Below are 115343 nucleotides of genomic sequence, written 5' to 3' on the forward strand. Positions count from 1 at the left end.
TCGGCGACTCGGTGCGCGTGGTCGACCCGCTCGGCTTCCCGATCGAGTTCTTCCACCAGTCCGACCACGTCGAGCGGATGTCGTGGCGCTACGACCTGCACATCCCCGGCGAGCTGGTGCGTCTCGACCACTTCAACCAGATCACTCCGGACGTGCCACGGGCCGTCAAGTTCATGCAGGACCTCGGCTTCCGCGTCACGGAGGACATCCAGGACGAGGAGGGCACCGTGTACGCCGCGTGGATGCGGCGCAAGCCCACCGTGCACGACACGGCGATGACCGGCGGCGACGGCCCCCGCATGCACCACGTGTGCTTCGCCACCCACGAGAAGCACAACATCCTGGCCATCTGCGACAAGCTGGGCGCGCTCCGCCGCTCCGACGCGATCGAGCGCGGACCCGGTCGGCACGGCGTGAGCAACGCGTTCTACCTGTACCTGCGCGATCCCGACGGCCACCGCGTCGAGGTCTACACGCAGGACTACTACACGGGCGATCCCGACAACCCCGTCATCACCTGGGACGTGCACGACAATCAGCGGCGCGACTGGTGGGGCAACCCCGTCGTGCCCTCCTGGTACACCGACGGCTCGCTCGTGCTCGACCTCGACGGCACCCCGCAGCCCGTCGTCGCCCGCACCGACAGCTCGGAGATGGCCGTCACGATCGGTGCCGACGGCTTCTCGTACACACGCCCCGAAGAGGGCGAGAAGAAGCTCGGGAACCAGCTCTAACACCCCGCGTCCCGCTTCGCCACCCCCGAGCGCCCTTCGTCTCGCTCCGCTCGCTCAGGGACCGGAGCACCGACTGAACGACGCTCGCTCAGGGGCCGGAGCGCAGCGACGGGACCCACACCGACCTGAGGAGGAACGGATGCTGTCAGCAGACACGATCGAGACCATCGCCGCAGAACTGGCCGAGGCAGACCGCACGCACACGGTCATCCCGCGCATCACCGCGCGCCACCCCGACGCGACCGTCGAGGACTCCTACGCGATCCAGGGGGTCTGGCGAGACGCGCAGATCGCCGCGGGACGCCGCCTCGTCGGCCGGAAGATCGGGCTCACGTCCAAGGCGATGCAGCAGGCGACGGGCATCACCGAGCCGGACTACGGGGTGATGTTCGACGACACCGTCTACGAGTCGGGCGCCGAGATCCCGACCGCGCACTTCTCGAACGTGCGCATCGAGGTCGAGCTCGCGTTCGTGCTCGCGCGCCCTCTCGAGGGCCCGGACTGCACGCTCGAGGATGCGCTCGCGGCGATCGACTACGCGGTGCCCGCGCTCGAGGTGCTCAACTCGCACATCGAGCTCGAGGGGCGCACCATCGTCGACACCATCAGCGACAACGCCGCGTACGGCGCGATGGTGCTCGGCAGCGAGCGCCGTCGTCCCGACGAGATCGACCTGCGCTGGGTGCCCGGCGTGCTCTCCCGCAACGGCGAGATCGAGGAGACCGGCGTGGCCGCCGGCGTGCTCGGACACCCCGCCACCGGGGTCGCCTGGCTCGCGAACAAGTTCCACCAGCACGGCGCGCGACTGGAGGCCGGGGAGATCATCCTGGCAGGATCGTTCACACGCCCGATGTGGGTGTCGCGCGGCGATCAGGTGCTGTGCGACTACGGACCGATGGGAACGATCGAATGCCGCTTCATCTGAGCCGGTCCTTCCGCGAGCGGCTCGCCGCCGCCGACCGCTCCCTGATCGGCATGTGGGCGTGCTCCGGCAGCCCGCTCGTGACCGAGGTCGCTGCCGGATCCGGACTCGACTGGCTGCTCATCGACATGGAGCACTCGGCCAACTCCCTCGAATCCACCCTCGTGCAGCTGCAGGTGGTCGCGGCGTATCCGATCGCGCCCGTGGTGCGGGTGCCGTCGAACGACGCGGTCGCCATCAAGCAGGTGCTCGACCTCGGCGCGCAGGACATCATCGTCCCGATGGTGTCGTCGGTCGAGGAGGCCAGGGCCGCCGTCGCCGCGACTCGGTATCCGCCGCAGGGCGTGCGCGGGGTGGGCAGTGCGCTCGCCCGCAGCGCGCGATGGAATCGGGTCGACGACTACCTGCAGGACTCCGCGTCGCACACCTCGCTCACGGTGCAGATCGAGACGACGGCGGGGGTCGAGGCCGCCGCCGCGATCGCGGCCGTCGACGGCGTCGACGGCGTCTTCGTCGGCCCCTCCGACCTGTCGGCCTCGATGGGGCTGCTGGGCCAGCAGACCCACCCCGACGTCGTGGCCGCGGTGCATCGCGTCTTCGCCGCGGTGGCGGGCACGGGCACCCCGGTCGGCGTGAACGCCTTCGACCCGGCCGCCGCCGACGCCTACATCGCCGCGGGTGCGGACTTCGTGGCTGTCGGGGCCGACGTGGCGCTGCTGGCTCGCGCCTCGGAAGCTCTGGCCGCGCGCTTCATCCCGGCGTCCGACGACGTGACCCGCGCCAGCTACTGACCCGCGCCCCGCAGCGCGAAAAGTGGCGTATTCATAGCAATCCGGGTGAGACTGGGGGCATGACCTTCGCCGCGCTCCAGCCGCTCGCAGACCGTGCCGCACTGTTCACCGCCCTCCGCCAGGATTCGCTGGTCACCGCGCTCGAGGACCTGGGCGAGAACCGCTGGGATGCCGACATGGCCGCCGGCACGCTGACGTTCACCTCGAACGATGATCCGTCGCGCCGGCTGACGACCCGCGCCCACCTCATCGCCACCATCGCTCCCGGACCCCGCTCGCTGCTCTGGGCGTGGGCCCACCCGCAGGGCGACCCCGACGGCGTCGCCGGCCAGTTGAGGGACTACGGCACCGCCCACGGCATCGCCGAGCTCAGCCAGAGCGAGCTGCCGTTCCCCGACGATGCCAGCGGCGACTCCGAGTGGATCACCGCGGCCGCGCACACCGTCGGCGGCGTCGCCGTCGAACTGACCGGCCGCGCGCCCTACTACTCCGCCCCGGTCGGCGGCGGCACGTCGGCCGTGTTCCTGCTCGACGCGCCGATCCCCCCGCTCACGGTGTCCGTCGCGGCGATCGCGCTCCCCCGCATCCTCGCCGGCACCGCGCTCACGGATGCCCGCACCGCGGTGTGGGATGCCGCCCGCCTCGCCGGCTGGAACCTCACGTGGGCCGACGAGGCGTTCTCGGGGGCGACCGTCGCCGACGAGACCGGATCTGCCACCTTCCGCTTCGACGAACAGGCCCGCATCACGAACATCGAGAGCAGCCTGCACCCGCAGAACTGATCGCACGCGTCACGCCGCGAGTCGGCCCGTCACCGCCCCAGGCGCTGGCGGGCCGTCTTCGTGCCGGCGCCCACCGGCGCATGAGCGGTCGCCGCCGCCAGCCCGAACAGCGGCATGTCGACGTACACGGTCTCGAGATCCGCAGCGGGCACCTGATACGTCTCGTGCCAGACTCCGACACTGCCGGTGCCCTGCAGCGTGCGCATGAAGTCGCGCCACGGCTGCAGGTGCGGGGCGTCGCGGTCGGCGGCGAAGCGCTGCAGGTGCTCAGGGCTCTCCCAGTACGACAGCAGGATCGTCGTCCTGCCGAACCAGCTGTGCACACCGAGCATCCCCGAGTCGGGATGGGTGGCGAGGTGCTGCAGCATCGGCGGCATCTTGCTGGCGGTCCACCACACGCGGCGGAGATCCCACCATCGGTTGGCGCGCATCCCGATCAGGAAGACCGTCACGTCCGCCCTGTCGGGGGCCGCGGTGTAGCGCCCGGGGAACACCTGCTGGGTCATTTCCACTCCTCATGCGATTCCGTAACCGCGTTATGAAACGACGTTACGGTATGCTGGGCCGCATGGCAAGACCCGCACTGTACGACGACGCCCTGCGTTGCCGACTCCTCGACGCCACGGCGCGGATGGTCGACGAGCGCGGAGTGGAGGGGATCAGCCTGCGCGAGATCGCCCAGGGCGCCGGCACCTCCACATCCGCCGTGTACGCGCTGTTCGGCGGCAGGGCGGAGCTGCTCGTCGCCGTGATCGATCACGGCTTCGCGTCGTTCGGGCAGTCGCAGGCGTCCACCGAACCCGACGGCCTTCGCGCGCTCGGCCTCGCCTATCGAGCCTGGGCCACCGCGAACCCCGCGCTGTACCGGCTCATGTTCGGCGGAGCGGTCACGAGCGAGAACTGCCACCCCGACGAGGCCACCACGGGCGCGGCGATGATGCCGCTCGTGCGCACGCTCGCCGAGCGCGTCGACGAGCCCGAGGTGATGCCCGCCGCCCTCACCGTGTGGGCGCAGGTGCACGGCGCCGTGAGCCTGGAGCTCGCGAGCGTCGCTCCGGTGGCCGTCGACTGGGATGCCGTCTACGACCGCGTGGTCGACGCGGTCGAGCGCGCCTTCCCGGCGCGCTGACCCTCACCGCGCCGGGCCCCCGACCCGCCGACCGCCCCTGAGGACTCAGACCAGGCGCTCGGCCGCCTCCACCACATTGGTCATGAGCAGCGCGACCGTCATCGGGCCGACACCGCCCGGGTTCGGCGAGATCCAGCCCGCGACCTCGGCGACATCGGGATGCACGTCTCCGAAGACCGCGCTCTTGCCCGTCTCCGGATCGCTCTCGCGCGTGACCCCGACGTCGAGCACGGCCGCACCGGGCTTCACGTCTTCGGCGCGGATCAGATGCTTGACGCCCGCTGCGGCCACGATGACGTCGGCCTCGCGCAGGTATCGCGGCATGTCGACCGTGCCGGTGTGCGTGAGCGTGACCGTGGCGTTCAGGTCTCGACGGGTGAGCAGCAGTCCGATGGAGCGGCCGATCGTGACACCTCGCCCGACGACGACCACATGCCTGCCCGTGAAGTCGTAGCCGTTGCGCAGCAGCAGCTCGATCACACCGCGCGGCGTGCAGGGCAGCGGCGTGTGGATGGGCTTGTTGACGTTGAGCACGAGACGGCCGAGGTTCGTCGGATGCAGCCCATCCGCGTCCTTCGCCGGGTCGATGCGCTCGAGGATCGCATCGGTGTCGATGTGCGCGGGAAGAGGCAGCTGCACGATGTAGCCGTGGCAGTCCTGGTCGGCGTTGAGCTCGTCGATCAGCGCCTCGACGTCGGCCTGCGTGGCATCGGCCGGCAGCTCGCGCTGGATCGAGTTCATCCCGATCGCCTCGGACTGGCGATGCTTCATCCCGACGTAGAGCTGGGACGCCGGGTCGGCACCCACCAGCACGGTCGCGATGCCGGGCACGATGCCCTTCTCCTTCAGAGCGGCGACACGCTCGGTCAGCTCGACCTTGATGGCGGCTGCTGCCACCTTGCCGTCGAGGACCTGGGCGGTCACTGCTGCAGGTCCGGGTAGAGCGGGAAGGCGACGGCGAGCGCGTCGACGCGCGCACGGAGTGCCTCGACATCGGCGCCGGGCAGCAGCGCGAGGGCGATCACGTCGGCCACTTCGGTGAACTCCGCATCTCCGAAGCCGCGGGTCGCGAGCGCCGGAGTCCCGATGCGCAGACCCGACGTCACCATCGGCGGACGCGGGTCGTTGGGCACCGCGTTGCGGTTGACGGTGATGTGGATGTCGTGCAGCAGGTCTTCGGCCTGCTTGCCGTCGACCTGGGCGTCGCGCAGGTCGACGAGTACGAGGTGCACGTCGGTGCCGCCGGAGCGCACGCCGATGCCGGCATCCTTCACGTCCTGCTGCGAGAGACGATCGGCGAGGATCGAGGCGCCGCGCAGGGTGCGCTTCTGGCGCTCGGCGAACTCGGGGGTGCCCGCGAGCTTGAACGCGGTCGCCTTGGCGGCGATCACGTGCATGAGGGGTCCGCCCTGCTGCCCCGGGAAGACGGCCGTGTTGATCTTCTTCGCGATGTCGGCGTCGTTCGTCAGGATGAAGCCCGAGCGAGGGCCGCCGATCGTCTTGTGCACGGTCGACGAGACGACGTGCGCGTGCGGCACCGGGTTCGGGTGCAGGCCCGCGGCGACGAGTCCGGCGAAGTGCGCCATGTCGACCCAGAGCAGCGCGCCGACCTCGTCGGCGATCGCGCGGAAGGCCGCGAAGTCGAGGGTGCGGGGGTACGCGGACCATCCGGCGATGATGACCTTGGGCTTGTGCTCGATCGCGAGGCGACGCACCTCGTCCATGTCGATGATCGAGGTCTCGGGGTCGACGCCGTAGGCGACGATGTCGTAGAGCCGGCCCGAGAAGTTGATCTTCATGCCGTGCGTCAGGTGGCCGCCCTGGTCGAGGGCGAGGCCGAGGAGGGTGTCGCCGGGGCGGGCGATCGCGTGCAGCACGGCAGCGTTGGCCGATGCGCCCGAATGCGGCTGGACGTTCGCGAACTCGGCGCCGAACAGGTCCTTGGCCCGCTGGATCGCGAGTTCCTCGGCGACGTCGACCTCTTCGCAGCCGCCGTAGTAGCGGCGCCCGGGGTAGCCTTCGGCGTACTTGTTGGTCAGGACGGAGCCCTGCGACTGCAGGACCGCGACGGGCACGAAGTTCTCGGATGCGATCATCTCGAGGAACGTCTGCTGGCGGGCGAGTTCGCGGTCGAGGACCTGTGCGATCTCGGGGTCCACCTCGGACAGCGGTGCGTTGAAGTAACGGTCGGTCATGATGACGTGCTCCTCTGACGACGGATTCGAAGGGTGTTCCTATCGGCCCAGGCGCGCGGTCGAATTCCGTGGTCAGTCGCTCCCCGGTGGTAGTCCACCCAGACGCCAGTCGCGACGAGTACGAGCATAGCGGATTTCCCTGCGCCCACGACCCCGAGCCGGGTAGGTTTTGTTCATGGTCCTTCCTGATTACCTGCCGCTGGTGCCGCTGCCCGCATCGGTCACGATCGGAGCCGGGCGCCTGCCTCTCTCCCCCGACGTGCGCGTGACCGGGGGCTCCCCCGCCGTCGCACAGCTGATCGATGCGGTCGAGAGCCGCAGCGGCATCCGTCTCGTCCACTCCGCCGACTCGACCGGCGACTCGACCGGCGAGATCGCGCTGCGTGTCGACGCGTCGACCGCGGGGCCCGAGGGTTACACGCTCTCGATCGCGGAGGGGGTCGAGATCGTCGGCGCCGATGAGGCTGGACTCTTCTACGGGGTTCAGACCCTGCTGCAGCTGCTGCGCGAGGACGCGCACGGCTGGGTGCTCCTGCGCGCCGAGATCGCCGACGAGCCGCGCTTCGTCCGCCGCGGGGTCATGCTCGACGTGGCGCGCCACTTCTTCGGAGTCGCCGAGGTGAAGCGACTGATCGACAGCGTCAGCGCGCTGAAGTTCAATCACCTGCACCTCCACCTCACCGACGATCAGGCGTGGCGCATCGAGATCGAGTCCTGGCCGCGACTCACCGAGCTCGCCTCCACGACCGCGGCCCTCGGCGACGCGGGCGGCTTCTTCACCAAGGACGACTATCGCGAGATCGTCGCCTACGCGGCAGCACGGCACATGATCGTGATCCCGGAGATCGATCTGCCCGGGCACACGCACGCCGTCGGCGTCGCCTACCCCGAGCTCGTCGAGGACCCGGTGATGAACGACGCACTGATCGCCGATGCGAAGCGCCTGGGGCAGGACCTCCCGGTCGCCGGCGAGCCCTACCTCGGGTGGGGCGTCGGGCACTCCAGCGTCCGCATCCACGAGGAGCGCACCTACGAGTTCGTGCGCGACGTCGTGCGAGAGCTCGCCGAGATGACACCCGGTCCGTACATCCACATCGGCGGAGACGAATCGCTCGGGACGCCGCAGGCGGATTTCGACTTCTTCGTCGAGCGCGCGACCGCGATCGTCGTCGACGAGGGGAAGACGCCGGTGGCCTGGCACGAGGTGGGCGCGGCGGCCGACATCGCCGAGGGCACGGTCGGCCAGTACTGGGGCAAGCGGACCCCGGAGGGGTCGCATGCGGCCGAGGCGAGGCACTTCGTGGAGCGCGGGGGCGCGCTGATCATGTCGGCCGCCGACGCCGCCTACCTCGACATGAAGTACACGACCGACTTCGCCCTCGGACTCACCTGGGCCGGCACCATCGACGTCCGCTCCGCCTACGAGTGGGAGCCGACGTCGGCGCTGGACGTACCCGACACCGCGATCCTCGGCATCGAGGCGCCGCTGTGGAGCGAGACCACGCGCACCTGGAACGACGTGGAGCAGCTCGTCTTCCCGCGCGCCGCCGCCCTGGCCGAGGTCGCGTGGTCGCCGCGCAGCGGTTCGGGCCGGGCGTGGGAGTCGTTCCGAGCACGCCTGGGCGCACTGGCGCCGATGTGGAATGCTCGGGGCATCGACTTCCACCCTGCACCCGAGATCCCCTGGACCGAGCGATGACCGCCGAGCGCCCGACGACGGGGTCGCTCGTCATCCACTCCGCGCGACTCGTCGACGGCGGGTCCGTGCTGGCCGACGCGTGGGTGCGGTTCGACGACGGCAAGGTCTCGGGGCGAGGGGTCGGCGATTCCTGGACCGCGGCAGACGAGGTCGTCGACGCCGTGGCATCCGCCGGAGAGGGCGCAGTGCTCACACCGGGGTTCATCGACATCCACGGGCACGGCGGCGCAGGCGCGTCCTTCGACGACGGCATCGACGCGATCCGCACCGCTCGGGCCCTGCACCGCGCCCACGGCACGACGCGCGCCGTGATCTCCCTGGTGACGGCCCCCCTCGACGCACTCGCACGGCGGGTCCAGGACATCGCCGACCTCATGACGACGGATGCCGACATCCTCGGCTCCCACCTCGAGGGGCCGTTCCTCGACCCGGCGCACCACGGAGCTCACGAGCCCACCCTGCTGCGCGAGCCCCGCGCCGCCGATGTGGCCCGGCTGCTGGAGGCCGGGCGAGGGACGATCCGCCAGGTGACGATCGCCCCCGAGCGCCCCGGCGGCCTCGACGCGATCCGCTCGATCGTGGAGGCGGGCGCGGCCGCCGCGGTCGGACACACGAGCGCGGATGCCGCGATGGCGATCGCCGCCTTCGACGCCGGCGCGTCGATCCTGACCCACGCGTTCAACGCGATGCCCGGCATCCATCACCGCGCCCCCGGGCCGGTGCTGGCCGCCGCCGCCGATCACCGGGTGGTGCTCGAGGCGATCGCCGACGGCGTGCACCTCGACCCGCACGTGATCAAGCTGGTGTTCGATTCCGCGCCCGGCCGCGTGGCGCTGATCACCGATGCGATGGCCGCGGCCGGGAGCGCCGACGGGCACTACGACCTCGGTGCGGTGAGCGTCACGGTGCGGGACGGGATCGCGCGCGCGGACGACACGGGATCGATCGCCGGCTCGACCCTCACGCAGGATGTCGCGCTGCGCCGAGCGATCGCCGCGGGGGTCGGACTGTCCGATGCCGTGCAAGCGCTCACCGAGACGCCGGCACGGGCGATCGGATGCGGCCACGACCTCGGCAGCCTCGACGCCGGCTTCACGGCTGATGCCGTTCTGCTGGACGCGCAGCTTCGTGTCGTGCGCGTGTGGGTCGGCGACCGGAGCTGATCCGGTACGCGGCCGGAAGGGTGCGGGGCCGCCTTTCCCCAGATCGGCGGCCCCGTCATGTCCCCTCTTCGCGAGTCGGCGGGCCGGGAACTCCTCCCCCGAGGTGTCCGGCCCGCCATATCGATGCATATCCCCCTGCATCGATGCCTGAGCTCCGCCCCCCGGTGGAGCTCCTTGGCTTCTCTCTGTGATGAGACGACGACCACCGCGATTCATTACGCGAGTTCTCAGTTTTTTTTCACGCGAATCACGCGCAGTTCGGACTTATCCGTCATCACCTGGGCTTTTGTCAAGGAGCGCGCCAGCGGATCTTTTTTCGGATGTGGGGTGACATGCCCGGGGGTTTGGCGAGAGAATGGAGAAGGCGCGTGATGAAAACGGGGTTCACGCGTCTCTTCATGTGGGGACGACTTCACGTGCTCCACGACAGATGGATGACATGGATCAGGACAACACTTCGCACGACGAGGGGATCGCTGACGCGGATCTCGTGCTGCGCACGCGGTCGGGCGATGCAGAGGCGTTCGCCGAGCTGTGGCGACGCCACTATCCCTCGGGCATGTCCGTCGCGCGGTCGATCACCTCGTCGATCGATCCCGACGACCTCGTGCAGGAGTCCTACACCCGCATCTACCAGGCCATCATCAGAGGCGGCGGACCGAACGGCTCCTTCCGCGCCTATCTCTTCACCAGCATCCGCAACACCGCCGCCGCCTGGGGGCGCGCACGCCGCGATCACGCGATCGACGAGCTCGATGCGGTGGCCGATCCCGACAGCACCGATCAGGCGGCCAACGAGGCCCTCGACCGCAGCCTGACCGCCCAGGCCTTCCGCAGCCTCCCCTCCCGCTGGCAGGAGGTGCTCTGGTACACGGAGATCGAGCAGATGAAGCCGCAGGAGACCGCGGCCCTGCTGGGCATGAAGGCCGGCGCCGTCTCCCAGCTCGCATTCCGTGCCCGTGAAGGACTCCGCGAGGCCTGGATCCAGGCGCACCTGCGCAGCGCCGCGGCCGGCTCCGACTGCCAGTGGACCATCGAGCACCTGGGCGCCTATTCCCGGGGCAATCTGAGCATTCGCGATCGCAAGCGCCTCGAGCTGCACCTCGACGAGTGCGCCCGCTGCATGATCGTCGCCGCCGAGGCGAAGGATGTGTCGAAGCGCCTCGCGCTCGTCCTCCTGCCGCTCGTGCTCGGCATCGCGGGATCAGCCGGCTACCTCGCCTCGCTCCAGGGTGCAGGCACCCCCATCGTCGCGCTGGCGGCCATGCCGTCGACGGTGACCGAAGGCGCCGTCGTCGTCGCCGCGGGTGGCGCGGCCGCCGCCGGAGCGGGCGCCGGCACTGCGGGAGGCGCAGGGCACGCGGGAGCGTCGGGAGCGGGAGCGTCCGGCGGATCTGCGGGCACAGCGACCAGCGGAGGACTGCTCAGCGGAGTGGGTGCCCTGGTCGGAGCCGCCTCAGCGGCCCTGGTGGTCGCGGGCGTCGTCGTCGCCGCGACCATCATCCCCGGCCTCGCCGGAGCGAATCCCACAGCGTCCCTGCCCTACGCGGGCGACGGCGACTCGTCCATCAGCGCCGATGTCGGCCCCGACGACGCCATGGCCGAGGATCGCACGCTGCTCGTCGAAGAAGAGGAAGCGCCCGAGACACCGCCGGTCGAAGCGCCGGTGACGCCCGATCCCGGTGAGGCGACCACTCCTGAGACACCCGCCGCACCCTCGACGCCCGAGCCGCCGGTGGTCACTCCCCCGACGCTCGATCCCGATCCGCCCACGGATCCGCACCCCCCCACGGATCCCGAGGACCCGACCGGCCCTGAAGACCCGACCGACCCGGAGCCCCCGACGACTCCGGAGAACCCGGAGAATCCGACCAACCCGGAGAATCCGACCAACCCGGAGAACCCCGAACCGGAGAACCCCGAACCGGAGAACCCCGACCCGCAGCTGCCCGCGGGTGCTCCGGAGGTCTCCGATGTGGGAGTCACGCTCGACCTCGAACTGGTCACGCACTTCGCGGTCTCGCTCACCGGCGCGCCGGGTGCGACCGTTGACGCACTCATCGACGGGAGCACTGGCGGGAGCGGATCGACGGTGCTCGCGGCCGGCGAGGCCGATCTCGGCTACGGCGTCATCGATCTCCGTCCGACCATGGATCAGCTCTGCGCCGAAGAGACAAGCGTCGACTTCTTCTACACCACCGGGACGGAGACCGGTCCGCCCGTCCGCACCACGCTGTGGGACCTCTACGAGCTCTCCGACCGCTACCAGGGTGTCGCCCCCCGCGAGGATCCGCTGTTCGCCTTCGCGTGCTTGCTCGCGACCGACCCGGACACCGAGCAGCCCGCCACCGATGGCACCGGCACCCAGGCGCCCGACACCGGCACTGGAACGGGCACTGGCGCTGGCACCGAAACGGGCACCGAGGGACCCGACGCTGGCACTGAAACCGGCACCGGGGAGCCGAACACCGACACCGACACCGACACCGAGACGGAACCGGCGGGAGACACGGAACCCGGCACCGACACCAGCCCCGCTACAAACCCCGCGCCGACCGACACCACCCCGGAGGATACGACCACCCCGGACCCCGTCACCGAGCCGACCCCCGACACCGCCGACGACGCTGCGGACGGGGTCGTCGTCCCCGCACTCTGAGGCTCGTCGGCGGCGAATAGACTGGGGTCATGCCTCAGGATTCGGCCTCCGTGCCCGGCGTCGACCGCCCGAACATCGCCCCTCTCGACATCGTTCGCTCGATCGTCCTGGTCGTCTCCGTCGGCACCCTCGCGCTGTGGGGTTTCGCCACGTGGCCGCTGCCGTGGAACGTCATCCTCGGCATCGGCGCCCCGCTCGTCGTCCTGCTGGTGTGGGCGCTGTTCCTGTCTCCGCGCCCCCTGCTGCGCCTGCACCCGTTCCTCCGCGCCGCCGTGGAACTGCTCATCTACGTCGGCGTGACCATCGCCTGGTGGCTGATGGACCAGCCGGTGGTCGGCATCGCGTTCGCGGTCGTCGCCATCGGTGCGGGGCTCGTGAGCGGCCGGCGCCGCATCGCATGAACGTCGTCGATCAGCTCACCGCCGAGCTCGGCATCCTCGTCGACACGGATCCCGACGTCCTCGATCAGGCCCGCGCCGACCATTCGGGCCATGCCGCACCCGGCACACCGCTCGCGGTCGTCCACGCCGAGACCGTCGCGCACGTGCAGGCCGTCCTGCGCATCGCGACCGCGACGCGCACCCCTGTCGTCGTGCGCGGCGCAGGCACCGGACTCGCCGGTGCCGCCAACGGAGGCGACGGCGAGATCGTGCTCTCCACCCGCCGGATGACCGCGATCCGCGAGATCCGGGCGGACGACCTGCTCGCGGTGGTCGAACCGGGCATCCTCAACGCCGACCTCAACGACGTCCTCGCCGAGCACGGACTGTGGTGGGCGCCCGATCCTGCGAGCCGTGCGATCTCGACCGTCGGCGGCAACATCGCGACCGGTGCGGGCGGCCTGCTCTGCGCCAAGTACGGTGTCGTGCGCGACGCCGTGCTCGCGCTCGACCTCGTGCTCGCCGACGGCCGTCTGCTGCACCTCGGGCACCGGAGCGTGAAGGGGGTCACCGGTCTCGACCTGACCTCTCTCGTGATCGGCTCCGAGGGCACGCTCGGTGTCGTCGTCGGAGCGACGCTCAAGCTCCGTCGCCTGGTCGAAGGCACCACGTGCACGGTCACGGCGACCTTCCCCGACGTGCGCTCCGCCGCCGCGGCCTCGGCCGCCGTCACCGCCTCCGGCATCCAGCCGGCGATCATGGAGCTGATGGATGCCGGGAGCCTCGCCGCGGTCGCCGCGCTGCTCGATCTGCCCCTGCCGGCCCCGGGCAGCGCCCAGCTGACGATTCAGACCGACGGACCCGCATCCGTGGTCGAGGCGACGACGATCGCCGCGATCCTCGAGTCGCACGACGGCGTGACCCTGGTCTCGCACGACCGCGAAGAGGGCGAGAAGCTGCTGGCGATACGCCGCGCCATGCATCCCGCGATGTCCGCCCTCGGCACGACCCTCATCGAGGACGTCTCCGTGCCCCGCAGCGCGATGCCGGCGATGTTCGACGAGATCGCGCGCATCGAGCAGAAGTACGGCATGTCGATCCCGACCGTGGCCCACGCGGGAGACGGCAACCTGCACCCGAACTTCATCTTCGACGGCGCCGAGCCCCCGGCGGAGGTGTGGGCTGCGGCCGACGAGCTGTTCCGTGCGGCCATCGCACTCGGCGGCACCCTCACCGGCGAGCACGGCATCGGAACGCTGAAGAGTCGGTGGCTCGCCGACGAGCTCGGTGACGACCAGTGGGAGCTGCAGCGTCGCATCACGCAGGTGTTCGACCCCCTCGGCATCCTCAACCCCGGCAAGGTGTTCACCCCTCGTGCCTGACATCAGGGTCAGTGCCGCGGTGATCGTCGACGACGCCGGACGGGTGCTCGTCGTCCGCAAGCACGGCACCACTCGCTTCATGCAGCCGGGCGGCAAGCCGGAGCACGGCGAGACCGCCGCGCAGACCCTGATCCGCGAACTGCACGAAGAGCTCGGGATCGAGCTCGTCGAAGCCGACCTCTCCCCCCTCGGCACCTTCGTGTCCGAGGCGGCCAACGAGCCGGGTCACCGGGTGATCGCGGATGCCTTCGCCGTGACCGCGTCGATCACCGACGTCGTCGTGCAGGCCGAGCTCGCCGAGCTCCGCTGGATCACCCCGGCCGACGCCGAGTCCCTGCCGCTCGCGCCCCTGAGCACCGAGCACCTGCTGCCGCTCGCGTGGCCGGCTGCCGGGCGCTGAGCCCTCGACGGGTCAGATGCCCTGCCAGCTCGGCTTGTTCGCGAAGGTGTAACGGTAGTAGTCCGAGAGCGTGAGACGCGAAGCCGCGGCCTCGTCGACCACGACGGTGGCGTGCGGATGCAGCTGGATCGCCGACCCGGGGAGGATGGCCGAGAGCGGCCCCTCGACGGCATCCGCCACCGCCTGCGCCTTGCCCTCGCCGAAGGCGAGGAGCACCAGGTGCCGGGCGCGGAGGATCGTGCCGAGCCCCTGCGTGATGCAGTGCATGGGCACGTCGTCGATCGAGTCGAAGAAGCGGGCGTTGTCCTCGCGCGTCTGCGCGGTCAGCGTCTTCACGCGGGTCCGTGACGCGAACGACGAACCGGGTTCGTTGAAACCGATGTGTCCGTCGGTGCCGATCCCGAGGATCTGCAGGTCGACACCGCCCGCGGCATCGATGGCCGCCTCGTAGTCCGCCCCCGCGTGCCGGATGGTCGCCTGCGCGCCGTCGGGCACGTGGATGCGACGCGGATCGAGCCCGAGGGGCTCCACGACGTCGCGGGTGATCACCGACCGGTAGCTCTCGGGATGCGCGGGGTCGAGCCCGACGTACTCGTCGAGGGCGAAGCCACGCACCCGGGAGACGTCACGGCCGGCGAGCCTGGAGCGCAGCGCCTGGTAGACCGGCAGCGGGGTCGACCCCGTCGCGAGTCCGAGCACGGCATCGGGACGCGCGTCGATGAGGTCGACGATCTCGGCGGCGACCAGCGCGCCGGCAGCCTCGGGGTTCTCGACGATGACGACTTCAGCCATGGGTCACGATCTCCTTGAGGGGGGTGGACGCGCCGACGAGCGCCGCGCCGAAGGCCGCCGCGGGAGACCCCGCGGGGAGCAGTTCGATCCTGTCGTCCAGGTGCAGGGAGCGCATGAACGACGACGCCTCCGCTCCGGCCTGCAGCGCGGTGCGGACACCCGACAGGAGTCGGTCGCCGAGTGCGGTGAGCCCGCCCCCGATGATCACCCGCTCCACATCGGCCGAGAGCACCAGCGCCCGCACGGCTGCGGCAGCGCCGTTGAACAGATCCGCGCGCAGCGCACGCGCTCTGACGTCGCCGCGTTCCGCCGCGTCAATGATGTCGAGCACGGGCAGCGCACCGGGCATCGCCCAGGCGCGCGCCAGGGCACCGCCGCCGCACAGCGTCTCGATGCATCCGCGCTGGCCGCAACTGCAGAGCCGTCCGTTCGGATCGACGGACAGGTGACCGACCTCGCCGGCGGTCCCCCGCGAGCCGCGCCAGATCACGCCGTCGACGACGATGCCTGCCGCGACACCGGTGCCGAGGTTCAGGAAGGCCATGGACCCGTCGATCTGCCGGAGCGCGGCAGCGCCCAACGCCGCGGCCTTCACGTCGTTCTCGACGCGCACCGGCACCCGCATGCGGTCGGCGACGCGGTCGGCGAGGTCGAGCGACTCCACACCGAGGTTCACGGCGTGCAGTACTCGCCCGGTGGCGACGTCGACGAGACCGGGGATGCCGATGCCCACCGACGAGACCGCAGCGGTGTCGATGCCCACCTCGGCGGCGAGCGCGGTCACCGCGGCCGCGATGTTCTCGACCACGGCCTCCGCGCCCCATCCGGTCGGCCGTCGGAGGCGTGCGCGGACGTCGCCGGCGGGTGCCACGGCGACCGCGTCGATCTTCGTCCCGCCGACATCCAGGCCCACTCGAAGACGCCGACCCTCGAGGTCGACGGCGATCGCCTCCGTCATCGGATGGCGCTCCGGCGCGCAGTCGTGTCTCCTGCACCGCTCACGAGACGCCCAGCTGACTGGAGAGCACCATGACGGCCGCGCCGCGGAGCACGATGTCGTCCTGCGCCGTGCGGCGGATGAGCGCGTCCTCGAAGACGCCCTCGAGCGTGCGAGCGTGCAGGGTCTCGACCGCGGCATCGATCAGCACGCCGTCGAGGAGGTCTTCAGGGCCCGAGAGCACGACCTCCGAGAGGTCCAGCACGGCGACGATCGGAGCGATCGCGATGCCCATGCGGGTTCCCGCGTCGCGCAGGATCTCGTCCCGTGACTGCGGCTCGGCAGCGATCGCCGGACGCAGCCTGGTCTCGCTGAGCCAGGCCTCGAGGCATCCGTCCTTGCCGCACGCGCACCGGGGGCCCCCATCGGTGCCGACCACGACGTGGCCGATCTCGCCCGCCGCGAAGCGGCTGCCCAGGAGCGGCTGGCTGCCGGTGATCACGCCGGCGCCGACGCCTCGACCGATCTTGATCAGCATGAAGTCGGCCTTCGCCTCACCGAACGTGTACTCGGCGAGCACGGCCGCATTGGCATCGTTGCGCACGAGCACGGGCAGGCCGAGATCGATGCCGAGCTTGCCCTCGAGCGGAAGATCGGTCCAGCCCAGGTTGGGCGAGCTGAGCACCACACCGTCCGGTCGCACGACGCCGGGGGTGCCGATGCCGACACCGAGGATGGGGTGGGTGGCGGTCTCGGCGAGTGCCCTGGCGAGCTGGAGCGTCGCGGCGTAGGCGGCCTCGCCGTCGGCGCTCTCCGGCCGCGGCACCTCGCGGCGTTCCAGGATGTCGCCGTCGAGACTCAGCAGTGCGCCGACGAACGCCTGGGGACCTGACAGATCGATTCCGATGATCTGATGCCCGACCCGGTCGATGTCGATGAGGATCGGCGGCTTGCCGGGACCGACGGTCTCTCGGACGCCCATCTCGATCACGATGCCGTCGGCGATGAACTCGGCGACCAGGTCGGAGATGGTGACCCTGGTCAGCCCGGTCTCGCGCGAGAGGTCGGCGCGGCTCATCGCACCGGAGTGGTACAGGGTCTGCAGCACCAACGCGCGGTTGTGCCCTCGCGCGTGCTCCGGGAGCACTTTCGCCCGCGAGCGCAGATGGCGCCCCGGGCCGAAGGCGTGGAGGCTTGCACCGACGTAGTCTGGTGACGTCGATGGCGGCGTGGCATCCGATACGGACATGTTTGTTAGTAGACCTTACGAACAAAAATTGTGCAAGTCCTGCCCCGAATAGCACAGGCAGGGTTACGGAAACGTTACATTATGCCGAGAGCGATGTCCCGGACCCCGCGGACGACTCCGACAACCGGGCCACGAGCGCCTCGACGATCTCCTCCCGCGCCTGTCGTGTGAGCGGCTTGCCCGGCACGCCCGGACGCCGCTGTGACGGCGCCGGACCGTCGAGAGGACGATACCCCACCCCCGCATGCGCGAGCCGCCTCAGGTGCACCGGCAGGCGGCGCGCGAAGTCCTCGAAGGGCGGGGGCTCACCCCCGTCCCACAGTCGCTCGGCGATCGCGCTGAGACGCGGGAACATCGCGAAGTCGAGCCGGTCGCTCGTCGGCAGATGCTCGGTCCAGACGTTGGCCTGCCCGCCGATCGCCCCCTCGTCGATGCGGAGCGCGTACGTCTGCTCGATCGGCAGCGGCGGTCCGACCCGGATCGGCTCCTCGGGCGACTCCGACTGCGGGTAGTCGAGGTACATCTGCAGATCCGGACACGCGATGACCGGCAGTCCGCGGCGCACAGCCTCGCGCAGGGCGACGGGACCGCGCCAGGCCAGGATCGCCACCTCCTCGGGCACATCACCCTCGAGCACCTCGTCCCAGGCCAGCGCGGTGCGCCCGCGACGTCGCACGTGCTCGACGACGTGCGAGGTGAACCACGGCTGCACCTCCCGCACCGTCGCGAGCCCGAGCTCGCGCATCCGCTCCGCCGCGGCCGCACTCGCCGCCCACTCGGTCACCGGGACCTCGTCGCCACCGATTCCGATCCAGGGCGAGTCGAAGAGATCGCAGAGCGCATCGATCGCCGCTCGCCCGAAGGCGAGTGCCTCGTCGGTCGGCGCGAGGGTGCGCGGATTCACCCCGAACCGCTGCCAGGGCCCGGTCGCGACCTCGGCGGCGTCGGTGTTGCCGAGCTGCGGGTACGCGGCGAGCGCCGCCTGAACATGACCCGGCAGCTCGACCTCGGGCACGATCGTCACGAAGCGCTCGGCGGCGTAGGCGACGAGGCCGCGCAGCTCGGCATCCGTGTAGTGCCCCTCGTGCACTCCTGCCTCGACCGTGGCCAGCGGACCGTGGCCCCGCTGCGTCCCGTCACGGCGCGCCCCCACCCGAGTCAGCCGGGGGTAGCCCGGCACCTCGAAGCGCCAGCCCTGGTCGTCGGTGAGATGCAGGTGCAGGACCGAGAGGTGGTGGTCGGCGAGCAGGTCGATCAGGCGCCGCACGTCCTCGGGAGGACGGAAGTGCCTGGCGACGTCGAGCATCACGCCTCTCCAGGCATGGGCGGGGGCGCCCTGCCAGATGCCGGCGGGGATGCGTGCGCGCTCCACACCCGGCTCGCGCAGCTGGAGCAGGGCGGTCACACCGCGGAACACGCCTTGCGGGCTCGCGCCTCGCACGTCGATCGTCGTCGCCGACACCGCGATCCGGAAGGCCTCCACACCGATACGCCCGTGCGCGAAGGGCTCGGCGGCGAGCGATTCGTCGATGCTCAGGACGATCGCGGGGTCCGCTCCCGACGCGGACGCGGGGTCGGCACCGGAGCGATCGCTCCGACTCTCCGGCGACCCGAGCCGCGACGCGCTCGCGGCGAGGTCCTGCGGCGCGAGCACGAAGGTGCGAGCCGTCCACTCGAACGGCGGGGCGGCGGGATCCACCGACACGAGCACCTCCGGCACCGTGGCGCGATGCGGCGGCGGCGTGCGGCGCAGCGCACGGCCGGGGGTCGCGCCCGTCACGGCACCCCGGAGCACGACGGGAACGCCCGCGACCAGCACCTCGACGATCCCGACCGGCGGCTCGAGAGGCGCGTCGAACGTCGCGCCGGCGCCGATGGCGGCGGGGTCGAACAGCACCAGGTCCGCGGTGGCCCCCTCGCGCACCGCTCCGCGGGGAGCGTCGCCGCGGTCGAGGCCCAGCCGTGCGGCCGGGGTGCCGGCCAGATGCCGCACCGCCTCCTCGAGGGTGAGCACGCCGAGCTCGCGGACGTAGTGCCCGAGGTAGCGCGCGAACGTCCCCCGGCCGCGCGGGTGCGGCCTCGCTCCGACGAGGATCCCGTCGGAGCCGCCGCAGTGGCGCGGATGGCGCATGATCGTCCGGACGTTCTCCTCGTCTCCCACGTGCATCAGGATTCCCGTGGCGCCGCGGTCGGCGAGGATCGTGTCGAGCACGACGTCGATGGCGGGCCTTCCCGACGAGGCCGCGATCTCGGCGATGGAGCGGCCGACGAGGCCGGTCAGGTGCGGATCCGAGACGCCGGATATCTGGATCGCGTCCCAGTCGGCCCGTTCGCCGTGGAAGCCGTCGGAGCCGACGTCCTCGAGCTCGATGCGCACGGCCTCGCGGCCTGCGCCGTCGAGCGCGGCGATGGCGCCGAGCAGGTCGCCGCTCTCGGCGAGTCGGCTGGGAAGGAGCGCCGCCAGGGTCGTGGCACCCGGGAGGTAGGGGTACGTGTCGAGGGTGACATCGACGCCGTCGCCGGATGCCGCGTCGACCAGCGCGAGCAGTTCCGCCGCACGTCCCCTGTTCGGTGCGAAGTTCATCGTCGCGTGCGTCAAGTGGATCGGGCATCCGGTGCGGCGGCCGATGTCGAGCACCTCCCGGTAGGCGTCGAGGGCCGCTCCCCCGTAGCTGCGGGTATGGGGCGCCCAGTATCCGCCGCGCTCGGCGACCACCCGACAGAGTGCCTCGAGTTCCGCGGTGTCGGCGTACATGCCCGGAGTGTAGGTCAGGCCGCTCGACATCCCGAAGGCGCCGGCGTCCATCGCCGCCCCCAGGATCGTGGACATCTCGTCGATCTCGGCATCCGTGGCCGGCCGGTTCTCGTGACCGACGACCATCATCCGCAGGTTGCCCTGCGGCACGAGCACGGCCGCGTTCGCGACGGCTGCCCGGTCGATCGCCGTGAGGAGGTCCTCCATCGAGCGCCACGGCGCCTCGTCCGGCATCCCGTTCCATCCGGCGATCTGCGCGGGGATGACCGCCGCCGTCGCGTCATCGAGCGGCGCGTAGCCCAACCCGTCCTGGCCGAGCACCTCGGTGGTGACTCCCTGCAGGATCTTCGCGTCGTGGGTCGCCCCCTGCAGCACCGCGAGCTCGCTGTGCGCGTGCATGTCGATGAATCCGGGAGCGAGCACGAGCCCCGCGGCCTCGACCTCGACGGCGTCATCCGGCAGCTGCAGCCGCCGGGGGTCGCCTGCTCCGATGACGGCGACGATGCGGGATCCCTCGACGGCCACGTCGGCGACGAACCGGTCGTCCCCGGTGCCGTCGACGACCGTCGCCGCCCGGTACACCCTGACCGGCTTCTCGCTGCTCAGAAGCACGTCGCCACCGCCCCGACGACGCGCGGGTCGTCGGCATCGGGGTCGTCGATGACCGCCACGACGCGCCACTTGTCGAAGGCGGTGCACGGGTGCGACAGTCCGAGACGCACGACGTCTCCGGGGGCCGCCGACGCGGTCTCCGCGAGGCGGAGGAAGGCGTGCTGATCGTTGAGGGCCGTGATCTCGCCGCCGATGGACTGCGGGATCGGCAGACCGAGATCGAACGGCACATCGCGACGCCCCGCATCGAGGAGCGCGAGGCCCGGCTCCGGCTGCGAGACGACGCGCGACCAGGCGTGCATCGCCGACCGCAGCGGAGCGGTCGAGGTGAGCGGCCCACCGAACGGTGACATCCGCGAGTAGAAGCCGTCGTCGTGGATCTGGAACGCCCCGGACCTCAGCACGATGTCGGCATCGGCCCGATGCGGAGCGAGGATCGCGGCGGCACGATCGGGGAAGGCGCTGCCACCGGCGCTCAGCACCGGACGGACGCCCTCCGGGTACGCGAGACGCCGGTGCAGGGTCACGAGGGTCTCGAGGTACACGTCGACCGCCTCGACCGACGCCACGCTGCGATCGGGTCCGAACGGCCCCTCGTATCCGGTCACCCCGGCGAGGCGCAGGCCCGGAGCATCGAGGATCGCCTCGGCTATGCGTTCGCCGTCGGCGAGGCTGCGCGCGCCTGTGCGCCCACCCGCACCGCCGAGTTCGACGAGCACGTCGAGAGGCCGGGCGGCGTCGGAGAGAGCCTCGGCCAGGATGCCCACGGTCGTCGGCGAGTCGGCCCAGCAGAGGATGCGCAGGCCGGGGTCCTCGGCGAGCAGCTCGCCGAGGTGGCGGGCCGCCGCACCATCGGTCACGGCGTTCGCGATGAGCACAGTGCGCACTCCGGCCGCGATCGCGACCTCGGCCTGCCACGCCGTCGCGACCGAGATCCCCCACGCGCCCACATCGAGCAGACGCTGCCAGAGAGCCGGCGCCATCGTTGTCTTCCCGTGCGGCGCCAGCAGCACCCCCTGCTCGGCCGCCCAGCCGAACACCGTCGTCTCGTTGTGCGCGAGCGCGGCCTCGTGCACCGTCAGGATCGGAGTGGTCAGATCGGAGAGGTGCAGATCCGCAGCCGCGATCTCGGAGAGACGGAGGCCCGCGGTTCGCGCGGAGAAGCCCTTCGCCCACGTGCCGAGAAGAGGATCCGGAATTTGTAGAGGCATCTAACAAGGCTACTAGGGTGGAGGTATGACCGCGAAGATCCGCATCTCGACCGACGCCGCCCCCGCTCCCGCCCACACGTTCTCGCAGGGCGTGCGGAAGGGGCCGATCGTGCAGGTCTCGGGACAGGGTCCCGTCGATCCGCAGACCGGCGACTACCTGTTCCCCGGCGACGTGGCCGCACAGACCACTCGCACCCTCGAGAACGTCAAGGCGATCGTCGAGGCATCGGGAGCGACCTTCGACGATGTCGTGATGCTGCGCGTGTATCTCACCGCGCGCGAGGACTTCCCGATCATGAACGAGGCGTACGGCGCGTTCGTCAGCGCCCACACCACCGGCGACGTCCTCCCCGCGCGCACGACGGTGTTCACCGGACTCCCCCGCGAGGAGATGCTCGTCGAGATCGACGGACTCGCGGTCGTCTCCGACTGAGAGAGTCCCGGCCGGCCCCACGGACCGTTGCCTCCCCGTTACCTGCGATCGCGTAGCATATCAGTGAGGACACACGAGAAAACCGGGGGGTGATGTTCGTGACCGATCTGATCTCAGCTCAGGATGCGAAGACCGAGAAGCTGAACGAGACGACGGATGCCGTCGTCGCACAGGATTCCGACGCGCCCACCGCCGCCCTTCCGCCGCAGAGCGGTGATCCCGAGGTCGCCTGGGCCCCCATCGAGCCCGCGCCCAAGAAGAAGCGTCTCGGTCTGTGGATCGGGCTGGGCGCAGGAGCGGTCGTCCTCGCCGCGGGCGCCGCATCGATGATCCTCATCGCTCCGGGAACCACCGTCGCCGGCATCCCCGTCGGCTGGCTCACGCCCGGCGCCGCCGCCGACGCGATCGACGCGCACGTCGCCGAGACCGAGGTCACGCTCACCGGAGCAGGCGACGATGTCGTGCTCACCGGGGCCGACCTCGGCGCCTCGATCGATGCCGGAGCACTCGCCGACAAGGCGTTCGCGGAGCATCCGCTCTGGAATCTCGGCGCATGGATGGGCGACCCCATCGCGGGCGAGATCACCCTCGACCCCTCGGCCGCGGACTCCGCGTTGCGCTCGGCCGTCCCCGCCAGCTACGAGGATCCGACCGATGCCGGCGTGGTCTTCGACGCGGCCACCGCCGCCTACACGGTCACCCCGTCGGTCTCCGGAACGGCCGTCGACATCGACGGTCTCACCGCGGCCATCGTCGACACCGTCGCCGACGGCGGCAAGAGCCTCGAGTTCTCCGGCGCGCCCGTCGAGGCGGCGGCCGCCGTCACCGATGACGACGCGACGACGCTGATGACCTCGTTGAACGGGATGCTCGGCACGATCGGCTTCTACGTCGGCGAAGAGCGCACGGTCCCCGTCGACCCCGCCACCGCCGCGAGCTGGTTCTCGGTCGTCGACGACGACGGATCCCTCCGTGTGGTCGCCGACGAGGCGGTCATCCAGACCACGATCGACTCCCTCGCCGGCGCCGTCGACCGCGCGCCCGTCAACGCGACCAACATCGTGAACTCCTCGGGTGAGGTGCTCCGCACCGAGACCGCGGGCGTCAACGGCCGTGCGCTGGGTGACACCTCGAACCTCGCGTCCGAGGTCGCCGACAAGCTGGAAGCCGCCGACGGCGTCGTCCCGCTCGCGGTCACCGAGACTCCGTTCGAGTCGGTCAACCTCGTTCGCAAGATCGACGTCGACCTCGGATCCCAGACCGCGACCCTCATCGAGAACGGCGCGGTCGTGCGCTCCTGGGCGATCTCGTCCGGCAAGGCCGCCACGCCCACCGACACCGGCAACTTCACGGTCTACGCGCACGTGCGCATGCAGACGATGAAGAGCCGCGAGCCCGACGGCTCGATCACCGAGACGCCGAACGTGCCGTGGGTCACATACTTCAACGGCGACGAGGGCTTCCACGGCACCTACTGGCACAACGCCTTCGGCTCGCCCCGCAGCCACGGCTGCGTGAACATGCCGATCGATGTCGCCAAGTTCGTCTACGAGTGGTCGCCCGTCGGCCTCGAGGTGTCGGTCCACAACTGATCACCGCCGCCTCCTCGGTTCCGCCTGCGGCCCGAGAAGGAAAGGCGAAGGGGGCCGGATGCTCGCGCATCCGGCCCCCTCTTCCGTGTCGTCTGTCAGTTCAGCGCGTCGACGATCCCGTTCAGCGTCGCGGACGGGCGCATCACGGCCTGGACGAGCGCGTCGTCCGGACGGTAGTAGCCGCCGATCTCCACGGCCGTGCCCTGCACCGCGTTGAGCTCGGAGACGATCGTCTCCTCGTTCTCGGCGAGGGTGGCGGCGATCGGCGCGAATGCGGCGGCGAGCTCGGCATCCGTCGTCTGCGCCGCCAGCTCCTGCGCCCAGTACAGCCCCAGGTAGAAGTGGCTGCCGCGGTTGTCGATCGTGCCCAGCGCACGCCCGGGTGAGCGGTCCTCTTCGAGGAACGTGCCCGTCGCGGCATCGAGGGTCTGCGCGAGCACGCGAGCCTTCTCGTTGCCGGTGCGGTCGGCGAAATGCTCGAGCGAGGCGGCCAGCGCGAAGAACTCGCCCAGCGAGTCCCAGCGGAGGTAGTTCTGCTCGACGAGCTGCTGCACGTGCTTCGGAGCGGAGCCACCGGCACCGGTCTCGAACAGGCCGCCACCGGCGAGCAGCGGCACGATCGAGAGCATCTTGGCGCTGGTGCCGACCTCGAGGATCGGGAACAGGTCCGTGAGGTAGTCGCGCAGCACGTTGCCGGTCACCGAGATGGTGTCGAGACCGTGACGCATGCGGGCGAGCGTGTAACGCGTCGCCTCCTCCGGAGCCAGGATCGTGATGGTCAGCCCCTTGGTGTCGAGCGTCGCGAGTCCCTGGTGCACCTTCGCGATGATCTGCGCGTCGTGCGAGCGGTTCGCGTCGAGCCAGAACACCGCGGGGTCACCGGTCGCACGCGCCCGGGTCACGGCCAGCTTCACCCAGTCCATGACCGGGATGTGCTTGGTCTGCGTGGCACGCCAGATGTCGCCGGGCTCGACCTCGTGCTCGATCAGCACGGTGCCCTCGCTGTCGACCACCTGGACGGTGCCGGCGGTCTCGATCTCGAAGGTCTTGTCGTGGCTGCCGTACTCCTCGGCCGCCTGCGCCATCAGGCCCACGTTCGGCACGGTGCCGATCGTGGCCGGGTCGAGCGGGCCGTTCGCGATCACATCGTCGATCACGGCCTGGTAGACGCCTGCATAGGAGGAATCGGGGATGACCGCGAGCGTGTCGGCCTCGCCGCCGTCCGCGCCCCACAGCTTGCCGCCGTTGCGCACCAGGGCGGGCATCGAGGCGTCCACGATCACGTCGCTGGGGACGTGCAGGTTCGTGATGCCCTTGTCCGAGTTCGTGTACGACAGGCGGGGCCCCTCGGCGATCGCGCGGTCGAACGCCGCGGCGATCTCGTCACCGCCGGCGACGCCGCCCAGACCCGCGAGGATCGAGCCGAGTCCGTCGTTCGCGGTGAGCCCTGCGGCGGCGAGCGCGTCGCCGTGCTGTGCGAAGACATCGTGGAAGAACGCGCGCACCACGTGGCCGAAGATGATCGGGTCGCTGACCTTCATCATCGTCGCCTTGAGGTGCACCGAGTAGAGGATGTCGTCGTTCTTCGCCGTCTCGAGCGTCTCGGCGAGGAAGGCGTCGAGGTTGGCGGCGGAGAGGAACGTGGCGTCGATGATCTCGCGCGGCAGGACCTTCAGCCCCTCCTTGAGGATCGTGACGGTGCCGTCCGCGGCGGTGTGGCGGAAGCTCAGGACGTCGTCCTTCGCCGCCACCCACGAGCGCTCGTTGTGCTTGAAGTCGTCGTGACCGAGCGTCGCCACACGGGTCTTCGACCCCTGCGCGAACGCCTTGTTGCGGTGCGGGTGCTTCTTGGCGTAGTTCTTCACCGCGAGCGGGGCCCGGCGGTCGCTGTTGCCTTCGCGCAGCACCGGGTTGACGGCCGATCCCTTGATCCGGTCGTAGCGCGCCCGCACATCCTTCTCTTCGAGGGAGGTGGGCTCGTCCGGGAACGAGGGGATGTCGTATCCCTGCGACTGGAGCTCGGCGATCGCCGCCTTGAGCTGCGGGATCGAGGCCGAGATGTTCGGCAGCTTGATGATGTTCGCCTCGGGGAGGGTGGCGAGCCCCCCGAGCTCGGCCAGCGCGTCGCCGACCTGCTGCTCGGGAGCGAGCTTCTGCGGGAAGGCGGCGAGGATGCGGCCGCCGAGCGAGATGTCGCGGGTCTCGACCTCGATGTCGGCCTGTCCCGTATAGGCCTTGATGATCGGCAGGAAGGAGGCGGTGGCGAGTGCCGGTGCCTCGTCCGTGTACGTGTAGATGATGGCGTCGTCGGTCACCAGGAGGTTCTCCGTTCGCGAGGGCATATTTGTCTCGATACCAAGATACCTGAGCGGCCCATCCGGCGTGGGCGCGGAGCCGCCCGCACCGCCTCGCGCGGGGGCTCGCACCCAGGGTCGTGACCAAAACTCGGGGTTTGCGGGCACGATGTCGCCCGAGGCGTTAGCCTGTGACTATGTCCGAACTGCGCATGGTCGAACTCTCCGCCGCGACGATCGTCGCCGTGAACAACCTGTCGCTCAAGCCCGGGCAGGAGCAGTTCCTCGCTCCGGTGTCCTACGGCATCGCGGCGACCGTCATCGATCCGCAGACCTCCTGGCAGCGAGTCGTCCTCGAAGACGATCACGTCGTCGGGTTCGTCAGCGCCAACTTCGACGCCGAGGCGCCCGAGGAGCACTTCCGCTCCGTGCTGTGGCGCATCAACGTCGATGCAGAGGGCCAGGGCAAGGGCGTCGGCCGCTTCGCCGTCGAGAGCCTGCTCGACGAGGCCAGGACGCGCGGATTCGATCACGTCAACGTCATCTACGAAGCCGGCGAAGACGGCCCGGAGGCATTCTTCCTCCGCGTCGGGTTCACCCCGGTCGGTGAGACCGAGTACTCCGAGGTCATCGCCCAGATCCGCATCGCCTCGTAGGCGGGCGTCGGGGACTCGGGTCTCCTCCCCCTCGAGGGTCGGTCATCCGCCCCTCGGTCCGTCGTGCCCTCCCGCCCCTCGGCGGCACAGGCATTTGTTGCGATTGCCCACAAAAGCCTTGCGCGCCGGCGAGGTGCGTGTCATCATCGATCCCGAGGCCTCTGGCGAAGCGCTTCGACGATGTGACCTGACGATGATGACGGAGTCCCGATGACGACGATCCACGACGTGGCCGAGGCCGCCGGGGTGTCCATCAGCACCGTCTCCTACGCCCTCAGCGGCAAGCGGCCCGTCTCCGAGAAGACCCGTCGGCGCATCGAGGACACGGTGCGGTCCCTCGGCTACGAGCCGGATGCCGGCGCCAGGATGCTGGCGGGGCGCCGGACCCACATCTTCGCGCTCACCGAACCGCTGCGTGCCGACACGCACGCGCCCACCCACATGGCGTTCGTGCTGGCGACCACGGTCGCCGCCCGCCGACGGGGCTACGACATCCTCCTCCTGACCGACGAGCAGGCATCCGAGGGGATGAACAGGGTCGCCGCCAGCAACCTGGTCGATGCCATCCTCGTGCTCGACGTCGCGCCCGACGACGCACGGGCCGACATCGCCCGCTCGCTGCGCTCCCCCACCGTCTTCATCGGCATCCCGGACGACGCGGACGGGCTGACCTGCGTCGACCTCGACTTCGAGGCCGCAGGGCACCTCGCGATCGACCGCCTCGCGGATGCCGGTCACACCGCCGCCGTGCTGCTCGGTCAGACCGAGGTCTCGTACGTGAAGTCGAACTTCCCGCGCCGGCTGCTCCGCGGGGTGCAGGCCCAGGCGACGCGGCGGGGCGTCGCCGTCGAGTGGGCGACCACCGGTGTCACGACGACGGATGCGTCGGCCGTGCGCGCGGCGGTCGAGGCCGCCCTCGATCGCGGGATCCGCGCTTTCGTGGTGCACGCGGTCGGCGACGTGCACGAGGCGCTGCTCGCCGTCATGACCGAGCGCGGGCTGACCGTCGGCACGGACGTGTCGGTGATCTCTGCCGCGGCGTCCTTCGACACCGCGACGCTCCCCGTGCCCGTGGACACGATCCCCCTGGTGCCGCAGCAGTCGTGCGAGCTCGCGATCGATCTCGCCGTGCAGCGCCTCGAAGACCCGCACGCCCCCGCGCGCATCCACCTCATCCCTCCCGAATACCTCTCCGCCGGATCGGTCGCTCCCGCCCGGGAGTGACCCCCTCCGGAGAATCGCGGTCGCGTCGATTTTGTCGAAACGCTTCGACGATGCGATCTCGAGTCGATCACCCACAACTGAACACCCGACCCGATGAAGTGTCCGGCCCTCCGGGGCCACCGAGAAAGGAGTGCCGACGATGGCACGCAACACCCGCAGGACGAAGACGTTGGCGGCTCTCGCCGCACTCACCGCGACCGGCATCGCACTGAGCGGCTGCACCGCGGGATCCGGCGACGAGGGCGGTGACGGACAGACCCTCACGCTCTGGCACTACGAGGGTGCGGACAGCGCGATGGGCAAGGCGTGGGCCGAGGCGATCGCGATCTTCGAGGAGGAGACCGGAGCCACGGTCGAGTTCGAGGAGAAGTCGTTCGAGCAGATCCAGAAGACGGCCAGCCAGGTGCTCGACACCGACGCCGCGCCCGATCTGATGGAGTTCAACAAGGGCAACGCGACCGCCGGGTTCCTGGCCTCCACCGGCCTGATCGCCGACATCTCGGACGCCGTCGACGAGTACGGCTGGGACGACAAGCTCGCCCCCTCGCTGCAGACCACCGCGAAGTACTCCGACGACGGCGTCATGGGAGGCGACACCTGGTTCGGCATCCCGAACTACGGCGAGTTCGTCGGCGTCTACTACAACGAGGATGCCTTCGCCGCCGCCGGCCTCGAGATCCCCACCACCTACGACGAGTTCGTCGACGTCCTCGACGCGTTCGTCGCACAGGGCGTCACGCCGCTCGCCGAGGCGGGTGCCGAATACCCCCTCGGCCAGCTCTGGTACCAGCTCGCGTTGAACGCCGGCGATCGCGGCTTCGTCGACGACTACCAGCTGTACAAGGATCCCGTCGACTGGCAGGGTCCCGAGGTCACCGCGGCGACGGAGACCCTGCAGGAGTACATGGACAAGGGCTACATCGCCTCCGACGTCTCGTCGGTCAAAGCCGAGGACGCGGGTGTCTCGTTCATCAACGGCACCTCGCCGATCTTCGTGTCGGGGTCATGGTGGTTCGGACGCTTCGTCTCGGAGGCGACCGGCTTCGACTGGACGATGACCGCCTTCCCCGGCGCCGACCTGTCGCTCGGATCCTCCGGCAACCTGTGGGTCGTCCCCGAGAACGCATCGAACAAGGAGCTCGCCTACGAGTTCATCGACATCACGATGCGCCCCGAGATCCAGGCGATCATCGGCAACAACGGCGGCCTCCCGGTCGCGGCCGAACCCGCCGACATCACCGACGAGAAGAGCGCGGCCCTGATCGAGACGTTCAACGGCGTGCTGGATGCGGACGGGCTGTCCTTCTACCCGGACTGGCCCGCCCCCGGCTTCTACGACGTGATCGTGCAGGAACTGCAGGGCCTGATCACCGGAGCACAGGATGCCGAGACCACGAACACGAAGCTCGGTGAGCAGTACGACGAAGGCACCTCGGAATTCCGTTGATCCGCTCGTGGGGGCGGCGTCCGCGCGGCGTCGCCCCCACACCCTCCTGGAGATGAACATGTCACTCGCCACCCGTCGCGAGGGCCGCACGAAGCTGCCGCCCGAGGAGCCGTCGATCCCGCAGCGCCGCGGAGGGACCGGGGCCTACTGGATCTACCTGCTCCCCGGCTTCGCTCTGCTGCTCGTCGTCGTCATCGTCCCGCTGGTCTGGAACCTCTACCTGACCTTCACGAAGTGGAAGGGAGTGCGCACCCCGGAGTTCATCGGGCTCGAGAACTGGCAGAAGATCCTCACCGACGGCGATTTCTGGACCTCTTTCACGAACTCGGTGTGGATGATCATCGCGATGGTCGTCGTTCCGACGATCGTGGGCCTGATCGTCGCCGCGCTGCTGTTCGACGTCGTCGGTCGCAAGTTCGGCGGCAGGGTCGGCAGCTTCCTGCGTGCCACGTACTACCTCCCCCAGATCCTGCCGATCGCCGTCGCGGGCATCGTGATCGGCTGGATCGTGCGACCGGGCGGTGACGGCGCGCTCAACCAGATCCTGGGGGCGCTCGGCCTCCCGGCCTACGACTGGCTCGGTCAGATGCCCTCCGCCCTGATCGTGCTGATGGTCGTGATGGTGTGGGTGCAGCTCGGCTACCCCGTCGTGGTCTTCATGGCCGCCCTGCAGCGCGTCGATCCCGAACTGTACGAGGCGGCGGAGCTCGACGGCGCCAACTGGCTGCAGCGCTTCACCTCGATCACCGCCAGCATCATCCGCCCGGAGATCTTCGTGGTCACCCTGACCTGCACCATCGCCGCGCTGAAGGTCTTCGGTCCGGTCTACATCATCACGAGAGGCGGACCCGCGGGTGCGACCCTCGTGCCCGCGTACTACGCGTACCAGGAGTTCTTCACCAAGCGGAACGTGGGCTACGGAGCGACCATCGCCACCGTTCTCACCATCGTCGTGGTCATCGTGTCGATCATCTTCATCCGCGTGCAGAACTCCCTCGAGCGCAAGGAAAGGGCGGGTCTGTGATGCACGCCACCACTGCCATCGTCACCGGGACGCCGGGCAAGGCCCGCCCCCGCGGGGGCATGACGAAGAAGCGTCCGGTCGACTGGCTGCTGCTCGCCCTCGTCGTCGTGGGAGCGGTGCTGGTCATCGCGCCGTTCTACCTCGTGCTCGTCAACTCGTTCAAGTCGCCCGTCGACTACGCGACCTCCGGTCCGCTCGCCCTCCCCGAGGCCCTCGACTTCGGCGGCATCATCAAGTTCTGGGAGCGGGTGAACTTTCCCGAGAAGGTGTGGAACTCGATCCTCATCGCCGGCGTCGTCTCGGTGCTCGCGGTGGTGATCTCGATGCTGAACGCGTTCGCGATCGGCATCGGCCGCATCCGCGGCCGCAGCTGGATCGTGCTGCTGTTCCTGATGGCCAACCTCCTGCCGCAGGAGGCGCTGCTCTACCCGCTCTACTTCATGTTCAAATCGGTCGGGCTGTACGACAACGTGTGGGCGGTGATCATCGTCTTCACCGTCATCCAGGCGGCGTTCGGCACGTATCTGCTCTCGTCCGTCTACGGCACGTTCCCGAAGGAGATCCTCGAGGCCGCGTCGCTCGACGGCGCCAGCCGCTGGCAGATCCTCTGGCGCGTGGTCTTCCCGATCAGCCGGCCGACCCTGTCGGTGCTGCTCATCTTCTTCTTCATCTGGACGTGGAACGAGTTCCTCATCCCGCTGACCTTCCTCGCCTCGAATGCGAACCAGACGGTCCCGGTCGCGATCAGCGTGCTGCAGGGCGACCGGCTGATGGACGTGACCACCACGAGCGCCTCGGCGCTGCTGGGCATCATCCCCACGCTCATCTTCTTCCTCATCTTCCAGCGCACCCTCACGCGCGGCATCACGGCAGGAGCAGTCAAGTAATGAAGTTCACCGACGGGTTCTGGCAGCTGCGACCGGGTGTCACGGCGCTCTACGCCCAGCAGGCCTACGACATCGCCGAGACGGAGGACACGCCGGACGGCGCCGGCCTCGTCATCACCGCCCCCACCAGGGTGATCGCCGGCCGTGGCGACACGCTCAACCGCCCGGTGCTGACGACCACGCTCTCCTCTCCGGCGGAGGGCGTGATCCGGGTGCGGATCGCTCACCACGAGGGCGGCCTGCGACACGAGGGCTTCCGGCTCCCCGGCGCCGGATCGGGGCACGCGACGCGCGACATCACCGCCGAGGGCGGCGTGCTCGATGCCGGCGCCCTCATCGCCCGGGTCTCTGCCGGCGCCCCCTGGGATCTCTCGTTCGAGGTCGAGGGCCGTCGGGTCACCGGCAGTGGCCACAAGTCGCAGGGATACATCCGGCTCGCGCACGACGCCCAGGTCGATCCCGGCATCGTCGACAACGCGCGTCAGGGCGGGTCCGCCCCCCGAGACTCGGTGTTCGTGCACGAACAGCTCGACCTGGGGGTCGGCGAGCTCGTCTACGGCCTCGGCGAGCGGTTCGGGCCGCTGGTCAAGAACGGCCAGTCCGTCGACGTCTGGAACGCCGACGGCGGGACCTCCAGCGAGCAGGCCTACAAGAGCATCCCGTTCCACCTGTCGAACCGCGGATACGGGGTGCTGGTGAACGACTCCGGCCACGTCTCGTACGAGATCGGCTCGGAGTCGGTCGAGCGGGTGCAGTTCTCGGTCCCCGGCGAGGTGCTCGAGTACTTCGTGATCGCCGGCCCCACCCCGAAGGCCGTGATCGCCAGGTACACGGCGCTGACCGGCAGACCTCCCGTGGTGCCCGCCTGGTCGTACGGTCTGTGGCTCTCGACGAGCTTCACCACCGACTACGACGAGCAGACCGTCAGCGCATTCATCGATGAGATGTCCGCGCGCGACCTGCCGGTGTCGGTGTTCCACTTCGACTGCTTCTGGATGCGCGAGTTCAACTGGACCGACTTCGTCTGGGACACCAGGGTGTTCCCCGACCCCGAGGGGATGCTGTCGCGACTGCACGCCAAGGACCTCCGGGTGTGCGTGTGGATCAATCCGTACATCGCCCAGCGCTCACCGCTGTTCCGCGAGGCGGCGGATCAGGGATTCCTTGTCCGCCGCCCGGACGGCTCCGTGTGGCAGTGGGATCTGTGGCAGGCGGGCATGGGTCTCGTCGACTTCACGAACCCCTCCGCCACCGCCTGGTATCAGGCGCATCTGCGCCGGCTGATCGACCAAGGGGTGGACTGCTTCAAGACCGACTTCGGCGAGCGCATCCCCACCGAGGTGGTCTGGGCCGACGGCGCGGATCCGTCACGCATGCACAACCTCTACACCGACCTCTACAACCGCGCGGTGCACGATGTGCTCGTCGATGCCCGCGGATCGGGCGACGCCGTGCTGTTCGCCCGGTCCGCCACGGCGGGGGGTCAGAGCATGCCGGTGCACTGGGGCGGCGATTCCACCTCGACGTATGCCTCGATGGCCGAGACCCTGCGGGGCGGCCTGTCGCTGGCACTGAGCGGGTTCGCGTACTGGAGCCACGACATCGGCGGATTCGAGGGCACGCCGGATGCCGGCGTCTTCAAGAGATGGACCGCTTTCGGCCTGCTCGGCTCGCACTCGCGATTCCACGGCTCCAGCTCCTACCGGGTGCCGTGGGCGTTCGACGAGGAGGCCGTCGACGTCACCCGGCGCTTCACCCACCTCAAGATGCAACTCATGCCCTACCTGTATCAGCAGGGCATCGACGCCTCGCGGACCGGCCTGCCCGTGATGCGTCCGATGCAGCTGGAGTTCCCCGAGGATCCGGCGGTCGGCTACCTGGACCGGCAGTACATGCTCGGCTCGAGCCTGCTCGTCGCACCGGTCTTCTCCGCAGACGGCTCGGTCGAGTTCTACCTGCCGGACGGCGCCTGGACGTCATTGCTGACCGGCGAGACCGTGCAGGGCGGCGGCTGGCGCCGCGAGGTCCACGGCTTCGACTCGCTGCCGCTGTACGTGCGCCCCGGCACCGTGCTCCCCTGGGGTGCGCGCGTCGACCGGCCGGACTACGACTACCACGAGGGACTGCGGATGCGGGTGTTCCCCGGCGGGACCGGCACGGCGTCCGTCACGGTCACCTCTCCCGACGGCGTCGAGGTGACGTACCCGGTGGACCTCGCAGAGGTGACCGGGTGACCCGGTGACCCGGTGACCGGGTGACCGGGTGACCCGCACGGGGCGGCGGCGTCAGCGCGTGTGGGGGCGACGGCGTCAGCGCTTGTCGGGGCGACGGCGTTCATTCCAGGCGGCGAGCGCGGATGCCGCCGCACCGGCCGCGCGATCGATCGCCTCCGTCGAGCGGTTCAGCATGTCCTGCGCGGTCTCCTGCCAGGCGGAGGCCGGTGACGCGGTCTCTTCGCCGGCGCGCACCCTCGCCGCGTGCTCGGCGGCTTCGAAGGCGCGCTCCAGGTCGGCGACCGCGTCGCGATAAGCGGCGAACTCGGCGGGTCCCGCCTTGCCGTCGGCCGCGCGTCGCGCATCGACCGCGCGTCCCGCGGCGCGCAGGTACTCGGCCGTCGCGGGCTGCTTGACGTCGGTCATCGCGGGATAGGCGATCTGCAGTCCAGGGTCGGTCTCGTACTGCATCCATCGCAGGACGACCGCGTCATGCTCGCCCTGCAGCCGTTCGAGGGGACGCGGCGCCCGCGATGCCGGGATGGCCGCGCGCGCGGCGGACAGCCGCACCTGCTTCGCCCGCACATCTGCGGCTGCGGCCTTGGCGTCGCTCTCCTTGATGCGCAGCATCCGCTTCGCTCCGGCGACCTGCTCCGCCGTCGCGCGACGCGCGCTGCGCTCGGCCGAGATGCGGGTGACGTCTGCCCTGGCGAGCTTGACCGCCATCCGGCTCTGCACCGCCTTCTGCCGGGCGGCCCGCAGATCATGGCGCGCGGCATCGAACTCGAGGCGGCGTCCGCCCGCTGTACGTCGTCGCCCCATGCCCACCGCTCCGGCCGCCACCCCTCCGGCCGCGACGGGCGCGAGCCACCACCACTCGACGGCGAGCAGCAGAGGGTCCATGCTTCGATGCTACCCAGGCCTCGACGGCCGCGGGGGAAAAGCGCGGATGGCGACCTCCCGAGGGGAGATCGCCATCCGCCGAGAACCCGGCCCGACCTAGACCAGGGTCTGCTGCCACGCCGCGTGCAGCTGCGCGAACTTGCCGGTGCCGCTGATCAGCGACGCGGGCGTGTCGTCCTCGATGATCCTGCCGTGCTCCATCACGAGCACACGGTCGGCGATCGCGACGGTCGACAGCCGGTGCGCGATGATGATCGCGGTGCGGTCCTTCAGCAGGGTCTGCAGGGCGTCCTGGATCAGCCGCTCCGACGGGATGTCGAGCGATGCGGTCGCCTCGTCGAGGATGAGCACCGCGGGGTCCGCGAGGAAGGCGCGCGCGAACGAGATCAGCTGACGCTGACCCGCCGATACGCGACCGCCGCGCTTGTTCACATCCGTGCCGTAGCCGTCGGGCAGCGACGAGATGAACCCGTCCGCGCCGACCGCACGCGCCGCGGCCCGGATCTCCTCGAGCGAGGCGTCCGGCTTGCCGAGCGCGATGTTGTCGGCGACCGTGCCGCTGAACAGGTACGCCTCCTGCGTCACCATGACGATGGCGCGGCGGAGGTCCTTCGGATGCAGGTCGCGCAGGTCGACGCCGTCGAGCGTCACCGATCCGGCGGAGGGGTCGTAGAACCGGGAGATCAGCTTCGCGAGGGTCGACTTCCCCGCCCCGGTCGTCCCGACCAACGCGATCGTCTGGCCCGCCGCGATGTCGAGCGAGAAGTTCGGCAGGATCGTCTTCTCGCCGTTGTACCCGAAGGTGACCTCGTCGAACCGGACGTGCCCGCGGGACTCCCACAGATCGACCGGCTTCTCGGGGTCCGGGACCGTCGGAACCTCCTCCAGCACGCCCGAGACCTTCTCGAGCGCCGCCGTTGCCGACTGGTACGAGTTGAGGAACATCGCGATCTCCTGCATGGGCGCGAAGAAGTTGCGCACGTACAGCACGGCGGACAGCAGCACGCCGACCGTGAGAGCGCCCTCCGAGACGCGGATGCCGCCCCACAGCACGACGATGCCGAGCACGAGCGCGGCCACTCCCATCAGGCCGGGCTCGAAGGTGCCGAACAGCAGCATCGAACGCCGGTTGACGTCGCGGTACTCGCCGGCGATCTTCTGGAAGACGACGTCGTTGCGCGGCTCCTTGCGGAACGCCTTGACCGCGCGGATCCCCGTCATGGTCTCGACGAACTGCACGATCACCTTCGCGCTGATGACGCGCGATTCGCGGTAGACCAGCTGCGAGCGCGAGTAGAACCAGCGCATCAGGAAGAACAGCGGGATGCCTCCGATCGCCAGGATGAGCCCGGACTGCCAGTCCCACACGCACAGGGCGATGAAGGTGAACAGACCGAAGAGCACGCCCGAGACGAGCTCGTTGAGGCCGCCGTCGAGGAGTTCCTTGATCGAATCCAGGTCGCTCGTCTGCCGGGAGATGATGCGGCCGGACGTGTACGACTCGTGGAACTCCAGGCTGAGGCGCTGGGTGTGCAGGAAGATCCGCTTGCGCAGGTCGAGCAGCACCGCCTGGGTGAGCTTGGCCGCGATGATCACGTACCAGGCGATCATCGCCGCGGCCACGGCGCCCGCGAGCAGGTAGATGCCGCCGATCATGAAGGTCGGCATCCAGTCCGCGCGCTCGAGGACGGCCGGCAGGGCACGGTCGAGGCCGATGCTGATGAGGATCGGTCCCGCCACCTGCAGCGCCGTCGAGATGACGAGCACGACCGCGGCGAGGATGATCCGCGGCTTCAGCGGCCGTACGAGCGAGCCCAGCAGGTGCAGCGATCGGCGACGGATCGCCCTGCTCTCCTCCTTGGTGTAGCGGGAGCGGTCCTCGTCCTGCGTTCCGGTGATGGTGGAGCTCATCGCTGCACCTCCTTGTCCTCTTCGACTGCGGTTGCTGAGCCTGACGAAGCATCGTCGGCGGACTCCGCACGGATGCCCTCGGCGACCGTCGCGTCGATCTCGGCCTCGGCGTCGCGGATGATCGGGATCGCCCCTGTGCGCGCCGCCTCCTCCGCCTCGAGGCTGGAGATGACGTGGCGGTAGTGGCTGCTCGTCCTGAGCAGCTCGGAGTGCGTGCCCACCGCGGTCACCCGCCCCGCCTCGAGCAGAGCCACGCGGTCGGCGAGCGCCACGGTCGAGGGACGGTGGGCCACGATCATCGCCGTGGTGTCGGCGAGCACGTGCCGCAGCGCCTCCTCGACGAGCGCCTCGGTGTCGACGTCGAGCGCCGACAGAGGATCGTCGAGCACGAGCACCTTGGGTGCGGCCGCGACGGCGCGCGCCAGCGCGAGACGCTGACGCTGACCGCCGGAGAGGCTGAGCCCCTCCTCGCCGATCACCGTCTCCACACCCTCCGGCAGCGTGTCGACGAAGGCCGCCTGCGCGACGTCGAGCGCTTCGCGCAGCACGCGCTCGCCCTCGTCGCTGTGCACATCGAGGTCGGCCCTACCGAGCAGCACGTTCTCGCGCACGGTCGCCGAGAACAGCGTGGCGTCTTCGAAGGCCATCGCGATGTGCTGGCGCAGCTCGGCCAGCGGCAGGTCGCGCACGTCGACGCCGTCGAGCGTGACGCGGCCACCGGTGACGTCGTACAGACGCGTGGGCAGCGTGGTCAGCGTGGTCTTGCCGCTGCCGGTGAGACCGACCAGGGCCATGGTCTCGCCCGGACGCAGCACGAGGTCGATGCCGTCGAGCAGATCGCGCTCGTCGGCGGCGGCGTCCTGGTAGCGGAAGCGCGCCCCCTCGAACGCGAGCTCGCCGCGCGGCTCGGCGATGTGCACCGGCGTCTCGGGGTCGGCGATCGAGTTCGTCTCGGAGTAGATGTCGAACACGCGATCGGTCGCGGTGCGTGCGTCGAGCATGAACGAGAACAGGAAGCCGATCGACTCGATGGGCCACCGCAGCACGACGGCCATCGCGAAGAACGCGAACAGCTGCGCCTGATCGATCTCGCCCTGCGAGATCAGCCAGATGCCCGACATCAGGCTGAGGCCGAAGGCGATCTGCGGCATCAGGTCGAGCCAGAACCAGATCGACGCGATCGCGCCGGCCTTGCTCATCTCGGTCTCGCGCAGGGTCTCGGCCTGGCGGCTGAAGCGGCTGAGCGCGTGCTTCCCCCGGCCGAACGCCTTGAGTACGCGGATGCCGTGCACGCTCTCCTCGACGCTGGTCGCGAGGTCTCCGGCCTGGTCCTGGCTGCGACGCGTGAGCGCACCGTAGCGCTTCTCGAACAGGTACCCGCGGATCCACAGGGGGATCGCGGTCACGATGAAGATGACGCCCAGCAGCCAGTGCCAGCGGAACAGCAGCACCGAGCCGATCACGATCGTGAGCAGGTTGACCACCAGCAGCACGAGGCCGAAGGCCAGCCACCGGCGGATGAGGCCGATGTCCTGCATCATGCGGCTCAGCAGCTGGCCCGACTGCCAGCGGTCGTGGAACGACACGGGGAGCGTCTGCAGACGCGAGTAGAGCTCGGTGCGCATCTTGTACTCGACCTGCGTGGCGGGGTTGAGCACGAACTGGCGGCGCAGCCACACCATCAGAGCCTCACCGAGAGCGAGGGCGAAGACGGCGAGCGCCCCCCAGGCGATGCCCTCCAGCGCACCCGCCTGCACCGGTCCGCGGATGATCTGCTCGAGCACGATCGGGATCATCAGGGCGATGATCGCGGCGACGAGCGCGCTCGCGGCACCGCCGGCGAGTCGCCAGATGACCGGCTTCACGAACGGCTTGAGGCGCCACAGAGCGGCGGGAGTGGAGAGGGTGGAGGACGGCGAGGCGTTCTGCGATGAAGGCGAGGAAGACATGTCTCTCAGACGAGTTTCGTATGGGGAAGCGGTTGCTGAAGGGGACGGACGCGCGAAAGGACTCTCGGAGTCCGGCATCCGGTGACGTCGTGCGGGGGAGAACGGCTCTAGCGGAGCGGGCGCACCGGGGTCGAGCCGAGAGCGGCGATCTGCGCAGCGGAGATCGATGTCATGGTGTCCTCCTCAGGGGCTCGGCTATGTCGTCCGGTCGGTGCGACAGCCCACCAGCCTATTCCTGTGAACCAGCTGACCGCAAGAGAGATTCCCGATTCCCTGAGAATCGCCGCGTCAGCTCCGGCCGGCCTCCCGCTCGAGCAGGCTCGACTTGACGCCCGTACCCCACGCGAACCCGCCCATGGTGCCGTCCGAGCGCAGCACGCGGTGGCACGGCACGAACAGCGCGGGCGCGTTCCTGGCGCAGATCGACGCCGCAGCGCGGACCGCCCGGGGGTTGCCGATACGGGCGGCGAACGACGTGTAGGTCAACGGCTCCCCCGGTGCGATCGCGCGCAGCGCCGCCCATCCGGCCAGTTGCAGCGCGGTGCCGGTCTGGTGGACCGCGACCGTGTCGACCGCCGACAGGTCACCCGCGTAGAAAGCCAGGACGGCGGCCGCGGCATCAGTCTCGCCCTCGGCGACGGTGGACGGCTGCGCGGACGGCGAGAGACGCCCGATGATCGCGCCCTGATCGGCGGTCCACCCCGACGCCAGCACCCGCTGGCGCTCGTCGGCGAGGATGGTGAACGACCCGTCGGGGGTGTCCAGAGTCTGGATGAGGGCGGTCATGATGTCTCCTTCGGAACGGATCTCTGAGATGTGCGTCGCGGACGCACCGGCGCCGCGCGCCAGAGGTGAGCACTGAGATAGCTGCGCCACGGAGCGGCACGCTCGGCCCAGGCGACCAGCGGGATCGGATCTCCCGGCAGGCCCGAGGCCGCCGCACCGGCGCGCAGCGCCACGTCGCCGGGGAGCAGGATGTCGGGGTCTCCGAGAACACGCATCCGCACGTAGTCGGCGGTCCACGGGCCGATCCCCGGCATGGCGAGAAGCGCCGCACGCTGCTGGGCGCCGTCGTCTCCGACGGTGAGCGTGAGGGATCCGTCGGCGAGCGCGGCCGCCGCCCCCACGATCGCCCGGATGCGGGCCCCCGGCCCTCGCAGCACCTCGGCGCCGTGCTCGGCGATCGCCGACATGGTCGGGAACAGGAGTCCCTGCTCGGTGCGCTCCCCCAGGGCCTCGGTGAGCGCCGAGAGCGCGGTGCGCGCGGCGACGACGGTGATCTGCTGACCGATCATCGCCCGGATCAGCATCTCGTGCGGATCTGCGGATCCCGGCACGCGGATGCCGGGCGTGCGCGCGACCAGCGGCGCGAGCTCCGGATGCGTGCCGAGGGCCTGATCGACGGCCGACGGATCGGCGTCGAGGTCGAAGATCCGCCGCACCGTGGACACCAGGGGCGCCAGGTCGCCGAGCTGCGCGACCCGGGCGCGCAGATGCAGGCGCTCGGCGCCGTCGAGGCTCACCTCGAACCAGGCGGGTCCCCCGGCCATCCGCAGGTGCCGGGAGAACGAGCTGGAGGTGGCCACCTCGACCCCCGCCACGGCCCGGGCCCCCATCCAGTCGAAGATGCCGCCTGCGTCGAGCGGGCCGCGATACGGAAGCACGAGATCGATCCCGCCCGGCACGACCGCTCCCGGCGCGCGCCGTCGCGACCTGAGCTCGCCGGGGGTGAGCGCGAACACCTCGCGGATCGTGTCGTTGCACTGCCGGATGCTGGCGAAACCGGCCGAGAACGCCACCTCGGAGATCGGCATGTCGGTGCCGACGAGGAGCATCCGCGCCATGTGCGCCCGATGCGCTCTGGCGAGGGCGAGAGGACCTGCACCGAGCTCGGTCGAGAGCAGCCGAGCGAGGTGCCGTGTCGAGTACCCCAGGCGCGCGGCGAGGCCGGCGACCCCCTCGCGTTCGACGACACCGGCAGAGATCAGCCGCATCGCCCGCGCCGCCACGTCGCCGCGCAGATCCCACGCGGGCGACCCGGGAGCGGCCTCGGGGAGGCAGCGCTTGCAGGCGCGGAATCCGGCCTCGTGGGCCGCGGCGCTGGTCGGATAGAAGGTGACGTTCTCAGGGTTGGGCGTGCGCGCCGGACAGCTGGGACGGCAGTAGATGCGGGTCGAGCGCACCGCGGTCACGAACTGCCCGTCGAAGCGGGTGTCGCGCGCACTGATCGCACGGTACCGCTCGTCGAAGTCGGTCACGGGCAGGCTCATGCCTCCACTCTGCCACCCGCAACCGACACCGGCTGGCGGAAATCGGACACGGCAGTGGAGGCATCCGCTCCCGCCGGGATCAGTGGAAGAAGTGACGCTCCCCGGTGAAGAACATCGTCACGCCGGTCTTGCGTGCGGCATCCACGACCTCTTCATCGCGCACCGATCCGCCGGGCTGCACGATCGCCGTGACCCCCGCGTCGATGAGCACCTGGGCGCCGTCCGCGAACGGGAAGAAGGCGTCGGAGGACGCGACCGAGCCGACGGCGCGGTCGCCCGCACGCTCCACCGCGAGGCGGCACGAGTCGACGCGGTTGACCTGGCCCATGCCGACGCCGACCGTGGCGTTGTCCTTCGCCAGCACGATCGCGTTGGACTTGACGGCGCGGCACGCCTTCCAGGCGAAGATGAGGTTCTCCATCTCCTCGTCACTGGGGCGCTCGCCCGAGACGAGTTCCCAGTTCTTCGCCACCGAGACGATGTCGTCGGGGAAGCGATCCGCGTCCTGCAGCAGCAGGCCGCCCGAGACCAGACGCACGTCCATGCGCTCCTGCTGCCAGTCCTCCGGCAGCTGCAGCAGACGGAGGTTCTTCTTCGCCTTGAAGACCTCGAGGGCTGCCGGCTCGAACGAGGGCGCGACGATGACCTCGGTGAAGATGTCCTTGAGGTTCTCGGCCATCTTCAGCGTGACGGTGCCGTTGGCGGCGATCACGCCGCCGTAGGCCGACACGGGGTCGCACTCGTGGGCGCGCAGGTGCGCGCTGGCGATCGGGTCCAGCGCGTTCGGAGCGGTCGTGGCGATTCCGCACGGGTTGGCGTGCTTGATGATGGCGACCGCGGGCTTGACCATGTCGTACGCGGCGCGCAGCGCGGCATCCGCATCGACGTAGTTGTTGTACGACATCTCCTTGCCCTGCAGCTGGCGGGCCTGCGCGATGCCGTGTCCGCCGACGCGCGTGTAGATCGCGCCGCGCTGGTGCGCGTTCTCGCCGTAGCGCAACGTGGCCAGGCGCTCGGCCTGGATGGTGAGGTGCGTGGGCAGGTCCTCGCCCTCGCCCAGCGTGCCCTCGGCGAACCATGCGGCGACGGCCGTGTCGTAGGCGGCCGTGTGCGCGAAGGCGCGTGCGGCGAGCTCGCGTCGCTGCGTCAGCGTCGTGCCCCCGTTCTCGATGGCCGAGATGATGCCGGAGTACGACTGCGGCGACACCACGATCGCGACGTTCGCGTGGTTCTTCGCCGCCGCGCGCACCATCGCCGGTCCGCCGATGTCGATCTGCTCGACCACGTCGTCGCCCTCGGCACCCGAGGCGACCGTCTCGACGAAGGGGTAGAGGTTCACCACGACGAGCTCGAAGGGCTCGATGTCGAGGTCGGCGAGCTGATGCTCGTGGTCCTCGAGGCGCAGGTCGGCGAGCAGGCCGCCGTGGATCTTCGGGTGCAGCGTCTTGACGCGGCCGTCGAGCATCTCGGCGACACCCGTGACCGCGGCCACGTCGGTGACCTCGAAGCCGGCCTCGCGGATGGTCGATGCCGTCGACCCGGTCGAGACGATCTGCACGCCCGCGGTGGCGAGCGCCTTCGCGAGCACGAGCAGGTCGGTCTTGTCGCTCACCGAGACGAGCGCGCGGCGGACGGGGACGGTGTCGCGATCGCGGTACAGCGAGTGGTCGTGGCGGGGGCCGGCCATGATGGGCTCCTTCGTGCGAGGGGGGCGTGCGTGGATCGGTTCAGGATGCGGCGGTCAGCGACAGCTCACCGGTGGCGATGCGGCGCACCACGTCGATGAGGAGTCGGCGTTCGACGGGCTTGATGCGCTCGTGGAGGGTGTGCTCGGTGTCGTCGTCGAGGACCGGCACCCGCTCCTGAGCGAGGATCGGTCCGGTGTCGATGCCGTCGTCGACGACGATCACGCTGGCGCCGGTCTCGGTGACACCGGCGGCGAGGGCGTCCCGCACTCCGTGCGCGCCCGGGAACTCCGGGAGATACGCGGGATGCGTGTTGATCAGACGCGGCGAGAGATCGGCGACGAGCCCTGCGGGCAGCAGACGCATGAGGCCGCTGAGCACGACGAGGTCGGCGTTCCAGACGGCGAGCTGACGTCCGAGCTCCTCGCCCCACGCCTCGCGGGACCCGTGCTCGTGCCAGGGGACGGTGAAGCTGGGGATGCCGAACTCCTCCGCATGCGCCAGTCCGTCGGCCTCGCGGTCGGCACCGACGACCACCACCCGCGCAGGGAAATCGGGGTGACGAGCGGCCTCGAGGAGGGCGCGAAGGTTCGAGCCGGTGCCCGAGATGAGAACGGCGACCGTGAGCACGCCCACAGTCTACCGAAGCGCCGCGCACCCGCCGACGCGTATGTCAGTCGCGCGGGTCGGCGGGCTCCCGCGTCGGGGGCCGGAAGCCGCCGAGGTCGTCCAGGGGCGCGGTGTCGTAGGAGGAGGGACCGGTCGGGACCGTGTCCGAGATCGGCAGATCGGCGCGGCCGCCGAAGCTGAGGTCCGCGGCGGTCATCTCGGCCACCCAGCGGTCGGTACGCTCTTCGGCCAGCTCGTCGCGATTCCGCGGCGAGAGCAGGAGGATGGCTGCGCCCAGCAGCACCTCGCCGCCGAGTGCCAGAGCGAAGGGCACCGCGGCGGGACCGGCCTCGGCCAGACGTCCGGGCCCCATCGAGCCGCTCGCGAGCACCGCGGCGACAGCTCCGACGGCCGCGGTGAGCGCGCCGATGCCGATCGCGATCGCGGCCCGCGGTCCTGTCGCCAGCGGCGTGCCCTCCCACACGAGCCGGGAACGCACCGCCCACCCGGCGAGAGCACCCACGCCGATCGGCAGGATCACGACGATGAGCATCCAGATCGAGGTGTTCTCGGGAAGCAGGCCCAGGATCGGGATGCCGGGGACGACGCCGAGCTGCGTGCCGGCCGGCGACACGGCCGTCCCCACGCCCACCGCGAAACCCGGCCCGGCGATCCAGGACGCCGTCCAGACCAGGATGGTGGGCAGATAGGCGAGGTGTCCGAGAGTGAGCACCGTGGCCCCCAGCGCGTCGACGCGAGCGGCCTGGAACAGCGCGACCACCTCGCTGCCGCGTGCCAGGGTCATGACGGCGACGGCGACACCCGAGACGGCGATCATGCCGATCACGGCGAAGGCCGTGCCGCGCACAGAGGCACCGACGACCGGTCCCCAGTCGCCCCAGGAGTCGACGACGTCGTGCAGGCGATCGAGCAGCCCTCCGTCGCCGTCCTCCCAGGCGATGCGCACACCGCCGCACACGGCGCCCACGAGGTAGACGGCGGTCGGCAGCACGATCGAGAGCGCGAGGTCGGTGCGGGCGGCGGAGATCTGCGCGGTGAACGCCACGGCGCTGGCGATGAGACCGAAGGCCGCCGTGCCGGATACCGCACCCAGCGCCCAGGCTCCGGCCTTCGCCGCGCGCGCTCCCGAACGAGCGGCGAACAGCAGTGTGAACAGCAGGAAGGCCAGCGGCGTCACCGACAGGGCGAAGCTCGCGGCCTGCGGGGCGATGCCCGTCGCGCGCAGCACGTCGTCCGCCACCGTGAGATCCAGCGGCACCCCGTGCCCGAACTGCCACAGCGTTCCGGTGAGGGGCCACAGAGCCCCCCAGTCCGCGGTCATGCCGAAGGACAGCGTCCACAGGAGCGTGAGCGGCGCCAGCAGGACCACGAGGCCGACCGCTGCGGCGATGGCGGCATCGAAGGCGGCGAGGAGCGCGACGAGGAGGCGTTGCATATCGAATCGAGACTACGACGAGATCCCCTCTCGCGCCCGGGGGCGCGCGCGGTGCCGGCGACACGATATCGTCTCCTGCGGAGGTTCCCCCGATGACTACTGCCCCGTCCCCCGCCACGACCCAGGCCGAGCCCACCAACGCGCTCGACCGCTTCTTCGAGATCAGCAGACGCGGATCGACGATCGGCACCGAGATCCGAGGCGGCCTGGTGACCTTCGTCACGATGGCCTACATCGTGATCCTCAACCCGCTGATCCTCAACACCCCCGACGTCGACGGCAACACGCTCGCAGGAACCGCCGTCGCCGCATCCACCGCGCTCACCGCCGGCGTCATGACCATCCTGTTCGGTCTCGTCACACGTCTGCCCTTCGCGTTCGCCGCGGGGCTGGGCATCAACGCGTTCCTCGCCTTCTCGGTCGTCGGCACGGTGACCTGGCCCGAGGCGATGGCTCTGGTCATGATCAACGGTGTCATCATCGTGCTGCTCGCCGCCACCGGCCTGCGGAAGATGATCTTCGACGCCGTCCCCGTGCAGCTCAAGCTGGCGATCACGGTCGGAATCGGCCTGTTCATCGCCTTCATCGGCTTCGTGAACGCCGGCTTCGTGACCGCGACCAACAACCCCTCTCCCCCGGTCGATCTCGGCATCGGGGGCTCCGTGGCCTCGCTGCCGACCCTGCTGTTCGTGATCACCCTGCTGCTCGGCGGCGTGCTCATGGCGCTGCGCGTGAAGGGAGCGATCCTCATCGCCCTCGTCGGCGGCACCGTGCTCGGCGCGATCGTCAACGCCATCTGGCCGTTCGGCCTCAACTTCGGCCTCACCGGAGCCATCGTCGGACTGCCCGACCTCAGCCTCGTCGGACAGGTCGACTTCGGCTTCGACCTCGCCAAGGTCAGCGGCGTCGCCCTGGTGATGTTCGTCTTCACCCTGCTCTTCTCCAACTTCTTCGACGCCATGGGCACCATGACGGGTCTCGCGAAGGAGGCCGACCTGGCGGACGAGAAGGGCGACTTCCCCCGCATCAAGTCCGCGCTGGTCGTCGAGGGGCTCGGAGCGATCGCCGGTGGTGGCACCTCGTCGTCGTCCGCGACGGTCTTCGTCGAGTCCGGTGCCGGGATCGGCGAGGGCGCGCGCACCGGTCTCGCCACGGTGGTCACCGGTGCGATGTTCCTGATCGCGATGTTCTTCACGCCTCTGACCTCCCTCGTGCCCGGAGCCGTCGCCGCCGCGGCTCTGGTCCTCGTCGGCGCGCTCATGCTGTCGCAGATCAAGAACATCGACCTCAGCGACTTCCGCGTGCTGCTCCCGGTGTTCCTCACCGCGACCGTGATGCCGATGACCTACTCGATCGCCAACGGCATCGGCGCGGGCTTCGTCAGCTGGATCGTCGTGAACGCCTTCTCCGGCCGCGCCAAGACGATCCACCCGCTGCTCTGGGTCGTCGGCGTCGGCTTCGTCATCTTCTTCGCCCGCGGGCCGATCGAGGCGCTGTTCGGCGTCGCCTGAGCGACGACAGACGACGAAGGGGCGGATGCGTGCTGCATCCGCCCCTTCGTCGTCTCTGCGACCGGCAGGAATCCCCGTCCCACCGCCCCCAGACCCCAGACCCCAACCCCAACCCCCACCCCAGCCCCAACCCCCAGCCCCCCATCCCAGACCCCCCAACCCCCAACCCCCCATCCCCCCAAAAACCGGGGGCCGACACGCCAGATCTCGGACCGAACCGCCGCAGATGTCCGGCATCTGGCGTGTCGGCCCCCGGAGTGGAGAGTCCGTGAGCGGAGGATGCCGTCGGCCCACGGCCCCGGCCCACGGCCCCGGCCGCAGCCCGCGCCACGTGCGCGGCGCACCCCGGGCATGCAAGAAGGCCCCGGAGTGGAGTCCGGGGCCTTCATGTCAAGCGTAGCTCAGATCAGAGCGCTTCGACGATCGCGCGCATCAGGTCGGCGGTCTCGGACGGCGTCTTGCCGACCTTGACGCCTGCGGCCTCGAGGGCCTCCTTCTTGGCCTGTGCGGTACCGGCCGAACCGGAGACGATCGCGCCGGCGTGACCCATGGTCTTGCCCTCGGGGGCGGTGAAGCCCGCGACGTAGCCGACGACGGGCTTGGTGACGTGCGCCTTGATGTAGTCTGCCGCACGCTCCTCGGCGTCTCCGCCGATCTCGCCGATCATCACGATCGCCTTGGTCTCGGGGTCGGCCTCGAACGCGGCGAGCGCGTCGATGTGCGTGGTGCCGATGACCGGGTCGCCGCCGATGCCGATGGCGGTCGAGAAGCCCAGGTCGCGCAGCTCGAACATCATCTGGTACGTCAGGGTGCCCGACTTCGACACGAGGCCGATCGGGCCCTTGCCGGTGATGTTCGCCGGCGTGATGCCGACGAGCGCCTCGCCGGGCGTGATGATGCCGGGGCAGTTCGGCCCGATGATGCGGGTCGTGTTGCCCTTGCTCTGCGCGTACGCCCAGGCCTCGGCCGAGTCACCGACGGGCACGCCCTCGGTGATGACGACGAGCAGCGGGATCTCGGCGTCGATGGCCTCGATCATCGCGTCCTTGGTGAAGGCGCCGGGCACGAAGGCGATCGACACGTCGGCGCCGGTCTCCTTCATGGCCTCGGCGACGGAGGCGAAGACGGGCAGGTCGACGGCGTTGCCGTCCTTGTCGGTGTGCGAGACGGTCGTGCCTGCCTTGCGGGCGTTGACACCACCCACCACCTGGGTTCCGGCCTTCAGCATGAGTGCCGTGTGTTTGGTGCCCTCGCCGCCGGTGATGCCCTGGACGATGACCTTGGAGTCCTTGTTGAGGTAGATCGACATTTTCTGTTCCTTTAATCCGGTCTCTGAGCCTGTCGAAGGGTCAGGCGTTGGCGAGCTCGGCGGCCTTGTCGGCGCCCTCGTCCATCGTGGCGGCCAGGGTGACGAGCGGGTGCGCGTACTCGGCCAGGATCGCGCGACCCTCGTCGACGCGGTTGCCGTCGAGACGCACGACGAGCGGCTTCGATGCCGTGGCGCCCAGCGTCTCGAGTGCGCCCTTGATGCCGTTCGCCACGGCGTCGCACGCCGTGATCCCGCCGAAGACGTTGACGAACACGCTCTTGACCTGCGGGTCGCCGAGGATGACGTCGAGGCCCGCGGCCATGACCTCGGCCGAGGCGCCGCCGCCGATGTCGAGGAAGTTGGCGGGCTTCACGCCGTTGTGGTTCTCACCGGCGTAGGCGACCACGTCGAGCGTCGACATGACGAGTCCCGCGCCGTTGCCGATGATGCCGACCTCGCCGTCGAGCTTCACGTAGTTGAGGCCGGAGGCCTTGGCCTTGGCCTCGAGCGGGTCGGCGGCGTCCTTGTCCTCGAGCGCCTCGTGCTCGGGGTGACGGATCTCGGAGGCGTTGTCGTCGAGGGTGACCTTGCCGTCGAGCGCGATGATGTCGCCCTCTTCGGTGCGCACCAGCGGGTTGACCTCGACGAGCGTCGCGTCCTCGCCCTTGTAGACGTCGAAGAGCTTCACGAACACGTCGGAGACCTTCTCGACGAGGTCCTCCGGGAAGTTCGCCGCGCGGGCGATCTCGACGGCCTTCTCCTTGTCGATGCCCGTGAGCGGGTTGACCTCGACGCGTGCGAGCGCCTCGGGGCGCTCGACGGCGAGCTCCTCGATCTCCATGCCGCCCTCGACCGAGCAGAGGCTCAGGTAGGAGCGGTTGGCGCGATCGAGCAGCACGGAGAAGTAGAACTCCTCCGCGATGCGTGCGCCCTGCGCGACCATGACGCGCTTGACGACGTGGCCCTTGATGTCGAGGCCGAGGATGGCCTTCGCCGCCTCGTAGGCCTCATCGGGTGTCTTGGCGACCTTGACGCCGCCCGCCTTTCCACGGCCGCCGGTCTTCACCTGAGCCTTGACGACGACCACTCCACCGATCTTCTCGGCGGCCGCCCTCACCTCTTCCGGTGTGTCCGCGACGATGCCGGCGAGAACCGGCACTCCGTACTTCTCGAAAACGTCTCGTGCCTGGTACTCGTACAGATCCACTGTGGTTCCTTCACTGGGCTGCTGTCTGGTAATTCTCTCGATGTCGAGACATCGACCAGTCCCACAGCCTACTACCTGCACCTGAGCGCTCCCGGCGTCCTCCCCTCCACGGCGGCGACGGCACGGGCTGGGGCCGAGGTCTAGGCTCATCCCATGCACGAATCCGCAGAACCGCGCACCGGCGTCGTGGCCGCAGCGCTCGAGCTGTTCGCGACACAGGGCTTCGACCAGACCTCGGTCGAGCAGATCGCGAAGGCCGCAGGCGTCTCCCGATCGACGTTCTTCCGCCAGTTCGGCGGCAAGGAGGACGTGGTGTTCGCGGATCACGAGGCCCTGCTCGACAAGCTCCGGGAGTTCCTCGCCGAGGGACACGAAGATCCGTGGGGCGCCGTGTGCGCGGCATCCGAGTCGGTCTTCGCGCACTTCGCGCACGATCCCGAGATGGCGCGGCGCCGGTATCAGATCGTGCGTCAGGTCCCGGTGCTGCGCGAGCGGGAGATCATCACCGTGTTCCGCTACGAGCGACTGTTCGACGACTACCTGCGCAGTGCGCTCCCCGGCATCGATCCGCTCGATGCCGTGGGCTTCTCGGCGCTCGTCACCGCCGTGCACAACCACGTGCTGCGTCAGCTGCTCCGCGGCAAGAAGAAGGTGCCGGTGTCGACCCTGCAGACCGCGCTCGCCGATGTCAGGCGACGGTACGGCGTGCCCGCCGACTCTGCGGCGGCGGCGGCCGACGATCTCGTCGTCGCGGTGTTCCCGCGCTCGATGCCGGTGGCCGAGGTCACCCGTCGGCTGCGCACGCAGCTCGACTGACCCGCGCCCCCTCCCAGACGCGGGGCACCCGCATATCGGGAGTCGTGGAACCCAGTATCGGGGAGTACGATACTTGGTGCCACGAAGGAGTCTCCATGAGCACCGCAGCATCTCCCTTCCCCGGCGAGCGCGTCTCGTCGTACGACATCACCGGACGCCAGGACAGCGACTACTACGCCGTCTTCGCCGACATCCCCGAGGCCGACAGATCCGCCTGGGATCGCGCGAAGGCCTACATCGACGAGGTCGGCCCGCAGATGGCCGATGCCTGGGATCGCGCCGAGTATCCGCTGGAGGCCGCTCGTCGCATGGGCGAGATGGACCTCGTCGTCGACGGTATCGAGCACGCGTCGCTCACCCGGCTCTCCCCTCTCGCTGCAGGCCTCGTGAACATGGAGATCTCCCGCGGGGACGGGTCCCTCGGCACCGTGCTCGCCGTGCAGGGCGGGCTCGCGCTGCGCACCCTCGCGCTCTTCGGCTCGGATGAGCAGCAGCAGAGATGGCTCACGGCCCTCGCCGACAGCTCGGTGTTCGGATCCTTCGCTCTCACCGAACCGGACCACGGATCGGACTCCGTCTCGCTCGAGACGGTGGCGAGGCGCGACGGCGACGAATGGGTCATCCGCGGCACCAAGAAGTGGATCGGCAACGGCGCATCCGGCGGCATCACCTTCGTCTGGGCACGCGTCGACGACGAGACCGCCGCGGAGCACGGAGCCGTCCGGTGCTTCCTGGTCGAACAGGACACCCCCGGGTACACGGGGACCCCGATCCGCGGCAAGGCCTCGCTGCGCGCCATCCACCAGGCGCACATCGTGCTGGACGACGTGCGCGTGCCGCTGGACGCCGTGCTGCCGGGGACGACGAGCTTCAAGGACGCGTCGATCGTGCTCTACGCCACCCGCTCGGGCGTCGCATGGTCGGCGCTCGGTCATGCGACCGCGTGCTACGAAGCCGCCCTCGCCTACTCGAAGGAGCGCATCCAGTTCGGCAAGCCTCTCGCGAAGTTCCAGATGGTGCAGGAGCGGCTGACCCACATGCTCGAGGACCTCACCGCGATGCAGCTGTACTGCCGCCGCCTGGCCGACCTCGAGACCGCGGGAGAGCTCCGCCCCACGCAGGCATCACTGGCGAAGTTCCACAACACCCGCGCCGCCCGTCGGGTGGCGTCGATCGCCCGTGATCTCCTCGGCGGCAACGGCATCCTGCTCGAGAACGGTGTGATGCAGCACATGGCGGACATCGAGGCGATCCACACGTACGAGGGCACTGAGAGCGTGCAGGCACTGCTCCTCGGCCGCGACATCACCGGGATGAGCGCCTTCGCCTGAGCGGATGGGCACCGCCCGGTCCTCAGCCCTCCGGAGGCGGCGCGAGCGGCTCGGCGGCCGAGAGCCGCTCGGCTCCGAACCGCTCGGCCCCGATGACCCCGAGAAGTCGCAGCTTCTCGGCGCTCTCGCTTCCCGGTGCGGCGGTGTACACGAGCAGCGAATGAGACTGCACCGGGTCGACGAGCGTCTGGCACGCGAGTTCGATCGACCCGAGCTCCGGATGCAGGAAGCGCTTCACCGCTCGGGGGCGCAGCCCCACCTCGTGCGCCTCCCACAGGATGCGGAACTCCTCGCTGCGCTCCTGCAGCAGCGCGACGTAGCGCGCGGCACGTGAAGCGGGTCCCCGCAGCGCCGCGATCTCGCGCAGACCCGACGCCCACAGGCGGGAGAGGAAGGGCCGGTCCTCCTCGTGGTAGAGCAGGCGGAAGCGCGGATCCGTGAACCACCGGTAACCGATGCTGCGCTCCGGCCCGCGCAGGCGCGAGAGATCGCCGACCAGCGCGACTCCGAGCGGCGTCTGCCGCAGCGTCTCGCCCAGCTCCGTGACGACCTCGGCCGGGGTGTCGTGCAGACGGTCGAAGATGCGCAGCATCCCCGGGCTCACGTGATCGCTCTCGGTGCCCCTGGCCGGCGGCGTATGACCTGCGAGGGCGAACAGGTGCTCGCGTTCGGCGAGCGAGAGGTGCAGCCCCTGAGCGATCGCCGCGATCATCTGCTCGGAGGGCTGCGGCCCCCGCTCCTGCTCCAGACGCGCGTAGTAGTCGGTGGACATGTGACTGAGCGCCGCCGCCTCCTCGCGGCGGAGCCCGCTGGTGCGGCGCCGCTCCCCCCGCGGCAGTCCGACGTCCTCGGGCTGCAGCGCCTCGCGTCGTCCCCGGAGGAACTCCGCGAGCCCCTGTCTGTCCACGGCCATGCGCGCCTCCCCCTCGTCCTGTCAGTTCTACCAGCCGGCATCTCGGCGATCCACGGATCGGCGATCCCTGGTTCGCATCGTCGGAGCGGAGGAGCATCGATGCATCGGCGAACAGGAGAGACCATGCCACGCAGAACCCCCGACCTCACCATCCCCGCCCTCCACGGCACCAGGGCCGTCATCACCGGAGCGAGCGACGGGATCGGACTCGGCATCGCCGCCCGGCTCGCCGCCGCGGGCGCCGAGGTGATCATGCCCGTCCGCGACCGCGAGAAGGGCGAGCGTGCGATCGAGAGGATCCGGAGCTCGGCACCGCAGGGGTCGCTGTCGCTGCGAGACCTCGATCTCGCATCGCTCGACTCGGTGGCCGCACTGGCGCAGACGCTGACCGGGGAAGGCACCCCGATCGGCATCCTCGTGAACAACGCCGGAGTGATGACCCCGCCGACCCGGCGCACCACCGCCGACGGGTTCGAGCTGCAGTTCGGGGCGAATCACCTCGGGCACTTCGCGCTCGTCGGCAGGCTGCTCCCCCTGCTCAGGGCGGGGTCGGCCCGCGTCGTCTCGCAGATCAGCATCGCGGCCGAGCGGGGATCCCTCAACGACGACGACCTGCAGTGGGAGCGCTCGTACGACAGCATGCGCGCATACAGCCAGTCGAAGATCGCCGTCGGCCTGTTCGGGCTCGAACTGGATCGCCGCAGTCGCCGGGACGGATGGGGCATCACCAGCGTGCTGTCGCACCCCGGCGTCGCCCCCACCAACCTCCTGGCGGCGCAGCCCGAGCTCGGGCGCGCCACGCAGACCACCGCACGACGGGTCATCGATGCGCTGTCGCGGCGCGGGATCCTGTTCGGGACCGCCGAGAGCGCCGCGCTGCCTGCGGTCCTCGCCGCGACCTCCGTCGACGTGCGAGGAGGGGAGTTCTTCGGGCCCTCGGGCATCGCCCACCTCGGCGGCGCGCCCGCCGCGCAGAAGCTCTACCCGCGGCTGCGCGACGATGCGACGGCCGCGCGTGTCTGGAACATCTCCGAAGGGCTCACCGGGGTGTCCTTCGGTGATCGGTGAGCGGTGAGCGCCGGGGTCAGTCGCAGCCGCAACCGCCGGCGGGCGTCTTCACCATGAAGCAGACGTCGCACACCCCGTAGTCGCGCTCGGCCGGCTTCGGGGTGCGCGGGGTGCTCGGGGCCGCCGCGACACGAGGAGTCGTCGACCGCTTGGCTTTGACGGGAGCGATCGGACGGAACTCGCTCGGGTGCGTCACGTAGAAGTAGGGTGCACGTCCCTCGCTCGCCCGCAGGCGCAGCGGCGTCGAACCGACGACGACGACCTCGTCCTCGGTGAAGCCGTTGGTGTAGGTCTTGCCGATGTGCAGGCTGGCGCCCTCACCACGGCGGACCGCCTCGATGTAGCGCCCCCGGTCGATGTACGACGAGATGCCGATGGCGTCGGCGATGGCGGTGATGAACTCGTGGTTCTCCACTGCGATCCGGTGTGCGCGGAGCGCTTCGGCGAGGGTGCGGTATGGGCGGGAGTTTCCGGTGGGGGTAGGCCCCTGGACTTCATTCATCTCTCCAAGGATCTCACGTCCGGACGTGGAAGACTGGCGGTATGGCACGCGCGACGATCATCGGCTCCGGACCGAACGGCCTCGCGGCGGCCGTGACACTCGCCCGCGCGGGATACGAGGTGCGGGTCCTCGAAGCCTCCGACACCATCGGCGGCGGTCTCCGCACCCTCGACTCGACGCTCCCCGGCTTCCGGCACGACGTGTGCGCGGCCGTGCACCCCTCCGCCGTCGCCTCCCCGTTCTTCCAGGCGTTCGGTCTGTCCGAACGCATCGAGTGGATCCACCCGGACGTCTCGTACGCGCACCCTCTCGACGGCGGCAGAGCGGGCATCGCGTGGCGCGACATCGAGCGCACCGCAGCCGCGCTCGGGGTCGACGAGCGCGCGTGGCTGGCTCTCCTGCGCCCGCTCAGCACGCACGTCGAGGGCGTCGCGGACTTCACCGGGAATCAGATGCTGCGGATCCCCCGCCACCCGCTGACCGCTCTGCGCTTCGCCCTGCGGATGCTCGACCAGGGCACCGCCCTGGCCGCGCGCACGTTCCGCACCGAAGAGGCCGCCGCGCTGATCGCGGGCGTGCTGGCGCATCCTCCGACACCGCTCCCCACCCTCGCTGGAGCAGCAGCCGGCCTGCTGCTCGCCGCCGAGGCCCACGCCGGCGGCTGGGTGTACCCGCGCGGCGGGTCGCAGCAGATCGCGGATGCCCTCGTCGCCGATCTCGAGGCACATGGCGGGTCCGTCGAGTCCGGGCACCACGTCACGGATCTGGACGCGCTCGACTGGGGCGACCCGTCGCTCGGCGACCTGCTGATGCTGAACACCTCGCCCCGGCTCGCCCTCACCCACCCCGACGTCCCCGCCCGCTACGCGCGCTCGATCCGCGGCTTCCGCTACGGACCGGGCGCCGCGAAAGTGGACTTCGCCCTCGACGGCCCCATCCCCTGGGCGCACCCCGAGGTCGCCCTCGCACCGACCGTCCACATCGGCGGCACCAGGGCCGAGGTGTGGCGGAGCGAGAACGAGGTCGCCCGCGGGCGCGTCAGCGAACGCCCCTACGCCCTCACCGTGCAGCCCTCGATCTTCGATCCCACCCGCGCGCCCGAGGGGAAGGCCGTGCTGTGGGCGTACATCCATGTGCCGCACGGCTCCGATCTCGACGCCACCGAACTCATCACACGACAGATTGAGAGGTTCGCGCCCGGCTTCCGCGACCTGATCCTCGCGCACCACTCGGTGCCCGCCTCCTCGCGGGAGGCGATCAACCCGTCGGAGATCGGCGGCGACATCCTCGGCGGCGCGTTCACGATCCCGCAGGCGATCCGGCGCCCGATCCTCAGCACCGCCCCCTGGCGCACCCCGATGCGGGGCGTCTACCTCGCTTCGGCCTCCACCCCGCCGGGCCCGGGCGTCAACGGCATGGCCGGCTGGCACGCCGCACACACCGCGCTGCGAGACGCCGGCACGCGCGTCACGCTCGACGACGTGTTCGGCTGAGCCGAGGCCCTTCTGCCGCGGCACGTCGTTCGCCAGGATGGACCCATGCGCTACGTGATCCCCTCCCCGATGCTGGCGAAGGCGGCACCGACGGTGCCCGACCCCGCGAAGTACGCCGGCGGACTGCTGTTCGAACCCAAATGGGACGGGTTCCGCGGCCTGCTCGCGTGGGACGGCGACAGCGTCGAGATCGGCTCCCGCGGGGCCAAGCCGCTCACCCGGTACTTCCCGGAGCTCGTCGAGGCGGTTCCACGGGTCCTGCCGCAGCCGTGTCTGCTCGACGGCGAGATCGTCGTCGCCACCGGACCGCTCGGTGAACAGCGCCTCGACTGGGAGGCTCTGAGCCAGCGCATCCATCCTGCGGCGTCGCGGGTGGCGACGCTGGCGACCCGGACCCCGGCCATGTTCATCGCCTTCGATCTGCTCGCCGTGGGTGAGGAGGACCTGCTGACGACGCCGTTCGAGGAGCGTCGCACCCGGCTGGAGGCCCTGATGTCCGAGGTCGCGCATCCGCTGCACATCACGCGGACGACACGCGACCGCGACGCCGCCGTGCGCTGGCTGCAGGAGTTCGAGGGCGCGGGCCTCGACGGTGTGGTGGCCAAGCCCCTGGATCAGCCCTACGCCGCGGGCACGCGGACTCTGATCAAGGTCAAGCACGCGCGCACCGCCGACGTCGTCGCCCTCGGCTACCGCATCCACAAGTCGGGATCCGGCGTCGGCTCGCTGCTCGTCGGGCTCTTCGACTCGGACGGGACGCTGCGGCAGGTGGGCGGCGTCGCCGCCTGGAGCGACGCGCGCCGCAGGGAGCTCGTCGACGAGCTCGCCCCGCTCGTCGAACGAGACGACGCGGGTGCTGCGGTGACGGACGAGGGCGAACGCTCGCGGTTCAGCGGCTCGAAGGACGTCTCGTTCGTGCGACTGCGGCCCGAGCGCGTGCTCGAGGTGCGCTACGACCAGCTCGAGGGATCGCGCTTCCGGCACACCGTGCAGTTCGCGCGTTGGCGACCCGACCGCGACGCGCGCTCGTGCACCTACGACCAGCTCGACACCGTCGCCGGCTACGATCTCGCCGACGTCCTCGGCTGACGCTCACTCCTCGACGGCGTCGCCGTTCTCGTCCCAGTGCGCGGCGACCTTCTTGCTGGGCTGCACGCGCGGCGGCTCCCCGGGCATCTTGGGGAACTCCGGCGGGAACGACAGCTCCCCCAGCCCGGCCTCGGTGTCGCGCTGCCACCATTCGAGCAGCGTGTCGATGCGGCCCGGCTTCTGCTGCATCCGCGCCCAGGCGTCGCCGACCTCCTCGAGCCGCGACGGGACGCTGCGCACGGTGAACCGCGCGGGGTCGAGACCGTCGAGCTCGTCCCAGTGCACCGGCATCGACACGGTGGCCCCCGGCAGCGCCCGCGGGCTGTACGCCCCGGCCATCGTGCGGTCGCGATTGGCCTGGTTGAAGTCGATGAAGATCCGCTCGCCGCGTTCTTCCTTCCACCAGTTCATGGTGACCCGGTCGGGCATGCGACGCTCCAGCTCCCGACCGGCGGCGATCACGGCGTGCCTGACCTCGAGGAACTCGTGCGACGGCTCGATGGGGGCGAACACGTGCAGACCGCGGTTGCCGCTCGTCTTCACGAACGCGTCGAGTCCCGCCTCGCTCAGCACCTCGCGCAGAGCGTGCGCGGCGACGATCGCATCGGAGAAGCCGGTGCCGGGCTGCGGGTCGAGATCGATCCGCAACTCGACGGGGGTGTCGGGATCAGTGGCGAGAGAGGCCCACGGATGGAAGACGATCGTGTTCATCTGCGCGGCCCAGACGATCGCGCTCGGCCGGTTCAGCACGATCTGCGGATGCCGTCGGCCGCTGTTGTACGTCACGGTCACCGCATCCACGTACTCGGGCGTGCCCTTGGGCGGGTTCTTCGAGAAGAAGCCGTCGCTGCCGATCCCGTCACGGAACCGCTCGAGCGAGACGGGCCGGTTGCCGTTCGCCTCGAGGAACGGCCCGCTGACGATCTGCAGGTACTCGGCGAGCTCGGCCTTCGTGATCCCCGCGTCGGGCCAGATCACCCGATTCGGGCTGGACAGCACGACCTCGCGCTCGGCATCCGGATCCGAGACGGTCAGGGGGATGCGTTCTGAGGCCATGCTCCGACCCTAGAGCGCGGCTGCGACGTGCGGAAGTGGGTCACTCCCCCACGTCGACCGACATGATCAGCACCGAGGTGAGCGCGTCGCGCTCCACGACGATGCTCGGACCCGCGGGGTCGATGATGACGCCGGCCATGTCGAGGTGATTCGAGAGCAGCGAGGCGAGCTGCGAAGGCTCGAACGGCAGCGGTCGATCGCCTCGGCCCAGCGCGAGCACCTCCAGAGGGTGCGAGAAGAGCTGCAGGAACCGTCGTCCGTCCGGCGTCTGCGCCTCGGCGATCCCGACCTGCCCGCCGGTGCCGCCTTCGTTCACGGCCACCCACATGCGGGTCTTGGCGAGCGCCTCGCCCACCTTCGCCTCCGAGTCCTGCTGGCGGGGAGCGGCGATGAGCGACTTGACCGTCATGTCGACATCGGCCTGCTCGAGAGCCTTCTGCAGCAGCTCGGTGGGGAACACCACCCGGTGCGGCGTCGACGCATTGTCGACGATCAGACCGGCGAAGTCGCCCGAGACGACCTGCTGCAGCACCGAGGTCACCGGCTGGGCGACAGCCGAGGTCGCCGCCGGGTCCTTCTCGAGCTGCACCGAGTCGCGCACGGCGGCGGCCGAGCTGAAGCCGAGCATGAACTGACGCTCGCCATCGCGCACGACAGCGACCGCGAGCGGCTTGCCCTCGCTGATCTGGGCGCGGGCGTCGCCGTTCACGCGGATGTAGAGGTGCCCCTGCAGTGCCTGCCGGAGCACTCCGAGGAGCTGCTCGTTCGTCGCGCCCTGCTCGATCTCCTTGAGCGACTCGCGCAGCAGGACGTTGTCCTTCATGCCTGCGACCGTCTCGGTCTGCTCCGGGGGCAGCGCGGGGGCCAGCGGCAGTCGGCGAACGGGCTCGGGTGCGGGTGCTGCCGCAGGAGCCGACGGCGCCGCGGTGCCTGCGGTCGCGGACGGAGCCGCGGAGGTGGCGTCGGGGTCGGGCAGAGCGACCTCGGGTCCCGCCTGCGCGCCCACCCCGCGGAACGCCTGCACCGAGATGCCGATGGTCGGTGCGACCTCCGCCTGCTCGGGGGCGGCATCCGGTGCGGAGGCGGCGTCCGTGACGGAGGCGGCCTCCGCGTCGGGCACGACCTCGGTACCCTCGGTGTCGGGCTGGGTCTCGCTCTGGTCGGCGACGACGTCGTCTGCGGACTTCTTGCGGCGTGAGAACAGGGCCATATCAGCCAGCCTAACCGCAGGTCGCCTCAGATCTTCTCGATCGGTGCGACCTTGATGAGGAGCTTCTTCTGACCGGCGGAGTCGAAGCGCACGTGCGCGATGCGCTTGGCCCCTTCGCCGGTCACGGCGTCGACGCGCCCCTCGCCGAAGTCGGAGTGGCGGATGCGATCGCCGGCGGTGAGCTCGAGATCTCCGTTGTCGCGCATCTTCGCCGTGACACGGTTCGGGAACTTGTCCATGGCCGTCGACAGCGGCTTCAGCGCGTCGCGTCCGGGGAGCTGCTTGACCGCGAAGCGGTCGCCCGACCCGGATCCGGAGCCGCCGAAGCCACCTGCTCGGCGCGCATTCAGCGCACGAGACTGCGTTCCTCCGCGCGAGTTCACGTCGCCCGGCGACTGGCGCCAGTCGATGAGCCCCGCCGGGATCTCCTGCAGGAACCGACTCGGCATGGCGACCGTGACCTCGCCGAACTGCGCCCTCGTCATCGCCAGCGACAGGTGCAGGCGCTTGCGCGCGCGGGTGATGCCCACGTAGAAGAGACGGCGCTCCTCCTGAGGCCCACCCGGTTCGCCGGCCGAGATGCGGTGCGGGATCAGGTCTTCTTCGACTCCGGTGACGAAGACGGCGTCGTACTCGAGCCCCTTCGCGGTGTGCATCGTCATCAGCGAGACGGAGCCCGACTCGTCGTCGAGGTCATCGGCGTCGGACACCAGAGCGACCTCGGTGAGGAAGTCGACGATGGTGCCCTCGGGGTTGTTGCGCGCGAAGTCCCGGGCGACCGCGACGAACTCGTCGAGGTTCTCGACCCGCGCCTCGTCCTGCGGGTCGCGACTGGCGCGGAGCGCGTCGAGGTACCCGCTCTTCGACAGCAACACGCTCAGCCCGTCGGCCACCGAGGTCGGCGGCGGGAGCTCACCCGACGCGGGCAGCATGATCTCGGTCGCCTCGGCGAGCACCGCGTCGAGCTGGGCGATCCCCGCCTGGATCTTCGGACCGAAACCCAGCTGGTCCGGCACCGACAGAGCCTGACGGAAGGTGATCTCGTGCGCATCGGCGAAACGCGCGATGGCGGACTCGGAGACGTCGCCGATGCCGCGACGCGGTTTGTTCAAGATGCGCCGCACAGCCATCTCGTCGGCGGGATTCGCCACCGCGACGAGATAGGCGAGAGCGTCTTTGATCTCGGCACGCTCGTAGAACTTCGTGCCGCCCATGATCTTGTACGGCACCGCGGAGCGGATGAAGATCTCTTCGAGCGCACGCGACTGCGAGTTGGTGCGGTAGAAGACGGCCATCTCCGAGTAGGGCATACCGGAACGCCGCAGCGACTCGACCTCGTCGGCGACGAACTGCGCCTCGTCGTGCTGCGAGTATCCGGTGAAGCCGATGATCGCGTCACCGTCGCCCTTGTCGCTCCAGAGCTTCTTGTCCTTGCGGTCGAAGTTGTTGCCGATCACGGCGTTCGCCGCCGAGAGGATGTTCTGCGTCGAGCGGTAGTTCTGCTCGAGCAGCACGACGCGCGCGCCGGGGAAGTCGCGCTCGAACTCGCTGATGTTGCGGATGTCGGCTCCGCGGAACGCGTAGATCGACTGGTCGGAGTCACCGACCACGGTGAGGGATGCGCCCTCGAGCTCCGGGGCGGTGTCGGGCTCGAAGATCATCATGCCGTTCGAGGCATACGGGTCGGACGACTCGCCCGTCACGGGTCGCGTCAGCTCGTGGATCAGCGCGTACTGCGCGTGATTGGTGTCCTGGTACTCGTCGACGAGGACGTGACGGAATCGACGGCGGTAGGTGTCGGCGACCTGCGGGAAGGCGCGGAACAGGTACACCGTCTGCCCGATCAGATCGTCGAAGTCGAAGGCGTTGGCCTTCTGCAGCTGGCGCTGGTAGTCGGCGAAGAGCTCGACGAAGATGCGCTCGGCGGGATCGGACATGTTCGCCTGGCGCGCGTAGGCGTCGGCGTCGGACAGCTCGTTCTTGAGCTTCGAGATCCGGGACTGGACCGCTCCAGGGGTGAGCCCGTAGGCATCGGCCTCGTGCTCTTTGACGAGTCGCTTGATGAGCGCGCGCGAATCACCGGAGTCGTAGATGGTGAACGACTTCGTGAAGCCGAACTGCTGGGCCTCGCGGCGCAGGATGCGGACGCACGCGGAATGGAACGTCGAGATCCACATGCCCTTCGCCGCCTCGCCGACGATCCCCTCGACGCGCTCGCGCATCTCGCCGGCGGCCTTGTTGGTGAAGGTGATCGCCAGGATCTGGCTCGGCCAGGCCTCTCGCGACCTCAGGAGCGACGCGATGCGGCGCGTGAGCACGCTGGTCTTGCCCGAACCGGCACCCGCCACGATGAGCAGAGCGGGGCCGCGATAGGTCACAGCCTCGAGCTGCTGAGGGTTGAGGCCGGCAAGCAGATCGTCTTGCCCCTGCGCCCCTGTGGAGCGTGGGCCGACGGATCCGGGGACGATGAGAGGGGCTTCGGTCATGGCCCTCTGAGTCTAGGCTGAGCCACCGACACGACGGCACCGACCGCACGACGACGGAGGGTGCGCGGAGCGACTCCGCGCACCCTCCCTCCTCGATCCGTGGCTCAGCCGGTGCGGCGTCGACGACCGACCGCGATCATGCCGGCGACCACCAGCGTCAGCGCCAGCAGCACCGCCACCACCGGCAGCTCGGCTCCGGTGACCGCGAGCGCGCCGCTGTCACGGTTCTCGTCGGTGACAGCGGTGTCGGGCAGAGGTGGCGTCTGGCCGCCGGGGTTCTCGCCGGGGTCTTCGCCGGGGTTCTCACCGGGGTTCTCACCGGGGTTCTCACCGGGGTTCTCGCTCGTCGCGCCGGGCAGGGTCCCCACCCGCAGCGCCTCCGAGGCGAAGCCGTCGGCGAACCACCACACGGGGCGCTGTCCGTCGACCGACAGCGAGGCGGGCGCGGTCGCGAAGCCCTCGTTGTTGATGTCGGGCATGCCGGCAGGGCGCGCGAAGTGCGCCACACCGGGCTGTGCGGTGCCGTTCAACGTGATCTGCGCCGACTGACCGTGGCAGCCGTCGTCGCACACCGCCCACAGCACGTCGAGCACGCTGTCGTAGTCGAGCGCCATGACGCCGTCGAGCCCGGGTGCGATCTCCGAGACCAGCGTCGCGGTGCCGTCGGCAGCGAGCGCGAAGGCGTACACATGACCGTTGTCCTCGACGGCGACGAAGAACAGGCCATCACCGTGACCGGCGTAGTCGGTCGAGTCATAGGCCGCGCCCGTGTTGACGTCGAAGAGCGTGCCGTGCAGGGCGGTGTCCGGAACCCACTGCACGGCCTCCATGCCGAGGTTCGCACCGACGGCGGGCAGCAGAGCTGTGAGGTCCCACTCCTGCTGGGCGACGAGATCGCCGGAGGACGCCTCCGGGTCCACCTTGAGCACGGTGTTCTCGTTCGCTCCCTTGGTGCTGTTGTCGCGCTCGGAGGCGACGTAGACGTATCCGTCGCCGTCGACCGTGATGCCCTCTGTGTCAGGACCCGCGGCGTCCGGGTCGGCGGAATCCTTCTGGAACCGCACCCGCTTGCCGGATTCCCAGCCCACGAGCTGCGAGAACGAGCCGTCGGCGTGGGCCTCCAGCTTCCAGATGCGTCCGTCGCCGTTGTCGACGGCCCAGAGGAACGCGCCGTCCATCGTCTCCTGCACGTCCAGGCCCGAACTGTCCTCGAGGAACGTCGGCGCGGTGTCGAGCACGCGCACCTCGGCCGACCCGGGCCAGGTCGAGACCGCGATCTCTCCGGCGCAGACGTTCGCGACGCCCTTCGTGCTCTCCGCAGTCGCGGCGAACGCTCCGGTGATGTCGGGGCAGCGCCCCCACGTGGTCGTCGCGTGCTCCGCGCCCCACGTCGTCGAATCGACGAGCAGGTCACCGTCGAAGACACGCACCGCGTCTGCGTCGCCCAGTCCGAAACCGAGAGCGGCGCGCTCGATCACGAGATGCGCACCGGCCGAGATCGTCGTACCTGCCGGGATCGCGTAGGAGTGGGTGTCGTCCTCGTCCTTCACGACGATCCCCGACACATCGAGAGCGGATGCGGTCGGGTTGACGAGCTCGACCCAGTCGTCGGGTGATCCGCCGTCGGACTCGACCTCGTTGATGCGCACGGGGTTGCCGCAGGCGTTGCGCGCACCCTTGGTCGAGACGGCGATGTCGACGAAGTCTCCCCTGCCGTCGGCGCAGCGGGCGAGCACGCCTGCGGCGTGTTCGACGTACACGTGCTCGTCGACGACGCCGAGGCTCGCGTCGCGCAGAGTGACGGTGTCGCCGTTGCCCAGACCGAACACGAAGTCCGTCGGCTGGTCGAACACGAAGTAGGCGCCGGGCTCGATGATCGTGTCAGCCGGCAGCGGAGTCGCCTCCGCCGCATGGCCGACCGGATCGCCGTCCATCACGGTCCAGCCGGAGAGATCCACCGGGGTGCTGCCGGTGTTGACGACCTCGACCCAGTCGGTCGCATCTCCGTTGGACTCGATCTCGTTGATGACGACGTCGGGCATCACGCACGAGTTCGGAGCCCCCGGAGTCGAGTAGCTGAGCACGAAGGCCCCCTCACCGTCGGGACAGCGTGCGAGCGTCGCAGCGGCGACGTCACCGTCGATGGCGGCGTGGCCCGACCACGGGAGCGTGTCGTCGACCAGGATCTCGGTGGCGTCGAAGAGACGGATGCGGTCGGCGCTGCCGATGCCGATCGGATCACGGAACGCGGTCTCGACGCCGTCGACGAGACCGATGGAGGCCTCATCGACGACGAGGAACCCACCAGCCGCGATCTCGGTGCCCGGCCGGAACTGCCAGCGGTGGTCGTCGGAGTTGTCGCGGATCTCGTACCCGGAGATGTCGAAGGGAGCATCGCCCGCGTTGTAGAACTCGATCCAGTCCGCCGGCTGCGAATCGACTTCGTTGATGACGATCGTGCCGTCCATCGGGTTGTCGGCCGCGAAAACGTTCGCCGCGCCCTTCGTGGATTCGCTCGTGGCCGCCCACTCGATCGTGCCCGCGACCTCGCGCGCACCCCAGGTGACCTCGGCATGCTGCGTCCAGGCCGTCTCGTCGGCGAGCACGCCGTTCGGGTCGAAGAGTCTCACCTGGTCGTCCTTGCCGAGCCCGAAGGTGAAGTCGCCGACTCCGGCGTTCACCTCGTCGAGCACCAGATAGGCGCCGGGGGCGACCGTCGTCCCCTCCGGGAACGTGTACGACTCGTCATCGCCGTTGTCCCTCACGACGTACCCGCTGAGATCGACGAGGGAGTCGGAAGAATTGACGAACTCGATCCAGTCGCCGGGCGTGCCTCCGCTGGATTCGACTTCGTTGATGCGGATGCCGGTTTCGGCACCGGTGGCGGCGAGAGGCACGGCGAGCAGAGCGGCAGCGCTGAGCGCGCAGACCGTCGTGACCGCAGCCGCGGGATGCAGGCGGGACATGGGGCTCCTGAGGGAATCAGAGGGGTGTGAGCCCACATCATCGATTCCGCGTGGCTGCCGCACGACCCGCAGGTGCACGGGTGGTGAACGAGCGGTGGCCATTCACCCTGCAGACTCCGCTCGGCGACGCGGCGGTTGCTCAGCCTCCCGATGCGACAATCGAGACGTGCGCACGATCCTCAACATCATCTGGCTGATCTTCGCCGGCCTCGCCCTGTTCCTCGGCTACATGCTCGCAGGGATCCTGCTGTGCATCCCGATCGTGACGATCCCGTGGGCGATCGCGTCGTTCCGTATCGCGCGCTATGCCATCTGGCCGTTCGGACGCGAGATCGTCAGCAAGCCGACCTCGGGTGTCGGCTCGTTCCTCGGCAACGTGCTCTGGGTCATCCTCGCCGGCTGGTGGCTGGCGATCGGTCATATCGTCTCCGGGCTCGCGCTGTGCATCACGATCATCGGCATCCCGCTGGGTATCGCCGATTTCAAGATGGTGCCGGTCTCGCTGATGCCGCTCGGCAAGGAGATCGTGTCCCGCAAGGGCGCGTTCGACCGCACCCTCTGACCGTTCGGCAGCTGCGCGCACTGCACCTGGATCGCGCCGTGCCCGACGTTCTCGGCCCGCTCTGAAGCTCGCTCAGTCCCGCCGGAGGAACGCGATGTTCACCCGCAGAAGAACGCGACGCCCAGATCGGGGTGATCGACGAAGACGCCGTCGACTCCGGTGCCCGCGATGACGCCCCACTCGGCCTCGTAGTCGCCGAACGCGGCGGGGCCGCCCCGCCCCCGGAACCTCTTCGCGAGGAAGGAGTTCTCGGGCCGGCAAGTCCAGGTGAAGACCTCGAGTCCGCGGGCATGGGCGTCGGCGACGATGCTGCTGCCCGCAGCGAGCAGCATCCGCTTGTCGACGCTGACGCCGTCGACCGTGCCGACGAGTTCGTCGAGACCGCGCGGGGTGACCGCGGACGGATAGTCGGGGGCGTGCGCGCCGAGCGCGGAGACCAGGTCGTACGGGCGTCCGGCCGCCTCGACCAGGTAGATGTAGGACGCCACGATGCCGCACGCCCTCAGCTGCCCCAGCACCGTCTGCTCGAAGCTCTCGATGATCAGCGGGAGCCCGCCGTCGGCCCAGCCGGCGGCGCGCAGATCGCGTTCGATCAGCGGAGCGAGATCGAGGCCGATACCGGCGAAGTGGGTGGCGTGCTTCACCTCGAGCACGACGCCGATGTCGCGGCCGTGCTCTCGTGCCCCCTTGCGCACCAGGTCGAGCACGTCGACGAGACGGAGGATCGGCTCCGCGCCGTCGAAGCTCGCGCTGGATGCCCTCAGCGCGGGCACCCGCTCGCGGCTGCGGAGCGTCGCGAGCTCGTCCCAGGTGAAGTCCTCGGTGAACCAGCCCGTCAGCGAGTGTCCGTCCACGCGCTTCGTGGTGCGTCGATCGGCGAACTCGGGATGGGCCGCGACATCGGTCGTCCCCGAGATCTCGTTCTCGTGCCGGACGACGAGCACACCGTCCTTCGTCGCGATGACGTCGGGCTCCACGGCGTCCACCCCCATCGCGAGAGCGAGCTCGTACGAGGATCGGGTGTGTTCCGGACGGTAGCCGGGCGCACCGCGATGCCCGATCACGAGGGGCGATTTGCTGGGCACGCTCTCAGCGTAGGACACCCTCACGACCCGCCCGGGCGGGTATCGTGGAGGAAAGCGACCTACAACCCCTTTGGAGTGAGGCCCACCATGAGCAACTTCGCCTTCAACAATCCGGCGTTCCAGCAGCAGGATCCGCGCAACGTCGCGACCTACCCGGGTGCGCCGCAGGGCGCTCAGGGTGCGCAGACCGCCTCGTTCCAGCACGGCACGATGGATGCCGCCGCGAACGCCCAGCTGGAGGGCATGTACGCGGCTCCCCCGGCCGGCGCGATCGAGACCGACCGCATGTCCGTCGAGGACACGGTCTGGAAGACCGCGGGCCTCTTCGGCATCCTGCTGGTCACCGCCGCCATCGGCTGGGTCTGGACCCTCGGCGGTCTCTCGGCCCCGGTGCAGAACCCGTACGACCAGTTCCAGCCCAACATGCTGCCGTGGATCGTCGGCGCCCTCGTCGGATTCGTCCTCGCGATGGTCATCTCGTTCACCTCGCGCAAGAAGGTGCGCCCCGCGCTGATCTTCGCGTACGCCGCCTTCGAGGGTCTCTTCATCGGTGGCATCTCGGCGTTCTTCGAGGTCCTCTACCCCGGCATCGTCTTCCAGGCGACTCTGGCGACGGTCTCGGTCGTCGGCGTCACACTGGCGCTCTTCGCCAGCGGCAAGATCCGCGCGTCGAAGAAGGCCACGAAGATCTTCATGATCGCCATGGTCGGCTACCTGGTCTTCTCGCTGCTCAACCTCGTGCTCACCTGGACCGGCGTCCTCGGCGAGGGCGCGGCCTTCGGTCTTCTCAGCAAGGTCGAGATCCTGGGCATCCCGCTCGGCGTCATCATCGGCGTCCTCGTCGTCATCATGGCCGCCTACTCCCTGGTGCTCGACTTCGACCAGATCCAGCAGGGCGTGCGCAACGGTGCTCCCCGCAAGTACGGCTGGCTCGGGGCCTTCGGCATCATGGTCACCGTCGTGTGGCTGTACGTCGAGATCCTGCGCATCATCGCGATCGTGCGCGGCAACAACTGACGCGAGCATCGTCGAGAGGCCCGTCTCCCCGAAAGGGGAGGCGGGCCTCTTGCCATACGAGGACCCCTCCGCGCAAGGGGATGCGGGAAATACTCAGCTGAGGAATAGTGGTCACACGAACCCCCGGCACCCCAGGGGTTTTACACAGTAAGCAAGGAGCAGACCATGGGTTTTCTCGGATTTCTTCTTCTCGGCCTGATCGCAGGCGCCATCGCAAAGCTCATCCTCCCCGGTAAGCAGGGTGGCGGCTGGCTCGTCACTCTTCTGCTCGGTGTCGTCGGAGCTCTCCTCGGTGGATGGATCGGTTCCGCCATCTTCGGTAAGGGCGTCGACAGCTTCTTCGAGATCAGTAGCTGGCTCCTCGCCATCGGCGGCTCGATCATCGTGCTGCTCATCTACGGCCTGATCGTCGGTCGCGGCAACAAGGCCCGCAGCTGACCACATCGCGCCTCGCGCGGTGAACAGAACCGCCCTCGTCGACAGCTCTGCTGTGGGCGAGGGCGGTTCTTCGTGTGCGCGGTGCGTCGTCAGCTCTCCACGGCCTTGGCGGCGAGCAGCGCGCGCTCGCGCTCGTTCCCGGCCAGCGCCGCAGCGACGGCGAACTCGCCTCGGGCCTCGTCCCGACGACCGAGGCGCAGCAGCAGCTCCGCTCGGGTCGCAGGAAGCAGGTGATACCCGGCCAGGGCGCCCGAGGCCGCGAGAGCATCCACGATCTGCAGTGCGGATGCCGGACCCACAGCCATCGCCACGGCCGCCGCCCGGTTGAGCTCGACCACGGGTGACGGTGCGATACGGCCGAGTGCCTCATAGAGCACGACGATGCGGTCCCAGTCGGTCTCCTGCACCGAGGCCGCCACCGCATGGCATTCCGCGATCGCGGCCTGCAGTCCGTACGCGCCGCGACCTGTTCCGCGCGCGTCTGCCCGTGCCAGCGCATCGCGCCCGCGCGCGATCCGGCCGCGATCCCAACGCCGCCGATCCTGATCGGCGAGCAGCACGGGATCCCCGTTCGCGTCGACCCTCGCGGCGAAGCGTGCAGCCGTGAGCTCCATCAGGGCGAGCAGGCTGAGCGGATCCCGCTCTCGCGGCATCAGCGCCGCGAGCACTCTCGTGAGTCTGATCGCCTCGGCACTCAGCTCGGGGCGCATCCAGTCGGGTCCGCTGCTGGCCGAGTGCCCCTCGTTGAAGACCAGGTAGAGCACGCCGAGGACCGCACCCAGCCGCTCCGCATGCTGCTCGCGAGGGGGCATCTCGAACGGCACGTGCGCGGCAGCGAGGGTCTTCTTCGCGCGCACGATGCGCTGCTGCACGGTCGCCGTCGGGACCAGGAAGGCCCGAGCGATCTCCTCGCTCGACAGGCCGCCCACGACACGCAGGGTCAGGGCGACCTGGGCCTCGCGGGAGAGCACGGGATGGCAGGAGATGAAGATCAGCCGGAGCACGTCGTCGTCGACGGCATCCGGGTCCCACGGCGGGGCATCGGTCGCCGCATGCTGCTCGCGCTCCAGGTCGTGGGCGAGCACCGCCATCCGCTCGTCCAGCCGTTCGCGCCGACGCCACCCGTCGACCGCCTTGCGTCTGGCCACCGCCGTCAGCCACGCGGCTCCGTTGCGCGGCACCCCCTCGACGGGCCACTGGCGCAACGCGTCCAGCAGCGCCTCCTGAGCGAGATCCTCGGCGAGGCCGAAGTCGCCGACCATGCGTGTGAGGGTGGCGACGATCTTCGCCGACTCGATGCGCCACACGGCCGCGACGGCCCGCCGCGCGCCCTCGTCGGGGGCGGGGCGGGCCGGATCGCTGTCGTGAGCCTCTGTCATCTCACTGCTGAGCGCGGCGCGCCTCTTCGTCCGCGCGCCAGCCCTTCTCCTTCTCGATCCACTCGTTGTCGGCCGGGAAGTCGGATTCGTCGGTCACCCGTCGCACCTCGAGGAACGACCCTGCTCCCAGCGGAGCGCGACTCGCCCACTCGGCGGCCTCCTCACGGGATGCGACCTCGATGATCCAGAAGCCGTTGAACAGCTCCTTGGTCTCGCCGTAGGGGCCGTCGGTGATGAGCGGCTTCTCGGCGCTGAAGTCGACGACGAAGCCCTCGGAGGCGTCGCTGAGCCCTTCGCCGGCGAGCAGCACACCGGCCTTGATCATCGACTCGTTGTACGCGCCCATGGCCGCGATGACCTCCTCGAAGGGCGTCTCCTCGTACGCCTCGACCGCGTCGTCGTTCGATCGCATGATCAGCATGTACTTCATGGTGTTCTCCTCGGTGGATGGGGCCGTCTCTCGACCCTCTCATTCAGGACGTCGAACGGGAACACCGCAGATCGACATCGTCGCCGAAGAAATCCGAGATTCTCTGCGATCGGTTCATCCGAGCTCGTCGATCGCCGCGCGGATCGCCGCGGCGGATGCGTGCAGCTGAGCCCTCTCGTGCGCGCTCATGGGCGTCTCCCCCAGCGGCACCGCACCCGCCGCGCCCACCACAGAGGGCACGGACAGCGCGACGCCGTCGATGCCGTACTGGCCGTCGAGCACGGTCGCGACGGGGAGGACGGCCCGCTCGTCCCGCAGGACCGCTTCGGCGATCCGGGCGCAGCTGACGCCGATCGCGAGGTTGGTGGCGCCCTTGCCGCGAATCACGGCGTAGGCCGCGTCACGCACCTCGATCGCGATCCGGTCGAGCTCCTCGACCGTGAACGGCTCGTCGGCGGGCCAGTCGAGGATCGGCACGGATCCGATCGTCGCGTTGGACCACAGCGGGAACTCGGTGTCGCCGTGCTCGCCCACGATGTCGGCGTGGACACTCGCCGTGCTCACGTTCGCCCGGTGCGCGAGACGCCAGCGCAGTCGGGAGGTGTCGAGGACGGTGCCGGATCCGAACACCCGGTGGGGAGGCAGCCCGGAGACGCGCTGGGCGACCACCGTCATGACATCGGCCGGATTCGTCACGACGAGGAACACCGCCTGGGGCGCACGCTCGACGAGCTGCGGCATGAGCGTCTCGAGCAGCCGCGCATTGATGCCGGAGAGCTCCATCCGGGTCTGCCCCGGCTGCTGCTTCGCGCCGGCGGTCACCACGATCACGTCGCTGCCATCGACGACCGAGAGATCGGAACCGCCGCTGACCGAGGCAGAGGTGAACTGGGTGCCGTGCGCGAGGTCGAGCACCTCGGCATCCACCTTGTCGGTCGCGATGTCGTAGAGCGCGACCTCGGCCGCACTCCCCCGGATCAGCGCCGCATACGCCACGCTCACCCCTACGCTCCCTGCACCGATAACCGTGATCTTCGTCCGCGCCGTGGTCATACGCTCATCCTGCCGGATGAGACGCGAACGGGCACGGACCGTGATGGTCCGTGCCCGTTCGGCACCATCCGCGGGGGATCACTCCCACTCGCCCGCCGGCGCGGTCGAGTGCACGGAGTGCTCACGCGAGTGGGAGCTCCTTCGTCACTCCCACTCGATGGTTCCCGGCGGCTTCGACGTGACATCGAGCACCACGCGGTTGACGTCACGGACGCCGTTGGTGATGCGGTTCGAGATCTTCGACAGCACGTCGTACGGCAGGCGCGTCCAGTCGGCGGTCATCGCATCCTCGCTCGAGACCGGGCGCAGCACGATGGGGTGGCCGTACGTGCGTCCGTCGCCCTGCACGCCCACGGAGCGCACGTCGGCGAGCAGCACCACCGGGCACTGCCAGATGTCCTGGTCGAGTCCCGCCTTGGTGAGCTCCTCCCGTGCGATCGCATCGGCTTCGCGAAGGATCTCGAGCCGATCCTGCGTGACCTCGCCGATGATCCGAATACCGAGACCGGGCCCGGGGAACGGCTGGCGTCCGACGATCGCCTCGGGGATGCCGAGCTCGCGGCCGATCGCACGGACCTCATCCTTGAAGAGCGCCCGCAGCGGCTCGATCAGCTCGAAGTCGAGGTCGTCGGGCAGTCCGCCCACGTTGTGGTGCGACTTGATGTTGGCGGTACCCGCTCCGCCGCCGGACTCGACGACATCGGGGTAGAGCGTTCCCTGCACGAGGAACTTGACCGGTGCGCCGCCTGCGGCCTTGGCCTCGGCAACGAGGTCGAGCTGCACCTTCTCGAACGCCCGGATGAACTCACGACCGATGATCTTGCGCTTCTCCTCGGGGTCGGTGACCCCGGCGAGGTGACCCAGGAAGGTCTCTGCCGCGTCGACCGTGATGAGGCGGACGCCGGTCGATTCGACGTAGTCCTGCTCGACCTGCTCGCGCTCGCCCTTGCGCAGCAGACCGTGGTCGACGAACACCGCCGTGAGCTGATCGCCGATGGCCTTGTGCACGAGCGCGGTCGAGACGGCGGAGTCGACGCCACCTGAGAGCGCGGAGATGACGCGGGCGTCACCCACCTGCTCACGGATGCGTGCGACCTGCTCCGCGATCACGTTGTCGGGATTCCAGTCGGAAGCGAGCCCCGCACCGCGGTGCAGGAAGTTCTCGATGACCTGCTGGCCGTGATCGGAGTGCTTCACCTCGGGGTGCCACTGCACGCCGTAGAAGCCGCGTTCCGGATCCGCGAAGGCGGCGACCTTGGTCGCCTCAGTGGTCGCGAGGACCTCGAAGCCCTCGGGGGCCTTGGCGACCTGGTCGCCGTGACTCATCCACACGTTCTGCTCTGCAGGCTGCCCGCCGAGCAGGGTGCCGCCGTCGCCCGTGATGACCGCGTCGGTGGCGCCGTACTCGCGCAGGCCCGTGTTCGCGACCTCGCCGCCGAGCGTCTGCGCCATGTACTGGAAGCCGTAGCAGATGCCGAGCGTCGGGACCCCGAGCTCGAACACCGCGGGGTCGAGGCGGGGAGCGCCCTCTTCGTACACCGACGACGGCCCGCCGGAGAGGATGATCGCGACCGGGTTCTTCGCCGCGATCTCCTCGGCAGTGGCCGTGTGCGGCACGATCTCGCTGTAGACGCCGGCTTCACGCACTCGGCGGGCGATCAGCTGCGCGTACTGCGCGCCGAAATCGACGACGAGTGCGGGGCGCTGCTGGGTCTCTGACTGTTCGGTCAACGGACACCTTCCGGGGCGGGGGCCTGTGCGGCCTCTCGAGTGGCGAGATAGGTCTTGACCTCGCGGGCGACCACGTTCTCCATGAAGAAGGAGAGCAGCGGGATCACACCACCGAGGGCGAGGAGGATGAAGCGGGGGAACGGCCAGCGCATCAGGCTCCACATGCGGAAGCACGCGAAGAGGTACACGACGTAGAACCAGCCGTGCGCGACGAGGATGAACAGCGACAGGTTGAACCCGTCACCCAGCGAGGTCATCTCGCAGGAATTGGTCATCGGCGCGAACAGCGACCACCACTGGCAGTCCGGGCCCGCGAGGACGCCCGCGAACCAGAGCGGTCCTCCGGAGCCCCCGAGGAAGAGTTCGAGGTGGATCGGCGTGTACTTCAGCACCATCTCGGTCAGCAGCAGGAGCAGCATGACTCCGGTGATGATCGACGCGATCTGGTAGAACTTCAGCGCACCGCGGATCGCCGGAAAGCTGGCGACTTTCGGTTCGGGCATGCCCTCAGTCTAGTCGGGGTGGAATTGCGGACGAACGAGTCGCAGCTACGTGGCCGGGGGCCGGGCGATCAGCAGCTCGCCGACGCCGGCGACGTCGAGGGGACCCGCACTCCAGGGGACGAGGAGGGTGCTCCCGGAGCGGAGCCGCTCCCCCGCCGACCCCGCGACACCGATCTCGAGTGCCCCTTCCGTGACGACCACGATCGAGAACCCCTGCTCCACCGTGGCGGCCCGATCGACCCGCATCCGATGGAGTCGGAAGTACGGATCCGCATCCGCCGGGAACACGGACCCGCTCGCCGGCGCGGACCGCACGAGATCGCGCATGTCCTCCAGACTGCGTGCCCGGGTGTTCACCGCCGTGAGGGCGAGATCGAAGCCCAGCCCGAGATGGCCGAGAGCCGGTCCGTCGATCGCGAAGCCGTCCCACTCGAGCAGGATCGACAGATCCTCGGGCTGCTGGAGTTCGAGGAGCAGCACTCCGGCGCCGATCGCGTGGAGCTCGCCAGGAGGCACCCAGACGACATCGCCCGGCGCCACGTCGATCGCGTGCAGCAGACCGAGGAGCGCACCGACGTCCTGCGCTGTCACCAGCGCGGAGAGGCGGGCGAGGTCGACGTCGTCACGCACTCCGACGTGCACGGTGCCGCCCTCGAGGATGTACCACGCCTCGGCCTTGCCGTGCGCGCGACCCAGGTGGCTCGCCGCGAAGTCGTCATGAGGGTGCGCGTGCACCGGCAGGCGCTGACCGGCGTCGAGGATCTTCACCAGCAGCCGGGTGTCGGCGCCCCATCTCTCGACGTGCGCGGCACCCAGCCACGCGATCGGATCGGCCTCGACGGCGTCGCGCAGCACACGTCCGTCCGGGAGCGTCGTGAGCCCGAGCGTCTCCTCTCCGCGGATGGTGGTGGTCGATCCCACCCAGTCCTCCGGGACCCGGTCCGCGGCTCCGTGCTCGCGGCGGAACGCGTCGAGCCGCGCGCCGCCCCGGTAGAAGCGCTCGGGCGGGCGGTTGGTGGGCAGCAGTATCGGGTTCACGGTCATCGTCCGTTCTCGGCGTGCACGGCGAGGAATCCCCCGACGAAGCTGTCGCCGAGGCCGATCGTCGTGGGATGCGCGACGTCGAGCGAGAAGGCGGGCACGCCGACGGCATCCGTGATGCTCCTCTCGACCTCTGCGACCAGCTGCGAACCGCCGGAGTGCCGCGGCATCGAAGCCGTCGCCTCTGCCTCCTCCGGCGTGAAGCCGTCGCCGACGCGATAGCGCGTGGCGGCGACGCGGACGGCGCTCTCGAGCGCCTCGCGATGACGTGCGGACTGCGGGCCGACGGCGATCGCCCAGTACCGGGTGTGCACGACGAGAGCCGGCACCGGGATGATCCGCTGCACCTCCTCCAGCGCGCACGTCACGTCGGCCGCATCGAGCAGGTTCACCGGATGCCCGACGTATTCCTGCAGCTCGTCCTCGTTCATCCCGTACACGTGGATGCTCGGCAGCAGCCGCCTGCGCACGGTCTCGGCGAACGCGCGCGTGTAGAAGCCCGCGTCCTCGTAGTAGACCAGCGCGTCCGCGGGGAGTCGAGGCAGCGCGCGGGCGATGTCGTCGAGGCGCTCTTCGAGCAGGGAATGGTCCTGCATCGTGTTGAACCCGGAGATCAGGAAGGCGGATGCCGTGGCGAGCGCATCCGGCAGCCCCTCGGCGATCACCATCTCGCGGTTCGGCGGATCGTTCGCGAAGATCAGCCGATTGGCCGCGGGTGAGACGATGTCGCCGTCGACGAGGCGCACGGTCGCCCCCACCGGATACTGCACGATCAGGTGGGGGTCGAGCGTGTCGCGCGTGGCGGAGGACAGGACGGTGATGGCCGGGGGCAGCAGTCGTCGCACGTTGTCGTCGATGCTCACCAGATGCTGGACGCTGGGGATGCCGAGGCTGTCGAGCACCAGCCCCGCCCGCACCCCCGTGCCGCCGAGGGTCACGTCGTACGCGAAGTGCCCCGCGAACCGCTCCAGGATCTCGGAGGAGGCGACGAACCGCTCCGCGCCCGTGCCCGCCGCGACGAACGCGAGGATGGTCACCAGAAGGGAGCGCTCGTCGGTGATCGGCGCCGAGGGCGTCAACTCGTGTCGGCGCACGCGCAGCTCGCGCGCGAGTCGCTCGACCACGGCGGAATCCCACCGGAGCTCGAAGTCGACCGTTCCGCCGAGCCCGAGCACGAGCTGCCTGTCGCGTGCTGCCACGCCCGCTTCACCGATCATCCGACGATCGTCCTCCTCGTGGCCCTGGTCAGTACAGCTCGGCCTTGCCGTCTGCGCCGAACAGTCTGATCTTCTCAGCCGCGGTCGCCTTCATGGCCGCGATCGGCTCGGGCTGGATCGCGTTCGGCTCGCGCAGGCGCTCGTCGGTGCCGAGGATCTCGCGCATCCGGTTGTGGTACGAGACCTTGATGTCGCTGGAGATGTTGATCTTGTTCACTCCCAGTTCGACCGCGCGCGCGAGCTCCGCATCGGGGTTCGACGACCCGCCGTGCAGCACGAGCGGGATTCCGACGGCCGCCTTGATCTGCTCGAGGAGGTCGTGGCGCAGCTCGGGGTTCTTGTCGCTCGGGTACAGCCCGTGCGAGGTGCCGATCGCGATCGCCAGGCTGTCGACGCCCGTCTCCTGCACGAAGCGCACCGCGTCGTCCGGGTTCGTGTAGATGATCTCGGCCGCTCCCGACTCGCCGTAGCTGTCGTTCGCGCCGATGGTGCCGAGCTCGCCCTCCACCTGGATCCCCACGGCGTGGGCCGCCTCGACGACCTTGCGCGTCAGCGCGACGTTCTCCTCGAACGGCAGCAGAGAGGCATCGATCATGACCGAGGTGAAACCGGACTTGATGGCGGTGATCATCTGCTCGTACGTGCCGCCGTGGTCCCAGTGGATCGCCACGGGGACGCTCGCCCGGTGCGCGCGCGAGTGCATCGCGGCGATCAGATCCGTCGTGACGTGCGACACCTCGTCGGGGTGGATGGCGATGATGACGGGGGCGTCCAGCTCCTCGCTGATGTCGATGATGCCGGTGAACATCGCCCAGTCGCTGATGTTGAACGCGGGGATCGCGAAGTTGTGTTCGTTGGCGACGTCGAGGATGGATTTGCCGGTGTAGAGCACGTGTTTCTCCTGTTTCGTGGGGGTGAAGTCGAGGTCGGACGGATCAGCTCTTCACGGAACCGGCCGTGAGGCCGCCGATGAAGTAGCGCTGGAAGAAGAGGAAGAGCAGGAGCACCGGGATCGACCCGAGCACGCTCATGGCCATGATCTGGTTCCACTCGTACGAGTGCTGGCCCATGAGCAGCTGGATGCCGATGGGCACCGTGCGCATGTCGATCGTTCGCGTCAGCGTCAGCGCGAACAGGTACTCGTTCCACGCGATCATGAACGTGTAGATGCCGACCGAGACGATGCCGGGGATCGAGATCGGCACCAGGATGCGCCACAGCGCGGTCATCGACCCCGCGCCGTCGACGCGCACGGCTTCGTCGAGCTCCTTGGGCAGCGTGTTGAAGTACCCGGTCATCATGATGATCGCGTAGGGCAGCGTGAACACCATGTACGTGAGGATCAGTCCGAGGTACGAGTTGTAGAGCCCGAGGGCCACCATGAGCCCGAAGTACGGGATGAGCAGTGTGATGGGCGGCACGGCCTGCACGCTCACGATCACCACGTTCAGGATGCGCTTGCCGCGGAAGTCGAACCGGCTGAACGCGTACGCCGCCTGGATCGCGACGAGGAGGGTGAGGATGGTGACCGCGCCGGCGACGATGTAGCTGTTCAGGAAGAACCGCATCGTCTCGGGGTTGGTGAAGATCGCGACGTAGGCGTCGAACGAGAACGTGTCGGTGATCAGTCGCGGCGGCAGCTCGAAGATCTGCGTGTTCGACTTGAACGAACTCGACAGCATCCACAGCACGGGGCCGGCGGCGAAGACCGCTCCGAGGATCAGTCCGATCGTCACGCCGGTCTTCGCGACGCGGCGCTGGGCAACGATGGTGAGAGCCACGATCAGTCCCTCGCTTTCTGGTGACGGACGTAGAAGACGGCGAGGACCATCGACATGAGCAGGACGAGCACGGCCGACGTGGCGGCGAGCGAGAAGTCGTACTTGGCGAAGGCGAGCTTGTAGGTGAAGGTGCTGAGCACCTCGGTGACGTCGATGGGGCCGCCACCGGTCGTCATCCAGATGAGGGCGAACTGCTGAGAGGTCCAGATCAGATCGAGCAGCACGAGGCTCACGATGATGGGGCGCAGCTGCGGGATGGTGACGTTCCAGAACCGCTGCACGGCACCGGCGCCGTCGACGGTCGCCGCCTCGTTGAGCTCGTTCGGGATGCCCTGGAGACCGGCGAGGAGGCTCACCATGAAGAACGGGTATCCGGCCCAGATGTTGATGAAGATGATGGTGCCCAGCGCGAGCTGCGGCGAGGCGAGCCACTCGATGTCCGTGTTGAGGAGGAAGTTGACCACACCGTTGGGGGCGAGCAGCATCCTCCACAGCACCGCGATCACGGCGACCGTGAACAGCCACGGCAGGATGTACAGGGCCCGGAAGAACGACCGCGAGAAGCGGCCGAGAAGCGGGCTGTTCAGCATCATCGCGAAGGTGAGTCCGAGGACGAGGTGCGCGACCACGCTCGTCACCGTGAAGAGGATGGTGTTGCCCGTCGCCTTCCAGAAGCGCGGGTCGGACAGGATCTCGACGTAGTTGGCGATTCCGACGAACTCGGGCGACTTGTTCAGGATCACGTTGTCCTGGAAGGAGTACCCGATCACCATGATGATCGGAACGATCATCAGCACGAACAGCAGGATGATCGTGGGCGAGAGGAAGGCGTACGACTCGGTGGTCTTGCGCAGCTGGCGCCGGCGGCGCGACAGCGGGACCCCGGTGACGATCACCTCGGTGTCGTCGGACGTTCTCAGACTCATGGGACGCGTGGCTCCTTGATTGGTCGGGTGCCGCATCGCATCAGGGACGATGCGGCACCCCGTTCAGACGGGAAGCGGGAGCTCAGAACTCCGCTTTCCAGGACTCCTGCGCCTTGTCGAGCGCGTCGTCGATCGACTGCTGACCGTCGAAGGCCGACTGCAGCTGCTCCCCGAGCTGACGCATCAGGTCTTCGGCGACCGGGAGTCCGGTGAACTCGTTGGCGGGGTAGCCCGCCTGGTAGATGTCGAACGCCGTCTTGAACAGCTCGTCGTCGTTCACGAAGTCCGGCACGGACTTCGAGTTGCCGGGGAACGCCTTCGCCATCGTCGAGAGCTCGGAGTTGGTCTTCTCGCTCATCAGGAACGACACGAGCTTGAACGCGGCGTCCTTGTGCTCGGAGTTCTCGGCGACGCCGATGCCCCAGGACGCGTAGGGGATGCCCCGCTCGCCGTCGTAGCCGTCCTCTGCCGGGAGGGCGGAGATCGAGAACTTCAGATCCGGGTTGGTCTCGCGGATCAGGTTGATGTGCGCGAGCGAGTCGATCATCATGCCGACGCGGCCGTTGGTGAACTCCTCGACCTTGTCCTGCTCCTTCATCGTGAAGGATCCCGACGCGATCGATCCCGCATCCCACATGTCGCCGATGAAATCGACGGCCGAGGTCACATCGGCGTTCGTCAGGTCGGGCTGCCCGTCCTTGAGCATCGAGCCACCGGAGGCCCACACCCACGACATGACGTCGTTCTGCACGCCGTTGGGCGCCTCGAGCGACAGCGGGAGCACCCAGCCGGAGGCGTCGTCGCCCAGAGCGGAGACCTTCGCCGCGGCATCCGCGAACTCCGTGCGGGTGGTGGGCGGCGCGGTGACGCCGGCCTCGGCGAGCAGCGTGTCGTTCGTGAACATCGGGTAGACGAAGTTGACGACCGGGATCATGTAGGTGCTGCCGTCGACCTGGATCTGGCTCGCCAGCTCGCTGTCGTCGTAGTCGTTCTCCTTCATCAGCGCACTGAGGTCGGCGATCACCCCCTGCGAGGCGAAGTCGTTCACCCAGGCGCCGTCGAGTCCGACGACGTCGGGCATCGTGCCCGAGGCGGCACCGGCGAACAGCTGCTCCTTGGTCGACGCGTACGGGCCGCTCACGAGCTTGACGGTGATTCCCGGGTTCGCCTCTTCGAATTCGTCGATGAGCCCCTGGAACTCGCCGTCGGGGAGCTCGGGCTCCCACCACTGCGCGAACTCGATCGTCACGTCGCCGTCGCCGGCGCCCGTTCCGCTGTCGCCCGCCGCGCACCCTGCCACGGCCAGAACCGTCACGGCTGCCGTCGCTGCGCCGGCGAGCTTCAGAATGCGTCGCCCTCGCCCCACTGTGATCATCACTTCTCCTCTTCGAGATCGTGCCGCACACGCGCTTCGATGCTTGTTCGTGCGGTTTTGAGCCATGTTATGCCGACATTTGCAGGATAGTCAAGACTTTTACTGCGGATATCCAAGTTGTAACTACAGATTTCCTCGACTGTAGTCCCGTTGCGCGGGTGATAGCGCCCTATTTCTCGACCCGACAGATTGCGGCTTTCTGCGTTGATCTGCGGCGTTCGTTGCGGCGATGTGCTACAGATGTGTGCATGGAAGCAACCGCATCGACGCCGAAGCGCCGACTCCCCGCCGGCCGCAAGGCCGATCTCGCCGCCTATGTCGAGCAGGTGGGCGAAGTCACCGTCGGAGGCCTCGCCGAGCACTTCAACGTCTCGATCGACACCATCAGACGCGACCTCGATCAGCTCGACCGCGAAGGCGTCGTGATCCGCACCCACGGCGGCGCGATGAGCGCGGAGGGGCAGCTCAAGGACCGCGCGCTCGACGTGCGGCTGCGGATGCAGACCGAGGAGAAGGAGAAGATCGCGCGCCTCGCCGCCGGCCTGATCGACGACGGCGCGGTCGTGATGATCAATGCCGGCACGACGACGCTCGCCCTCGCCCGCGCGCTGCGCACGCACCGCGACCTCACGATCGCCACGAACAATCTCCGCATCCCCGCGGAGATCCCCCCCTCCGCGTTCCGCGACCTCTATGTGTTCGGCGGGGCCGTGCGGGCGATCACCCAGGCCACGACGGGACCGGTGACGTTCACCATGACGCCGGGAGGGCCCGAGGTCGACATCCGGTGCGATCTCGCACTCATCGCCGTGGGCGCGATCGACGAGGCCGGGTTCTCGACGTCGAACATGGGCGACGCGAACATGATGGCCGAGATGATCCAGCGGGCGGAACGCACGGCCATCCTCGCCGACTCGTCGAAGTTCGGTCGCCGGCTCTTCGCGCAGGTGACGACGCTCGATCGCGTCGACTACCTCGTGACGGACACCGCACCGACGTCCGATTTCGCCGCCGCGCTCGTGCAGGCGGAGGTCGAGGTCATCAGCGGCTGAGCCGCCGCGCACGACGAAGGCCGCCGGGATCGCTCCCGGCGGCCTCCGTCGTGCATCACTGCGCGTTCAGCGTCAGAACCACCCGTGGAGAAGATCCCACAGCCAGTCGAGGATGCCGCCGATGATCCCGCCGATACCGCCGGCGCGGGTCACGGTGACGGTCGCCGTCGCCTCATCGCCGTCGGCCTGAGCCACCGCGACCGTGTACGGGCCCGGCTTCGCTCCCTTGGGAACCGTCACCGTGGTCGAGAACGTGCCGTCGGCCCGGACCTTCACCGTGCCGACCTCGACCTCCTGCCCCTTCGTGGAACGGAGGTCGACCGTCACGGTCTCGCCCGCCTCGTAGCCCTCTCCGCGGATCTGCAGCTTCTTGCCCGCAGCCACCTTCGAGGACCCGAGCTCGATGGTGCCCGCGAACTGCTCGGGCTCCTCCTCGCCGGCGATCGTGAACGGCACCTGCACGGTCGTGCCCGTGCCTGCCACGGAGACCGTGAGCTGCTGCGCCCCGTAAACGCCCGAGGGGACCGTGAAGGTCAGCGATGCGCGCCCCACCTCGTCGGTGGTGTCGACGATCGTCGGATCGACGGCTCCCGAGGCGAGCTGCGCTCCTCCGAGCGACAGCGCCACCTCTCCCGGCGCCTGCTCCCCCGCGCTGAAGGCCAGCGACGAGAGCGCGACGGTCACCTGGTCGCCGGCCCGGTAGCCGTCGGCGTCCGGAGCGCTGACCGAGACGCCCACGGCTCGCTGCGCGAGATCAGGGGTCGCGGTCTTGTTCGCGTCGAACCAGTCGACCATCGACTGCAGGTCGATCTTGCCGGTGTCACGCTTGCCCGTTCCGGCCTTGAAGGTGCCGAAGTTGTCGCCACCCGCGGCGAGGAACGAGTTGGCGGCCACCGTGTAGTTCGCCGCCGGATCGATCGCGGTGCCGTCGAGCGTGATCGACGTGATGCGCGAGCCCTGCGCGGCCGCGGGGTCGTACGTGTAGACCAGCCCCTCGGACACGCCGAGCTTGAGGAACGGACGAGCCGATCCCGCCGGCTGCCACTGCTCCTCGAGCACGCCCTTCAGCTGTGCTCCGGTGAGCGTCAGCGTGACCAGCGTGTTGGCGAACGGCTGCACCGTCGCCGCCTCTCGGTAGGTGACGTTGCCCGCCGGGTCGTTCGCGTTCGACGACGCGTACGTGAGGTTGGCGCGGATCCCGCCCGGGTTCATCAGCGCGATGTCGGCCCCGGTCGACCACTTCTGCACGTCGGCGACGAAGTTCCCGATGGTGGACTCGCCACCGCGGTTCTCGGAGCCGTTCGCCTGGCGAGCGCGGTTGAAGTCGGCCGTGATGTCTCCGACCTTCACCGCTCCGAGGACGTCGGCCTCGGCCTTCGCCTTCGCGACGATGTCGGCCACCTCCGGAACAGCCGGATACAGCGGCTGGCCGGCCGAGGTGAGCGGCTTGATCTCGTTGGTGATCGAGAGCAGCTCCTTCGTCTTCGGATCGACCTGGAGGTTCATCAGGCCGAGGTTCTCGCCGTACTGCCCCGCCGACACGACGGGTCGACCGTCGATGACGTGGTTGTACGCGAGGTGGGTGTGCGCCGAGACGATCGCGTCCACGTCGTCGTCGACCCCGTACACGATCTCGCCGAGCGGCGAGGTCGGGGTGATCGCCGACAGCTCGGTGCTCTCGGCGCCCTCGTGCACGAGCAGGATGACGACATCCGCCTCACCGTTGGAGTCGTCGCCGTCACGCAGGTCGTCGGCCACGGCGTTCACGGAGTCGACGATGCTGCGCACCTCGAGCCCCGCGATGCCCTCGGGCGACACGAGCGAATCCAGATCCTCGGTGACGGCTCCGACGAAGCCCACCCGCACGCCGTCGAGCTCCTTGACCCAGGCCGGTGCGAGCGCGGGCTCGCCCGTCTCGGTCAGGAAGACGTTCGACGAGATGTACTCCCAGTCCGCGCGGTCCTGCACACGGTCGCGCAGGTCCTCCCAGCCCTGGTCGAACTCGTGGTTGCCCGCCGCGCTGACGTCGAGACCTGCCGCGTTGAGCGCGTCGATGGTCGGGTTGTCGTCGTTGATGAAGGACGTGAACGTCGACGCGCCGATCAGGTCGCCGGCACCGGCGAAGATCGTGTTCGGGTTCGCCGCGCGGAACTGCTTGACGGCTCCGGCGACCACCGCGGCACCCGCTGCGGCGCCGTCGGCCTCGATGCGGCCGTGGAAGTCGTTGATAGTCACGACGTCGATGCTGACCGGCGGCACCGCGGACGAGACGCCCACGATGATCGGGTCGTGATCGCTGGAGCGGAACGGCGTGCCCGCCTCGGTGGCGCCGAAGGCGTAGCCGCGATCGCTCCATTCCGGAGAGTTGATGCTCCACACTCCCGCACCGGTGATGGATGCCGAGAGCGAGGGCGAGGCCAGCACGTGGTCGAGCGAGCCGAGCTCGCCGTCGAACGAGTACGTGTGCTGATCCGGTGCCTTCTCGCGCGCGACATCGCTCCACCCCGCGGAGGTGAAGACGTCGATCGGGTCTTCCTTGGCGTAGGCGTTGAAGTCGCCGATCAGCAGGATGTCGGCACTGCCGGTGGTCTGCTCGATCTCCTCGGTGAAGCCCTTGAGCGAGTTCGCCTGCTTCACACGGTCGGCGTTGAAGAAGCCCTGACCATCGGCCGGCTCCGCGCCCCCGCCCTCGGGCGCCGACTTCGACTTGAAGTGGTTCGCCACCACGGTGACGACGCGTCCGTCGATGTCGAACGCCTGCGCGATCGGCTCGCGGGCGTTGCCCCAGACGCTCTCATCCCTGACGGTCAGGCTGTCGCCGACCGTGTCGACCGCATCCTTCTTGTAGATGATGGCGCTGGTGATGAAATCGGTCGTCGCCGCGTCGTTCAGCTCGGCGGGGGTGCGCACGTAGTCCCAGACGTCGTCGCCGAGTTCATCGTTGAGACCGTCGACCAGATCGGCCAGGGCGTCATCGAGAGATCCGCCGAGCTTGATCGAGTTCTCGATCTCCATCAGCGACACGATCTCGGCGTCGAGGCCGTTGATGGCGGCGACGATCTTCGACTTCTGGATCTCGAACTGCGCCGCGTTCGCCGCGCCTCTGGCGTTCGAGTTCGTGCTCTTCAGCGTCGTGAAGTAGTTGAAGACGTTGAACGACGCCACCTGCACGTCGCCGCCGACCGACGGGGCCGCGTCGCTGCGCGGGTTGGTCGCGGTGAAGCCGGCCTTCAGGTCGGCAGGCGAGGTGCTGTCGATCGGCACCACCGGCTGCAGCCGCCAGTCGTCGAAGCCGTACTGCAGCACGTAGCCGCGGTCGCTGAAGTCGACGGTGTCGCCGTTGCGGACCACGAGGTCCTTGGTGAAGTACGGCTGGTCGTTCGGGTGGCCGTTGTTGGTGACCTGGATCGACCATCCGTCGTCGAGGAGGATGCGGTTGGCGCGATTCGCCGCAGCGATCGCCGCCGCCTCATCGCCCGGACGGGCGAGCTCTGTGCTCTTGACGTTCAGATCGGCACCGGCGTTGAGCCACAGCGCCCCGAAGTTGTAGAGCTGGTGGCTGGAGGCGACGCGGTAGGTGCCTTCGGGCGCCACGAGCATGTTCTCGTACTGCTCGCGGTCGGCGCCCACCACGGTGTCGGGCAGCGGGGTCACCTCGGGGACGCCCACTCCGGCCTGCACGACCGAGATGCCGGAGAGCGCGGTCGGGTTGATCTGAGTCTGTCCGAAGTACTCGCTGACTCCTCCGGTGACCGACACGAGGTCGCCGATCTCGAGCGTGGGCGCCAGCGCGTTCAGGAAGACGAAGACGCCGTCGGAGGCACCGGGGGTCGCATCGGTCGCGCCGCCCGAACCCTGGGTCTGGATGACGATGCCCTTGTACCCGCCGGTGCGGTGGTCGGCCGTCACGATGCCCTGCACCGTGACGGTCTGGCCGTTCAGCGGCGAGACATCGGTCGTGCCCTGCACCTCGGCGATCGACACGGCGGTCGGATCGGTGCCGGGGTCGGTGCCCGGGTCGGTACCGGGATCCGTGCCGCCGGAGTTCTGCGGCGTGATGGTCGCAGAGAGGGCGAAGTCCGCGCGGTTGTCGTCGGTGTCCGCGCCGTCGGTGCGGTTCAGCGACTTGACGTCGGTGTTGCCGGTGGGGGGCGTCGCCGCGGTCTTCTCGAAGGTGTTCGAGGTGCCGTAGCCGAGAACGTCGATGACGCCGTCGACGCCCGTGACCGAGCCGGGGGCGAGGGTGACGGCGGCGGTGCCCTCGACGAGGGCCAGAGTGCCGTTCGTGCCGCTCGGGTTGAGCGTGCTCACCGCATCGGCCGAGGGAAGGGCCGCGCCGTTCGCGCCGTTGCTGCCCGCCTGCACGAGGTAGTGTCCGCCCGCAGGGATGACGCCGGTCAACGGCGCGACGCCGTTGGAGGCGCCCGTGCCCGTCGCGGAGCGGTACTGCAGCGAGAGACCGTCGAGGGTCACCGGAGCGGCCGTGGGGTTGTAGAGCTCGACGAACTTATTCGTGAACGCGGCACCGGCGCTGCCGCCGGAGAGGTACGCCTCGTTGATGACCACCCCTGTGCCTGCGACATCGGCGGAGGCGGGCGCGGCGATCAGGGCGCTGGCGCCCAGAGCGGCGACGCAGGTGGCGGCGAGGACGCCGAGACGCCCCCGACTTCTGCGATCAGACCCGGGAACCTCGTGGTTCACGGCGTCGGGAGCGGACATCATCTGTGTTGTCTCCTCGGGTTTCGTCCGGCGGCGGCTCTCGTGAAACCGCGGCTGCGCGCACTCAGCTCACGCACATGTGAGCGAGCCTACGGACGCCCTCGGACAACCTCAACGGAGTTTCCCGATTGGTAACCAAGCCCTCACCGAAGGTCGGAGCGTACCCCCGACGAAGGTGGAATACCGGACGCATCCCCGCTCGGATGCGCACCGGGGGTCGCGCAGACGCGCGGTCGGTCAGGCCGTCTCGCCCGCGGCCGCGTCGTCGAACTCCTCGACCTCGCGCTCCCAGGCGTCCTTCGCCAGCCGGTACCAGAGGTAGAAGGCGAAGCCGGCGAAGATCGCCCACTCCACCGCGTAGAAGACGTTGAGCCAGTTCACCGGCGACATCTCCTCGGGCGCCGGGGAGGCGATGTCGGCGAGGCCGGCCGTGGCCGTCACCGAGGCGAGATACGGCCGGTACACGTCGAGCTGATCCGTGTCGTGCCAGTGGCTGAGCAGCGCGGCGGGCGACATCCGGTCCATGCGCTGCGGATCGTCCTCGGGCGGCAGCGCCGTGCCCTCATCGGAGATGAGACGCCCGGTGATCGTCGCCGACGACGAGCCGGAGTCCAGTTCGTCGATCGCCGCATCCGCGACATCACGGTCGGCGGTCCAACCGATCGCGACGGCGATCGACGTGCGCTCCGCGACCCGGAGCTGCCCGGTCACCCAGTACCCCTCGACGCCGTCGTTGAAGCGGCTCGACACGACGAGGAAGTCGTCGGCGATCCAGGTTCCGGACGTCTCGACCTGCTGGCCGACCAGGGGCTCGGGAAGATAGACGCCGGGTTCGACCACATCGGTCAGCGGACGCAGCTGCTCGGTCACACCCGCCGGGGGCGGATCCGTCTCGATCGCGCGCTCGAGCTGCCACTGTCCGAGCCACGCGAATACGCCGGCGACGACCAGGCACAGCACCAGCATCCCGATCCAGCGTCCGCGGAGCATGACCTCGCGGAGGGTCGGTGGGAACAGAACGGGAGCACTCACGGTGTCGTGCAGAACCCTCAGGCCTCGTAGGGCGCGAGGACGACCTCGACCCGCTGGAACTCCTTGAGGTCGGAGTATCCCGTGGTGGCCATCGACTTGCGCAGCGCGCCGATCAGGTTCGCGGTGCCGTCGGCGACGGGCGCGGGACCGTAGAGGATCTCCTCGAGCGTGCCGATGCCGCCGACCTCGACGCGACGCCCGCGCGGGAGCTTCGGGTGGTGCGCCTCGGGACCCCAGTGGAAGCCGCGACCAGGCGCATCCGTGGCCCGGGCGAGGGCGACGCCGAGCATCACGGCATCCGCGCCCATCGCGAGCGCCTTGACGATGTCGCCCGACGTGCCCACGCCCCCGTCGGCGATGACGTGCACGTAGCGTCCGCCGGACTCGTCGAGGTAGTCGCGCCGCGCGGCCGCGACGTCGGACACGGCTGTCGCCATGGGCGCGTGGATGCCGAGGGTCGCCCGCGTGGTGGATGCCGCTCCCCCGCCGAAGCCGACGAGCACGCCGGCGGCGCCCGTGCGCATCAGATGCAGGGCGGCGGTGTAGGTGGCCGCGCCGCCGACGATCACGGGGACGTCGAGGTCATAGATGAACTTCTTCAGGTTGAGCGGCTCGTCGACGCTCGACACGTGCTCGGCGGACACCGTGGTGCCACGGATCACGAACAGGTCGACGCCGGCCGCCGCGACGGTGTCGTAGAACTCCTGCGTGCGCTGGGGGGTGAGGGAGCCGGCGACCGTGACGCCGGCCTCACGGATCTCGGCGAGGCGCTGCGTGATGAGGGTCGGCTTGATCGGCTCGGCGTACAGCTCCTGCATGCGCGCCGTCGCCTTGCCCTCGTCGAGGCCGGCGATCTCGGCCAGCAGCGGCTCGGGGTCGTCGTACCGCGTCCACAGGCCCTCGAGGTCGAGCACGCCGAGTCCACCGAGCTGTCCGAGCATGATCGCGGTCTGCGGGCTGACGACCGAGTCCATCGGGGCGCCGAGCACCGGGATCCCGAAGCCGAACGCATCGATGGTCCAGGCCGTCGACACATCCTCCGGGTTGCGGGTGCGCCGCGAGGGCACCACCGCGATGTCGTCGAACGTGTACGCGCGACGCGCACGCTTGCCTCGGCCCAGCTCGATCTCCATGGTCACCCCGTAAGCCTACCGGGCGCGCGCGACACTGCCCACGGCTGGAAGACTGGACACGAGCACGGGAGGCAGCATGTCGGATGCGGTGGAGGTCGCGGTCATCGGCGGCGGCGTGATGGGACTCGCGACGGCCTGGGAGCTCGCTCGCCGCGGTCTCTCCCCCGTCGTGTTCGAGCGATTCACGCGAGGGCATCACCAGGGCGCCTCGCACGGCGCGACCCGCAACTTCAACAACGCGTACGACGAGGAGCACTACCTCGATCTGCTCGTGCGCGCGAAGGCCGGATGGGATGCCCTCGGCGACGTCGACGGTGCGCCGCTGCTGCGCCTGCACGGGCTGGTCACGCACGGCGCGGTGGACGTCGTCCGGATCGCGCGGCGGCTGGACGAGCGCGGCATCCACGCCCGCATCCTCTCCGCGCGGAATGCCGCCTCCCGCTGGTCGGGCATGCGGTTCGACGGCCCCGTGCTGTTCTCGCAGGACGCGGGCGTCGCGCGGGCGAGCGCCACGCTCGTCGAGCTCGAGCGTCGCATCGTGGCGGGAGGGGGCGAGGTGCGATGGGGCGCACCGGTGACCCGCGTGCAGGAGACGGACGCCGGCGTCGACCTCGTACTCGACACCGGCACGATCCGCGCCGACGCCGTCGTGGTGACCGCCGGCGCGTGGACGCGGCGGATCCTCCCCGACTTCCCGCTCCCCCGGCTCCAGGTGACCGAGGAGACTCCGGCGCACTTCCTCCCCGTCGGTCGCGCGGACTGGCCCTCGCTCAACCACTACCTCGACCCCGGCCGCTATCCCGGGACCGTCTACGGGATGCCGACCCCCGGCGAGGGCGTGAAGGTGGGGTTCCACCGGGTGGGCGACATCGTGGATCCCGACGGACGACCGCACGTGACCACCCACGCCGAGTCGCTGGCCGACTACGTCGGCGAGTGGATGCCCGGCCTCGACCCGGCATCCGCCGTCCCGATCAGCTGCACCTACACCTCGACCGATGACAGCGCGTTCGTGCTCGATCGGCGAGGGCGCATCGTCGTGGGGGCGGGGTTCTCGGGCCACGGCTTCAAGTTCGCCCCCGCCATCGGCGCCGTCCTGGCGGGACTGGTCGCCGATCCGTCGGCGCAGGCGGCCGACCCCTTCCGCCTGCGCTGACCCGCGCCCGGCGCACCGCAGACGAGGCCACGCCCTCGAGCGGTTCAGCGACTGCGCACGACCCTTCCCTCCTCCCACACGGGGGCATCGGCCTCGTACACCTCCCCGTCGGAGCCGAACACGAGGAATCGGTCGAAGGACCGCGCGAACCAGCGGTCGTGCGTGACCGCGAGCACGGTGCCGTCGAACCGCGTCAGCGCATCCTCGAGCGCCTCGGCCGACTCGATGTCGAGGTTGTCGGTGGGCTCGTCGAGCAGCAGCAGCGTGGCGCCCGAGAGCTCGAGCAGCAGCACCTGGAACCGCGCCTGCTGCCCGCCGGACAGGGACTCGAATCCCTGCTGCGCCTGGCGCACGAGGCCGTAGCGGTCCAGCGCCGAGCTGGCGGCATCGCGGGGCATCCCCGCGCGCCGCTCGTCACCCCGATGCAGGATCTCGAGCAGGGTGCGGCCGACGAACTCCGGATGCGCGTGCGTCTGCGCGAACAGCCCGGGCACGACCCGCGCCCCCAGCGTCACACTGCCGGTGTGGTGGACCACGTCGAGCTGCTCGCCCGTCGAGGTGACATGCCCTCGCGCGGGGTCGGGATCGGTGCCGCCACGGGCGAGCAGGCGGAGGAAATGGGACTTGCCCGACCCGTTCGAGCCCAGTACGGCGACACGATCGCCGTACCAGATCTCGGCGTCGAACGGCCGCATCAGGTCCGTGAGCTCGAGCCGCTGCGCGACGACCGCGCGCTTGCCCGTGCGCGCACCGCGCAATCGCATGTCGAAGTCCTGCGCCGGCGGCCTCTCCTCGGGAGGGCCGGCATCCTCGAACCGCCGCAGACGCGTCTGTGCCGCCTGGTACCTCGAGGCGAAGCCGTCGTTCGCCGACGCCTTCACCTTGAGCGTGGCCACCAGGATGCGCAGCTTCTCGTGCTGCTCGTCCCAGCGACGACGCAGCTCGTCGAGACGGTCCATCCGGTCGCTGCGCGCCCGGTGGTAGGTCGCGAAGCCTCCGCCGTGCACCCACGCGGTGGCCCCGGCACCGCCCGGCTCGAGGGTCACCAGCCGGTCGACGCCGCGCGCGAGCAGTTCTCGATCGTGCGACACCAGCAGCACCGTCTTGGGCGTCTGACGCAGCTGTTCCTCAAGCCACCGTTTGGTCGGCACGTCGAGATAGTTGTCCGGCTCGTCGAGCAGCAGCACGCCGTCGGGACCGCGCAGCAGCGCCTCCAGCGCCAGGCGCTTCTGCTCCCCGCCCGACAGTGTGGTGAGCTCGCGATGGCGTGCACGATCGAACGACACCCCGAGGGCAGCGACCGTGCACTGGTCCCAGACGGTCTCGTGCTCGTATCCTCCGGCGTCCGCGTACTCCGCGATCGCCGCGGCGTACGCCATCTGCGTGTCGTGCTCGTCGCGCGCGATCAGCGCGTTCTCCGCCTCCTCCAGCGCCTCGGCCGCCTGGCGGATACGACGCGGCGCGACCCTCACCAGCAGCTCGTGCACGGTCTGGCCGGGCTCACCGTGCCCGACGAACTGGTCCATCACACCGAGACCGCCGTCGATCGTGACGACGCCCTCGTCCGGTGCCACGTCGCCGCGGATGATCCGCAGCAGCGTCGTCTTGCCCGCGCCGTTCGGACCGATCAGTGCGCTCGTCGACCCCGAGCCGACGCGGAACGTCACCTCGTCCAACAGCGGCCTGCCGTCGGGGAGGCTCAGCGAGACCCCCGTCACATCTATGTATCCCACCGTGCGTGGCCGTCCTTCCGCCCGCCTGGCGAGCCGACCAGGCTATCAGGATCGGGCGACGACGACGATCACTCCCGGTAGTCGACCACCTGAACCACCTCGGTGCGCGGAGTCGTGGGAAGCAGCATCCGGAACTCCGTGCCGACGCCCTCGCGGCTGGTGACCTCCATCGATCCGCCGTGAGCGAGCACGATGGCGCGGGTGATCGTGAGCCCGAGCCCCACACCGGGCACCGCGTTGCGGGTCGCGGTCGAGGCACGGAAGAAACGCGTGAACAGCATGCCCTGCTCATCTTCGGGGATGCCGACGCCGGTGTCGCGGACGGAGAGCTCGACGTGGCCGTCGATCTCTCGCACGGACGCGGTGACGCGCCCGCCGTCTCCGGTGAACTTGATCGCGTTGGAGAGCAGGTTGTCGACCGCCTGACCGATCCGTCCCGAGTCGACCGAGATCCACACGGGAGCGTCGGGCACCTCGGCGGTGATCTCGATCCCTTCGCGGTGCGCATGCGGCCCCGACGAGGCCACCGCCACGCGAACGAGGTCGACGACGTCCGTGTCCCGACGCTCGAGCGGGAAGCGCCCCGAATCCACCTGGGCGGTGAAGAGCAGATCGCCGACGAGATTCAGCAGCCGCTGCGCGTTGCGTTCGATGATGTCGACGAACTCCTGCTGATCGGCCGTCAGCGGCTGCGCCGGATCGTTCTGCAGAAGATCGAGGAAGCCGATGATCGCGCTCAGCGGCGTCCGCAGCTCGTGCGAGATCATCCCGACGAACTGATCCTTCATGCGCGCGACCTCGACGGCCCGTGTCTCGTCGGTGATGACGAGCAGATACCCGTGCTGGGAGCCGTGCGAGTCCTGGTGCGACGTCACCGTCACCCGTGCGGGCACGGGCGAGCCTCCCGCGGTCGAGACGTCGACGCGGGTGTCGACCGTCAGCCCGGCGTCGGCCTCGTCGAAGAGCGCCCGCAGCCCCGGATGCATCTGATCGGCGGCGCGCTCGGTGCCCGCGGGGGCGAACTGCCTGAGCACCGACGACGGGAAGAACCGCTCGACGCGGACCTCGTCGAGCGCCTCGTGCTCGGACATCCCCAGCAGGCGCACGGCGCCGGGGTTCCACGCCGAGATCGTGCCCTCGCTGTCGGTGACGATCACGGCCTGTCCGGTGATCGAGTTCCAGACGCTCGTGAAGGTCTCCGAGAGAGCTCGGTACTGCTGCTCGCTGGCACTCAGCTTCTCGAGCATCGCCTGATTCGCGACGAGGGCCGCGGTGCGCTCGGCGACCAGCGCCTCCGCCTGCGAAGTGCGCAGCCGCTGCAACCGCGACATCTCATTGACGATGGCGCCGACGGTGGCGAAGACGAGCGGCCCGATGATGCCGCGCAGCCACTCGACCGGGTCGTGGGGCGGGTCGACGAGGTACGGCATCAGCAGGGCGATCGAGGTGAAACCCGCGACGATGAAGACCTGGCGGAACCCCGGTGCGGCGGCGATCCAGATCACCGGAAGCAGCACCAGCGAGCCCAGCAACGAGGTGGCCCCTCCGGTGCCGACGCGCAACGCACCGATCCCGAGCAGGTCGATCACCGGGATGAGCAGCACCACCCAGCCGTCGTACACACCGCGCGCGCTCAGCACCGCGGCCATGACGGTCATGACGGCGACGAGCGAGACCCCGACGATCACCGCTTCGAGGTACGTCACGATGAAGCCCGGCAGGCTCGCGACGAGAACCGCGGCGACGGCCACCGCCACAGCCGTCGGCGCCTGCTTCATCAGCGGCGTCGGGTCGTCGAAGTATCGCCGCCAGCCGCGCTCCACCGACGCCTGGACGCGGGCGGGGGTCCTCATCGATGCACCTCTGCGAGCAGTCGGCGGAGATCTGCACCGACGATCGGCTTGGGCAGCGCGGCATCCGCATCGGGGTAGTCGGCCTCGTCGAGCACCGAGCTCACGATCAGATAGCAGTCGGGGAAGCGCGCCCGCACGCGGCGTGCGCATTCGGTGCCCGTGATGCCGGGCAGCAGCAAGTCGATCACGGCCACGACTGGCGAGATGTCCCCGAAGGCGGCGATCGCGGATTCGGCGTCGACCGCGGCGAGCACGTCGAATCCCTCGCGGTCCAGATACCTCTGCAGCAGATCCATCTGGTCTGCGCTGTCCTCGACGACGAGGGCCAGCGGCCGCTCGCTCATCGGAGCAGCAGCTCTCGCACGACGACGATCACGACGACGACGCCGATCGAGAGGAGAGCCTGGGAGATCAGCCGTCTCTCACGACGGGCGTCCGCCCTGATCTCCTCCTCCTCGGAACTCTGTGACAGTGCCTCGGTCATGAGTCGACCCGTCCGATCTTCTCGGTCTTGATCCATGCGGCGTCGGCGTGACGCCACTCCTTGATGTACGAGTCGACGGTGATGGCGCACAGCAGCGAGCCGTACCCGCAGACGTAGAGCAGCAGCCCCGCGAAGAACCGACCGCCGGGCAGAGGCTCGACCGCGCGCGCGAGCCAGATCCCGAGCATCGAGATGGGACCCCAGAGGTAGAACACGACGGCCCAGGCCCACCGCGTCTCGTCGGTGAGCGCGAGCCCGAGATCGCTCAACCCCGCCTCGAACAGCCACGGAAACAGGGCGATCGCCATCAGGAGCAGAGCCCCGAGACCCGGGAACATGAGGGCTTCGCGCCAGGACTGACGACCGATACGGCCGTCGAGCTGCACCGCGTAGAGCATCGAGAAGAGATAGATGCAGGCGGCGGCGATCCACATGAACCGGAACACGAACTCCGCGATGTCGCTGTGCAGGAGCAGCAGCACGAGCAGAGCGGATGCAGCGAGGATCATGAACGCCGGCAGGAGCAGGATCGTGAACCACGCGAGTCCGAACGCGAAGCTGCCCAGGTTGTGCTCCGTGCTCGGACGGAACCACAGATGCCGGTAGATCGAGGTCAGCTGCACATTGCCACGGGCCCAGCGCAGCCGCTGCTTCCAGAGGCTGTCGATGGTGCGCGGCTCCTCGGCCAGCACCACCGCGTGCGGCTCGAAGACCATGCGACGCCCGGCCAGCTGCCCTTCGAAGGTGGTCATCGTGTCTTCGGCGAGGGTCCCGGTCGGGATCCGTCCGCCGATGGCCTCCAGGTTCGCCCGCGAATGCAGCTGCGCTCCGCCGGCGAGGCACGCGATGGCGCCTCCGACGTTCTGCGTGCGACGCGCCGAGAGCTGGCCGATCACGTACTCGATCGCGATGAAGCGGGTGAGGTAGTTGCGGTCCCGGCTGCCCTCCGCGATGTACGCGGTGACGGCGCCGACCTTCGGGTCGGCCAGATGCCGGCTCATCTTGCGCAGCGAGTCCTTGGCGAAGATCACGTCGGCATCCATGATGAGCACGGCCTCGGCCCAGTCGTCGGCGAGCACGATGTCGAGGCCGTGGTTCAGCGTGTGCGCCTTGCCCTGGCCGCCCTGCTCGCGCCGCAGATGCACCACGCGCCCCGGGTAGGCCGCCGCCTTCGCCGCGACCACGGCGGGGGTGTCGTCGGTCGAGGCGTCGTCGATGACGAAGATGCGCAGCCGGTCGGCCGGGTACTCGAGCTGGGTCAGTCGATCGATCGCCTGGCCGAGCACGAGGCCTTCGTTCCAGGCGGGGATCAGAACGGCGATCGTGGGGTGGTAGGGCGCGGCCTTGCCGTAATGGTTGCGGAACGCGTGCAGAGGCAGCACGAGGAACTGCAGCCCGGTGTTGATCACCGGGAGCGTGCCCACCAGCACGCACAGGAGCAGGACGACCACGACGGCCGTCTCGACGCCGTTCAGAACCGGCATCAGGGTGCGTCCCCGCCGTCGAGGAGTGCGGTGAGACGCGGATAGCGACCGACGTCGGCGGCGACATGACTGTCGGTCGACGCCACGATGACCGCTCCGGCGTCGCGCAGCGCGTCGAGCACCGTCGCCCCGGGACACACCCACTTCTCGTTGACCTCGACCATCGTGTCGGTCTCGGCGGCCGCCGTCGCCCAGGCGCGGACGCGCTCAGCCCCCAGATCGTCTTCGGACAGACCGATCTTGGGCAGCAGCGAGAAGCAGTGCGCGAGCTGGTTGCCCGGATGGCGGCGCATCGCGGCGATGAGCGCGGAGACGAACTGGTCGAGGACGTCGTCGGACGACCAGCCCTCGGCGATGTGCTCGCGCACCGCCGACGGGCCGAGGGGCCCGTCGATCCCGGGGAACTGATGGTCGGCGATCAGGATGCGATCGATTCCCTTCGGCAGCTCCGGGATGTCGAGCTCGCCCGCCGCGTCGAGGATCTTCGCCTCGACGCCCGTGAGCACCGTCAGCCCGTCCGGCACCTGCAGCGCGTGCACGGCCGTGAGGTACTCGGGCACCCACGTCGTCGAACGGCGCACATGATCGACGAGCCGGACGGTCTCGAGTCCCGCCGCCGCGGCCGCCGCGACGTTCTCGGCCAGGGACGACACGGCGTCGTCGGAGAACGTCGAGTGGACGTGGTGGTCGCCGCGCAGCAGGGCGTGGGTCACAGCTCCTCCTGGTGCCCCGCGTGATCGGAGACGAGGATGTCGCCGACCTCGACGATGATGTCCTCCAGGTACCGCACGGAGGCGAGCTCGCGGAAGGCGACCGTCGCGGGGAGGTCACGCCCCAGGAACAGGTCGGCGACCAGCGAGGGGATGTCGACGCCCGCCGCGATGGTGAGCGGGAGCGCGCCGGGGAATCGCGGGTTGACCTCGAGCAGCACGGCCCGCCCTGTGCGGTCGCGTCGGAGCTGCACGTTGGCGACCCCCACGAGACCGATCGCCCGAGCGATCTCGGCGGCGGCATCCTCGAGCTCGGCGTCGTGCACCGTGCGTCCGGCGATCGCGACACCGGAGTCCACCCTGGCACGGGTGCGCGGCACCGCTGCGACGACCGAGCCGGAGGCGTCGGCGATCACATCGACCGAGTACTCCTCGCCGGGGAGGAAGTCCTGCACGATGAGTCCCTCATCGGTCGGGAGCTCGTCGAGGGCGGCACGGTCGGGAACCAGCCGGATCCCTCGGCTGCCCGCACCCTGGCGCGGCTTGGCGAACACCGGGAACTCCCAGTCCACGGTCTGCGCATCGGGTCCGGCGAGGACCGTGCGAGGGGTGAGCCCGGTCGGCGCGCACCGCTCGGCGAGGAGCATCTTGTCGAGGGCGACGGAGAGCGTGTCCTGCGAAGGAGCGGCGAGCACGGCGGGAGCGAGTTCGTCGCGGCGCCCGGCGAGGGCGATCAGCTCGACGTCCACCGTGGAGATCACCAGATCGAGGCGGTCTTCCGCGACCATCCGCGTGATCGCGGGCACGAAGTCCTCGTCACGGCCCGGGGGGACGAGTCGCCGGTGCGACGCGGGCACGAGGTAGATGCCGCTCGCCCAGCCGTCCATGTCGGCGGCGAAGACCTCGAGGTCGGAGCGCCGAAGCAGTGAGCGGATCACCGCGACACCGGCGGGTCCGCCTGCTCCGGTGACGAGTACGCGTGCGGTCATCAGTTCTCCAGCCGTGTGAGTTCGTGGGCGCCGATGAACTCGGCGGTCTCTCGGATGACTTCCAGCGGCTCGATCGCCACTCCCCCGCCGAAGCGCGACCAGTAGCGCGCCGTCGCGGTGACGAACTCCGGCTCGAGGTAGTCGCGGGTCGCCGTCTGCGAGCCGAAGCACTCCAGCAGACGCAGCTTGTGCCCGAGGTACTGATCGATGCGCACGAAGCGGGTCGGGCGGAAGTCGATGGTGGCGGACGGGCTCTGGTAGCACGCGACCGTCCCGACACGGCGAGTGGCCGCGATGGTCGCCTCGCTCACGGCACGGTGGTCCTGGTGGCGATCGTTCGAGGAGTGCGTGTAGACGACGGTCGGCTGGACCTCCGCGACGACCTCCTCGATCAGCCGCACGGTGGCACCGCCGCCCGAGATCTCCGTGTCGACGAGGTCCTTGACGAACAGCCTCGCCCCGAGCATCTCGGCGGAGGCGAGCGACTCGTGCTGTCGGCTCTCGGCGTCGCCGCCGCGAGCGCCACGGGAGAGCGTGAGGATCGTGATCTCGTCGCCCGCCTGCGCGTGGGCGGCGAGCAGTCCACCCACGCCGATCTCGACGTCGTCGGGGTGCGCGCCGATCGCGAGCACGACCTCGCGCGGGCGGCTCGCCTCCTTGCGCGCGCGCCCCTCTGCGACGAGCCGGGTGACGGCCTCGACCAGACGGGCGTTGTCGAGCGGCTTGGTGAGGAACTCGTCGGCCTGGGCGCGAAGCGCCGAGACCGCGTACTCGACGGAGACGTGGGCCGTCATCACGATCACGGGGAGCCCCGGGTCGGCCTGGCGGAGCTCCGCCAGCAGCTCGAGTCCATCGAGGCCGGGCATCTCGATGTCGGTCACGACGACGTCGGGGGTGAACGTCGAGAGTCGCTCGACGGCGGCGCGTCCGTCGTGCGCGAGCACGACCTCGCATCCGGCTCGTCTCTCGAGAACGGTCTTCACGAGCAGGGCGACGTCGGGGTCGTCATCGACGACCAGGACGCGTGGGGCATCCTGAGGCATGTATGCGGCTCTCAATGGGGAGGTCCCCCACCCGGACTGGGGATCCGGGGCACCACCCCCTGCGCTCCTCGCGCCGGGGGCTCGAGGGGAAGTCGAGCGGTTGTATCTAGATACTCGCATATACGGGGGTCTTCGCGGGGCATCGGCTGACCGCGTCGAGCGCCGCCGCCCGCGCAGCATCGGCGCGGCGCGCCCCTGACCTCGGCCGACGCACGGAGCACCCACGACGAGGGGCCGGATGCGATCGCATCCGGCCCCTGGTCGTGTCGCTCAGCGCTTGTAGTTCGGCGCCTCGACGACGATCTGCACGTCGTGCGGGTGGGACTCCTTGAGCCCCGCCGCCGTGATGCGCACGAACTTGCCGCGCTGCTTGAGCTCCTCGATCGTGCGGGCGCCCACGTAGAACATCGACTGACGCAGACCGCCGACGAGCTGGTAGGCGACGGCCGCCACCGGTCCGCGGTACGGCACCTGACCCTCGATGCCCTCGGGGATGAGCTTGTCGTCGCTGGGCACGTCGGCCTGGAAGTAGCGGTCCTTGGAGTACGAGGTCTGCTTGCCGCGGGTCTGCATCGCCCCCAGCGATCCCATGCCGCGGTACTGCTTGAACTGCTTGCCCGACTGGAAGACGATCTCACCCGGCGACTCGTCGGTCCCGGCGAGCAGAGAGCCGAGCATGACCGCGTCGGCCCCGGCGACGAGCGCCTTGGCGATGTCGCCCGAGTACTGCAATCCGCCGTCCGCGATCACCGGCACGCCGGCGGGACGAGCGGCGAGCGAGGCCTCGTAGACGGCCGTGACCTGGGGGACGCCCACACCGGCGACGACGCGGGTGGTGCAGATCGACCCCGGTCCGACACCCACCTTGACGGCGTCCACGCCCGCGTCGACGAGCGCCTGCGCGCCCTCGCGGGTGGCGACGTTGCCGCCGATCACGTCGATGTGGGCGAAGCTCTCGTCGGCCTTGATGCGCTTGACGAGCTCGATCACGCCCTGCGACTGACCGTTCGCGGTGTCGACCACGAGCACGTCGACGCCGGCATCGCGAAGGGCCTCCGCACGCTCCCACGCGTCGCCGAAGAACCCGATGGCCGCGCCGACGCGCAGCCGCCCCTGGTCGTCCTTGGTGGCGAGCGGGTACTTCTCGCTCTTGTCGAAGTCCTTGATGGTGATGAGACCGGCGAGCCGGCCCTCGTCGTCGATGAGCGGCAGCTTCTCGACCCGGTGGTGTGCGAAGAGGGCGATGACCTCGCCGGCGGCGACGCCGACGGGCGCCGTGACGAGACCCTCGGAGGTCATGACGTCCTTCACGAACGTCGTCTGGCGCTCGAAGCCCGAGACGAAGCGCATGTCACGGTTGGTGATGATGCCGACCAGGCGCCCGTCGGGGTCGACGACCGGAAGACCTGAGATGCGGTACTTGGCGCACAGCGCGTCGACCTCCTCGACCGTCGCGTCGGGCGAGGTGGTGATCGGATCGGTGATCATGCCGGACTCGCTGCGCTTGACGCGGTCGACGTGAGCGGCCTGATCGGCGATCGAGAGATTGCGGTGCAGGATGCCGATGCCACCCTCGCGTGCCATCGCGATGGCCATGCGCGACTCGGTGACGGTGTCCATGGCGCTCGAGAGCAGCGGGGTCGCGACCGAGATGCGGCGCGTGATCCGCGAGGAGGTGTCCGCCTCGCTGGGGATCACATCGGTGTGCCCGGGAAGAAGCAGCACGTCGTCATACGTGAGTCCGACGAAGCCGAAGGGGTCGTGCTGGTCCATGGATTGTCCTCCTGCGGGCGGGATCTCGGGCGAGGGTGTACCAATTCTAAGTGTCGGGAGGCCGGGGAAATTCCCGCGCGCCGCCGTCACCGCACCGAACGGATGCGTCCGGGGACGAGCATCGTGGGCAACTTCGTGATGGGATCGTTCCCAGCGTGAGCAGATCGTGCCTTGGTCGAAACAGAGCCGACACATTACGCTCATACCGTCGTACATCAAGGCCGATGCACAACTCCGTCGCTGGCCTGTGTACCGGGTGGAGGTTCTGTGCGTCCGACGATCTCGGCGAATCGAAGCGGAGTGCGGTGGGTCATCATCCTGCTGGCATCGCTCCTCGCCATCGCATTCCTCTGGCTGCAGCCTCCGTCCGCGGCCTCCGCCGAAGAGACGGACGACGGTCAGGAGATCACCGACTTCTACTTCGCCGGCGTCATCACCTTCGACGACGCACCGGTCGAGGGTGTGGTCATGACCATCGAGGGCAACGGCTTCGAGGGTGAGACCGAGACGGACGCCGAGGGCAAGTGGCGCCTGTATGTGCCCGAGAAGGAGACGTACACCCTCACCGTCGACGAGGAGACCCTGCCCGAGGGCGTGATCGTCGATGCCGCGCAGCTCCCCGAGGGCGCGCAGCCGATCGCGGGGACCACGGCGTCGTTCGAGGTCGAGTTCGGTCTCACCGGCACCAAGATCACCAACCTCTTCCTCGGCGAGGGCGAGCGGATCACCGTGTCGTTCATCGACCAGCTCGCCTCCCGACTCGTCGGCGGGCTGAACTTCGGCCTCCTCCTGGCGCTCGCCTCGATGGGCGCGGCGCTGATCTACGGCACGACCCGCCTGTCCAACTTCGCCCACGCCGAGATGGTCACCTGGGGCGGCCTGGTCGCCCTGGTCACCACCAGCTTCTGGCATCTGCCGCTGTGGCTCGGGATCACCGCGGCGGTGATCGGCGGAGGGCTCTTCGGCTGGGCACTCGACGCGGGCATCTGGCGGCCGCTGCGACGGCGCGGCCTGGGCATCGTCCAGCTCATGATCGTCAGCATCGGCCTCTCGCTCGCCTTGCGCTACGTGTTCCAGTACATGATCGGCGGCGGCACGCAGCAGCTGCCCGGCGCCAGCCCCGAGCCGATCCGCCTCGGCCCGATCTCGCTGTCGTACATCGACATGATCGCGATGGCGGTCAGCATCGTCGTCATCCTCGGAGTCGCGTGGTTCCTCACCAGGACCCGCATCGGAAAGGCGACGAGAGCCATCTCCGACAACCCGCAGCTCGCGGCGGCGTCGGGGATCGACGTCGACCGCGTCATCCGCTACGTCTGGATCCTGGCCGGCACCCTGGCCGCGATCTCCGGCATCCTCTGGGCGTACTTCCGCCCCGGCGTGAAGTGGGACATGGGCATGCAGATGCTCCTGCTCATCTTCGCGGCCATCACGCTCGGCGGGCTCGGCACCGCGTTCGGCGCCCTCGTCGGCTCGCTCATCGTGGGCATCGCGGTCGAGGTCTCCACGCTGTGGATCCCGTCCGACCTCAAGTACGCGAGCGCGCTCGTCGTCCTCATCGTCATCCTCCTGGTGAGGCCGCAGGGCCTGCTCGGACGCAAGGAAAGGTTGGGCTGACGATGGACTTCGGAAGCATCTTCTCCAACACGGCCGTCTACCTGTTCAGCCCCGTCACCATCGCGTACGCGCTGGCGGCGACCGGTCTGGCGGTGCACTTCGGCTACGCCGGTCTGCTCAACTTCGGCATGGCCGCGTTCATGGCGGTCGGCGGCTACGGCTACGCCATCTCCGTCCTCTCCTTCGGGCTCCCGTGGTGGGTGGGCATGCTCATCGGTCTCTGCGGCGGCGCCCTGTTCGCGATCCTCCTCGGCATCCCGACCCTGCGGCTCCGCGCCGACTACCTCGCCATCGCGACGATCGCGGCCGGAGAGATCGTGCGACTGCTGTTCACGACCCAGGTGTTCGACGAGTTCACGAACTCGGCCGACGGACTCGCGCAGTACAACGGCGGGTTCCGCGACGCGAACCCCTTCCCCCCGGGCACCTACGGCTTCGGGCCCTGGACCTACACCGCCAACGACCTCTGGAACCGCGTGTTCGGCGTGGTGCTGCTCGCGGTGTCGATCCTCGTGGTCTGGGCGCTGATGCGCAGCCCCTGGGGCCGCGTGCTCAAGGGCATCCGCGAGGACGAGGATGCCGTGCGCTCGCTCGGCAAGAACGTCTTCGCGTACAAGATGCAGGCGCTCGTGGTCGGCGGCATCGTCGGCGCGGCCGGCGGGATCGTGTTCGTGCTCCCCTCCGCCGTCGTGCCCGGCAGCTACACGACCTCGCTCACGTTCTTCCTCTGGACCGTGCTGCTGCTCGGAGGCGCCGCGACGGTCTTCGGCCCCACGCTCGGCGCGATCCTGTTCTGGGTGGTGTTCGCGTTCCTCGCCAACCTGCTCCCGAGCATGGCGAAGGCCGGCCTCCTGCCCATGTCCGACAGCCAGGCATCCACGCTGGTGTTCATCTTCGTCGGCATCGCCCTGATGCTGCTCGTGATCTTCCGACCTCAGGGCATCCTCGGAGACAAGAGGGAGATGACCTTTGTCAAATGAACTGACCCCCGACGAGAGCGCCCAGGCGGCGCCCTCGACCGGGAGCATCCGCCGCCCCAAGACCACAGGACTCACGAAGGGCCCCGCGGCCCCCGGCGTCGCCAAGGTCGACCCGATCCTCGTCGTCGATGCCGTGCAGCGTCGCTTCGGCGGCCTGACCGCCGTCGACGTGGATCACGTCGAGATCCCCCGCGGCGCCATCACCGCCCTGATCGGGCCGAACGGCGCGGGCAAGACGACCCTGTTCAATCTGCTGTGCGGGTTCGACAAGCCGAACAGCGGATCGTGGTCGTTCGACGGCACGAACCTGTCGGGCGTCCCCTCCTTCAAGGTCGCTCGGATGGGCCAGGTGCGCACGTTCCAGCTGACCAAGTCGCTGTCGCTGCTGACCGTGCTCGAGAACATGAAGCTCGGTGCCCCGAACCAGCGAGGCGAGGGATTCTGGTCGAGCCTGTTCCCGTTCCTGTGGCGAAAGCAGGACCAGGAGATCGAGGTGAAGGCGCGCGAGCTCCTCGCCCGATTCAAGCTCGACGCCAAGGAGAAGGACTTCGCCGCGGCGCTCTCGGGAGGCCAGCGCAAGCTCCTCGAGATGGCCAGGGCGCTGATGAGCGACCCGACGCTGGTGATGCTCGACGAGCCGATGGCCGGCGTCAACCCGGCCTTGACGCAGTCGCTGCTCGACCACATCCTCGACCTCAAGGACCAGGGCATGACCGTGCTCTTCGTCGAGCACGACATGCATATGGTGCGTCACATCGCCGACTGGGTGGTCGTGATGGCCGAGGGGCGCGTGGTGGCCGAGGGGCCACCCGAGGAGGTCATGGAGGATCCGGCCGTCGTGGACGCGTACCTCGGAGCCCATCAGGACGTCGACCTGGGTGCGGTGACCGGACGCATCCCCGTGCTCGCCGACACCGCGGCCGTGAAGCTGCGTGAGCAGATCGAAGCAGAGGCCGAGGCAGAGCTCGACGCCGACAACACCCAGGAGGGACGCGCATGAGCGCTGACGCATCCGTGCAGGACGACCACGTCGTCGTCGAGCTGAAGGACGTGCACGCCGGGTACCTGCCGGGGGTGAACATCCTCAACGGCGCGAATCTCGTCGCCCGCAAGGGAGAGCTGATCGGCATCATCGGTCCGAACGGCGCCGGCAAGTCGACCCTGCTGAAGGCGATCTTCGGCCTCGTGAACGTCCGCGACGGCGAGATCACGCTGAACGGCGACAGCATCGTCGGCCTCAAGGCCGACAAGCTCGTCAGACGCGGCGTGGGATTCGTCCCGCAGACGAACAACGTGTTCCCCTCGCTCTCCATCGAGGAGAACCTGCAGATGGGGCTCTACCAGAACCCCAAGGCGTACGCCGAGCGGCTCGAGTTCGTCACCGGAATCTTCGCCGAGCTGGGGAAGCGCCTCAAGCAGCGCGCGGGCTCTCTGTCGGGCGGTGAACGGCAGATGGTCGCGATGTCGCGCGCCCTGATGATGAACCCCTCGGTGCTCCTGCTCGACGAGCCGTCGGCCGGGCTCAGCCCGGTGCGTCAGGACGACGCGTTCATCCGGGTCTCCGACATCAACAAGGCCGGCGTCACGACCATCATGGTCGAGCAGAACGCCAGGCGCTGCCTGCAGATCTGCGACCGCGGCTATGTGCTCGACCAGGGCAAGGACGCCTACGAGGGCAGCGGGCGCGACCTGCTCAACGACCCGAAGGTGATCGGACTGTACCTGGGCACGCTGGGCACCGACGCCGCCTGAGCGACCGAGACGGAAGAGGGGCGGATGCTGCGGCATCCGCCCCTCTCTCGTGTCCTGACGGGGCATGCACGACGCCGCAGATACGACGAAGGCCCCGGATGCAGCATCCGGGGCCTTCGTGTGTGCGATCAGCAGGTGCGGTGACCGACGATCAGTTGGTGCGCTCGATCATGTTGTCGGCGCCGTACTTGTAGATGCCGATCGAGGCACCCTGGGGGTCGCCCGCCTCGTCGAACGTGACGTCACCGGAGTAGCCGTCGTAGTCGGCCGTTCCGCCGTCGTTGATGATCTTGGCGCAGTCGGCGAAGCTGGTGCACTTCTCGCCGTCGCCCGAACCGCCCGAGACCTCCTGCATCTTGGCCGCGATGTCCGCGCCCTCGGTGGAGTCTGCGGCCAGCGAGGCCAGCGCCACGAGTACGACGGCGTCGTACGCCTCGGCCGCGTAGGTGAAGTCCTTGACCTCGGAGTTGCCCTCACCCGTCCAGTACGTCTGCAGACGGTCGGTGAAGTCGTCCGCGAGCGCGGGGCCGGCCTTGGTGCCCTGGGCGCCCTCGAGCGAGACCGGGATCTCGTCGCCGTAGTCCGACAGGTTTCCGTCGACGAGGTAGAACTTGTCGGCGGAGATGCCGGCGTTCACCAGCAGCGGTGCGAGGGTCTTGAACTGGTCGAACGACACGATCGCGACCGCGTCGGGGTTCTGCGCCTTGATCGTCTCGACCTGTGCGTCGAACTGCGCGTCGCCGACGTTGAACGACGCCTCCGCGACGACCTCGCCACCGGTGCCCTCGAACGTCTCCTTGATCGCCGCGTCGAGGCCGGTGCCGTACGCGTCGTTCTGGTAGATGATGCCGAGCGACTTGGCGCCGTCCTCGGCGATCAGGTTGCCGAGCACCTCACCCTGCAGCAGGTCGCTGGGGGCGGTGCGGAAGTAGAGTCCGTCGTCGTCCCACGCGGTGAAGTCGGGCGAGGTGTTCGAGGCGGAGATCTGCAGGATGCCTGCGCTGACGTTTCCGTCGAGGATCAGCTTGGAGACACCGGATGCCGCGGCACCCACGATGGCCGAGACGCCGGCGCCCTGGAGCTTGGTGATCGAGGTCTCGTAGGCCTTGGTGTCGGTGTCGCCCTCGTCCTCGGCGGTGAGGTCGATGGTCACACCCGCCTTGGCGTCGTTGATCTCCTTGACCGCGAGGCCCACGCCGGACTCCATGGGCGGGCCCAGGAACGCCAGCGAGCCGGTCTGCGGAAGCAGCGAGCCCAGCTTGAGAGTCAGATCGGCGGCGGAAGTGCTGCCGCCGTCGGACGAGTCGTCCGAGGGGGTGCTGCTGCAGCCTGCGACGACGATCGCCGAGACGCTGAGCAGCGCGACTCCCGCGAGGAATCGGGCGCTGCGCGAGCGCGTGAATGAGGTCATGATGCTCCCTTGCGTGACTGGCCGTGGATTGTGACCACGGTCGGGTGGCTCTAACACTAGGACTGAAAGGCTTCGCGTAGGGGTCGCCGATGTTTCGGTGCGTTAACGATCCGACACCGGGTTCCGCGCCGCGTGATTCCGGAGTTCAGACCGGTTCCGGGCGCCCGTTCCGACGCCCTCGACGGGCGGCGAGCACCAGGTCGACGAGGAAGACCGCGATCGCGACCCAGACGAGGACGAACCCCACCCACCGTTCGATCGGCATGGGCTCGCCGAGCACGGCGGCGCCGATGATGAACTGCATCACGGGGGTCACGAACTGGATCATCCCGATGACCGTGAGGTCGATCCGCCGGGTCCCCGCCGCGAACAGGAGCAGGGGCACGGCGGTGGCGACACCCGCGAGAGCGAGCAGCACGGCGTGACCTGTGCCGTTGGCCCCCATCGTGAGGCCGGGGCCGGTGGCGACGAGCACCAGCTGGACCACGGCGATGGGGATCAACCAGAACGACTCGAGGGTCAGTCCGCTGATCGCGTCGACGGCCGGGCCGATCTTCTTCTTGATGAGCCCGTAGACGCCGAAGGAGACGGTGAGCGAGAGAGCGATCCAGGGGAACGACCGGTACAGCACCACGATCACGATCACCGCGACCGAGGCGATGCCGACAGCCACCCACTGCAGGCGTCGGATGCGCTCCTTGAGAACGAACACCCCGAGCAGCACCGTCATGATCGGGTTGATGAAGTAGCCGAGGCTGGTCTCGACGACGTTGTGGCTGAGCGTGCCGAACACGAAGACCTGCCAGTTGACGTAGATCAGCACGCCGGCCAGGGCCGTCCATCCCAGCAGCCGGGGCTGGCGGACGATCGCGCCGAAGGCCTGCCATCCCCGAGTCACCGTGAGCAGGATGACGCAGAACAGGAGCGACAGCAGCACCCGCCAGGCCACGACCTCCCACGGTCCTGTCGGCGCGAGCAGCAGGAAGTAGAGAGGCAGCACGCCCCAGAGCAGATAGGCGCCGCCCGCGTAGGCGACACCGGCCGTCTGCGTGGCGCGGATCGCGGTGCTCGTGGGGGTCACCGGACAACCCTAGTGCCGCGCCGCTCGGGTCATCGTCACGGCCTCGTGCGCGGCCGGAGAATGGCAGGAAAGCGCCCAGGAGTGGCGGGAGCCGGACCCGTCACACATACGGAAAGGGCCCGGATGCGAGATGCATCCGGGCCCTTTCGAAGACGTTGTCTCAGCGGACGACGACCGCGAGCACGTCGCGTGCCGACAGGACGAGGAACTCGTCTGCGCCGAACTTCACCTCGGTGCCGCCGTACTTGCTGTACAGGACACGGTCGCCCACGGCGACGTCGAGCGGAACGCGGTTGCCGTTGTCATCGATGCGGCCGGGGCCAACGGCCACGACCTCGCCCTCCTGGGGCTTCTCCTTGGCGGTGTCGGGGATGACCAGGCCACTCGCGGTGGTCTGCTCGGCCTCGACCTGCTTGATGACGATGCGGTCCTCGAGCGGCTTGATGGAAACCGACACGGTCTACCTCTTCTTTCTTGACGCTGACAGGAAGACTTTTTCGCACTCTCAACCCGAGAGTGCTAACACCCAGTGTAGGGCGTCGGCTGGCACTCATGCAATGCGAGTGCCAATCGTGCCGACCTCGCCGCCGCCTAAGCTTGCCGGGTGGAGATGTCCGAACTGCGCGCACTGCTGACCCCCGAGGGCCTGGAGCTGCTGGACGCTCTCGGCCCGATCGAAAAGGGCGCCGACGTGGCGAGGGCCGTGTCGCGGCTGCGCGCCGCCGGCCACTCCCCCGACCTCGTGTCGGCCGTGGTCGGACAGGCCGCACTGCGCTCTCGTGCGCAGGCGAAGTTCGGCGACTTCGCCGCGCGGATGCTGTTCACCCGCGCGGGTCTCGAACAGGCCACCCGCCTCGGCGTCGCCGCCCGCCATGCCCAGCGGATGCGCCGCGCCGGCATCACCGGCGTCGCCGACCTCGGCTGCGGCATCGGCGGGGACTCCCTCGCCTTCGCCGGCGCCGGGCTCGACGTGTCGGCGGTCGACGCCGACGAGGTCACCGCGGCCATCGCCGCTTACAACCTCGCACCGTTCGCCGACAGCGCCACGGTCGCGCACGGCACCGCGCAGGAGCACGCGCCGACGGAGAAGGACGGCGTCACCGCGATCTGGATGGACCCCGCCCGCCGCACCTCAGGACACAGCGAGACCCGCCGTGTCTCGTCCGACGACTACTCTCCCCCCTTGGACTGGGCGTTCGAGCTGGCATCCCGCATCCCCTCCGGCATCAAGCTCGGCCCCGGGCACGACCGTGACGCCCTCCCCGCCGACGCCGAGGCGCAGTGGGTGAGCGCGGAGGGCAGCGTCGTCGAGCTGGTCCTGTGGACAGGAGCACTCGCACGCGAAGGGGTGCGCCGCGCAGCACTGGTCATCCGCGGCGAGCGCTCGCACGAGATGACCGCCGGTGCCGACGCCGAGGACGCGCCGGTGCGCGAGCTCGGCGCGTTCCTGCACGAGCCCGACGGGGCGGTGATCCGCGCCCGTCTGATCGGCGACGTCGCGCGCTCGCTCGAGGCGGGGATGCTCGACGAGCGGATCGCGTACCTGACCTCGGACTCAGCGCTGACCAGCCCGTTCGTGCAGAGCTTCCGGGTGCGTGAGACGATGCCGGCCAACCCGAAGGCCATCAGCGCCGTTCTCAAGGCCCACCGGATCGGCACCCTCGAGATCAAGAAGCGCGGGATGGACATCGATCCCGCCGCCTTCCGCAAGAAGCTCGCGCTCACGGGCGACGCGTCGGCCACGCTGATCCTCACCCGCGTCGGCGACCAGCGGCGTGCGATCCTCGCCGACCGGGTTCCCGCGGCCGGATAGCCGTGGCGCGGTCACCCCGCATCCGTGCCCGTCGCGGACGCCGGCACGTCGCCGCTCACCACGAGGTACGGGGTGCCGCTGCGGGTGAACGAGAGGAGCACATCCGACGTGACGGTCCGGCCCGCCCCCTCGTCGAACGTCGTCGTCCTGATGCCGATGCCGCCCTCTCGGGATTCGCCGGCACGCACGCACTGGGTCGCGTCGAGGGCGTCGACGACCAGGCAGTCCTCGGTCACCGCGCCGGTGGTGCGCTGACCGAACCAGACGGGCTTCTGCTGGAAATCGCCGACGATCGAGTAGGTGTACTCGTCGAACCCCTCGTCCGCGAGCTGCTCCGCCCGATCCCGCTCCGCCCCCTCGAACTGCGACAGCCAGTCGTTCCCGCTCGTGTCCCAGCGCTGCACGATCGCCACGAACTCGCCCGTGGTCGCGCGCGCCGCCGTCGCGGAGAACTGTTGCGCAGGTTCGTCGCCATCGCCGGCCGGGGCGACGACGCTCACTCCGAATCCCCAGCCTCTCTCGAGATCCTCGGTGGGAGCGCACTGCGTCGACGACTCCGCCGCGACGTCGAGGGTGAGACAGCTCAGGTCGCCGTCGTCCTTCGTGGCGAGCCAGACCAGCGCATCGTCGTCCTGGCCGATCGCCCTGAGGCTCCCCGGGTCGTACCCGCCGTCGTCCTGGAGCGTCGCCCGCCGTTCCTGTTGCGCCGCGGTGAGGGCGATCCCGTCGCCCTTCTCTGCGAACACCGCCCACCCCACGCCGAGCCCGACCAGCAGAAGGGCGGCCGAGGCGGCGACGAGCGACGTCCACCTTCTGCGCGCGATGCCCGTCCCCCGCGCGATGTCGGCGGTTGCGGCATCGTCGACAGGCGTGGCGGAATCGTCGGACACGGAACCGTCGGACATCGCATCATCGGCCGGAGTCACATCGTCGGTCGGAGTCGCATCGTCGGTCGGCAGGGGATCGTCGACGTCCCCGGCGCCTCCCGCGGCCCGCACGACACGCGCCGATTCGAGGGCGGCCAGACGGGCGGCATCCGCAGCGGCGAGTCCGCCGCCGCGCCCGTAGGCCCTGGCCTGCAGCGCTCGCAGTTCGGCGGCGTCACTCTCATGCGGCATCGTCGCCCTCCCCGTCCCTCGTCACCGTGAGGTATCCCTGACCGTAGCCGAACCGGTACTCGTAGCGGGTGATCCCGTCGCCGTCGTCGACGACGAGCCCGAGCGACCTGTCGGTCTCTGCCAGCATCAGGCTGTCGTCGCACACCATCGGCGGCGAGGGACTCGATCCGTCGATGACGAGACAGTAGCGCTGGGTCGCCTTGTCGACGCCGACCCAGATCGGCGTCTCGCCGTCGTAGCCGACGACCATGATCGAGCGCCGGTCGAGGCCGACATCCTCCGCGAGGGAGACCGCGACAGCCGCCTCCTCGGGATTCGCGAACTGGGCCGACGACTGCGGCATCGATATGTAGCTGCTGGTGACGATCGCAGGTGCGCCGTCATCGGTCAGGTACATGTACGCGTCGACATCCAAGGTCTGCGAGTCGTCGACCACCGTCACGAGGCTGGCGCTCACCCCCTGCGCCAGCGCCTGCTCGCGAGTCGTGCAGGCGGGAGCCGTCGACTCGGCGTCGCCCAGCACGACGCACACCTGGGCACCGTCGCCCTTGGTGGCGTACCAGACGACCACGTCCTGCTCCTGGCGCAGCGCGCGCACCGAGCCGGGGTCGTACCGCCCCGAGGCCACGATCGCGTTCTGCCATTCCTGCTGCGTCGACGTCAGCGACATCGACGAGGCGTCCCGGTCGGCGAAGAGCAGCCATCCCGCCCCCACGCCGAGCACGATGCACACCGCCGCCAGCAGAAGAGCGCTGCGCCCGTGGTGCGTCCGGCGCGGCGACGGCGCGGAGCCCTCCGCGCCGGTGTCCTGCGAGTCCGGCGCGGGTGCAGGGGCGGACTCTCGCGCCGGATCGACGGAGACGGATGACGGAGCATCGGGGGCCGCCGCGCCCTGAGCCGCCGGTTGCTCGGATTCCGTGTGCGACGGGGACGGCGCCCGGCGCAGCGCCTCGAGTCGGCGCAGCCGCGCCACCTCGTCGTCACCCAGCGCCCCCTCGCGGCCGTACGCGCGCTCCTGCAGCGCACGGAGCTCGACCGCCTCTTCGGCACCGAGCATCCGCTATCCGAGTCTCTCGAACTGCATCCCCGCCCAGACGAGCCAGCCCAGGCTGTAGACCGTCGCGCACAGCCCGAGCACCAGGGCCCAGCGCGCGATCGCGCGACTCTCGACGGGACGACGCAGCGACATGATCGCGGCGACGACCGCGATCACCGCGATCGGAAGTCCCCAGCCGACGAAGAACGAGCTGGCCAGTGCGACGATCGCGGCCATCAGCGCCCACGGAGCGAGCCGGGTGTCATCGACGGCGGCCGTCACCGTCCCGGTCTCGGTCGAGGGCTGCCAGTCCGTGTCGCGCCTGACCTCGTCGAGCATCGGACCGGTCACGACCACCGGCTCGACACCGACCGGCCCGGTGGGCAGCCGCGTGTAGCCGTCGCGTCGGGCACCCGGCAGTCGAGCGGCACCCGTCGGGCGCTCCACCTCACCGCTGGGCCTGTCGATCCTGGCCGGCGGCACGATCCCGCCCGCCGCCGGATCGGTGCCCGCGGCGTCGGCTCCCCGTGTCGCATCGCTCATCACGACACCGCGCTCCGCTCCGCGACCTGGATCTCGGTCACGGGCAGCGTCGAATCGGCACCGAAGGCGAGCGTCGACGGGCGGCGTCCCGACGAGATCAGCTCGGCGGCGAGGGCGGCGATCATCGCCCCGTTGTCGGTGCACAGCGACAGCGGGGGGATGCGGACGGTGACCCCGGCCGCCGCAGCGCGGGAGAGCGCGACCTCGCGCAGGCGGCGATTGGCGATGACGCCTCCGCCCAGCAGCAGGCGAGGCACCCCGAGATCGGCGCAGGCGGCGAGCGCCTTCGTCACGAGCACGTCGACCACGGCCTCGCGGAAGCTCGCCGCGACATCGGCGACCGGCACGGGCACGCCATCGGCCTCGCAGCGCTCCACCCAGCGGGCGACGGCCGTCTTGAGACCCGAGAACGAGAAGTCGTAGCGGTGGGCGGCCAGATCCGACGCGCGGGACAGGCCCCGCGGGAAGCGGATGGCGTTCGGGTCGCCCTCCCGCGCCGCGCGATCGATCTCCGGCCCACCCGGGTAGGGCAGCGACAGCAGCCGCGCGACCTTGTCGAACGCCTCGCCGGCAGCGTCGTCCATGGTCTCGCCGAGCATCTCGACATCGGTGGTGAGGTCGCGCACGTGCAGCAGCGACGTATGTCCGCCGGAGACCAGCAGCGCGATCGTCGGGTACTCCAGAGGATCGGAATCGGGGGTCAGGATGTCGGCGGCGATGTGCCCCACGAGATGGTTCACGGCGTAGAGCGGCGTGCCGAGGGACACCGCGAGGCCCTTGGCGGCGCCGACACCGACCATCAGGGCACCGGCCAGACCGGGTCCGCTGGTCACGGCGACGGCGTCGAGCTCGTCGAGTCGCACGCCCGCCTCGGCGAGCGCGGCATCGATCGACGGTTGCAGCGCCTCGAGATGCGCCCGCGCGGCGACCTCGGGCACGACGCCGCCGTAGCGGGCGTGCTCGTCCATGCTCGAGGCGATCGTGTTCGACAACAGAGTGCGTCCGCGGACGATGCCGATCCCGGTCTCGTCGCAGCTCGTCTCGATGCCCAGCACCAGCGGCTCGGTCATTCGGCGCCCTCCTTCGCGGCATCCTGAAGCGGTTCGGCTCCGTCGCCCGTGCGGCGGTCACGCAGCGCGAGCCGCATCACGATCGCGTCGACGTCGTCGGGCTGGTAATAGCGCGGGCGTCGCCCGATCTCCGCGAACCCCTCGGAGAGATAGAGCCCCTCGGCGCCGGGGTTGTCGGCGCGCACCTCGAGGAAGACCTCTCGCGCACCCCGCTCCGCCGCTGCGGTCAGGAGCGCGCGCAGCAGCGCGCGGCCGCGCCCGGCACCCCGGTGCTCCTCGTCGAAGGCGATGGTCTGGATGTCGGCGTCGCGGGATCCCTGCAGCGCGCGCACTCCCCCGTAGCCGATGACACTGCCCTCGTGCTCGTCGACCAGGTAGCGCCCGTGGGGGCTCGAGAGCTCGTCGGCCATCGCCTGAGGACTCCACGCGTCGGTCGGGAAGGAGCGTCGCTCGACCGCCATGATCGCGTCGAGGTCGTGGGGTGTCGCCGCACGCAGGGTCATCGCCCGACCCTCTTCGGCGCTCCGGGGACGCGGACGTCGGGCTGGCGCAGGTAGAGCGGTTCGTCGCCGGCGAGAACCCGACCGGCGGCGACGGCTCGCGCCCCCACGCGCGCGAGATCGACGGCGGAGAGCGTCTCGACATCGATGCGTCGGGTGACTCCCAGGCGCTCGTCCGCCTCGGCGCGCGGCACGAGGACGGTGTCGGCGATCACGATCGGGAGTCCGTCGGCATCCGTGCCGTCGAAGACCGTGATCGCGACCTCACGACGTCGGGCATCGGTGACGATCGCGAAGGGCCCGACGATCCCGTCGTGCTCGATCGCGGTGAGTGCGGCGGCGGAGTGGCTCGGCACCGGGACGACCGGGATACCGCGACCCATCGCGAATGCGCGTGCCGCCGCGATGCCGATCCGGAGTCCGGTGAAGGGGCCGGGCCCCATGCCCGCGACCACGTGGCCGATCAGGGGGGCTCCGTCGCCCGCGCTCTCGTCGCCCGGGTTGTCGTTGCCCGGGTTGTCGCCGCCCGGGGCCTCGCCGAGGGCACGGACGAGCATCTCGCCGATCACCTCGGCATGCCCGAGGGGATCCGCTGCCGAGGCGTCGGAGAGCCGGACGCCGTCATCGTCGATGAGGGCGACGGCGGTGCCCAGAGAGGTGTCGACGGCGAGGATCACCTCTCCAGGGTAGCCGGGGTTCACCCCGCGGTCGTCGAGCGTCCTTCGCGGGTGATGGTCACCCGTCGCGGCGCATCCGCGTCGAGCTCCGACGGGTCGAGGAGCTCGTCTCCGCCGACCGGGCGCTCGAGTTCGATGTCCCACCAGGTGTCGGCGAGCTCCTCCGCCATCCCGCGCCCCCATTCCACGACGACGACCGAACGGGCGAGGTCGAGATCGAGGTCGTCGAGCTCGGCATCCGATCCCAGCCGATAGGCGTCGACGTGCACCAGCGGGGCGCGTCCGACGATCGAGGGGTGCGTGCGGGCGATCACGAACGTGGGACTCTGCACGGGGCCGCGCACACCCAGTCCTCGCGCGAGCCCGCGCGTGAAGGTCGTCTTTCCCGCGCCGAGCGGCCCGGTGAGGATGAGCAGGTCGCCGGCGGTCAGCCCCTCGCCGATGCGCACCCCGAGCTGCTCCATCGCGGCGGACGTGTCGACCTCATGATGTCCGAGGAACGCCGGATCCACGCTCATGCCGACCGCCGGGGCACGCGGGCGCCGATGCGCGTGACGATCTCGTAGTTGATGGTCGAGGCGGCGTCGGCCCACTCCGCCGCCGACGGCACGCCGAGGGTCGGGTCGCCGAACAGCACCACCTCGTCGCCGATCGATACGGGGGTGTCGCCGACGTCCACGACGAACTGGTCCATCGCTATGCGTCCGACGTTGAGATGGCGCCGACCGGCGATGGAGACCGGCAGCCGCCCCGAGGCCTGACGCGGCACGCCGTCGGCATAGCCGAGAGGCACCAGCACCAGCGTCGTGTCGTGCGGGGCGCGATGGTCGTACCCGTACGACACCCCGGTTCCGGCCGGCACGCGGCGCACGGCCGCGACAGCGCCGCGCAGCGTCATCGCCGGACGCAGACCCAGCTCGGCCGACGAGCGGTCCTCGAAGGGCGAGAGACCATAGATGCCGACGCCGATCCGCACCGCGTCCAGTCGCATCTCGGGTAGGTCGATGGCCGCGGCGGTGGCCGCGATGTGGCGGATCTCGGGGTGGATGCCGAACGACGCCGCCATCTCCACGCCCTGCTCGAACCTCGCCAGCGCCTCGCGATCGTCCTGCGGGGACGTGTTCGAGAGGTGGCTGAAGAGTCCGATGATCCGCAGCCGTCCGATGCGCTCGAGCCGCGCAGCCTCGGCCAGCACGCGCCCCCAGTCCGCCGGAGCGACGCCGTTGCGCGACAGCCCGGTCTCGAACTTGAGATGCACACCCACCGGGCGGTCGACCGAGGCGACGGCACCCGCCGCCTCCAGCTGATCGAACGACGAGATGCCCACCTCGATGTCGTGTGCCGCCGCCTGGTCGAACCTCTCGCCCGGGGCATGCAGCCACGCGACGATCGGCGCGGTGATGCCCTGTCGGCGCAGGTCGAGCGCCTCGGGGATCTCGGCGACGCCGAGCCGCGTGGCGCCTCCGGCGAGCGCGGCCACGGCTGCAGCCGCCGCGCCGTGACCGTAGGCGTTCGCCTTGACGACGGCGATGACCTGGACGCCGGTGAGGCGACGGAAGTGACGGACGTTGTCGGTGATCGCATCCAGCTCGATGCGTGCCTCGCGGAACGGGACGGTCACAGCGGCTCTCCTTCGGCGACGACGAATGCCGCGGCGAGTCCCGCGTCATGCGTGAGGGTCAGGTGCAGTCGGGTGATCCCGCGCTCCGCGACGACGTCGGCGGTGCTCCCGGTCAGGACGAAGTGCGGGCGACCCGACGACTCCGAGGCGATCTCGATCTCGATCCAGTGCACGCCGTCCGAGCCGCCGAGCGTCTTGATCAGCGCCTCCTTCGCCGCGTATCTGGCGGCGAGCGACGGCAGCCGCAGACCGCGCTCGCTCGGCGCGAAGAGACGCTCCAGGAGTCGTGGCGTGCGCTCGAGGGTCCGCTCGAATCGCGGGATGTCCACGAGGTCGATGCCGGTCCCGATGATCACCCGTTCAGCCTAGTCGCGGCATCCGCCTCTCCCCGGTCCTCACTCCGTGCTCGCCCGCCCGTCCTGCCGTCCGCCCGACCTGCCGACCTCGCCCGCCCGGCGTGCCGACCTCGCCCGCCCGCCTCCTGCCCGGCCCCGCCCCGGTGACTGGCTCGCCGGCTGGCTGGCTGGCTGGCTGAAATTCCCCCGGTAGGCGGCCCCCGTCGGCGTCCTACGTCAGCCAAGTGGGGAAACGCCAGTCATCCGGCCCGTCCCACGTCTCCTCCCCAGGTGCAGGGGCGAAGAAAATGGCCCCCAGGTCGTGGCATGCTCCGTGATCACGGTCCGCGGGATGCACGACAATCGGCGAATGCCCACACCTCGGAAACTCGTCGAACTGCAGGGTGGAGTCGCCCGCGGTTCAGTGCTCGCGCGATTCGGATGCACACGCAAAGACCTCTCGAATGCGGTGCGGCGCGGCGAGCTGCTCCGTGTGCGCGCCGGTGTGTTCGCGGCACCGTCGTGCGAGTGGAGCGTGCGCACCGCTGCCCTGCACGGGGGTGCGCTCTCCTGTTCCGGCGCGCTGCGAATACACGGAGTCTGGGTTCTCGACGACGACGAGCATCCTCATGTCTGGCTCGGTCACGCCGGCCGAACGCATCCGCATGCCGACTGCGAGTGCGTCGAGCACTACCGTGCCGGATCGATGCGGCTGGGACTCGCCCCGGTCGAACAGGCGCTGGTGCATTCGTTCGGATGTCACGGCGAGGAGTTCTTCTTCGCGGCGTACGAGTCGGCGTGGTCGCTGGGCCTGATCGGCGCAGACGAGCGGCGCCGCGTCCGCGCCGCTCTTCCTGCACGTGCTCGGTGGCTCGTCGACATCGCACGCCATGACGCAGACAGCGGGCTAGAGTCCATCGTCCGGCTACGGCTGCGCCTGCTCGACATCCGAGTGGAGACTCAGGTGTCGATCGACGGTGTCGGTCGCGTCGACTTCGTCGTGGGGAGCCGCGTCATCCTCGAAGCAGATGGCAAGGGCAACCACGCCGGCCGCGCGGAACGCCATCGTGACCTGATTCGGGATGCCGCGGCATCCCGTCTGGGATTCGAAACACTCCGCTTCGACTACGCCATGATCATCCATGAGTGGGACGTCGTGATCGCCGCGATCCTGGGCGCGCTCGCGCGGTCGCGCTCGTGAGCCGGATGGCGGGAGGATTCCCCCATGGCGGACCGAGAGCACACTCTGGTTCAGCCGTGCGGGGATCCGCCAGCCAGACGGCCGGGACGCCTGCAGATGAGGGCCCGCGAGCGAGGGCCCGAGAGCGAGGGCCCGAGAACGAAGGCCGGCCGGGCTACTCGACCGTGACGGACTTGGCGAGGTTGCGCGGCTGGTCGACGTCGAGCCCCTTGGCCGTCGCGAGCGCCATCGCGAACACCTGCAGCGGCACGACCGCGAGCAGCGGCTCGAACATCGCGCCGGCGAGCGGGATGCGGATGACCTCGTCGGCGAACGGCAGAACGGCCGCGTCGCCCTCTTCGGCGACGACGATCACGCGAGCGCCGCGGGCACGGATCTCCTGGATGTTGGAGACCACCTTCGAGTGCACCACAGCGGAGTGCCGCGGCGACGGCACGAGGACGAACACCGGCTGCCCCGGCTCGATCAGCGCGATCGGGCCGTGCTTGAGCTCGCCCGCGGCGAAGCCCTCGGCGTGGATGTAGGAGATCTCCTTGAGCTTGAGCGCGCCCTCGAGCGCGATCGGGAAGCCCACGTGGCGGCCGAGGAACAGGACCGAGCGGGTGTCCGCCATCCAGCCCGCCAGCTGGCTGACGTGATCGTGCTCGCTCTCGAGCACCTTCGCGATCTTCTCGGGAAGCGCCAGCAGCTCGGCGACGTCCGCCGATGCATCGTCGACGGAGCCGCGCACACGCCCCATGTGCAGACCGAGCAGCAGCAGCGCGGTGATCTGCGCCGAGAACGCCTTCGTGGAGGCGACCGCGACCTCGGGACCGGCGTGGGTGTAGACCACGGCATCCGACTCGCGCGGGATCGTCGCCCCCTGGGTGTTGCAGATCGACAGGGTGCGGGCACCGCGCTCGCGCGCGTACTTCACGGCCATCAGGGTGTCCATGGTCTCGCCCGACTGGCTGATCGACACGACGAGGGTGTCTGCCCCGATCACCGGATCGCGGTAGCGGAACTCGTGGGCGAGCTCGACGTCGACGGGGACGCGCGCCCACTGCTCGATCGCGTACTTGCCGACGAGCGCCGAGTACGACGCGGTGCCGCAGGCGGTGATGATGATGCGGTTGATGCCCAGGAACAGGTCGTCCAGGCCCTCGAGCTCCGGGATCACGACCTGCTCGCCGCGGATGCGTCCGCGGATCGTGTTCGCGACGGCCTCGGGCTGCTCGGAGACCTCCTTGGCCATGAAGCTCGACCAGCCGCCCTTCTCGGCGGCGGCGGCGTCCCACGAGACGTCGAACGGCTCGGCCTCGACGGGCGTGCCGGCGAAGTCGGTCACGGTGACGGCATCCGGGGTGATCGAGACGATCTGGTCCTGACCGATGGCGAGCGCCTTGCGGGTGTGCTCGATGAAGGCGGCGACGTCGGATCCGAGGAAGTTCTCCCCCTCGCCCAGGCCGATCACCAGCGGCGAGTTGCGGCGGGCACCGACGACGAGGCCGGGGTGGTCCTGGTGCATCGCGAGGAGCGTGAACGCCCCTTCCAGACGGTTGACGACGCCGCGGAAGGCGAGCTGCAGGTCGCCGCCGTTGGAGCGGT

General features: G+C 69.6%; 98 protein-coding genes and 1 riboswitch (2 of these 99 cut by a window edge). Of the genes, 36 read left to right on the forward strand and 62 right to left on the reverse strand.

The features are described from left to right. The 4 genes from hpaD to ASD43_RS00270 form a co-directional block, all read left to right on the forward strand. On the forward strand, window positions 1-734 hold the 3' portion of the coding sequence (gene hpaD / locus ASD43_RS00255; RefSeq protein ID WP_056412015.1) for a 3,4-dihydroxyphenylacetate 2,3-dioxygenase. It extends 403 nt beyond the left edge of the window; 734 of the gene's 1137 nt are visible here — the last part of the coding sequence; its start codon lies off the left edge, out of view; its stop codon occupies window positions 732-734. Between the two features lie 139 nt (window positions 735-873). Next, window positions 874-1659 carry a 2-keto-4-pentenoate hydratase gene (locus ASD43_RS00260; protein WP_056412018.1) on the forward strand — a complete coding sequence of 262 codons (786 nt, stop codon included), beginning with the start codon at window positions 874-876 and terminating at the stop codon, window positions 1657-1659. After that, on the forward strand, window positions 1644-2447 hold the full coding sequence (locus ASD43_RS00265; protein WP_056412020.1) for an HpcH/HpaI aldolase family protein: 804 nt from the start codon (window positions 1644-1646) through the stop codon (window positions 2445-2447). The genes ASD43_RS00260 and ASD43_RS00265 overlap by 16 nt, the downstream gene beginning before the upstream one ends. A 59-nt stretch (window positions 2448-2506) precedes the next feature. Then, on the forward strand, window positions 2507-3229 hold the full coding sequence (locus tag ASD43_RS00270; RefSeq protein WP_056412023.1) for a DUF6882 domain-containing protein: 723 nt from the start codon (window positions 2507-2509) through the stop codon (window positions 3227-3229). Window positions 3230-3258: 29 nt separating this feature from the next. Here the strand turns inward: ASD43_RS00270 and ASD43_RS00275 are convergent, their stop codons facing one another. Further along, on the reverse strand, window positions 3259-3735 hold the full coding sequence (locus tag ASD43_RS00275; protein WP_045253141.1) for a DUF4188 domain-containing protein: 477 nt from the start codon (window positions 3733-3735) through the stop codon (window positions 3259-3261). A 62-nt stretch (window positions 3736-3797) separates the two neighbouring features. Here ASD43_RS00275 and ASD43_RS00280 point away from each other — a divergent pair, with 62 nt between their 5' ends. Beyond that, complete coding sequence (locus ASD43_RS00280) at window positions 3798-4358, forward strand: TetR/AcrR family transcriptional regulator (protein ID WP_162247463.1); 561 nt, start codon at window positions 3798-3800, stop codon at window positions 4356-4358. A 45-nt stretch (window positions 4359-4403) separates the two neighbouring features. Here ASD43_RS00280 and ASD43_RS00285 read toward each other — a convergent pair whose 3' ends face one another. Further along, entirely contained in the window at window positions 4404-5282 is an 879-nt protein-coding gene (locus ASD43_RS00285; protein WP_056412030.1) for a bifunctional methylenetetrahydrofolate dehydrogenase/methenyltetrahydrofolate cyclohydrolase, read from the reverse strand. Continuing rightward, a complete protein-coding gene (gene glyA / locus ASD43_RS00290; RefSeq protein WP_056412033.1) occupies window positions 5279-6553 on the reverse strand; it encodes a serine hydroxymethyltransferase in 1275 nt (424 codons plus the stop codon). The genes ASD43_RS00285 and glyA overlap by 4 nt, the downstream gene beginning before the upstream one ends. Window positions 6554-6591: 38 nt before the next feature. Continuing rightward, a riboswitch (ZMP/ZTP riboswitch) is annotated at window positions 6592-6676 on the reverse strand. A 52-nt stretch (window positions 6677-6728) separates the two neighbouring features. Between glyA and ASD43_RS00295 the strand changes: the two genes are divergently transcribed. The 6 genes from ASD43_RS00295 (at window position 6729) to ASD43_RS00320 (ending at window position 14236) form a co-directional block, all read left to right on the forward strand. Continuing rightward, window positions 6729-8252 carry a beta-N-acetylhexosaminidase gene (locus ASD43_RS00295; RefSeq protein ID WP_056412036.1) on the forward strand — a complete coding sequence of 508 codons (1524 nt, stop codon included), beginning with the start codon at window positions 6729-6731 and terminating at the stop codon, window positions 8250-8252. Further along, complete coding sequence (nagA, locus tag ASD43_RS00300; protein WP_056412038.1) at window positions 8249-9415, forward strand: N-acetylglucosamine-6-phosphate deacetylase; 1167 nt, start codon at window positions 8249-8251, stop codon at window positions 9413-9415. Before ASD43_RS00295 ends, nagA begins: the two co-directional genes overlap by 4 nt. Window positions 9416-9854: 439 nt before the next feature. Continuing rightward, window positions 9855-12074, forward strand: coding sequence for a sigma-70 family RNA polymerase sigma factor (locus ASD43_RS00305; RefSeq protein ID WP_056412041.1), 2220 nt, complete (start codon window positions 9855-9857; stop codon window positions 12072-12074). A 29-nt stretch (window positions 12075-12103) separates the two neighbouring features. Further along, complete coding sequence (locus ASD43_RS00310) at window positions 12104-12475, forward strand: YrdB family protein (RefSeq protein WP_056412044.1); 372 nt, start codon at window positions 12104-12106, stop codon at window positions 12473-12475. After that, window positions 12472-13836, forward strand: coding sequence for an FAD-binding oxidoreductase (locus ASD43_RS00315; protein ID WP_056412048.1), 1365 nt, complete (start codon window positions 12472-12474; stop codon window positions 13834-13836). Before ASD43_RS00310 ends, ASD43_RS00315 begins: the two co-directional genes overlap by 4 nt. Continuing rightward, window positions 13829-14236 carry an NUDIX hydrolase gene (locus ASD43_RS00320; RefSeq protein WP_056412051.1) on the forward strand — a complete coding sequence of 136 codons (408 nt, stop codon included), beginning with the start codon at window positions 13829-13831 and terminating at the stop codon, window positions 14234-14236. Before ASD43_RS00315 ends, ASD43_RS00320 begins: the two co-directional genes overlap by 8 nt. A 12-nt stretch (window positions 14237-14248) precedes the next feature. Here the strand turns inward: ASD43_RS00320 and ASD43_RS00325 are convergent, their stop codons facing one another. From ASD43_RS00325 to ASD43_RS00345, 5 genes are all read right to left on the reverse strand, one after another. Continuing rightward, complete coding sequence (locus ASD43_RS00325; protein ID WP_056412056.1) at window positions 14249-15028, reverse strand: glucosamine-6-phosphate deaminase; 780 nt, start codon at window positions 15026-15028, stop codon at window positions 14249-14251. Next, entirely contained in the window at window positions 15021-15986 is a 966-nt protein-coding gene (locus tag ASD43_RS00330; protein ID WP_056412060.1) for an ROK family protein, read from the reverse strand. The genes ASD43_RS00325 and ASD43_RS00330 overlap by 8 nt, the downstream gene beginning before the upstream one ends. A 40-nt stretch (window positions 15987-16026) precedes the next feature. Beyond that, a complete protein-coding gene (locus ASD43_RS00335; RefSeq protein WP_056412062.1) occupies window positions 16027-17214 on the reverse strand; it encodes an ROK family transcriptional regulator in 1188 nt (395 codons plus the stop codon). 79 nt (window positions 17215-17293) lie between these two features. Next, window positions 17294-20581: a family 20 glycosylhydrolase gene (locus ASD43_RS00340; RefSeq protein ID WP_056412067.1), complete on the reverse strand. Its 3288-nt coding sequence runs from the start codon at window positions 20579-20581 to the stop codon at window positions 17294-17296. Further along, window positions 20572-21792 (reverse strand): alanine racemase, encoded by a 1221-nt coding sequence (locus ASD43_RS00345; RefSeq protein ID WP_235563974.1) that lies wholly within the window; start codon window positions 21790-21792, stop codon window positions 20572-20574. Before ASD43_RS00345 ends, ASD43_RS00340 begins: the two co-directional genes overlap by 10 nt. Before the next feature lie 25 nt (window positions 21793-21817). Here ASD43_RS00345 and ASD43_RS00350 point away from each other — a divergent pair, with 25 nt between their 5' ends. Next, on the forward strand, window positions 21818-22225 hold the full coding sequence (locus ASD43_RS00350) for a RidA family protein (RefSeq protein ID WP_056412069.1): 408 nt from the start codon (window positions 21818-21820) through the stop codon (window positions 22223-22225). A 92-nt stretch (window positions 22226-22317) separates the two neighbouring features. Then, window positions 22318-23817, forward strand: coding sequence for a L,D-transpeptidase family protein (locus tag ASD43_RS00355; protein WP_157550994.1), 1500 nt, complete (start codon window positions 22318-22320; stop codon window positions 23815-23817). Window positions 23818-23912: 95 nt separating this feature from the next. On the opposite strand, the gene ASD43_RS00360 is transcribed toward ASD43_RS00355, so the two are convergent. Then, window positions 23913-26132: an NADP-dependent isocitrate dehydrogenase gene (locus ASD43_RS00360; RefSeq protein ID WP_056418776.1), complete on the reverse strand. Its 2220-nt coding sequence runs from the start codon at window positions 26130-26132 to the stop codon at window positions 23913-23915. 176 nt (window positions 26133-26308) lie between these two features. Between ASD43_RS00360 and ASD43_RS00365 the strand changes: the two genes are divergently transcribed. From ASD43_RS00365 to yicI, 6 genes are all read left to right on the forward strand, one after another. Continuing rightward, window positions 26309-26767: a GNAT family N-acetyltransferase gene (locus ASD43_RS00365; protein WP_056412076.1), complete on the forward strand. Its 459-nt coding sequence runs from the start codon at window positions 26309-26311 to the stop codon at window positions 26765-26767. Between the two features lie 210 nt (window positions 26768-26977). Continuing rightward, entirely contained in the window at window positions 26978-27991 is a 1014-nt protein-coding gene (locus tag ASD43_RS00370) for a LacI family DNA-binding transcriptional regulator (RefSeq protein WP_056412080.1), read from the forward strand. Window positions 27992-28130: 139 nt separating this feature from the next. Further along, window positions 28131-29438: an ABC transporter substrate-binding protein gene (locus ASD43_RS00375; RefSeq protein ID WP_056412082.1), complete on the forward strand. Its 1308-nt coding sequence runs from the start codon at window positions 28131-28133 to the stop codon at window positions 29436-29438. A gap of 58 nt (window positions 29439-29496) precedes the next feature. After that, window positions 29497-30462 carry a carbohydrate ABC transporter permease gene (locus ASD43_RS00380; RefSeq protein ID WP_056418779.1) on the forward strand — a complete coding sequence of 322 codons (966 nt, stop codon included), beginning with the start codon at window positions 29497-29499 and terminating at the stop codon, window positions 30460-30462. Further along, complete coding sequence (locus ASD43_RS00385; protein ID WP_200946545.1) at window positions 30462-31349, forward strand: carbohydrate ABC transporter permease; 888 nt, start codon at window positions 30462-30464, stop codon at window positions 31347-31349. Before ASD43_RS00380 ends, ASD43_RS00385 begins: the two co-directional genes overlap by 1 nt. Then, window positions 31349-33583, forward strand: a complete 2235-nt coding sequence (yicI, locus tag ASD43_RS00390) for an alpha-xylosidase (protein WP_056412086.1) — start codon at window positions 31349-31351, stop codon at window positions 33581-33583. The genes ASD43_RS00385 and yicI overlap by 1 nt, the downstream gene beginning before the upstream one ends. A 75-nt stretch (window positions 33584-33658) precedes the next feature. On the opposite strand, the gene ASD43_RS00395 is transcribed toward yicI, so the two are convergent. The 8 genes from ASD43_RS00395 to ASD43_RS00430 form a co-directional block, all read right to left on the reverse strand. After that, window positions 33659-34465 (reverse strand): hypothetical protein, encoded by an 807-nt coding sequence (locus ASD43_RS00395; RefSeq protein ID WP_056412088.1) that lies wholly within the window; start codon window positions 34463-34465, stop codon window positions 33659-33661. A 96-nt stretch (window positions 34466-34561) separates the two neighbouring features. After that, window positions 34562-36376, reverse strand: a complete 1815-nt coding sequence (locus tag ASD43_RS00400) for an ABC transporter ATP-binding protein (protein WP_056412091.1) — start codon at window positions 36374-36376, stop codon at window positions 34562-34564. After that, window positions 36373-38325, reverse strand: a complete 1953-nt coding sequence (locus ASD43_RS00405; RefSeq protein ID WP_056412094.1) for an ABC transporter ATP-binding protein — start codon at window positions 38323-38325, stop codon at window positions 36373-36375. Before ASD43_RS00405 ends, ASD43_RS00400 begins: the two co-directional genes overlap by 4 nt. 288 nt (window positions 38326-38613) lie before the next feature. Then, window positions 38614-39111 carry a methylated-DNA--[protein]-cysteine S-methyltransferase gene (locus tag ASD43_RS00410; RefSeq protein WP_056412098.1) on the reverse strand — a complete coding sequence of 166 codons (498 nt, stop codon included), beginning with the start codon at window positions 39109-39111 and terminating at the stop codon, window positions 38614-38616. Continuing rightward, window positions 39108-40595 carry a DNA-3-methyladenine glycosylase 2 family protein gene (locus ASD43_RS00415; RefSeq protein ID WP_056412102.1) on the reverse strand — a complete coding sequence of 496 codons (1488 nt, stop codon included), beginning with the start codon at window positions 40593-40595 and terminating at the stop codon, window positions 39108-39110. The genes ASD43_RS00410 and ASD43_RS00415 overlap by 4 nt, the downstream gene beginning before the upstream one ends. 79 nt (window positions 40596-40674) lie before the next feature. Further along, on the reverse strand, window positions 40675-42282 hold the full coding sequence (purH, locus tag ASD43_RS00420; protein WP_056412104.1) for a bifunctional phosphoribosylaminoimidazolecarboxamide formyltransferase/IMP cyclohydrolase: 1608 nt from the start codon (window positions 42280-42282) through the stop codon (window positions 40675-40677). Window positions 42283-42322: 40 nt separating this feature from the next. After that, window positions 42323-42910: a phosphoribosylglycinamide formyltransferase gene (gene purN / locus ASD43_RS00425; RefSeq protein ID WP_056418785.1), complete on the reverse strand. Its 588-nt coding sequence runs from the start codon at window positions 42908-42910 to the stop codon at window positions 42323-42325. Window positions 42911-42953: 43 nt separating this feature from the next. Next, window positions 42954-44345 (reverse strand): cell division protein PerM, encoded by a 1392-nt coding sequence (locus tag ASD43_RS00430; protein WP_056412106.1) that lies wholly within the window; start codon window positions 44343-44345, stop codon window positions 42954-42956. A gap of 92 nt (window positions 44346-44437) precedes the next feature. Here ASD43_RS00430 and ASD43_RS00435 point away from each other — a divergent pair, with 92 nt between their 5' ends. Beyond that, window positions 44438-45856, forward strand: a complete 1419-nt coding sequence (locus ASD43_RS00435; RefSeq protein ID WP_056412109.1) for an NCS2 family permease — start codon at window positions 44438-44440, stop codon at window positions 45854-45856. Window positions 45857-46262: 406 nt separating this feature from the next. On the opposite strand, the gene sucD is transcribed toward ASD43_RS00435, so the two are convergent. Together sucD and sucC are read right to left on the reverse strand one after the other, a co-directional pair. After that, window positions 46263-47165 (reverse strand): succinate--CoA ligase subunit alpha, encoded by a 903-nt coding sequence (sucD, locus tag ASD43_RS00440; RefSeq protein ID WP_056412111.1) that lies wholly within the window; start codon window positions 47163-47165, stop codon window positions 46263-46265. 40 nt (window positions 47166-47205) lie between these two features. Next, window positions 47206-48372 carry an ADP-forming succinate--CoA ligase subunit beta gene (gene sucC / locus ASD43_RS00445; RefSeq protein WP_045252498.1) on the reverse strand — a complete coding sequence of 389 codons (1167 nt, stop codon included), beginning with the start codon at window positions 48370-48372 and terminating at the stop codon, window positions 47206-47208. A gap of 153 nt (window positions 48373-48525) precedes the next feature. Here sucC and ASD43_RS00450 point away from each other — a divergent pair, with 153 nt between their 5' ends. Both ASD43_RS00450 and ASD43_RS00455 read left to right on the forward strand, forming a co-directional pair. Next, window positions 48526-49188: a TetR/AcrR family transcriptional regulator gene (locus ASD43_RS00450; protein WP_056412114.1), complete on the forward strand. Its 663-nt coding sequence runs from the start codon at window positions 48526-48528 to the stop codon at window positions 49186-49188. A 95-nt stretch (window positions 49189-49283) separates the two neighbouring features. Next, complete coding sequence (locus ASD43_RS00455; RefSeq protein ID WP_056412116.1) at window positions 49284-50519, forward strand: acyl-CoA dehydrogenase family protein; 1236 nt, start codon at window positions 49284-49286, stop codon at window positions 50517-50519. 22 nt (window positions 50520-50541) lie between these two features. Here the strand turns inward: ASD43_RS00455 and ASD43_RS00460 are convergent, their stop codons facing one another. Next, window positions 50542-51432: a helix-turn-helix transcriptional regulator gene (locus ASD43_RS00460; protein WP_056412119.1), complete on the reverse strand. Its 891-nt coding sequence runs from the start codon at window positions 51430-51432 to the stop codon at window positions 50542-50544. A 123-nt stretch (window positions 51433-51555) separates the two neighbouring features. Between ASD43_RS00460 and ASD43_RS00465 the strand changes: the two genes are divergently transcribed. Next, a complete protein-coding gene (locus ASD43_RS00465) occupies window positions 51556-52500 on the forward strand; it encodes an SDR family oxidoreductase (protein WP_056412122.1) in 945 nt (314 codons plus the stop codon). A gap of 16 nt (window positions 52501-52516) precedes the next feature. Here the strand turns inward: ASD43_RS00465 and ASD43_RS00470 are convergent, their stop codons facing one another. Next, the gene (locus tag ASD43_RS00470) at window positions 52517-53002 is read right to left on the reverse strand and encodes a hypothetical protein (RefSeq protein ID WP_157550651.1); all 486 of its coding nucleotides are present in this window, start codon (window positions 53000-53002) and stop codon (window positions 52517-52519) included. 41 nt (window positions 53003-53043) lie between these two features. Between ASD43_RS00470 and ASD43_RS00475 the strand changes: the two genes are divergently transcribed. Both ASD43_RS00475 and ASD43_RS00480 read left to right on the forward strand, forming a co-directional pair. Then, window positions 53044-54495 (forward strand): phytoene desaturase family protein, encoded by a 1452-nt coding sequence (locus ASD43_RS00475; protein ID WP_056412127.1) that lies wholly within the window; start codon window positions 53044-53046, stop codon window positions 54493-54495. Between the two features lie 45 nt (window positions 54496-54540). Next, window positions 54541-55584, forward strand: a complete 1044-nt coding sequence (locus tag ASD43_RS00480; RefSeq protein ID WP_056412129.1) for an ATP-dependent DNA ligase — start codon at window positions 54541-54543, stop codon at window positions 55582-55584. Window positions 55585-55587: 3 nt separating this feature from the next. On the opposite strand, the gene ligD is transcribed toward ASD43_RS00480, so the two are convergent. The 4 genes from ligD to ASD43_RS00500 all read right to left on the reverse strand — a co-directional run bounded on the left by ligD (window position 55588) and on the right by ASD43_RS00500 (window position 63302). Further along, window positions 55588-56640, reverse strand: a complete 1053-nt coding sequence (ligD, locus tag ASD43_RS00485; protein WP_056412132.1) for a non-homologous end-joining DNA ligase — start codon at window positions 56638-56640, stop codon at window positions 55588-55590. A gap of 40 nt (window positions 56641-56680) precedes the next feature. Next, window positions 56681-57850, reverse strand: a complete 1170-nt coding sequence (locus tag ASD43_RS00490; protein ID WP_056412135.1) for an SseB family protein — start codon at window positions 57848-57850, stop codon at window positions 56681-56683. Between the two features lie 26 nt (window positions 57851-57876). Further along, window positions 57877-60336 (reverse strand): ATP-dependent helicase, encoded by a 2460-nt coding sequence (locus tag ASD43_RS00495; protein ID WP_056412138.1) that lies wholly within the window; start codon window positions 60334-60336, stop codon window positions 57877-57879. Between the two features lie 104 nt (window positions 60337-60440). After that, complete coding sequence (locus ASD43_RS00500) at window positions 60441-63302, reverse strand: lamin tail domain-containing protein (RefSeq protein WP_056412141.1); 2862 nt, start codon at window positions 63300-63302, stop codon at window positions 60441-60443. Window positions 63303-63468: 166 nt separating this feature from the next. Here ASD43_RS00500 and ASD43_RS00505 point away from each other — a divergent pair, with 166 nt between their 5' ends. Next, window positions 63469-63864 carry a YccF domain-containing protein gene (locus tag ASD43_RS00505; RefSeq protein WP_056412144.1) on the forward strand — a complete coding sequence of 132 codons (396 nt, stop codon included), beginning with the start codon at window positions 63469-63471 and terminating at the stop codon, window positions 63862-63864. 98 nt (window positions 63865-63962) lie between these two features. Here the strand turns inward: ASD43_RS00505 and ASD43_RS00510 are convergent, their stop codons facing one another. After that, window positions 63963-64949 (reverse strand): glycerophosphodiester phosphodiesterase family protein, encoded by a 987-nt coding sequence (locus ASD43_RS00510; protein ID WP_056418787.1) that lies wholly within the window; start codon window positions 64947-64949, stop codon window positions 63963-63965. Window positions 64950-65036: 87 nt separating this feature from the next. Between ASD43_RS00510 and ASD43_RS00515 the strand changes: the two genes are divergently transcribed. Together ASD43_RS00515 and ASD43_RS00520 are read left to right on the forward strand one after the other, a co-directional pair. Further along, window positions 65037-65966 carry a Bax inhibitor-1/YccA family protein gene (locus ASD43_RS00515; protein ID WP_056412147.1) on the forward strand — a complete coding sequence of 310 codons (930 nt, stop codon included), beginning with the start codon at window positions 65037-65039 and terminating at the stop codon, window positions 65964-65966. A 165-nt stretch (window positions 65967-66131) separates the two neighbouring features. After that, window positions 66132-66404 carry a GlsB/YeaQ/YmgE family stress response membrane protein gene (locus ASD43_RS00520; protein ID WP_056412151.1) on the forward strand — a complete coding sequence of 91 codons (273 nt, stop codon included), beginning with the start codon at window positions 66132-66134 and terminating at the stop codon, window positions 66402-66404. A gap of 89 nt (window positions 66405-66493) precedes the next feature. On the opposite strand, the gene ASD43_RS00525 is transcribed toward ASD43_RS00520, so the two are convergent. From ASD43_RS00525 to ASD43_RS00575, 11 genes are all read right to left on the reverse strand, one after another. Further along, window positions 66494-67783, reverse strand: a complete 1290-nt coding sequence (locus ASD43_RS00525; protein WP_056412154.1) for an RNA polymerase sigma factor — start codon at window positions 67781-67783, stop codon at window positions 66494-66496. A 1-nt stretch (window position 67784) separates the two neighbouring features. Beyond that, entirely contained in the window at window positions 67785-68213 is a 429-nt protein-coding gene (locus ASD43_RS00530; protein WP_056412157.1) for a YciI family protein, read from the reverse strand. 114 nt (window positions 68214-68327) lie between these two features. Further along, on the reverse strand, window positions 68328-69266 hold the full coding sequence (locus ASD43_RS00535) for an L-lactate dehydrogenase (RefSeq protein WP_056412160.1): 939 nt from the start codon (window positions 69264-69266) through the stop codon (window positions 68328-68330). Window positions 69267-69410: 144 nt separating this feature from the next. Then, window positions 69411-70997, reverse strand: a complete 1587-nt coding sequence (gene guaA / locus ASD43_RS00540) for a glutamine-hydrolyzing GMP synthase (RefSeq protein ID WP_056412163.1) — start codon at window positions 70995-70997, stop codon at window positions 69411-69413. Continuing rightward, a complete protein-coding gene (locus ASD43_RS00545; RefSeq protein ID WP_056412167.1) occupies window positions 70994-71500 on the reverse strand; it encodes a DUF3817 domain-containing protein in 507 nt (168 codons plus the stop codon). The genes guaA and ASD43_RS00545 overlap by 4 nt, the downstream gene beginning before the upstream one ends. A gap of 45 nt (window positions 71501-71545) precedes the next feature. Then, window positions 71546-72544, reverse strand: a complete 999-nt coding sequence (locus ASD43_RS00550) for a class I mannose-6-phosphate isomerase (RefSeq protein ID WP_056412171.1) — start codon at window positions 72542-72544, stop codon at window positions 71546-71548. Then, a complete protein-coding gene (locus ASD43_RS00555) occupies window positions 72541-73758 on the reverse strand; it encodes an ADP-dependent glucokinase/phosphofructokinase (RefSeq protein ID WP_056412173.1) in 1218 nt (405 codons plus the stop codon). Before ASD43_RS00555 ends, ASD43_RS00550 begins: the two co-directional genes overlap by 4 nt. Window positions 73759-73786: 28 nt before the next feature. After that, entirely contained in the window at window positions 73787-74650 is an 864-nt protein-coding gene (locus tag ASD43_RS00560) for a ketose-bisphosphate aldolase (protein WP_056412177.1), read from the reverse strand. 43 nt (window positions 74651-74693) lie between these two features. After that, window positions 74694-75539 (reverse strand): carbohydrate ABC transporter permease, encoded by an 846-nt coding sequence (locus tag ASD43_RS00565; protein WP_056412180.1) that lies wholly within the window; start codon window positions 75537-75539, stop codon window positions 74694-74696. A gap of 2 nt (window positions 75540-75541) precedes the next feature. Further along, window positions 75542-76465: a carbohydrate ABC transporter permease gene (locus ASD43_RS00570; protein ID WP_056412182.1), complete on the reverse strand. Its 924-nt coding sequence runs from the start codon at window positions 76463-76465 to the stop codon at window positions 75542-75544. 82 nt (window positions 76466-76547) lie between these two features. Continuing rightward, a complete protein-coding gene (locus ASD43_RS00575) occupies window positions 76548-77840 on the reverse strand; it encodes an ABC transporter substrate-binding protein (RefSeq protein ID WP_056412185.1) in 1293 nt (430 codons plus the stop codon). 248 nt (window positions 77841-78088) lie between these two features. Between ASD43_RS00575 and ASD43_RS00580 the strand changes: the two genes are divergently transcribed. Further along, window positions 78089-78892 (forward strand): DeoR/GlpR family DNA-binding transcription regulator, encoded by an 804-nt coding sequence (locus tag ASD43_RS00580; RefSeq protein WP_056412188.1) that lies wholly within the window; start codon window positions 78089-78091, stop codon window positions 78890-78892. A gap of 72 nt (window positions 78893-78964) precedes the next feature. On the opposite strand, the gene ASD43_RS00585 is transcribed toward ASD43_RS00580, so the two are convergent. The 3 genes from ASD43_RS00585 to ASD43_RS00595 all read right to left on the reverse strand — a co-directional run bounded on the left by ASD43_RS00585 (window position 78965) and on the right by ASD43_RS00595 (window position 85776). After that, window positions 78965-83614, reverse strand: a complete 4650-nt coding sequence (locus ASD43_RS00585; protein ID WP_056412190.1) for an ExeM/NucH family extracellular endonuclease — start codon at window positions 83612-83614, stop codon at window positions 78965-78967. Window positions 83615-83848: 234 nt separating this feature from the next. Then, window positions 83849-84601, reverse strand: coding sequence for an SURF1 family protein (locus ASD43_RS00590; protein WP_082539409.1), 753 nt, complete (start codon window positions 84599-84601; stop codon window positions 83849-83851). Window positions 84602-84660: 59 nt separating this feature from the next. Next, a complete protein-coding gene (locus ASD43_RS00595) occupies window positions 84661-85776 on the reverse strand; it encodes a GuaB3 family IMP dehydrogenase-related protein (protein ID WP_056412196.1) in 1116 nt (371 codons plus the stop codon). 76 nt (window positions 85777-85852) lie between these two features. Between ASD43_RS00595 and ASD43_RS00600 the strand changes: the two genes are divergently transcribed. Then, entirely contained in the window at window positions 85853-86932 is a 1080-nt protein-coding gene (locus tag ASD43_RS00600; RefSeq protein ID WP_056412198.1) for an FAD-dependent oxidoreductase, read from the forward strand. Between the two features lie 44 nt (window positions 86933-86976). Here the strand turns inward: ASD43_RS00600 and ASD43_RS00605 are convergent, their stop codons facing one another. From ASD43_RS00605 to guaB, 9 genes are all read right to left on the reverse strand, one after another. Further along, window positions 86977-88665, reverse strand: coding sequence for an ABC-F family ATP-binding cassette domain-containing protein (locus ASD43_RS00605; protein WP_056412201.1), 1689 nt, complete (start codon window positions 88663-88665; stop codon window positions 86977-86979). A 68-nt stretch (window positions 88666-88733) separates the two neighbouring features. Then, window positions 88734-90518 carry a sensor histidine kinase gene (locus ASD43_RS00610; protein WP_056412205.1) on the reverse strand — a complete coding sequence of 595 codons (1785 nt, stop codon included), beginning with the start codon at window positions 90516-90518 and terminating at the stop codon, window positions 88734-88736. Then, a complete protein-coding gene (locus ASD43_RS00615; RefSeq protein WP_056412206.1) occupies window positions 90515-90862 on the reverse strand; it encodes a response regulator transcription factor in 348 nt (115 codons plus the stop codon). The genes ASD43_RS00610 and ASD43_RS00615 overlap by 4 nt, the downstream gene beginning before the upstream one ends. Next, window positions 90859-91002 carry a hypothetical protein gene (locus ASD43_RS17355; protein ID WP_188042401.1) on the reverse strand — a complete coding sequence of 48 codons (144 nt, stop codon included), beginning with the start codon at window positions 91000-91002 and terminating at the stop codon, window positions 90859-90861. The genes ASD43_RS00615 and ASD43_RS17355 overlap by 4 nt, the downstream gene beginning before the upstream one ends. Further along, the gene (locus tag ASD43_RS00620; RefSeq protein WP_056412208.1) at window positions 90999-92486 is read right to left on the reverse strand and encodes a glycosyltransferase family 2 protein; all 1488 of its coding nucleotides are present in this window, start codon (window positions 92484-92486) and stop codon (window positions 90999-91001) included. The genes ASD43_RS17355 and ASD43_RS00620 overlap by 4 nt, the downstream gene beginning before the upstream one ends. Next, complete coding sequence (locus ASD43_RS00625) at window positions 92486-93199, reverse strand: PHP domain-containing protein (protein WP_056412215.1); 714 nt, start codon at window positions 93197-93199, stop codon at window positions 92486-92488. The genes ASD43_RS00620 and ASD43_RS00625 overlap by 1 nt, the downstream gene beginning before the upstream one ends. After that, entirely contained in the window at window positions 93196-94185 is a 990-nt protein-coding gene (locus ASD43_RS00630; RefSeq protein WP_056412218.1) for an ATP-grasp domain-containing protein, read from the reverse strand. The genes ASD43_RS00625 and ASD43_RS00630 overlap by 4 nt, the downstream gene beginning before the upstream one ends. Beyond that, complete coding sequence (locus tag ASD43_RS00635; protein WP_056412222.1) at window positions 94185-95228, reverse strand: response regulator; 1044 nt, start codon at window positions 95226-95228, stop codon at window positions 94185-94187. Before ASD43_RS00635 ends, ASD43_RS00630 begins: the two co-directional genes overlap by 1 nt. A 270-nt stretch (window positions 95229-95498) precedes the next feature. Then, complete coding sequence (gene guaB, locus ASD43_RS00640) at window positions 95499-97001, reverse strand: IMP dehydrogenase (protein WP_056412225.1); 1503 nt, start codon at window positions 96999-97001, stop codon at window positions 95499-95501. 300 nt (window positions 97002-97301) lie between these two features. Here guaB and ASD43_RS00645 point away from each other — a divergent pair, with 300 nt between their 5' ends. Genes ASD43_RS00645 through ASD43_RS00660 form a run of 4 tightly spaced genes read left to right on the forward strand, consistent with a single transcriptional unit; the run spans window position 97302 to window position 101350 of the window. After that, window positions 97302-98618, forward strand: a complete 1317-nt coding sequence (locus ASD43_RS00645; RefSeq protein WP_235563978.1) for a branched-chain amino acid ABC transporter permease — start codon at window positions 97302-97304, stop codon at window positions 98616-98618. Window positions 98619-98620: 2 nt separating this feature from the next. Continuing rightward, window positions 98621-99598, forward strand: coding sequence for a branched-chain amino acid ABC transporter permease (locus ASD43_RS00650; protein WP_045253389.1), 978 nt, complete (start codon window positions 98621-98623; stop codon window positions 99596-99598). 46 nt (window positions 99599-99644) lie between these two features. Then, window positions 99645-100598 (forward strand): ABC transporter ATP-binding protein, encoded by a 954-nt coding sequence (locus ASD43_RS00655; RefSeq protein ID WP_056418792.1) that lies wholly within the window; start codon window positions 99645-99647, stop codon window positions 100596-100598. Further along, window positions 100595-101350 carry an ABC transporter ATP-binding protein gene (locus ASD43_RS00660; RefSeq protein ID WP_056412229.1) on the forward strand — a complete coding sequence of 252 codons (756 nt, stop codon included), beginning with the start codon at window positions 100595-100597 and terminating at the stop codon, window positions 101348-101350. Before ASD43_RS00655 ends, ASD43_RS00660 begins: the two co-directional genes overlap by 4 nt. A 151-nt stretch (window positions 101351-101501) precedes the next feature. Here the strand turns inward: ASD43_RS00660 and ASD43_RS00665 are convergent, their stop codons facing one another. The 3 genes from ASD43_RS00665 to groES all read right to left on the reverse strand — a co-directional run bounded on the left by ASD43_RS00665 (window position 101502) and on the right by groES (window position 104299). Continuing rightward, entirely contained in the window at window positions 101502-102761 is a 1260-nt protein-coding gene (locus ASD43_RS00665; protein WP_056412233.1) for an ABC transporter substrate-binding protein, read from the reverse strand. 145 nt (window positions 102762-102906) lie between these two features. Next, a complete protein-coding gene (gene rarD, locus ASD43_RS00670; protein WP_056412236.1) occupies window positions 102907-103842 on the reverse strand; it encodes an EamA family transporter RarD in 936 nt (311 codons plus the stop codon). Between the two features lie 160 nt (window positions 103843-104002). Next, complete coding sequence (groES, locus tag ASD43_RS00675) at window positions 104003-104299, reverse strand: co-chaperone GroES (protein ID WP_017203655.1); 297 nt, start codon at window positions 104297-104299, stop codon at window positions 104003-104005. Window positions 104300-104446: 147 nt separating this feature from the next. Between groES and ASD43_RS00680 the strand changes: the two genes are divergently transcribed. Then, the gene (locus ASD43_RS00680) at window positions 104447-105655 is read left to right on the forward strand and encodes a class I SAM-dependent methyltransferase (protein WP_056412239.1); all 1209 of its coding nucleotides are present in this window, start codon (window positions 104447-104449) and stop codon (window positions 105653-105655) included. A gap of 11 nt (window positions 105656-105666) precedes the next feature. Here ASD43_RS00680 and ASD43_RS00685 read toward each other — a convergent pair whose 3' ends face one another. Genes ASD43_RS00685 through ASD43_RS00725 form a run of 9 tightly spaced genes read right to left on the reverse strand, consistent with a single transcriptional unit; the run spans window position 105667 to window position 112576 of the window. Continuing rightward, window positions 105667-106773 carry a hypothetical protein gene (locus ASD43_RS00685; protein ID WP_056412242.1) on the reverse strand — a complete coding sequence of 369 codons (1107 nt, stop codon included), beginning with the start codon at window positions 106771-106773 and terminating at the stop codon, window positions 105667-105669. Continuing rightward, complete coding sequence (locus ASD43_RS00690) at window positions 106763-107830, reverse strand: hypothetical protein (RefSeq protein WP_056412245.1); 1068 nt, start codon at window positions 107828-107830, stop codon at window positions 106763-106765. The genes ASD43_RS00685 and ASD43_RS00690 overlap by 11 nt, the downstream gene beginning before the upstream one ends. 3 nt (window positions 107831-107833) lie before the next feature. Continuing rightward, window positions 107834-108352: a hypothetical protein gene (locus ASD43_RS00695; RefSeq protein ID WP_235563980.1), complete on the reverse strand. Its 519-nt coding sequence runs from the start codon at window positions 108350-108352 to the stop codon at window positions 107834-107836. After that, complete coding sequence (gene tsaD, locus ASD43_RS00700) at window positions 108352-109422, reverse strand: tRNA (adenosine(37)-N6)-threonylcarbamoyltransferase complex transferase subunit TsaD (RefSeq protein ID WP_056412247.1); 1071 nt, start codon at window positions 109420-109422, stop codon at window positions 108352-108354. Before tsaD ends, ASD43_RS00695 begins: the two co-directional genes overlap by 1 nt. After that, window positions 109419-109925 carry a ribosomal protein S18-alanine N-acetyltransferase gene (gene rimI, locus ASD43_RS00705; protein ID WP_056412251.1) on the reverse strand — a complete coding sequence of 169 codons (507 nt, stop codon included), beginning with the start codon at window positions 109923-109925 and terminating at the stop codon, window positions 109419-109421. The genes tsaD and rimI overlap by 4 nt, the downstream gene beginning before the upstream one ends. After that, a complete protein-coding gene (tsaB, locus tag ASD43_RS00710; RefSeq protein WP_056418798.1) occupies window positions 109922-110599 on the reverse strand; it encodes a tRNA (adenosine(37)-N6)-threonylcarbamoyltransferase complex dimerization subunit type 1 TsaB in 678 nt (225 codons plus the stop codon). The genes rimI and tsaB overlap by 4 nt, the downstream gene beginning before the upstream one ends. Before the next feature lie 20 nt (window positions 110600-110619). Then, window positions 110620-111117 (reverse strand): tRNA (adenosine(37)-N6)-threonylcarbamoyltransferase complex ATPase subunit type 1 TsaE, encoded by a 498-nt coding sequence (gene tsaE / locus ASD43_RS00715; RefSeq protein ID WP_056412254.1) that lies wholly within the window; start codon window positions 111115-111117, stop codon window positions 110620-110622. Next, complete coding sequence (gene alr, locus ASD43_RS00720) at window positions 111114-112220, reverse strand: alanine racemase (RefSeq protein WP_056412257.1); 1107 nt, start codon at window positions 112218-112220, stop codon at window positions 111114-111116. Before alr ends, tsaE begins: the two co-directional genes overlap by 4 nt. Next, window positions 112217-112576, reverse strand: a complete 360-nt coding sequence (locus tag ASD43_RS00725) for a holo-ACP synthase (RefSeq protein ID WP_056412260.1) — start codon at window positions 112574-112576, stop codon at window positions 112217-112219. Before ASD43_RS00725 ends, alr begins: the two co-directional genes overlap by 4 nt. Before the next feature lie 349 nt (window positions 112577-112925). Between ASD43_RS00725 and ASD43_RS00730 the strand changes: the two genes are divergently transcribed. After that, on the forward strand, window positions 112926-113756 hold the full coding sequence (locus ASD43_RS00730; RefSeq protein ID WP_082539152.1) for a DUF559 domain-containing protein: 831 nt from the start codon (window positions 112926-112928) through the stop codon (window positions 113754-113756). A gap of 154 nt (window positions 113757-113910) precedes the next feature. On the opposite strand, the gene glmS is transcribed toward ASD43_RS00730, so the two are convergent. Next, window positions 113911-115343 carry the 3' portion of a glutamine--fructose-6-phosphate transaminase (isomerizing) gene (gene glmS / locus ASD43_RS00735; protein ID WP_056412265.1) on the reverse strand. 415 nt of this gene lie beyond the right edge of the window, so only the last 1433 of its 1848 coding nucleotides appear in the window; the start codon falls outside the window, past its right edge — the gene reads right to left on this strand; the stop codon is at window positions 113911-113913.

It is taken from the genome of Microbacterium sp. Root553, assembly GCF_001426995.1.
Taxonomy (GTDB): domain Bacteria; phylum Actinomycetota; class Actinomycetes; order Actinomycetales; family Microbacteriaceae; genus Microbacterium.

What these genes read in the sequence shown, in the direction of transcription:
- ASD43_RS00260 (WP_056412018.1), top strand. Translation starts at nt 874, where the DNA reads ATGCTGTCAGCAGACACGATCGAGACCATCGCCGCAGAACTGGCCGAG.
- ASD43_RS00265 (WP_056412020.1), top strand. Translation starts at nt 1,644, where the DNA reads ATGCCGCTTCATCTGAGCCGGTCCTTCCGCGAGCGGCTCGCCGCCGCC.
- ASD43_RS00270 (WP_056412023.1), top strand. Translation starts at nt 2,507, where the DNA reads ATGACCTTCGCCGCGCTCCAGCCGCTCGCAGACCGTGCCGCACTGTTC.
- ASD43_RS00275 (WP_045253141.1), bottom strand. Translation starts at nt 3,735, where the DNA reads ATGACCCAGCAGGTGTTCCCCGGGCGCTACACCGCGGCCCCCGACAGG.
- ASD43_RS00280 (WP_162247463.1), top strand. Translation starts at nt 3,798, where the DNA reads ATGGCAAGACCCGCACTGTACGACGACGCCCTGCGTTGCCGACTCCTC.
- glyA (WP_056412033.1), bottom strand. Translation starts at nt 6,553, where the DNA reads ATGACCGACCGTTACTTCAACGCACCGCTGTCCGAGGTGGACCCCGAG.
- ASD43_RS00295 (WP_056412036.1), top strand. Translation starts at nt 6,729, where the DNA reads ATGGTCCTTCCTGATTACCTGCCGCTGGTGCCGCTGCCCGCATCGGTC.
- nagA (WP_056412038.1), top strand. Translation starts at nt 8,249, where the DNA reads ATGACCGCCGAGCGCCCGACGACGGGGTCGCTCGTCATCCACTCCGCG.
- ASD43_RS00305 (WP_056412041.1), top strand. Translation starts at nt 9,855, where the DNA reads ATGGATCAGGACAACACTTCGCACGACGAGGGGATCGCTGACGCGGAT.
- ASD43_RS00310 (WP_056412044.1), top strand. Translation starts at nt 12,104, where the DNA reads ATGCCTCAGGATTCGGCCTCCGTGCCCGGCGTCGACCGCCCGAACATC.
- ASD43_RS00315 (WP_056412048.1), top strand. Translation starts at nt 12,472, where the DNA reads ATGAACGTCGTCGATCAGCTCACCGCCGAGCTCGGCATCCTCGTCGAC.
- ASD43_RS00325 (WP_056412056.1), bottom strand. Translation starts at nt 15,028, where the DNA reads ATGGCTGAAGTCGTCATCGTCGAGAACCCCGAGGCTGCCGGCGCGCTG.
- ASD43_RS00330 (WP_056412060.1), bottom strand. Translation starts at nt 15,986, where the DNA reads ATGACGGAGGCGATCGCCGTCGACCTCGAGGGTCGGCGTCTTCGAGTG.
- ASD43_RS00335 (WP_056412062.1), bottom strand. Translation starts at nt 17,214, where the DNA reads ATGTCCGTATCGGATGCCACGCCGCCATCGACGTCACCAGACTACGTC.
- ASD43_RS00345 (WP_235563974.1), bottom strand. Translation starts at nt 21,792, where the DNA reads ATGCCTCTACAAATTCCGGATCCTCTTCTCGGCACGTGGGCGAAGGGC.
- ASD43_RS00350 (WP_056412069.1), top strand. Translation starts at nt 21,818, where the DNA reads ATGACCGCGAAGATCCGCATCTCGACCGACGCCGCCCCCGCTCCCGCC.
- ASD43_RS00355 (WP_157550994.1), top strand. Translation starts at nt 22,318, where the DNA reads ATGTTCGTGACCGATCTGATCTCAGCTCAGGATGCGAAGACCGAGAAG.
- ASD43_RS00365 (WP_056412076.1), top strand. Translation starts at nt 26,309, where the DNA reads ATGTCCGAACTGCGCATGGTCGAACTCTCCGCCGCGACGATCGTCGCC.
- ASD43_RS00370 (WP_056412080.1), top strand. Translation starts at nt 26,978, where the DNA reads ATGACGACGATCCACGACGTGGCCGAGGCCGCCGGGGTGTCCATCAGC.
- ASD43_RS00375 (WP_056412082.1), top strand. Translation starts at nt 28,131, where the DNA reads ATGGCACGCAACACCCGCAGGACGAAGACGTTGGCGGCTCTCGCCGCA.
- ASD43_RS00380 (WP_056418779.1), top strand. Translation starts at nt 29,497, where the DNA reads ATGTCACTCGCCACCCGTCGCGAGGGCCGCACGAAGCTGCCGCCCGAG.
- ASD43_RS00385 (WP_200946545.1), top strand. Translation starts at nt 30,462, where the DNA reads ATGCACGCCACCACTGCCATCGTCACCGGGACGCCGGGCAAGGCCCGC.
- yicI (WP_056412086.1), top strand. Translation starts at nt 31,349, where the DNA reads ATGAAGTTCACCGACGGGTTCTGGCAGCTGCGACCGGGTGTCACGGCG.
- ASD43_RS00395 (WP_056412088.1), bottom strand. Translation starts at nt 34,465, where the DNA reads ATGGACCCTCTGCTGCTCGCCGTCGAGTGGTGGTGGCTCGCGCCCGTC.
- ASD43_RS00400 (WP_056412091.1), bottom strand. Translation starts at nt 36,376, where the DNA reads ATGAGCTCCACCATCACCGGAACGCAGGACGAGGACCGCTCCCGCTAC.
- ASD43_RS00405 (WP_056412094.1), bottom strand. Translation starts at nt 38,325, where the DNA reads ATGTCTTCCTCGCCTTCATCGCAGAACGCCTCGCCGTCCTCCACCCTC.
- ASD43_RS00410 (WP_056412098.1), bottom strand. Translation starts at nt 39,111, where the DNA reads ATGACCGCCCTCATCCAGACTCTGGACACCCCCGACGGGTCGTTCACC.
- ASD43_RS00415 (WP_056412102.1), bottom strand. Translation starts at nt 40,595, where the DNA reads ATGAGCCTGCCCGTGACCGACTTCGACGAGCGGTACCGTGCGATCAGT.
- purH (WP_056412104.1), bottom strand. Translation starts at nt 42,282, where the DNA reads ATGGCCGGCCCCCGCCACGACCACTCGCTGTACCGCGATCGCGACACC.
- ASD43_RS00430 (WP_056412106.1), bottom strand. Translation starts at nt 44,345, where the DNA reads ATGCAACGCCTCCTCGTCGCGCTCCTCGCCGCCTTCGATGCCGCCATC.
- ASD43_RS00435 (WP_056412109.1), top strand. Translation starts at nt 44,438, where the DNA reads ATGACTACTGCCCCGTCCCCCGCCACGACCCAGGCCGAGCCCACCAAC.
- sucD (WP_056412111.1), bottom strand. Translation starts at nt 47,165, where the DNA reads ATGTCGATCTACCTCAACAAGGACTCCAAGGTCATCGTCCAGGGCATC.
- ASD43_RS00450 (WP_056412114.1), top strand. Translation starts at nt 48,526, where the DNA reads ATGCACGAATCCGCAGAACCGCGCACCGGCGTCGTGGCCGCAGCGCTC.
- ASD43_RS00455 (WP_056412116.1), top strand. Translation starts at nt 49,284, where the DNA reads ATGAGCACCGCAGCATCTCCCTTCCCCGGCGAGCGCGTCTCGTCGTAC.
- ASD43_RS00460 (WP_056412119.1), bottom strand. Translation starts at nt 51,432, where the DNA reads ATGGCCGTGGACAGACAGGGGCTCGCGGAGTTCCTCCGGGGACGACGC.
- ASD43_RS00465 (WP_056412122.1), top strand. Translation starts at nt 51,556, where the DNA reads ATGCCACGCAGAACCCCCGACCTCACCATCCCCGCCCTCCACGGCACC.
- ASD43_RS00470 (WP_157550651.1), bottom strand. Translation starts at nt 53,002, where the DNA reads ATGAATGAAGTCCAGGGGCCTACCCCCACCGGAAACTCCCGCCCATAC.
- ASD43_RS00475 (WP_056412127.1), top strand. Translation starts at nt 53,044, where the DNA reads ATGGCACGCGCGACGATCATCGGCTCCGGACCGAACGGCCTCGCGGCG.
- ASD43_RS00480 (WP_056412129.1), top strand. Translation starts at nt 54,541, where the DNA reads ATGCGCTACGTGATCCCCTCCCCGATGCTGGCGAAGGCGGCACCGACG.
- ligD (WP_056412132.1), bottom strand. Translation starts at nt 56,640, where the DNA reads ATGGCCTCAGAACGCATCCCCCTGACCGTCTCGGATCCGGATGCCGAG.
- ASD43_RS00490 (WP_056412135.1), bottom strand. Translation starts at nt 57,850, where the DNA reads ATGGCCCTGTTCTCACGCCGCAAGAAGTCCGCAGACGACGTCGTCGCC.
- ASD43_RS00495 (WP_056412138.1), bottom strand. Translation starts at nt 60,336, where the DNA reads ATGACCGAAGCCCCTCTCATCGTCCCCGGATCCGTCGGCCCACGCTCC.
- ASD43_RS00500 (WP_056412141.1), bottom strand. Translation starts at nt 63,302, where the DNA reads ATGTCCCGCCTGCATCCCGCGGCTGCGGTCACGACGGTCTGCGCGCTC.
- ASD43_RS00515 (WP_056412147.1), top strand. Translation starts at nt 65,037, where the DNA reads ATGAGCAACTTCGCCTTCAACAATCCGGCGTTCCAGCAGCAGGATCCG.
- ASD43_RS00520 (WP_056412151.1), top strand. Translation starts at nt 66,132, where the DNA reads ATGGGTTTTCTCGGATTTCTTCTTCTCGGCCTGATCGCAGGCGCCATC.
- ASD43_RS00525 (WP_056412154.1), bottom strand. Translation starts at nt 67,783, where the DNA reads ATGACAGAGGCTCACGACAGCGATCCGGCCCGCCCCGCCCCCGACGAG.
- ASD43_RS00530 (WP_056412157.1), bottom strand. Translation starts at nt 68,213, where the DNA reads ATGAAGTACATGCTGATCATGCGATCGAACGACGACGCGGTCGAGGCG.
- ASD43_RS00535 (WP_056412160.1), bottom strand. Translation starts at nt 69,266, where the DNA reads ATGACCACGGCGCGGACGAAGATCACGGTTATCGGTGCAGGGAGCGTA.
- ASD43_RS00545 (WP_056412167.1), bottom strand. Translation starts at nt 71,500, where the DNA reads ATGCCCGAACCGAAAGTCGCCAGCTTTCCGGCGATCCGCGGTGCGCTG.
- ASD43_RS00550 (WP_056412171.1), bottom strand. Translation starts at nt 72,544, where the DNA reads ATGACCGTGAACCCGATACTGCTGCCCACCAACCGCCCGCCCGAGCGC.
- ASD43_RS00555 (WP_056412173.1), bottom strand. Translation starts at nt 73,758, where the DNA reads ATGATCGGTGAAGCGGGCGTGGCAGCACGCGACAGGCAGCTCGTGCTC.
- ASD43_RS00570 (WP_056412182.1), bottom strand. Translation starts at nt 76,465, where the DNA reads ATGAGTCTGAGAACGTCCGACGACACCGAGGTGATCGTCACCGGGGTC.
- ASD43_RS00575 (WP_056412185.1), bottom strand. Translation starts at nt 77,840, where the DNA reads ATGATCACAGTGGGGCGAGGGCGACGCATTCTGAAGCTCGCCGGCGCA.
- ASD43_RS00580 (WP_056412188.1), top strand. Translation starts at nt 78,089, where the DNA reads ATGGAAGCAACCGCATCGACGCCGAAGCGCCGACTCCCCGCCGGCCGC.
- ASD43_RS00585 (WP_056412190.1), bottom strand. Translation starts at nt 83,614, where the DNA reads ATGATGTCCGCTCCCGACGCCGTGAACCACGAGGTTCCCGGGTCTGAT.
- ASD43_RS00590 (WP_082539409.1), bottom strand. Translation starts at nt 84,601, where the DNA reads ATGCTCCGCGGACGCTGGATCGGGATGCTGGTGCTGTGCCTGGTCGTC.
- ASD43_RS00595 (WP_056412196.1), bottom strand. Translation starts at nt 85,776, where the DNA reads ATGGAGATCGAGCTGGGCCGAGGCAAGCGTGCGCGTCGCGCGTACACG.
- ASD43_RS00600 (WP_056412198.1), top strand. Translation starts at nt 85,853, where the DNA reads ATGTCGGATGCGGTGGAGGTCGCGGTCATCGGCGGCGGCGTGATGGGA.
- ASD43_RS00610 (WP_056412205.1), bottom strand. Translation starts at nt 90,518, where the DNA reads ATGAGGACCCCCGCCCGCGTCCAGGCGTCGGTGGAGCGCGGCTGGCGG.
- ASD43_RS00615 (WP_056412206.1), bottom strand. Translation starts at nt 90,862, where the DNA reads ATGAGCGAGCGGCCGCTGGCCCTCGTCGTCGAGGACAGCGCAGACCAG.
- ASD43_RS17355 (WP_188042401.1), bottom strand. Translation starts at nt 91,002, where the DNA reads ATGACCGAGGCACTGTCACAGAGTTCCGAGGAGGAGGAGATCAGGGCG.
- ASD43_RS00620 (WP_056412208.1), bottom strand. Translation starts at nt 92,486, where the DNA reads ATGCCGGTTCTGAACGGCGTCGAGACGGCCGTCGTGGTCGTCCTGCTC.
- ASD43_RS00630 (WP_056412218.1), bottom strand. Translation starts at nt 94,185, where the DNA reads ATGACCGCACGCGTACTCGTCACCGGAGCAGGCGGACCCGCCGGTGTC.
- ASD43_RS00635 (WP_056412222.1), bottom strand. Translation starts at nt 95,228, where the DNA reads ATGCCTCAGGATGCCCCACGCGTCCTGGTCGTCGATGACGACCCCGAC.
- guaB (WP_056412225.1), bottom strand. Translation starts at nt 97,001, where the DNA reads ATGGACCAGCACGACCCCTTCGGCTTCGTCGGACTCACGTATGACGAC.
- ASD43_RS00650 (WP_045253389.1), top strand. Translation starts at nt 98,621, where the DNA reads ATGGACTTCGGAAGCATCTTCTCCAACACGGCCGTCTACCTGTTCAGC.
- ASD43_RS00660 (WP_056412229.1), top strand. Translation starts at nt 100,595, where the DNA reads ATGAGCGCTGACGCATCCGTGCAGGACGACCACGTCGTCGTCGAGCTG.
- ASD43_RS00665 (WP_056412233.1), bottom strand. Translation starts at nt 102,761, where the DNA reads ATGACCTCATTCACGCGCTCGCGCAGCGCCCGATTCCTCGCGGGAGTC.
- ASD43_RS00685 (WP_056412242.1), bottom strand. Translation starts at nt 106,773, where the DNA reads ATGCCGCATGAGAGTGACGCCGCCGAACTGCGAGCGCTGCAGGCCAGG.
- ASD43_RS00690 (WP_056412245.1), bottom strand. Translation starts at nt 107,830, where the DNA reads ATGCTCGGTGCCGAAGAGGCGGTCGAGCTCCGTGCGCTGCAGGAGCGC.
- ASD43_RS00695 (WP_235563980.1), bottom strand. Translation starts at nt 108,352, where the DNA reads ATGAGCGATGCGACACGGGGAGCCGACGCCGCGGGCACCGATCCGGCG.
- tsaD (WP_056412247.1), bottom strand. Translation starts at nt 109,422, where the DNA reads ATGACCGAGCCGCTGGTGCTGGGCATCGAGACGAGCTGCGACGAGACC.
- rimI (WP_056412251.1), bottom strand. Translation starts at nt 109,925, where the DNA reads ATGACCCTGCGTGCGGCGACACCCCACGACCTCGACGCGATCATGGCG.
- tsaE (WP_056412254.1), bottom strand. Translation starts at nt 111,117, where the DNA reads ATGAGCGTGGATCCGGCGTTCCTCGGACATCATGAGGTCGACACGTCC.
- ASD43_RS00730 (WP_082539152.1), top strand. Translation starts at nt 112,926, where the DNA reads ATGCCCACACCTCGGAAACTCGTCGAACTGCAGGGTGGAGTCGCCCGC.